General features: G+C 39.4%; 99 protein-coding genes and 1 pseudogene (2 of these 100 only partly in view). 50 read left to right on the top strand and 50 right to left on the bottom strand.

Going from position 1 to position 115,343, the window contains the following annotated elements; translation table 11 throughout:
- Positions 1 to 2,351: the 3' portion of an RND family transporter gene (locus tag GQR87_RS02450; RefSeq protein WP_158966206.1), read on the top strand. Its footprint begins 58 nt before the window's first position; 2,351 of the gene's 2,409 nt are visible here — the last part of the coding sequence; its start codon lies beyond the left edge, outside the window; the stop codon is at positions 2,349 to 2,351.
- A gap of 79 nt (positions 2,352 to 2,430) precedes the next feature.
- Here the strand turns inward: GQR87_RS02450 and GQR87_RS02445 are convergent, their stop codons facing one another.
- The 4 genes from GQR87_RS02445 to GQR87_RS02430 all read right to left on the bottom strand — a co-directional run bounded on the left by GQR87_RS02445 (position 2,431) and on the right by GQR87_RS02430 (position 7,773).
- Positions 2,431 to 3,513, bottom strand: a complete 1,083-nt coding sequence (locus GQR87_RS02445; RefSeq protein ID WP_158966204.1) for an OprO/OprP family phosphate-selective porin — start codon at positions 3,511 to 3,513, stop codon at positions 2,431 to 2,433.
- Positions 3,514 to 4,125, bottom strand: coding sequence for a DUF4956 domain-containing protein (locus tag GQR87_RS02440; RefSeq protein ID WP_158966202.1), 612 nt, complete (start codon positions 4,123 to 4,125; stop codon positions 3,514 to 3,516).
- A 1-nt stretch (position 4,126) separates the two neighbouring features.
- Entirely contained in the window at positions 4,127 to 5,077 is a 951-nt protein-coding gene (locus GQR87_RS02435) for a polyphosphate polymerase domain-containing protein (protein WP_158966200.1), read from the bottom strand.
- A gap of 107 nt (positions 5,078 to 5,184) precedes the next feature.
- Positions 5,185 to 7,773, bottom strand: a complete 2,589-nt coding sequence (locus GQR87_RS02430; RefSeq protein WP_158966198.1) for a CotH kinase family protein — start codon at positions 7,771 to 7,773, stop codon at positions 5,185 to 5,187.
- A gap of 323 nt (positions 7,774 to 8,096) precedes the next feature.
- On the opposite strand from GQR87_RS02430, the gene GQR87_RS02425 reads away from it, so the two are divergent.
- Both GQR87_RS02425 and GQR87_RS02420 read left to right on the top strand, forming a co-directional pair.
- Complete coding sequence (locus tag GQR87_RS02425) at positions 8,097 to 10,229, top strand: M3 family metallopeptidase (RefSeq protein WP_158972859.1); 2,133 nt, start codon at positions 8,097 to 8,099, stop codon at positions 10,227 to 10,229.
- Between the two features lie 315 nt (positions 10,230 to 10,544).
- Entirely contained in the window at positions 10,545 to 12,746 is a 2,202-nt protein-coding gene (locus GQR87_RS02420; protein WP_158966196.1) for a beta-galactosidase, read from the top strand.
- Positions 12,747 to 12,941: 195 nt separating this feature from the next.
- Here the strand turns inward: GQR87_RS02420 and GQR87_RS02415 are convergent, their stop codons facing one another.
- Positions 12,942 to 15,365: an alpha-amylase family protein gene (locus GQR87_RS02415; protein ID WP_158966194.1), complete on the bottom strand. Its 2,424-nt coding sequence runs from the start codon at positions 15,363 to 15,365 to the stop codon at positions 12,942 to 12,944.
- A 325-nt stretch (positions 15,366 to 15,690) separates the two neighbouring features.
- Here GQR87_RS02415 and GQR87_RS02410 point away from each other — a divergent pair, with 325 nt between their 5' ends.
- Positions 15,691 to 16,353 (top strand): peptidylprolyl isomerase, encoded by a 663-nt coding sequence (locus tag GQR87_RS02410; RefSeq protein ID WP_158966192.1) that lies wholly within the window; start codon positions 15,691 to 15,693, stop codon positions 16,351 to 16,353.
- A gap of 155 nt (positions 16,354 to 16,508) precedes the next feature.
- Here the strand turns inward: GQR87_RS02410 and GQR87_RS02405 are convergent, their stop codons facing one another.
- Genes GQR87_RS02405 through GQR87_RS02395 form a run of 3 tightly spaced genes read right to left on the bottom strand, consistent with a single transcriptional unit; the run spans position 16,509 to position 18,291 of the window.
- Positions 16,509 to 17,045, bottom strand: a complete 537-nt coding sequence (locus GQR87_RS02405; protein ID WP_158966190.1) for a hypothetical protein — start codon at positions 17,043 to 17,045, stop codon at positions 16,509 to 16,511.
- 11 nt (positions 17,046 to 17,056) lie between these two features.
- The gene (locus tag GQR87_RS02400) at positions 17,057 to 17,803 is read right to left on the bottom strand and encodes an anti-sigma factor (RefSeq protein WP_158966188.1); all 747 of its coding nucleotides are present in this window, start codon (positions 17,801 to 17,803) and stop codon (positions 17,057 to 17,059) included.
- A complete protein-coding gene (locus GQR87_RS02395; RefSeq protein WP_158966186.1) occupies positions 17,800 to 18,291 on the bottom strand; it encodes an RNA polymerase sigma factor in 492 nt (163 codons plus the stop codon). Before GQR87_RS02395 ends, GQR87_RS02400 begins: the two co-directional genes overlap by 4 nt.
- Before the next feature lie 129 nt (positions 18,292 to 18,420).
- On the opposite strand from GQR87_RS02395, the gene GQR87_RS02390 reads away from it, so the two are divergent.
- Positions 18,421 to 19,749: a S8 family serine peptidase gene (locus GQR87_RS02390; protein ID WP_158966184.1), complete on the top strand. Its 1,329-nt coding sequence runs from the start codon at positions 18,421 to 18,423 to the stop codon at positions 19,747 to 19,749.
- Here GQR87_RS02390 and GQR87_RS02385 read toward each other — a convergent pair.
- From GQR87_RS02385 to GQR87_RS02375, 3 genes are all read right to left on the bottom strand, one after another.
- The gene (locus GQR87_RS02385; RefSeq protein ID WP_158966183.1) at positions 19,739 to 20,668 is read right to left on the bottom strand and encodes a surface lipoprotein assembly modifier; all 930 of its coding nucleotides are present in this window, start codon (positions 20,666 to 20,668) and stop codon (positions 19,739 to 19,741) included. The two genes, GQR87_RS02390 and GQR87_RS02385, sit on opposite strands and share 11 nt — an antisense overlap.
- 68 nt (positions 20,669 to 20,736) lie before the next feature.
- On the bottom strand, positions 20,737 to 21,768 hold the full coding sequence (locus GQR87_RS02380) for a hypothetical protein (RefSeq protein WP_158966181.1): 1,032 nt from the start codon (positions 21,766 to 21,768) through the stop codon (positions 20,737 to 20,739).
- 262 nt (positions 21,769 to 22,030) lie between these two features.
- On the bottom strand, positions 22,031 to 22,795 hold the full coding sequence (locus GQR87_RS02375; RefSeq protein WP_158966179.1) for an EAL domain-containing protein: 765 nt from the start codon (positions 22,793 to 22,795) through the stop codon (positions 22,031 to 22,033).
- A gap of 395 nt (positions 22,796 to 23,190) precedes the next feature.
- Here GQR87_RS02375 and GQR87_RS02370 point away from each other — a divergent pair, with 395 nt between their 5' ends.
- Entirely contained in the window at positions 23,191 to 23,634 is a 444-nt protein-coding gene (locus GQR87_RS02370; protein WP_158966177.1) for a phosphate-starvation-inducible PsiE family protein, read from the top strand.
- Positions 23,635 to 23,900: 266 nt separating this feature from the next.
- Entirely contained in the window at positions 23,901 to 26,165 is a 2,265-nt protein-coding gene (locus tag GQR87_RS02365) for a hypothetical protein (protein WP_158966175.1), read from the top strand.
- Positions 26,166 to 26,520: 355 nt separating this feature from the next.
- Here the strand turns inward: GQR87_RS02365 and putA are convergent, their stop codons facing one another.
- The 10 genes from putA to GQR87_RS02315 all read right to left on the bottom strand — a co-directional run bounded on the left by putA (position 26,521) and on the right by GQR87_RS02315 (position 42,012).
- Entirely contained in the window at positions 26,521 to 30,318 is a 3,798-nt protein-coding gene (gene putA, locus GQR87_RS02360) for a bifunctional proline dehydrogenase/L-glutamate gamma-semialdehyde dehydrogenase PutA (RefSeq protein ID WP_158966173.1), read from the bottom strand.
- A gap of 203 nt (positions 30,319 to 30,521) precedes the next feature.
- Positions 30,522 to 31,751 (bottom strand): glycoside hydrolase family 105 protein, encoded by a 1,230-nt coding sequence (locus GQR87_RS02355; RefSeq protein WP_158966171.1) that lies wholly within the window; start codon positions 31,749 to 31,751, stop codon positions 30,522 to 30,524.
- A 215-nt stretch (positions 31,752 to 31,966) separates the two neighbouring features.
- Positions 31,967 to 32,335 (bottom strand): DUF413 domain-containing protein, encoded by a 369-nt coding sequence (gene maoP / locus GQR87_RS02350; RefSeq protein ID WP_158966169.1) that lies wholly within the window; start codon positions 32,333 to 32,335, stop codon positions 31,967 to 31,969.
- Between the two features lie 146 nt (positions 32,336 to 32,481).
- Complete coding sequence (locus GQR87_RS02345) at positions 32,482 to 33,150, bottom strand: cytochrome b/b6 domain-containing protein (RefSeq protein ID WP_158966167.1); 669 nt, start codon at positions 33,148 to 33,150, stop codon at positions 32,482 to 32,484.
- Positions 33,147 to 34,085, bottom strand: a complete 939-nt coding sequence (locus GQR87_RS02340) for a c-type cytochrome domain-containing protein (RefSeq protein WP_158966165.1) — start codon at positions 34,083 to 34,085, stop codon at positions 33,147 to 33,149. Before GQR87_RS02340 ends, GQR87_RS02345 begins: the two co-directional genes overlap by 4 nt.
- A gap of 8 nt (positions 34,086 to 34,093) precedes the next feature.
- Positions 34,094 to 35,623 (bottom strand): DUF1501 domain-containing protein, encoded by a 1,530-nt coding sequence (locus tag GQR87_RS02335; protein WP_158966163.1) that lies wholly within the window; start codon positions 35,621 to 35,623, stop codon positions 34,094 to 34,096.
- Between the two features lie 3 nt (positions 35,624 to 35,626).
- Entirely contained in the window at positions 35,627 to 38,731 is a 3,105-nt protein-coding gene (locus tag GQR87_RS02330) for a PSD1 and planctomycete cytochrome C domain-containing protein (RefSeq protein ID WP_158966161.1), read from the bottom strand.
- 6 nt (positions 38,732 to 38,737) lie between these two features.
- The gene (locus GQR87_RS02325) at positions 38,738 to 39,772 is read right to left on the bottom strand and encodes a hypothetical protein (protein ID WP_158966159.1); all 1,035 of its coding nucleotides are present in this window, start codon (positions 39,770 to 39,772) and stop codon (positions 38,738 to 38,740) included.
- A gap of 176 nt (positions 39,773 to 39,948) precedes the next feature.
- The gene (locus GQR87_RS02320) at positions 39,949 to 41,274 is read right to left on the bottom strand and encodes a helix-turn-helix domain-containing protein (protein ID WP_158966157.1); all 1,326 of its coding nucleotides are present in this window, start codon (positions 41,272 to 41,274) and stop codon (positions 39,949 to 39,951) included.
- Positions 41,275 to 41,508: 234 nt separating this feature from the next.
- Entirely contained in the window at positions 41,509 to 42,012 is a 504-nt protein-coding gene (locus tag GQR87_RS02315; protein WP_158966155.1) for a LytTR family DNA-binding domain-containing protein, read from the bottom strand.
- Positions 42,013 to 42,584: 572 nt separating this feature from the next.
- Between GQR87_RS02315 and GQR87_RS02310 the strand changes: the two genes are divergently transcribed.
- Entirely contained in the window at positions 42,585 to 44,090 is a 1,506-nt protein-coding gene (locus GQR87_RS02310) for a family 16 glycosylhydrolase (RefSeq protein WP_158966153.1), read from the top strand.
- 126 nt (positions 44,091 to 44,216) lie between these two features.
- Here the strand turns inward: GQR87_RS02310 and GQR87_RS02305 are convergent, their stop codons facing one another.
- The gene (locus GQR87_RS02305) at positions 44,217 to 44,660 is read right to left on the bottom strand and encodes an FKBP-type peptidyl-prolyl cis-trans isomerase (protein ID WP_304611202.1); all 444 of its coding nucleotides are present in this window, start codon (positions 44,658 to 44,660) and stop codon (positions 44,217 to 44,219) included.
- Between the two features lie 350 nt (positions 44,661 to 45,010).
- Here GQR87_RS02305 and GQR87_RS02300 point away from each other — a divergent pair, with 350 nt between their 5' ends.
- From GQR87_RS02300 to GQR87_RS02285, 4 genes are read left to right on the top strand one after another with little or no spacing between them, the layout of a single operon-like run.
- Complete coding sequence (locus GQR87_RS02300) at positions 45,011 to 46,267, top strand: hypothetical protein (protein WP_158966149.1); 1,257 nt, start codon at positions 45,011 to 45,013, stop codon at positions 46,265 to 46,267.
- Between the two features lie 32 nt (positions 46,268 to 46,299).
- Positions 46,300 to 46,692 carry a hypothetical protein gene (locus tag GQR87_RS02295; protein WP_158966147.1) on the top strand — a complete coding sequence of 131 codons (393 nt, stop codon included), beginning with the start codon at positions 46,300 to 46,302 and terminating at the stop codon, positions 46,690 to 46,692.
- Complete coding sequence (locus GQR87_RS02290; protein WP_158966145.1) at positions 46,679 to 48,253, top strand: sensor domain-containing diguanylate cyclase; 1,575 nt, start codon at positions 46,679 to 46,681, stop codon at positions 48,251 to 48,253. The genes GQR87_RS02295 and GQR87_RS02290 overlap by 14 nt, the downstream gene beginning before the upstream one ends.
- 6 nt (positions 48,254 to 48,259) lie before the next feature.
- Positions 48,260 to 50,113 carry an EAL domain-containing protein gene (locus GQR87_RS02285; RefSeq protein ID WP_158966143.1) on the top strand — a complete coding sequence of 618 codons (1,854 nt, stop codon included), beginning with the start codon at positions 48,260 to 48,262 and terminating at the stop codon, positions 50,111 to 50,113.
- A gap of 547 nt (positions 50,114 to 50,660) precedes the next feature.
- Here GQR87_RS02285 and GQR87_RS02280 read toward each other — a convergent pair.
- Positions 50,661 to 51,659, bottom strand: a complete 999-nt coding sequence (locus GQR87_RS02280; RefSeq protein WP_158966141.1) for a substrate-binding domain-containing protein — start codon at positions 51,657 to 51,659, stop codon at positions 50,661 to 50,663.
- 285 nt (positions 51,660 to 51,944) lie between these two features.
- Here GQR87_RS02280 and GQR87_RS02275 point away from each other — a divergent pair, with 285 nt between their 5' ends.
- From GQR87_RS02275 to GQR87_RS02230, 10 genes are all read left to right on the top strand, one after another.
- On the top strand, positions 51,945 to 53,567 hold the full coding sequence (locus GQR87_RS02275; protein WP_158966139.1) for a glycoside hydrolase family 43 protein: 1,623 nt from the start codon (positions 51,945 to 51,947) through the stop codon (positions 53,565 to 53,567).
- Positions 53,568 to 53,572: 5 nt separating this feature from the next.
- The gene (locus tag GQR87_RS02270; RefSeq protein WP_158966137.1) at positions 53,573 to 55,354 is read left to right on the top strand and encodes an IlvD/Edd family dehydratase; all 1,782 of its coding nucleotides are present in this window, start codon (positions 53,573 to 53,575) and stop codon (positions 55,352 to 55,354) included.
- Between the two features lie 14 nt (positions 55,355 to 55,368).
- Positions 55,369 to 56,580, top strand: coding sequence for a fumarylacetoacetate hydrolase family protein (locus GQR87_RS02265; RefSeq protein WP_158966135.1), 1,212 nt, complete (start codon positions 55,369 to 55,371; stop codon positions 56,578 to 56,580).
- A 9-nt stretch (positions 56,581 to 56,589) separates the two neighbouring features.
- Complete coding sequence (locus GQR87_RS02260; RefSeq protein ID WP_158966133.1) at positions 56,590 to 58,173, top strand: aldehyde dehydrogenase (NADP(+)); 1,584 nt, start codon at positions 56,590 to 56,592, stop codon at positions 58,171 to 58,173.
- A gap of 17 nt (positions 58,174 to 58,190) precedes the next feature.
- Positions 58,191 to 59,075 carry an SMP-30/gluconolactonase/LRE family protein gene (locus GQR87_RS02255; protein ID WP_158966131.1) on the top strand — a complete coding sequence of 295 codons (885 nt, stop codon included), beginning with the start codon at positions 58,191 to 58,193 and terminating at the stop codon, positions 59,073 to 59,075.
- A gap of 104 nt (positions 59,076 to 59,179) precedes the next feature.
- Entirely contained in the window at positions 59,180 to 60,511 is a 1,332-nt protein-coding gene (locus tag GQR87_RS02250) for a glycoside-pentoside-hexuronide (GPH):cation symporter (RefSeq protein ID WP_158966129.1), read from the top strand.
- Positions 60,512 to 60,531: 20 nt separating this feature from the next.
- On the top strand, positions 60,532 to 61,497 hold the full coding sequence (locus tag GQR87_RS02245; RefSeq protein ID WP_158966127.1) for a D-2-hydroxyacid dehydrogenase: 966 nt from the start codon (positions 60,532 to 60,534) through the stop codon (positions 61,495 to 61,497).
- A gap of 277 nt (positions 61,498 to 61,774) precedes the next feature.
- Entirely contained in the window at positions 61,775 to 62,941 is a 1,167-nt protein-coding gene (locus GQR87_RS02240; RefSeq protein ID WP_158966125.1) for a Gfo/Idh/MocA family protein, read from the top strand.
- Positions 62,942 to 62,959: 18 nt separating this feature from the next.
- Positions 62,960 to 64,015: a sugar phosphate isomerase/epimerase gene (locus GQR87_RS02235; RefSeq protein WP_158966123.1), complete on the top strand. Its 1,056-nt coding sequence runs from the start codon at positions 62,960 to 62,962 to the stop codon at positions 64,013 to 64,015.
- Positions 64,016 to 64,028: 13 nt separating this feature from the next.
- The gene (locus GQR87_RS02230; protein ID WP_158966121.1) at positions 64,029 to 65,246 is read left to right on the top strand and encodes a sugar MFS transporter; all 1,218 of its coding nucleotides are present in this window, start codon (positions 64,029 to 64,031) and stop codon (positions 65,244 to 65,246) included.
- 69 nt (positions 65,247 to 65,315) lie between these two features.
- Here the strand turns inward: GQR87_RS02230 and GQR87_RS22120 are convergent, their stop codons facing one another.
- Positions 65,316 to 65,486 carry a hypothetical protein gene (locus GQR87_RS22120; protein WP_199271678.1) on the bottom strand — a complete coding sequence of 57 codons (171 nt, stop codon included), beginning with the start codon at positions 65,484 to 65,486 and terminating at the stop codon, positions 65,316 to 65,318.
- A 139-nt stretch (positions 65,487 to 65,625) separates the two neighbouring features.
- Between GQR87_RS22120 and yjjX the strand changes: the two genes are divergently transcribed.
- Both yjjX and GQR87_RS02220 read left to right on the top strand, forming a co-directional pair.
- A complete protein-coding gene (gene yjjX, locus GQR87_RS02225; RefSeq protein WP_158966119.1) occupies positions 65,626 to 66,159 on the top strand; it encodes an inosine/xanthosine triphosphatase in 534 nt (177 codons plus the stop codon).
- Positions 66,160 to 66,557: 398 nt separating this feature from the next.
- Entirely contained in the window at positions 66,558 to 67,154 is a 597-nt protein-coding gene (locus GQR87_RS02220) for a hypothetical protein (RefSeq protein ID WP_158966117.1), read from the top strand.
- A 104-nt stretch (positions 67,155 to 67,258) separates the two neighbouring features.
- Here the strand turns inward: GQR87_RS02220 and GQR87_RS02215 are convergent, their stop codons facing one another.
- Entirely contained in the window at positions 67,259 to 68,149 is an 891-nt protein-coding gene (locus GQR87_RS02215) for a LysR substrate-binding domain-containing protein (protein WP_158966115.1), read from the bottom strand.
- Between the two features lie 126 nt (positions 68,150 to 68,275).
- Between GQR87_RS02215 and GQR87_RS02210 the strand changes: the two genes are divergently transcribed.
- Together GQR87_RS02210 and GQR87_RS02205 are read left to right on the top strand one after the other, a co-directional pair.
- Complete coding sequence (locus GQR87_RS02210) at positions 68,276 to 69,010, top strand: SDR family oxidoreductase (protein WP_199271677.1); 735 nt, start codon at positions 68,276 to 68,278, stop codon at positions 69,008 to 69,010.
- Between the two features lie 102 nt (positions 69,011 to 69,112).
- Positions 69,113 to 69,592, top strand: coding sequence for a cold shock domain-containing protein (locus tag GQR87_RS02205; protein WP_158966111.1), 480 nt, complete (start codon positions 69,113 to 69,115; stop codon positions 69,590 to 69,592).
- Positions 69,593 to 69,699: 107 nt separating this feature from the next.
- Here GQR87_RS02205 and GQR87_RS02200 read toward each other — a convergent pair whose 3' ends face one another.
- Positions 69,700 to 70,218 (bottom strand): TetR/AcrR family transcriptional regulator, encoded by a 519-nt coding sequence (locus GQR87_RS02200; protein WP_158966109.1) that lies wholly within the window; start codon positions 70,216 to 70,218, stop codon positions 69,700 to 69,702.
- Between the two features lie 197 nt (positions 70,219 to 70,415).
- Here GQR87_RS02200 and GQR87_RS02195 point away from each other — a divergent pair, with 197 nt between their 5' ends.
- The 4 genes from GQR87_RS02195 to GQR87_RS02180 all read left to right on the top strand — a co-directional run bounded on the left by GQR87_RS02195 (position 70,416) and on the right by GQR87_RS02180 (position 72,907).
- On the top strand, positions 70,416 to 71,036 hold the full coding sequence (locus GQR87_RS02195) for a glutathione S-transferase family protein (protein ID WP_158966107.1): 621 nt from the start codon (positions 70,416 to 70,418) through the stop codon (positions 71,034 to 71,036).
- Positions 71,037 to 71,066: 30 nt separating this feature from the next.
- Complete coding sequence (locus GQR87_RS02190; RefSeq protein WP_158966105.1) at positions 71,067 to 71,759, top strand: cupin domain-containing protein; 693 nt, start codon at positions 71,067 to 71,069, stop codon at positions 71,757 to 71,759.
- Positions 71,760 to 72,398: 639 nt separating this feature from the next.
- Positions 72,399 to 72,650, top strand: coding sequence for a type II toxin-antitoxin system Phd/YefM family antitoxin (locus tag GQR87_RS02185; protein ID WP_158966103.1), 252 nt, complete (start codon positions 72,399 to 72,401; stop codon positions 72,648 to 72,650).
- The gene (locus GQR87_RS02180) at positions 72,647 to 72,907 is read left to right on the top strand and encodes a Txe/YoeB family addiction module toxin (RefSeq protein WP_158966101.1); all 261 of its coding nucleotides are present in this window, start codon (positions 72,647 to 72,649) and stop codon (positions 72,905 to 72,907) included. The genes GQR87_RS02185 and GQR87_RS02180 overlap by 4 nt, the downstream gene beginning before the upstream one ends.
- Positions 72,908 to 73,239: 332 nt before the next feature.
- Here the strand turns inward: GQR87_RS02180 and GQR87_RS02175 are convergent.
- The 7 genes and pseudogenes from GQR87_RS02175 to GQR87_RS02140 form a co-directional block, all read right to left on the bottom strand.
- Positions 73,240 to 74,359 (bottom strand): annotated as a pseudogene (locus tag GQR87_RS02175) (transposase).
- A 157-nt stretch (positions 74,360 to 74,516) separates the two neighbouring features.
- Entirely contained in the window at positions 74,517 to 76,349 is a 1,833-nt protein-coding gene (locus GQR87_RS02165) for an NACHT domain-containing NTPase (RefSeq protein WP_158966099.1), read from the bottom strand.
- Between the two features lie 167 nt (positions 76,350 to 76,516).
- Positions 76,517 to 77,692 carry a group II intron reverse transcriptase/maturase gene (ltrA, locus tag GQR87_RS02160; RefSeq protein ID WP_255456469.1) on the bottom strand — a complete coding sequence of 392 codons (1,176 nt, stop codon included), beginning with the start codon at positions 77,690 to 77,692 and terminating at the stop codon, positions 76,517 to 76,519.
- A gap of 22 nt (positions 77,693 to 77,714) precedes the next feature.
- Positions 77,715 to 79,223, bottom strand: coding sequence for an IS66 family transposase (locus GQR87_RS02155; protein ID WP_158972858.1), 1,509 nt, complete (start codon positions 79,221 to 79,223; stop codon positions 77,715 to 77,717).
- Between the two features lie 86 nt (positions 79,224 to 79,309).
- Positions 79,310 to 79,660: an IS66 family insertion sequence element accessory protein TnpB gene (gene tnpB, locus GQR87_RS02150; RefSeq protein WP_158966094.1), complete on the bottom strand. Its 351-nt coding sequence runs from the start codon at positions 79,658 to 79,660 to the stop codon at positions 79,310 to 79,312.
- Positions 79,657 to 79,953 carry a hypothetical protein gene (locus tag GQR87_RS02145; RefSeq protein ID WP_158966092.1) on the bottom strand — a complete coding sequence of 99 codons (297 nt, stop codon included), beginning with the start codon at positions 79,951 to 79,953 and terminating at the stop codon, positions 79,657 to 79,659. Before GQR87_RS02145 ends, tnpB begins: the two co-directional genes overlap by 4 nt.
- A 53-nt stretch (positions 79,954 to 80,006) precedes the next feature.
- Positions 80,007 to 80,153 carry a hypothetical protein gene (locus GQR87_RS02140; protein ID WP_233267378.1) on the bottom strand — a complete coding sequence of 49 codons (147 nt, stop codon included), beginning with the start codon at positions 80,151 to 80,153 and terminating at the stop codon, positions 80,007 to 80,009.
- A gap of 1,141 nt (positions 80,154 to 81,294) precedes the next feature.
- On the opposite strand from GQR87_RS02140, the gene GQR87_RS22515 reads away from it, so the two are divergent.
- Positions 81,295 to 81,639, top strand: a complete 345-nt coding sequence (locus GQR87_RS22515) for a tyrosine-type recombinase/integrase (RefSeq protein WP_158966090.1) — start codon at positions 81,295 to 81,297, stop codon at positions 81,637 to 81,639.
- Between the two features lie 64 nt (positions 81,640 to 81,703).
- The gene (locus GQR87_RS22615; protein ID WP_370459629.1) at positions 81,704 to 82,057 is read left to right on the top strand and encodes a tyrosine-type recombinase/integrase; all 354 of its coding nucleotides are present in this window, start codon (positions 81,704 to 81,706) and stop codon (positions 82,055 to 82,057) included.
- Between the two features lie 392 nt (positions 82,058 to 82,449).
- On the opposite strand, the gene GQR87_RS02120 is transcribed toward GQR87_RS22615, so the two are convergent.
- Positions 82,450 to 82,986 (bottom strand): TetR/AcrR family transcriptional regulator, encoded by a 537-nt coding sequence (locus GQR87_RS02120; protein WP_158966084.1) that lies wholly within the window; start codon positions 82,984 to 82,986, stop codon positions 82,450 to 82,452.
- Positions 82,987 to 83,155: 169 nt separating this feature from the next.
- Here GQR87_RS02120 and GQR87_RS02115 point away from each other — a divergent pair, with 169 nt between their 5' ends.
- Entirely contained in the window at positions 83,156 to 83,590 is a 435-nt protein-coding gene (locus tag GQR87_RS02115) for a VOC family protein (RefSeq protein ID WP_158966082.1), read from the top strand.
- Between the two features lie 14 nt (positions 83,591 to 83,604).
- Positions 83,605 to 84,546 (top strand): pyridoxamine 5'-phosphate oxidase family protein, encoded by a 942-nt coding sequence (locus tag GQR87_RS02110; RefSeq protein ID WP_158966080.1) that lies wholly within the window; start codon positions 83,605 to 83,607, stop codon positions 84,544 to 84,546.
- A 53-nt stretch (positions 84,547 to 84,599) separates the two neighbouring features.
- On the opposite strand, the gene GQR87_RS02105 is transcribed toward GQR87_RS02110, so the two are convergent.
- Entirely contained in the window at positions 84,600 to 85,823 is a 1,224-nt protein-coding gene (locus GQR87_RS02105) for an acyltransferase (protein WP_158966078.1), read from the bottom strand.
- A 122-nt stretch (positions 85,824 to 85,945) separates the two neighbouring features.
- Here GQR87_RS02105 and GQR87_RS02100 point away from each other — a divergent pair, with 122 nt between their 5' ends.
- The gene (locus GQR87_RS02100) at positions 85,946 to 86,320 is read left to right on the top strand and encodes a GntR family transcriptional regulator (RefSeq protein ID WP_158966076.1); all 375 of its coding nucleotides are present in this window, start codon (positions 85,946 to 85,948) and stop codon (positions 86,318 to 86,320) included.
- Positions 86,321 to 86,363: 43 nt separating this feature from the next.
- On the top strand, positions 86,364 to 87,227 hold the full coding sequence (locus GQR87_RS02095; RefSeq protein WP_158966074.1) for a hypothetical protein: 864 nt from the start codon (positions 86,364 to 86,366) through the stop codon (positions 87,225 to 87,227).
- 83 nt (positions 87,228 to 87,310) lie between these two features.
- Here the strand turns inward: GQR87_RS02095 and GQR87_RS02090 are convergent, their stop codons facing one another.
- From GQR87_RS02090 to GQR87_RS02075, 4 genes are all read right to left on the bottom strand, one after another.
- Complete coding sequence (locus GQR87_RS02090) at positions 87,311 to 87,718, bottom strand: CBS domain-containing protein (RefSeq protein WP_158966072.1); 408 nt, start codon at positions 87,716 to 87,718, stop codon at positions 87,311 to 87,313.
- 73 nt (positions 87,719 to 87,791) lie between these two features.
- Complete coding sequence (gene pdsS / locus GQR87_RS02085; RefSeq protein WP_158966070.1) at positions 87,792 to 89,948, bottom strand: proteobacterial dedicated sortase system histidine kinase; 2,157 nt, start codon at positions 89,946 to 89,948, stop codon at positions 87,792 to 87,794.
- Positions 89,949 to 89,996: 48 nt separating this feature from the next.
- Complete coding sequence (gene pdsR, locus GQR87_RS02080) at positions 89,997 to 90,692, bottom strand: proteobacterial dedicated sortase system response regulator (RefSeq protein ID WP_158966069.1); 696 nt, start codon at positions 90,690 to 90,692, stop codon at positions 89,997 to 89,999.
- Between the two features lie 8 nt (positions 90,693 to 90,700).
- Positions 90,701 to 90,838: a hypothetical protein gene (locus GQR87_RS02075; RefSeq protein WP_158966067.1), complete on the bottom strand. Its 138-nt coding sequence runs from the start codon at positions 90,836 to 90,838 to the stop codon at positions 90,701 to 90,703.
- A 67-nt stretch (positions 90,839 to 90,905) separates the two neighbouring features.
- On the opposite strand from GQR87_RS02075, the gene pdsO reads away from it, so the two are divergent.
- From pdsO to GQR87_RS02055, 4 genes are all read left to right on the top strand, one after another.
- On the top strand, positions 90,906 to 91,622 hold the full coding sequence (gene pdsO / locus GQR87_RS02070; protein ID WP_158966065.1) for a sortase-associated OmpA-like protein PdsO: 717 nt from the start codon (positions 90,906 to 90,908) through the stop codon (positions 91,620 to 91,622).
- Between the two features lie 42 nt (positions 91,623 to 91,664).
- Positions 91,665 to 93,860 (top strand): marine proteobacterial sortase target protein, encoded by a 2,196-nt coding sequence (locus GQR87_RS02065; protein ID WP_158966063.1) that lies wholly within the window; start codon positions 91,665 to 91,667, stop codon positions 93,858 to 93,860.
- Entirely contained in the window at positions 93,812 to 94,441 is a 630-nt protein-coding gene (locus tag GQR87_RS02060) for a class GN sortase (RefSeq protein WP_233267377.1), read from the top strand. Before GQR87_RS02065 ends, GQR87_RS02060 begins: the two co-directional genes overlap by 49 nt.
- 182 nt (positions 94,442 to 94,623) lie before the next feature.
- A complete protein-coding gene (locus GQR87_RS02055; protein WP_158966061.1) occupies positions 94,624 to 95,046 on the top strand; it encodes a hypothetical protein in 423 nt (140 codons plus the stop codon).
- A gap of 83 nt (positions 95,047 to 95,129) precedes the next feature.
- On the opposite strand, the gene GQR87_RS02050 is transcribed toward GQR87_RS02055, so the two are convergent.
- Positions 95,130 to 95,783, bottom strand: coding sequence for a hypothetical protein (locus GQR87_RS02050; RefSeq protein WP_158966059.1), 654 nt, complete (start codon positions 95,781 to 95,783; stop codon positions 95,130 to 95,132).
- A gap of 517 nt (positions 95,784 to 96,300) precedes the next feature.
- Between GQR87_RS02050 and GQR87_RS02045 the strand changes: the two genes are divergently transcribed.
- Entirely contained in the window at positions 96,301 to 97,989 is a 1,689-nt protein-coding gene (locus GQR87_RS02045; RefSeq protein WP_158966057.1) for a metallophosphoesterase, read from the top strand.
- 323 nt (positions 97,990 to 98,312) lie between these two features.
- Here GQR87_RS02045 and GQR87_RS02040 read toward each other — a convergent pair whose 3' ends face one another.
- Positions 98,313 to 99,170, bottom strand: coding sequence for an alpha/beta hydrolase (locus GQR87_RS02040; protein WP_233267376.1), 858 nt, complete (start codon positions 99,168 to 99,170; stop codon positions 98,313 to 98,315).
- Positions 99,171 to 99,532: 362 nt separating this feature from the next.
- Between GQR87_RS02040 and GQR87_RS02035 the strand changes: the two genes are divergently transcribed.
- The 3 genes from GQR87_RS02035 to GQR87_RS02025 are packed head-to-tail and all read left to right on the top strand — an operon-like array spanning position 99,533 to position 101,961.
- Positions 99,533 to 100,492 carry an ABC transporter ATP-binding protein gene (locus tag GQR87_RS02035; protein WP_158966053.1) on the top strand — a complete coding sequence of 320 codons (960 nt, stop codon included), beginning with the start codon at positions 99,533 to 99,535 and terminating at the stop codon, positions 100,490 to 100,492.
- Positions 100,485 to 101,255 (top strand): ABC transporter permease, encoded by a 771-nt coding sequence (locus GQR87_RS02030; protein WP_158966051.1) that lies wholly within the window; start codon positions 100,485 to 100,487, stop codon positions 101,253 to 101,255. The genes GQR87_RS02035 and GQR87_RS02030 overlap by 8 nt, the downstream gene beginning before the upstream one ends.
- Before the next feature lie 40 nt (positions 101,256 to 101,295).
- Entirely contained in the window at positions 101,296 to 101,961 is a 666-nt protein-coding gene (locus GQR87_RS02025; protein WP_158966049.1) for a tRNA (guanosine(46)-N(7))-methyltransferase TrmB, read from the top strand.
- A 23-nt stretch (positions 101,962 to 101,984) separates the two neighbouring features.
- Here GQR87_RS02025 and GQR87_RS02020 read toward each other — a convergent pair whose 3' ends face one another.
- Positions 101,985 to 102,698 (bottom strand): EAL domain-containing protein, encoded by a 714-nt coding sequence (locus tag GQR87_RS02020; protein ID WP_158966047.1) that lies wholly within the window; start codon positions 102,696 to 102,698, stop codon positions 101,985 to 101,987.
- 158 nt (positions 102,699 to 102,856) lie between these two features.
- Between GQR87_RS02020 and panP the strand changes: the two genes are divergently transcribed.
- Complete coding sequence (gene panP / locus GQR87_RS02015; RefSeq protein ID WP_158966045.1) at positions 102,857 to 104,461, top strand: pyridoxal-dependent aspartate 1-decarboxylase PanP; 1,605 nt, start codon at positions 102,857 to 102,859, stop codon at positions 104,459 to 104,461.
- A 22-nt stretch (positions 104,462 to 104,483) separates the two neighbouring features.
- Here the strand turns inward: panP and panC are convergent, their stop codons facing one another.
- From panC to sfsA, 7 genes are all read right to left on the bottom strand, one after another.
- Positions 104,484 to 105,344, bottom strand: coding sequence for a pantoate--beta-alanine ligase (gene panC / locus GQR87_RS02010; RefSeq protein ID WP_158966043.1), 861 nt, complete (start codon positions 105,342 to 105,344; stop codon positions 104,484 to 104,486).
- A gap of 11 nt (positions 105,345 to 105,355) precedes the next feature.
- Positions 105,356 to 106,150, bottom strand: a complete 795-nt coding sequence (gene panB, locus GQR87_RS02005; protein WP_158966041.1) for a 3-methyl-2-oxobutanoate hydroxymethyltransferase — start codon at positions 106,148 to 106,150, stop codon at positions 105,356 to 105,358.
- An 87-nt stretch (positions 106,151 to 106,237) separates the two neighbouring features.
- Positions 106,238 to 106,720: a 2-amino-4-hydroxy-6-hydroxymethyldihydropteridine diphosphokinase gene (folK, locus tag GQR87_RS02000; RefSeq protein WP_158966039.1), complete on the bottom strand. Its 483-nt coding sequence runs from the start codon at positions 106,718 to 106,720 to the stop codon at positions 106,238 to 106,240.
- Entirely contained in the window at positions 106,717 to 108,015 is a 1,299-nt protein-coding gene (gene pcnB, locus GQR87_RS01995; RefSeq protein WP_158972856.1) for a polynucleotide adenylyltransferase PcnB, read from the bottom strand. Before pcnB ends, folK begins: the two co-directional genes overlap by 4 nt.
- Before the next feature lie 131 nt (positions 108,016 to 108,146).
- Positions 108,147 to 109,064 (bottom strand): tRNA glutamyl-Q(34) synthetase GluQRS, encoded by a 918-nt coding sequence (gluQRS, locus tag GQR87_RS01990; RefSeq protein WP_158966037.1) that lies wholly within the window; start codon positions 109,062 to 109,064, stop codon positions 108,147 to 108,149.
- Positions 109,065 to 109,151: 87 nt separating this feature from the next.
- Positions 109,152 to 109,601 carry an RNA polymerase-binding protein DksA gene (dksA, locus tag GQR87_RS01985; RefSeq protein ID WP_158966035.1) on the bottom strand — a complete coding sequence of 150 codons (450 nt, stop codon included), beginning with the start codon at positions 109,599 to 109,601 and terminating at the stop codon, positions 109,152 to 109,154.
- Positions 109,602 to 109,760: 159 nt separating this feature from the next.
- On the bottom strand, positions 109,761 to 110,471 hold the full coding sequence (gene sfsA, locus GQR87_RS01980; RefSeq protein WP_158966033.1) for a DNA/RNA nuclease SfsA: 711 nt from the start codon (positions 110,469 to 110,471) through the stop codon (positions 109,761 to 109,763).
- Between the two features lie 62 nt (positions 110,472 to 110,533).
- Here sfsA and pepB point away from each other — a divergent pair, with 62 nt between their 5' ends.
- A complete protein-coding gene (gene pepB / locus GQR87_RS01975) occupies positions 110,534 to 111,817 on the top strand; it encodes an aminopeptidase PepB (protein ID WP_158966031.1) in 1,284 nt (427 codons plus the stop codon).
- Positions 111,818 to 112,129: 312 nt separating this feature from the next.
- Here pepB and GQR87_RS01970 read toward each other — a convergent pair whose 3' ends face one another.
- On the bottom strand, positions 112,130 to 112,312 hold the full coding sequence (locus tag GQR87_RS01970) for a helix-turn-helix domain-containing protein (protein WP_158966029.1): 183 nt from the start codon (positions 112,310 to 112,312) through the stop codon (positions 112,130 to 112,132).
- A 216-nt stretch (positions 112,313 to 112,528) separates the two neighbouring features.
- Between GQR87_RS01970 and GQR87_RS01965 the strand changes: the two genes are divergently transcribed.
- From GQR87_RS01965 to GQR87_RS01950, 4 genes are all read left to right on the top strand, one after another.
- Positions 112,529 to 113,119 carry a YhgN family NAAT transporter gene (locus GQR87_RS01965; RefSeq protein WP_158966027.1) on the top strand — a complete coding sequence of 197 codons (591 nt, stop codon included), beginning with the start codon at positions 112,529 to 112,531 and terminating at the stop codon, positions 113,117 to 113,119.
- 37 nt (positions 113,120 to 113,156) lie between these two features.
- A complete protein-coding gene (locus tag GQR87_RS01960) occupies positions 113,157 to 113,738 on the top strand; it encodes a YjaG family protein (protein ID WP_158966025.1) in 582 nt (193 codons plus the stop codon).
- Between the two features lie 339 nt (positions 113,739 to 114,077).
- Complete coding sequence (locus GQR87_RS01955; protein ID WP_158966023.1) at positions 114,078 to 114,638, top strand: diguanylate cyclase; 561 nt, start codon at positions 114,078 to 114,080, stop codon at positions 114,636 to 114,638.
- Positions 114,639 to 115,343, top strand: the 5' portion of a protein-coding gene (locus GQR87_RS01950; RefSeq protein ID WP_158966021.1) for a beta-ketoacyl-ACP synthase III. Its footprint extends 405 nt past the window's final position; only the first 705 of its 1,110 coding nucleotides appear in the window; it begins with the start codon at positions 114,639 to 114,641; its stop codon lies beyond the right edge, outside the window.

The raw sequence follows: 115,343 nt of genomic DNA, 5'->3' as shown, positions 1-115,343 counted from the left end.
TTGCAGTGGTGACCGGTATCTCTATTTGGGCGGCACAAGCGTTCAAGATAGATGCTTCAGCAGAGACCTTATTAACCAAAAATAATAAGCTTTATGTACAAAGCCAAGTTATGGGTAAACGTTTCTCTCCTCAAGAATTTATCTTGGTGGCATACGAGCCTACAAATCATGAGTTGTTTAGTCAGCAATCATTTAACGATATTGAAAATATCTCCGCTGAATTTAGCAAACTTTCCAGAGTCAGTGCTGTTACCAATATTTTAAACGTACCTTTGCTGTCTCTCACTTCCTCGTTAGATCCAAACTTAGATCCTGACGAGCTATCTTGGCAAAGCCAACAATACTCGCCAGAAAAAATGCAATCGGTGTTTAAAGATCATCCGCTATTTACCGACTTGTTAGTAAACGGCAAACAAACTGCCACAGCCATGCAAATATTATTTGAGCCCAATCAACAACTACAAAAAATTGAAAATCAAATTATCGATATACAGCAAAAGATTTTAGAGGGCGAGTTAACCGCAGCCGAGCAGCAACAGATAGAAAAGCTGCAAGCACAAGCCGAGCCCATCAAGGCCGAACTCACAATCACTCGTCAGCAAGAAATCCATAAGATTTACCAAATTATTTCGCCATACGAAACAAACGCCAATATGTATTTAGGCGGTGCTTATGTGCTTAGCCAACAAATGATAGATATTATTCAAAGTGATTTATTGATTTTTGGCAGCGCCATAGGTTTAGCCATTTGTTTGCTGTTATTTATTTTATTCAGAAAGATACGTTGGGTGGTTTTGCCTTTAGTATGCTGCGCCTTGAGTGTACTGATAACAGTAGGCATTTTTGGCCTACTTGATTTACGTGCCACGGTTATTTCATCTAACTTTATTGCCTTACAACTCATACTGACTTTAGCCGTAGTGGTGCACCTAATAGTTGAATTTCGCCAACTTGAAGCGCAAGATAAAAATGCAGATCAAGTCAGCTTGTTACGCCAAACCTTCTGCAATAAATTTAGCCCTTGTATCTATGCAGGTTTGACAACATCTGTCGGTTTTGCCTCTTTGTTATTCAGTGGTTTGCAACCTGTAGTCAGTTTTGGCTGGATGATGATAGTGGCTATGGCTGTGTCAATTGCAGTTAGCCTGGTATTGTTTCCAGCCATATTATCGTTACTTAAACGCAACGACGAAAGTTATTCTAGCCGAGCCAGTCAATGGTTAATTAATAAACTTTGTAATTTTACCAATCAATTTCCGACCCTAATCATTATTTTTACCTTAATCGTGGGCGGTGTATCATTTGGCGGAATATTAAAACTCGATGTAGAAAATAGTTTCTTAAATTACTTTAAAGATTCGACCCAAGTTCGCAAAGAATTAGATTTTATTGACCGTGAATTTGGTGGCTCTACTCCCCTCGATTTAGTGTATAGCATACCTGTGAGTGAGCAAAAACCCGATCTGGTGATGAGTGCTAACACTGTACAAATGCTGCAAAAGATTCAATTTGTAATGGCCGAATATGAAGCCACTGGCAATGTCACCTCAGTGGTTAATTTTACTGAACTGGCTAAACAAATTAATCAAGGGAAACCGTTAACCGAATACGAGCTCACAGTTATTTACCGCCTACTCGACAGCTCTCTTACCGAGCAATTATTAGGAGCCTATTTTGACCCTGACTCGCAACAATTGCGCATCAGCACACGTATTAAAGACAGTACCGAAAACTTTAACCGCGCTGAGTTTCTAAAAACCTTCAAAGCCGACCTAGCCACCCTAGGCGTCACAACTGAAAGCTATTCATTAACCAATTTATTTGTCATGTATCAAGATATATTACAACGGCTATTTACCTCACAAATCATGACTCTAGGCTTGGTATACATAGCTCTGACCTTAGTGTTATTCGCAATATTTCGTTCAATTAAAGTGGCGCTGATTTCTGTGATACCCAATATTCTCACCACTTTAATCATACTAGGTGTGATGGGTTGGCTAGGCATAGCGCTAGATTTGATGACAATTACCATAGCCGCCATAGCTATGGGCATTGCGGTAGATGACACCATTCATTTTGTGCACAGATACCTAGAAGAGCTAAAAAAAGGCGGCAATACTCAGGCCATAAAACGCACCTTTGATAGTGTGGGTTATGCCCTGCTGTATACCACTACCATCATAGCTATGGGCTTTTCGCTATTAAGCTTTTCAGACTTTGTACCTAGCATACTATTTGGTTTATTAACCTGCCTAGCCATGCTGTTAGCCCTGATAACCGACACCACCTTATTACCGGTATTGCTGCACAAGTTTGTAAAATCCCGAAAGACAGATATCAGTAAGTAAATGCACAATTAACAATAACGTTTGATATGAACTTACACTAAAATTTTATACTCACTAAGCCCATATAATGGGCTTTTCCTTAAAAGCTATATTGAACTCGTAAAGAAAGAGCATCCCCCTTGCCTTGACTGATATTGTCGATAAAGTGTTCCGCTTGGGTGTAACCCATCATCAATTTTGTTTCTTTATTCAGATAATAATTTACGCCTAACGAAAATGTTTTGGCTGATTCATTTTCGTTTATTAAATCTAACTGGCTGTAACGGCTAGTAACTTCCCAATCATTATTACCTTTAACTTTACCTAAACTGCCCTCACTATATTTATGTTGCTGCCCAGAAAATAAATAACTAAATTGCAGGTAACCACCTTGATATTCATAGTTTTCTCCCGTCGTAGACAATACATCTGCTTGTTGCCATTCGGCCGTGGTTAATAAGCCTTTATAGCGCCAAGCGAGTTCAGCACCGAGTAATGAGTTTTGCTCTGCGTTAAATCGTTCTCCCTCAAATAAAGAGTCTGCGCTATTTACTTCAAAAGATTGATTAATTCTGAATTCTTCACCATGCAAGCTTCGTTCACTTATGCCTAAACCTAAATGTACTAAATTATGTTTGTCATTTAGTGGTGCCCAAGCCAATCGGCCGGTGACAGCATTAGTTTTTTCTGAATTATCTTCTTGAAAGTAACCTACCTGCCAATTAAGCGATGATTGTTCTCCAGAAATCATCAAGCCAGTGTTGCGACCCGGTGCCAGTGAGTCGCTCACCATACTGCGTTCAGTCATTGATAAGTTTCTGGAGCCTGATTGAGTTTCCAGACCAAAAGGCTCTTTAAACTGACCCACAGTGACATCTAACCATTGCCAACCTTGGTATTGTAAATAGGCATCTTTAACTTCAACACCGTCGCTTATGTCTAGTTGAAATTTACTTTTCCAATTGTCGCTCCATTGGGTTTTAAAACTGAATCTGGCACGACGGATTTCAGATTCACTCTGGCTTTCGTCGCCGCCTTCAGTAAAGGCAGCGTCGAAAATATTATGGTCTAACATTATGTAACCACTGACTTTATATTCTGGATAGTCCTCAGCATACACAGCTAAATGTGGCACTGCACACATACCCGCCAGCAATAAGGAATACTTGTTAAGGGCTCGCATCTACAACACCTCTGAGCGTAAAGCAAAACCTTTCACTTCGTCGTTGTCGGGAAGATACCGAATACTGAGTTCTGCAGTGTCACGTAAAAAATCTATACGTAATACCGACACTGATAATACGTTTAATCCGGTGCGTTCACACAAGTCTTGGATGAGCTTGTCTCTGTGTTCTGGCTTGATATTTTCGATACGCTCATAAGTGACAAACTGAGTGTTATGAGAGCCAGCTAGTAGCTTTGTATCCACCATAAATGCGATGAAACACAAAACAGCATTAAGGATGATAATTTGTATAATTGGCATTGCACTCACTGCGGTAAGCAATGCAATACCCGTGACTAAAAATAGGTAGGTCATGCCTTTTATAGAAATAGTTTCGGTGCGATAACGCAGCATGGTAAACACTGCAAACAACCCGAATGCAAATTCCATGGACATGTCTACACCGTGTAATAAACGGGTAATAATAAATATACCTACGCCAAACAACACAAACGAGCTGGCCACCTCTGCGTCTTTATTAATACGGTAATAGCAGCCATAACACAGTACTAGTATTGAACCGATATTAATTAAAAAACGGATGATAAAATTGAGGTCTAGTTCAGTCATTTTAATGACTCCAAAGTTGAGAGGTTGGAACAACAAAATTAAATTGCTGAATACGTGATAATGTTTTTTTAAATTGATTAGATTTTATTGAATCACCATAAATTAGCGCACAGCCAATACAGTATTTACTGAAAGAAGTAGGGTGAAATCCATTGGCGGCTAACAACTGATAAGCGGGCGATTGTTTGGAACGTTTATTTTGCTTTAGCTCCGCTACAAAAAATCCCGGGAGTGCCATTTTTTCAGAGGTATCTGATCCCCCTTGTAGTCCATTAAACCATAAACCAAAATCTAAGGTTAATCGTTCGGCTCTTTCTTCACTGGCTAAAGCAATACGGCTATAACCACCTTGCTGGCTAATAATTAAGTCTTCAAACTTGCGGTTCATCTGTTGATGAATAAATTGTGAACACAATTTTCTCTGTGCTTTATTTTCTTGTTCTGGTTGGCCCATTAACTTAATTCTAGTTTTAATGGTTCTGTTTTGGTTATTCTTAAATTTCACTTCAAGATACTGAGTATTGGTATCTAGATAATTTCTATGACGCACTTTAAAACGGTTCAGTTTACCGTTGTGATGATCTTGGTAAAAACGCATTTCAGGTGTATCAAAATAGTAGTTGTGATATTTAAAAACCCGCTTATCGTTAATATTTAATACACTGTATTGAGACCGAATACCGGCTAACAATACCGGCAAAAAAGACATCGGCAGAATAAACTTACTGTCTACACGGCTCATTAAATTAGCGTTATTTAAGTCATCTAACCCGTGACTATCAAAATCGTTTAGTAACGACTCTAATTCGTCATTTTCAGTAATATCCTTAAGCTGAATGTCATTAATTTGTTCATCCTGATTATTCTCAAATATGCGATTAATTGATGCAACTATAGGAGTGCTATGCCTATGACTTATTTCTGAGATTATTGGACTACTGGAGCTTGCCATACTGGGATACCTTAGAGATTATTTACTAGATTGAGTTCGATAAACACCCTATAACCTGTGTCTATCGAACTAAGTAATACAACTATTTACGGTTGAACAATTGTGCCCTAATTACCACAAAATCCATTGCCTGTGCCAGCAGTAGGTAAGTATCCATTTAATTGTTGAACCATATTGTTAACGCGGTAGTTTACAAAATCGGTTAGTCCGTAAAAACCATAACTAGTTGAATTCAGATTCTGTTCAAAGGCCGCACTACCGTAGAAACCTGTAGGGTCATTCTCAACAGACGTACGAATTATTGCGGCAATTTCAGCCACTCGTGTAGCAAAAGTATTTTCCTCAAGCGAACCTTCAACTAACTGCCAAATATAATCGTGATACACATCCAAATTGTCTTGTTGCGCGAACACGCTATTGATCAAAGGACGATTAGCCATGGCTCCACTGGTAGGCTCATCTATATACAATTCACGAATATCTGACCGGCATCCCATACTAAAGGTGCCAAATGACTCATTGAAATCCCAAGGCAGCAAACTAAATACGCCATCTTGTTCATACAAATAATAGTTATGAGCCAGAGTACCTTGATAACTATCAAGATTAGATAATGCAGTACTTACCGCCATGTAACGTAGCAAACCATCTATATCTACGCTATCCGTCCAGCCTGCATTAATCTCTTCAACAAAGTTAATAAAGGCACCGTTGTCTGTAGTCTCTTCATTAGTTTTTAAGTTGATGTCACTGTAACTGGCAACATTGTCATTAATCCATACTAGGTCACTGCCGGTACCGTCCGGCTTATACATATCTCCATTACTGTTGGCGAAGTGTTTTTCGGCAAACTCGCCATCAACCGCTTCAACCATAAGATACAATCCGAACAGCTCTTCGTTTATATAAAGGTTTACAAAAGCATGTTGTGGTGCAGGCACGCCTAATTCAGTCATTAAGTCATAAGTCAGCACTTCTCGCATGTAGGACGGGTCGTTGAAAGAATTCTGCAAAGTGAATTTTTTCAGACCAAAAAACTTTTGTCCGTCAACGTATTCGTTAATATCAACTTTAAAGCTATAACGGTCACTACTTGAACGAGCTACACTGCTTAAACTCGAACCACCTTTAGTACGAATGGCGACACTGTCTAAGGTAATACCATTTAGGGTTATAGCAGTTTCGTGATACTCCTCTTCTAGTGGACTAGCTAGAATACTTTCCCAATTAGCGTCACTGATATCTACGTATAAATTGGTCACAACACTAGGGTCAAAGGCTGTGGCTAGCTCATTGCTCAAACCTAGAGTTGGGCTTAAAAATTGTTGGGTCCAGCTATATAACTCAGTTGATTCATTTTCGACATACGGGCTAATACCATAACTGTATCCAGCTGCAACATCACTGTCATCCCACTCGATATAATCTACGGTTTCATCATTGAGTAGCAAACTTAACTCATCGGTTTTACCTAGTTTAAAAGGCACATAATAGTCTGCGTTTTCATGGTCGATGGCATAAACAACCAAATACTCTCCTGGCGCTAAAGATATGTCTGGTAAATTTACTGGGTCAATATCGTCACTACTATCAATCACTTGATAATCGACTAACGCTATATTTTGGTTACCACTGTTATACAATTCAAACCAATCGTCACCACCATTTGCATCGCTAGCCATTATTTCATTAATTACTAATGGGCCATGGCTAACAGTTAAATTTGTTTCTTCAGGGGTAGGGCTCAAGGTTTTTGTTGCATCACTTCCGTCTGGAAAACGACCATAACTAAAACCAATTAAAGCCTGACCTTTGTTCCAGTCGATTTGATCAACTAAATCATCACCCTGATACAAACGTATCTCATCATCGCTACCTAGGTTAAACCCGACCGTTTCATATTCAGTTACTACATCTGTTGTGGCGTAAATACGATAAAATTCGCCAGGGTATAATGTAACGTCTGGCAGAGCTAATAAATCACTGCTTTGATCACTAATTGTGTAGTCTGATAAATTAACACTACTGCTTGAGGTGACAAATAATTCAATCCAGTCGTGACCATCTTCCTTATCTTTTGCTACCACTTCGTTTATACGTAAGGGGGCATTCTCGTTTACGATTAGATCTCTTTCGACTTCCTCTTCAGAGTCAATAACAGCAGCCTCATTTTCTTCACCAGGGGTAGGTGTTAAGGTTTCGGCGCTGCCTGCATCAACCGTTAACAAACCATAACTGTAACCCTCTGCTGCATCGCCATCAGCCCAGTCTAGTTTTGCGATTTGAATGCCATTTTCAAATAATGTCACTGCATCATCGGAGCCTAATTTAAAGGTTACGTAATAACCGTCTTCGGGAGGCGTACTTTCTTCGTCGATAGCTTGAATAACAATATACTCACCGGTATTTGCAGTAATTTGTGGTAAAGCTTGAGGCTCTCTATCGGCGTCATCATCGGTGAGAGTCAAAGTACTTAAGTCAACCGGCCCCTCGCGAACATACAGTTCTATCCAGTCATTGCCATCATCTGAAGCCTTAGCCACCACCTCACTAATAATCACACTTGATGTACTTGGAGTACTTTCTTCGGGAACTTCAACTACAGGAGTATCGGTGGCACTATCACTAGAGCCACAGCCAACTAACGAGCTGACTGCAATGGACAAATATAGATATACAAAAGGAAGTTGTTTCATATTTACACTTAAAATATTTATTAAACGAAGTGCAACTATAAAAACTAAATGTGCAAGCAATATGCAATAAATATGAAATAAAAGTGCAACAAGAACGTAACAAACATCAAGCAAAAGTACGGTTATACCAATCCACAGTAAAGAAGAGTAACTGTGAAATTATTAAATTGAAGTAAGACCAAGTCTGTTTTTGTTGCTTACAATTAAGTTCTCTTCAACCACTTAACAATATTGAAATGAATTGTTTAATCCTGCTATTGTTTGCTCAGGCCAACACCGCTTATCGTATTTTAGCCAATCAACATATTCCTAATGGAGAATTTATGCGTATTACCCTAGTTGCCGCTACTATTTTTTCGGCATTAGCAGTGTCCGGCTGTTCAAGTGATGAGTCAAAATTAAAGACCAATCCCCCAACTGAGAAGCAAGCTGCAATGAGTGACAACATTTTATTTAGTCAAAGTCCCTTACAATACCAAGCGCCACAATTTGATAAATTAAAAATTACGGATTATGAACCTGCTTTTACTCAAGGGATGCAAGATCACAGTACAGAAATCGAAGCTATAGCTAACAATCCTCAGTCCCCCAGTTTTGAAAATACCTTAGTGGCCATGGAAAAATCAGGAGCATTATTGGATCGCGTTTCTCGAGCATTTTTTAGTTTATCAAGCTTGATATCAGACGAAGAATATCAGCGTATTGAAGCAGATATGGCTCCCAAGTTATCTGCTCATAGCGATAATATTTATTTAAATGCTAAGCTATTTAGTCGTATTTCTACAATCCATCAGCAACTAGCGAATTTTAGTGCTGAAGATCAAAGGTTAATTAGTTATTACTACGATCAATTTGTCCGGGCGGGGGCTAGATTATCAGAGACAGAAAAAAACAAAATGCGGGATATCAATAGCCAGTTGTCTACCTTATCCACTGAATTTTCACAAAATATTCTCCAGTCATTTAAAAATGATGTGATCTTAGTCACTGACAAAAGTGAATTAGCAGGCTTGTCTGAGAGTGATATTGCTTCCCTTGCTGCAGCGGCTAAAGATGCAGATAAAACCGGTTATATGGTCACTTTAGTCAACACCACCCGCCAGCCCATTTTAAGCAAATTAGAAAACCGTGAATTGCGAGAAAAAATATGGAAAGCCTCGGCTAATCGAGCAAAAGATACGAACACGCCAATTCTAGCCAAGCTTGCTCAACTGAGAGCCGACAAAGCATCACTTTTAGGCTTTAAAAATTGGGCTAGTTATATCGCTTCTGATCAAATGGCCTTAACACCTGACGCGATCTACACCATGCTTGATGATCTAGCACCAAAAGCACTACTTAAAGCCAAAGATGAAGCAGCTGATATTCAAGCTCAAATCAAAGCCCAAGGTCATGCCTTTACTATGCAACCTTGGGATTGGGCGTTTTATGGTGAACAAGTGCGCCAAGCCAAATATGATTTAGATGAAGACCAAATCAAACCTTACTTTGAATACCATACAGTTTTAAAAGATGGCTTATTCTTTGCCATGGAAAAGCTCTACGGCATCACCTTTAAAACTCGTAAAGATTTACCGGTTTACCATCCTGATGTATCCACTTATGAAGTGTTCAATGAAGATGGCAGCTCAATCGGGCTATTCTACCTAGACCCTTATGCTAGAGAAGGCAAAAGAGGCGGGGCTTGGATGAGTTCATATATTACTCAAAACCATCTACAAAATAATAAACCTGTGATTTACAACGCGCTGAATATTCCTAAGCCCGCTACAGGTCAGCCAACCTTAATGACCTTTGACGAAGTCACCACTTTGTTCCATGAATTTGGTCATGCTGCTCATGGTTTGTTCTCTGATGTAAAATATCCAAGTTTAGCCGGTACGGCTACTGCCCGAGACTTCGTTGAATTTCCTTCACAGTTTAACGAAGATTGGGCCATAGAACCGAGTGTGATTGCTAACTACGCTAAACATTATCAAACAGGCGAACCTATTCCTAAAACGTTATTAACTAAAACCCTTAACGCCCTGAAATTTAATCAAGGTTTTGACACCACTGAATATCTGGCATCAGCACTACTAGATATGGAATGGCACTCAATATCTCCTGATACTGAAATAAAAGATGCTGGCGAGTTTGAAACAAATGCCTTAGCTAAACACGGCCTTGACTACGCCGCTGTGCCACCTCGCTATAAGTCAGCCTATTTTAGTCATGTATTTGCTGGAGGGTATTCAGCCAGTTATTACGCTTATATATGGACAGAAGTGTACGCTGCAGATGCATTTGCTTATGTACAAGAAAATGGCGGCTTAACTCGTAAAAATGGCGAAGCTTACAGAAAAACAGTCTTATCGATGGGTAACAGCCAAGACTTGATGACCAGTTATATCAATTTTCGTGGCCAACAACCTATAGTAGAGCCGCTATTAAAACGCCGCGGACTGCTTGATTAAAAACAACTAGGTTCGAGCTACGAGTCACTAGCGAAAAGAACAAATAACAGCAAGTGCAAGATTATTGTTGACCTCAAAGCCCGTTATTCCTGCTAACTACATGCAGGAATAACGGTAATTAAAGCATAACTAAAGGTGTAACTTTTTATCTCTTACTAATATCTATTCACTACCTCCTATCTACTGCTGTTACTGCTTTTACCTCCCTTATTAACTCTAATTTCAAATCTCACAACTAAATATTAACATTTAACACCGAGTTTAATTTATACCCCTTTAACTACTTAGTTTGTTGAATATTAAAAGGTTTAAATCATGAAGCTGAATATCCAATTTTTTGTAAGATGCTGCTTAACCTTCTTACTTGTTACTGTAAACACTTTTGCTACCGCTGCGGATAAAAATCACGTGGCAGATAGTTTAATCCTGTTTGATTTTGAGAAAGGTTTTGACCTAGACTCGGTCTATCCTAATGATGCAAATGTGAGTCTTATCAATCAGTATGGTTCACAACAACTACTTGTGGAAACGGGCATGAAATCTGGCGCTCCCGGTGTCACCATAAAACGTCCAAGTGGTAGTTGGAATTTAGGTTCTTATTATCACGTCAAAATGGATATCACTAATGCTGGTGAACATACCGCACGGATAATATTTAAAGTAGGCGATCCTGAAGATGGCATGGAAGCATGGCAAATGGAAATCCGCTTCGATCTAGAACCTGGACAAACCAAAACCGTTTCCGATGACATAATTACCACACCATGGCGCTTTACAAAGCCATTGAAGTTATTAGCTATGCGAGCCGCACCAGGCCAAGAAAAGTCTGATTTAAGCGCCATTGATCAGGTTAAAGTAACCATTAACTCCCCTAGCAACGAGCATAAGTTGTTAATTGATAATATTCGAGCAACCAATCCAGTACATTGGGTTGAGCCTGAAGGATTTCTACCCTTTATCGACCGCTTTGGCCAATACAAACATGCTCAGTGGCCAGGAAAAACACTTTCTGTGGATGATCTTCGTCAGCAAGCAATTGAAGAAGACCGTGAGTTATTAGCCAAACCCGGGCCTAGTGACTTTAACCAATACGGCGGCTGGAAAAACGGACCTCAACTGAAAGCGACAGGCTATTTTAGAGTTGAGAAACATAATGGAGCTTGGTGGTTTGTTGATCCACTAGGACGTTTATTTTGGTCTCATGGTGTGGGTGTTGTACACGCAGGAACGGCAGTAACAGGCACCACAGACAGAGAAAATTATTTCGAATGGTTACCAGAAAAAAGTGGTCCTTATGGTGAATTTTATGGAAAAGCAGGACGTGCGTCACACGGTTATTATAAAACTTTAGCAGAGCGAGAAACTTATAATTTTACCGCATCTAACCTATATCAAAAATATGGCGAAAACTGGAAACAAGAGTTTGATAGAGTGACCCACGCTAGGATCCGCAGTTGGGGCATGAACAGCCTAGGTGTAGCGTCAGATAAGCAACTTACCACGCAAAGCATTACCCCTTACACAGAAACAGTATGGGTTAGAGGCACCAAAAAAATTGAAGCATCGAAAGGATATTGGGGAAAGTTTCACGATGTGTTTGATCCAAGTTTTCGTCGCCAATTAAAAAAATCTCTTTCTAATCGCCAACACACTGTTGATGATCCTTGGCTATTAGGCTTTTTTATTGAGAATGAACTTTCCTGGGGGGCAGAAGGCTCTCTGGCCATAGCCACTCTGGCTAGTCCAGCGGATCAGCCGGCTAAAAAAGAATTTTTAAAAGATTTAAAAAGCAAATATAAAACAATCGATAAACTCAATAGTGTATGGGGCACAACTCATAAGTCTTGGAATGCCTTACTTGAAACAACTGGCACCCCCAGCGAAGCTAGAGCATGGGATGATATACAAGCATTTTATAAAAAAATAGTTATCACCTACTTCTCTACCGTTCGTAGCGAAATGAAAAAAGTGGCACCTAATGCCTTGTACCTAGGGTGTCGTCTAGCTTGGGCGAATAGTGATATAGTGATCCGCACCGCTGGCAAATACACGGACGTTATAAGTATGAATAAGTATCAATATAACGTCACTAATGTTGGCTTACCTGAAGGCGTAGATAAGCCTATTCTAATTGGTGAATTCCACTTTGGCTCACTAGATCGCGGCGCTTTACATCTTGGTGTAGTAGAAGCCAAAAGCCAATCACATCGTGCGCAGCTTTATACAGAATATGTAAACAGCGCACTGTTAAACCCTTACATTATAGGAACACATTGGTTCCAATATGCAGAACAACCACCAACAGGCCGCGGCGATGGTGAAAACTACAATGTAGGTATAGTCGATTTAGCTGACAAGCCCTTTACTGAATTGGTAGAACACATTAGAGAAGCGGGTTACCGTATGTACAATTTCCGTAGTTCTGCCGCCCAGAACAACAAAATGGTGCAGCCTAAAAAACCCGTTAGTCCAGACATAATACAGGTAGATGCAGACGCCCATACCCGTTCAAATTAAAATTGAAAGCTGCACAAGCTGTGCAAGCAGCTTGTGCTCCAGTTCTTATAGGGAAGATAGAGCTAGACTAACTCTCTTCTGCTTTGGGCCATTCTTCTTTTGTGAGTATACCTTTAGCGATGATTTGTTCTCTTAATGCATGGATGTGTTGCTTAAGTTCATCACGAATAAGGCTTACAGCTTATCTAGCTAATTTTATTCGGCTGCTATATCAAGTAGTAATACCCCATTGCTTGCTAGTTCAAAGGTATTGGCTAATGCTTCACCGGTTAACATATTTGTCGCTAACGCTTTCTGGCCATTTTTCATACTTGTACTAAGTTGCGCTGTATTTTTACCAATGTTAATTATGGTCATTAAATATCGTCCGTTAGCTTGTTTAACAACTCGCCAAGTGCATCCTTTATGGTTTGAACCATTGCGCTCAGTTAGTAACACATCAGCTTGTTTTGGCCTAACAATATCAAGTACTTGTTGCTTTAAGCTAACAATGTCAACGTTTGCCATTGTTATCAACTTGCCCTTAGCGCTAATCAGTTGTTGCTGACGTGGTACCCCATATTCATTTTTAGATAGGCTAAGCGGGCTATCGATGACCACAGTTCCACCATTATTTAAGTAGCTTTGTAGTGCATTAAATTCAGCGTCAGTGACAAATTCTGTTTTATAAACAACCACCACATCCCATAAGTTATTATCCTGTTGATTAATAATTTTTTGGGTGGCATAACCTAAAGGGAAACCTTCGAAAAATAATGACTCGTAGAGCTCAAACTGTTCACTCATATGGTTATTTTTATTGATAGCTGATGTTTCAGAATGAAATAAGCGTACTGGGCGTTTTTGCTTACGCAGCGCCATAATTTCTTCTGAGTAGCTATTTAAATCCATCATCACTTGCGTCAGTTCATTGGCCACTTGTGGTTGCATACCCGTAGATGCCGCATAAGAGCCAGCCATTGCAGGGTCAAAAAACTTTAATTTTCCTTCAAGTCGATCTTCAGGTGAACCATCAGGATCTCGCGCCCAAAACCAGGTTAGTCCAGCATCCATGCCCATTAAAGTAGCTAACCAAAAACTGTTTCTGACATACGCGGGCGACAGGTCAAGGTCACGCCACCATGAGGTAGACAAAAAGTGTGTTTCAGAATTCACATGAATTTTATTGGGTGAAACTGATTCCATAAAATCATAAGAAACCGCCAGTTCTTCCCAAAAATAAGCGTAGTGCGCTTCCCATTCTTCTGGGGTTTTATGGCGTAAATCTCGACCTCTTGTTTTGGCATCGTCACCTATCATAGTGGTGAGTTCGGTTAATGCTTCTAAATCAATACCATGAGAGCGATAATTTTCGGTGAATAAATCAGGCATAATTTTTATATGGGTATCAGCTTCAGGATCCACCTCATGAATTTCATTTTGCAAAAAAGTAAACCATTCAAGACTTCGGGCCATGTTAAAGCGGCACCAGTCGTACCATATAGGTGTGCCTTGTAGCGCAGGAGCAATAGGAATTTCAATAGTCACCTCATTAAAGTTGCTAAATTGAGTGTGCCAATTTGTATTTAATGCTTTTATGTCACTTTGATATTGAATATTGAGCCAATCACGAAACTTGGCTTGGGTATAAGATGATATTGAAGTCATTTCATGAAAATTCTGAGTCCAGTGTCCTTTTTCAGAAAACCAATGGGGTTCGTTCGATAAAATATAACCCAGCTTTATGGTGTTTTTACCTTTGCTATGCTCGGTCACCTCTCGAATTATGTTGCCCCATGCGTCTTTCATCAAGGGGTTGTCGATATCAAAACCGGTAAATAGAGAACGCCCTTTTTCAACCTCTGGCTCTTGTGTTTTGATCCAATCAGGCAGGTTACTATTCCAAAATAACGCGAAACCAATACTGGTATCTGGATATGAACTTAACGCTTTTAATTGGTATTTGTTTATAGTCCCGTCTTGATTGATCAAATAAGGATTGATACTGGGCAGGTGATCAACATTACCTAAATGATCATTATAAAGGCGTGTGTCAGAAGTTGGATTGCCCATTGATTTAGAAAAGTAATCATATAAAAATACTGGCTTGCCATCACTATTAACAAACATGTCATCAGCTACATCAACATTATTCCAATCAACTTTGGCTACGGCTCTACGGTTAATTTCGCCCTTCATCACTTTCGTTAATGTGCTGATAGAATGATCGAGTATTTCAATAACCTTTTGTCTTTCAAAATCTGGTAAACCTGTTGCGTATTGCTCTTGTTTATCTTTAAAGGGCTGGTAGTTAGCAAAGAACTTTTGTGTTTCCGCTTTATTTGCTTCATCCCATTCTGCGTATTTTAAAAATTCATAAGCAAACCACACTGTGGTTTCTTCACGGGTAACATCTAACGATTTATTTTTTGCTTGCAACATCAAGCTTTCAAGCTTAGCCAGTTTGGCTACAGCCGTTTGCTCTAAAGGAGAATCAACAATAAAACCACGTTCACTAAGAGGAATGCTATTTGTCGATTCATTTTGCGGGCTAACCATTGAAGTTGTTTTTGATGTTGGAGCACACCCAGCCGCAAAAACAGCAAGCAAAGCCGTTGTAATTAAATTCTTAGCAAACATAAAATGTCTATCCTGTGTGGTAATAAGCTGACTTTTGAAATTAATTGACTATAGCAAGTATTTAATCAAACACATATAGGTATCACCTTTATATTAATGCGACCTAAAAACCTAAAAAAGGTTGAATAGATCAAAGAGGTGGCTGCCACAAGGAACAACCGAGTTGCCCCTACCTCAAACGACCAAGCATTGACATTCGCAATATCGGCTTGCTCATTTTACTGTAGAGCATATTTTATATGGCTTTTCCTGTGTAGATTTCAGCTTCCAACATCATTCTAAAGTCTTTAAACTGCTAATTTAGCTATCTTAATTAAGTAAAAAAATGAGCACTAACCTAAACAAACAAACCACTTATCTCTGTGTATTTTTATCGCTAATCATGATGACGGGTTGTGATTGGTTCACCGACAAAGCAATTACACAAGTCAATCAATTCATTCAAGATCAAAATATTGATAAAACCAAAGAAGAATGGAAAACCTCATTACCACAACCCATTGAGCTGACCTTCACCGAAGGCAAGCAGTATCTTTGGGAAATAACCACCAATAAAGGCATGATAACCATTCAATTGATGCCGGAAGTTGCTCCTATGCATACTTCTAGCACCATTTACCTCACAACCTTAGGATTCTATGACAACACTATTTTTCACCGTGTAATCAGTGGATTTATGGCACAAGGTGGTGATCCACTAGGCTCTGGAAGAGGCAACCCAGGTTATAAATATGCAGGCGAATTCAGTGACGAAGTCACACACACTGAAGCTGGATTACTAAGCATGGCCAACTCTGGACCTGGCACTGACGGTAGCCAATTTTTTCTTACCTTTGCCCCCACGCCATGGCTAGATGGTAAGCACACTATATTCGGTAAAGTCATTGAAGGGATGGAAGTATTAAAAATCCTTGAAAGCTTAGGCTCCAGAAGCGGAAAAACCAGCGAAGAAATAAAGCTAATAAGTGCTCAAATTTTAGTCCAGTAGATGGGATTAAATTTGCAAAAAGGAACGGGTTAATCCAAACAAATTAAACATACCGATTGATTAATCACAAGATACACGATCAATATAAAACAGTGCCAGAAAATAATATGGCACTGTTTTATATTTCAAATTAAAGCCTATAATTATCAGACTTATTACCCTGAGTGAGCAGTAACTAACTTACCATTTAAGTTATCAATCACGTCCTGTGCACTATAACTATCTTCATTGGGTTTAAGCCCTTTACCTAAGCGTATTTCTAAGATGCTATGCACTTCTTTTCGCTCATTACTCATACCAGCGTTAATATTCACTCCTACTTGAGTAGATGGACGACTATAAGTCTTACAAGTTAACAAGCCACAATGCCTTTCCACTTGACGTGTTTGCGATACACCAACAGAAGAAGCAGGTTGAAGCTTTTCTGACTCAACAAAGGTTTCTTTGCTGGTTACAACAAACCAATCATAACCTTGTTGCTGGGTTAATTGAGCAGAACGTAACAATGCATAGTCTGATGCATCCGCTACTGTTTTTGAGTAACTTTTAAACTGCACGCGATAGCGATCGTCAGTAATTTTTTGTTCACTATAACCTACCGAACCATTAGTGGCCGGTCTAAAATCAGGCTTACTTGCACAACCAGACAATAGTAATAATGCAATTGAAAAAATAATTGTAATAAGTTTCATAAATCACCTCTTTATTGCGTTTTAGACTGCCAATCCTGTTGGATGGCTTGTTGCTCTTGAGTTCTATCTAGTGGCGCACCACTGATCATTTTATCTATCATCTGATCTAACTGTTTATTACTTGATGCAGTCTGATAATCCCCAGTGTTTTGTGTTCCTTGCTCGGCTGATTGCACTGCAACTTGCCAACCATCACTGTGTTTACAGGCTATTTGTGCGCTACTTCCTTGGTTACTTACCATTTGGTATTGACGACAAAACTGCCGCTCTGTATTGGTAAAACTCAACTGTGCGGTAACTGCTTCACCCTCAGCTAAATAACGTGTATCACCACTTAAGGTGTTATCTAAAACCGCCGCGACTTCTGCAGACAAACCTGTTTGCTTAGACTGTTGTGAAATGCTCAACATTCCCACCGCCACTACTAAGGCAACACCCGCCGCCATTGAATAAGGCGTACTGATTTGTGATGTCACTTTTTGCCATTTCGAAATTTCTACCACTTTATTGTCTGTAGGTAATTCTGTATTAGCGTGTTTGGCATCTATTTGTTGCGCTAACGCCACTATTTTTGCTGGTACTGGTGTTTGATCAATCTGCTGCGCATGTTCTACTACCCATTGGTCCACTTGTGAAAGTTCGGCCATACGCATCACTAAATCATCGTCAGTCTCTAGAGCTAACCTCACTTGTTCCATATCTTCTGGTGCCAGTTCAGCATCTAAAAATGCACTTAACATCTGGTCAGTTATCTTCATGAATTTTCTCCTAATACTTGTGGATTAACCAAATTCAACAAGGAACTTCTGGCTCTCGACAAACGACTCATCACTGTGCCCACTGGCACTTCTAAGGTTGTCGCCACATCTTTATAAGACATGCCTTGTAAAGCCACTAAGGACAATATAGAACGCTGGTCTTGGGGTAAGGTATCCATAGCAGTACTGACCTTAGCTAACATTTGTTTTGATTGTTGTTGCTGACTTGAATCAACTGTCACTTGTTCTTGCAGCTCTGGCGCCTGTGTTGCATTTTGTCTCACTTTGCGTGAACGGTACTCGTCGATCCACACATTACGACAGACCTTAAAAGCCCACTTAATAGTTTCTACATCTTCAGGCATACCTTTGCTCAAGATCTTTTCAAATGTAATTTGTACCAAATCATCAGCATCGGCTGTGTTACCCGTTAATGAATAGGCAAAGCGTCTTAACATGGGTATGATATTTTCAAAGGATTCATTCATTGTGTTTACTCTTTTTTGCTCAGTTACAAAGGTAACGGATGAGCTTTATTTTTATTCCCAAAAAAATGAAATTTATTTTTTGCTGAAACGTTAACCCTATAAGTTTCTTTATTTCAGCACGAGGTCACTATGATATTAAGCAAAGTTACATTCTTTAGTTTACTAGCGTTTAGCCAAATAACATCTGCACAGCTGGTTAATACTAGCGGAATTGTAAACCAGGTGGGCCAGATACCTGGCACTATTGAACGTATCAGCGATCGTCTACCAAAGCCCAAAATTGACACTCCCTTCGCCTTGACTAGCCTACCGCCAATTGAAGATGTGATCACAGAGCCTCTGGATCTATTACCGAAAACATTGCCTATTGGCACAAATGTCAGCAAACCAGTATTAATAGAAGTGGAAGTAGAAAATGGCTGGCGTGCCATTAAAAACCAATGGATGGTGCTAGCCGACGCCAAAAGCGAACAAGCATTAATTAAGCTAGGCGCGACAATCAGATCAAGCAAAGTATATCAAGGTTTAGGCCTGAACTTATTGCACTTTACTGTACCTGATAGATTTGACGGTAAACCGCAATTAGCACAACATTTAACAGCAGAAAGTCGAGCCACCCTCGACCGAAACCATATTTACCAAGCACAAAATAAAACCACTCACGCTGCCACAACTACCGAGACGACTCAAGCTGCAGTTTGTGAGGCTGCTGTCAAAATAGGCATGATCGACAGCGCCATAAATCAACAACATAGAGCCTTTAAAGCAGCAAAGATCACCGCCAAATCATTTTTAGTTGCTGGGTTAACCTCGCCTACACACCATGGAACCGCAGTGGCCAGTGTGCTGGTAGGCAAAGCAGATCAACTTTCACCTTTATTACCTAATGCACAACTCTACTCTGCACAAGTGTTTTACCAGCAATCAGATTATGCTCAAGGCGCCACGTTAAGTGCCATGATCGAAGCACTTGATTGGTTAGTTGAAGAAAAAGTATGGGTGATTAATATGAGCTTAGCGGGGCCAGATAATAGTATCTTGCAGCGGGTAATTTCGGCTGCAACCGATAAAGGTGCATTTATTGTAGCGGCTGCAGGTAACGAAGGTCCAGCGGCAACACCAGTTTACCCAGCAGGCTATGCTGAAGTAACGGCTGTCAGTGCCATTGACGCTAAGTATCAACCGTATCGCTGGTCTAATCGTGGCGACTACATCGACTATGCGGCGTTAGGAGTTAACGTTTTAACTGCTCAAGCAAAACAGGGGTTAGGCAAAGAATCGGGCACCTCAATGGCCGCCCCTGTAGTCTCTGCGGCATTGGCTTGCTTACTAAATCAGTCAACTGATATTCATAATGATGGAAGAAAGGAAGTACTTACAAACCTATCTAAACAAGCCATAGATATGGGCCCCAAAGGTAGAGACCCTATCTATGGATTTGGGGCAATTAGAAGGTAAAGTTGATACCAAGGCTGGTAATATTTTGCTGGTAAGTCTGGGTCGAAATTAAAGACTGGTAGTCACCATATTGCCACTGGGTGATAACCGACAAATTGTCTAATACATGCAGTTGCCAATTAGCTTCTATTATTTTTCTATTTTCGTCTCTTTCAATATTTTCATTGCCCTGTAGCGATTCTAGGGTAACGCTTTGGTAGTCCTTTTTCTGATACCGTAGACCCAATCCCACTTTTGATGACAAACCAAACATATTAAATTTGTGGGTTACTTTGCTATTTAAACCCAATGCCCAATAGTCAAATTGCTGCTGTGCTGCGTTTTCTTGCTCGCCATTGACCCCAAGCAACAACATAGTATTGGCACCGTTCAAAAAATGAAATAAATCAAGATTAACACCTACTCCTGTAGTGTCTCGTGATGGTAAATCTGTAAACAGCTTATTTTTATATTTAACACTAGAACGCAGATAAGTTTCGGGCTGTAAAAACTTGCCAAGATACATACTCACTTGTTGATATTCTAAAAATGTATTCCCTGCAAGACGGGCACTTACCCCATCAATACGCACGCCTAACTCACTGCTTTGTAACTGATAACTACCGTCTACACTGATTTGATGTAAAGCCAAATCATATTGAGAATATTCCCTATATTGTTTTTGATTGTATGCATAACTGGCAGTGAGTTTAGCTTTGTCTGTTGCTTGCCACTTAGCCTTTACCGAACCATATAATTCATGACCCGAGTCACTTTGTGCAGAAACATCGTCTAACTCATCAACACTTAAAGCAGAATTATGCATCAGCCCTGCGCCTAACTTAGCGTTAAGTACAAAATCAGACTGATTATCAGCCCACACTAAAGAGCTTGAAGTTAAGGCCAAAACAGAGGTTATAGTATTAAGAGATAGTTTCATTTTGATCACCCATCAGGTAGAAGGACGCCGGCTAACAGCCGGCGTAAAGTTGAAGAGAGGTAGTGTTTTTAGATACCTAGGTCTAGGTCACTATTGATGCTATTTACCACTTCGGTAGCGGTCACTGTGGCAACTTCAGAACTCACTTGCTCTGTCACTATAGAGCTAATTTGATTACTCACAGTTTGCGATACCGAACTCTCTGCATTACCTGCAATGTTGTCGGCAATCGAAGTGCTGATAGATTGTTCGATAACTTGAGTTGCTTGAGTCGCTACGTCAGTATTAACAAGCTGTTCAACATTAGTAGAGGCATTACTGGCGAGCTCTGTTGCGCGACTCAAAGAAATAGCATTGTTTAGCTCAGGTGCTTCTAACATGTCAGTACTTGCAGTATCAGATTCTTCGATAGACTCTGCTTCACTTATGACTTCAAAATCTTCTGACGTTGAAGTGTCTGCTGTGGCTGCGTTTGGCATACTCAGTGACGACACAGCGGACAGACCATTACTGACTAACACAGAGGTTGATTGGCCAGCTGAACTAGATATATCTGCCACCTGAGCCAATGAAACCCCATTATTCAGTTCTGGTGCTGCTGGCATGTCAGTGGTTGCAGTATCAGATTCTTCCATAGACTCTGCTTCAGTTATGACTTCAGACTCTTCTACTGCCGAAGGATCTGTATTCGTCACTCTTAGTGCAGATACAGCAGACAAACCATTGCTTATTAACACAGACCTTGATTGATTAGTTGTTTGAGTAATATTTTGACTGTGATTGGCTACTAGGTTATGACTTAAGTCAGTGCTGTTTTGACTAGCAGATTCCGTACTTTTCTGTGCAGCTGTTTCTGTTTGTTGTTGCTCAGAACTTGTATCGGTATTGGCTTGAGCATTAGTGTCATTCGACGCAGTCGAGTCAGATTGCACATTCGCATCTGCCTTGCCCTGCTCAGTATTCATACTTTGCGACACACTGGTTTGATTATTAAATTGAGTGCTTTGACTGACTTGCACATCTGCCGCCAAAACTGAACCAGAAAAATGTGCTACACCTGCGATTACCATAATATTTACAATTTTATTTAACTTAGTCATTTTCATTTCCTCGTGTTTTTTTAGATGACACTGAGGTAACGAATGGAAAATAGATTTATTCCCAAAGAATAAAATTAATTAAAAAACGCAGTTTAAAGCCAAAGAGATTTTTACAGCAAAAACCAAACACTAGAATATGCAACTAAGGTTAAAAATCGCCCAATTTTTAAACTAATGAATTTGCGAACAGTAGATTATTTAATCTTCAACTAGACATAAGGCATAGCGCTACTTACTGATTGCTGCAAACCTGAAACAAAAGTTATAATTCGCTAAAATTTACCTGAGGTAACTGCTCAAATTCGGGTTTAGCAAATAGGTATCCTTGCATTAAAACAATACCTGCATCCCTTAACCATTCCATTTCTTCTTTTGTTTCTATGCCCTCAGCTAAAGGGAGCACGTTGAGGTCATGAAATAAATTCAAACAGTTTTTAATAATAAATTGACGAGACTTATCTCGATCGATATTACGAATAAGATCCATATCAATCTTGATTATATTCGCCTGAAAATCAGCCAACAATCCTAATCCAGAATAACCAGAGCCAAAGTCATCAATAGCAGTGGTAAATCCCATCGACTTATAATATTCAACTATTTCTTTAATAAAGTCTGTGCTCTCAATTTTCTCAACTTCAGTAAATTCAAACATGATTCTTTCAGTTGGAAAATCGTAAGTTTGAGCGGCTTCTAAAGTAGTACGAATACATCTCTCTGGTTTATAAATAGCTTTGGGAAGAAAGTTTATACTAAGCATAGACTGGAGTTTTAATTTAGCAGCTAAAGCGATAGCTTTAACCCGACACAGTTGGTCAAACAAATACCGATTATCGTCGTCAACTTTAGATATGATAGAAAACGCCGATTCATTATTTAAGCCCCTGACTAGTGCTTCATAGCCAAAAACATCTTTAGCTTGAATATTAATAATAGGCTGAAAAGCCATAGTAAAATCAAAATCTAGCTGTTCATCTGAGCATTTATTACATTGAAATCGGTCATAAACTATCGGGGATACGTCCATTATTAACTACCTATTTAACACTTCAGCTTTACTAAAGTAATTATTCAATCATATACAATTTATATCGTTAATATTAACTATTAAATTAGCTTATAAATTTTATAACGCTCGAGTATTTGCATATTAAAATATGTCTTAGTATTGAAAATTAGCAGCAAGGGCAAGTATTGCGTTAACATACGGCAGCATCCAGATTTTGGCTGTTAGTGCAGTTCAAGCAAACGAGGTCATGGATTTAGAGGCATATTTACCTGATGCAACACTAACGGCTGGAATCCACGGAGTTATGAAACAATGATTTTCAGGTTGAGCAATAGCCATTCGTTTCGCACACTGTAGCCAACTAAAGTTAGCCATTTAGAATTTCTTGATATAACACTAGGAGTGCTTAAATCGTGAGTAAAAGTATCGAAAAAGCTGTTTCTTCGATTCATACAGCTAAAAAATGGATGTCATTTATTGTTCTTGTTTTGATGACAATAATTGTCGCTATCGCCATAGTAGAACTCGGTATTCTTCTTTATTTAGACTTGTTCGACTCAACAGATGATGTTCTGTTTCTTGAAATAGATGAATTGTTTCGAATTTTTGGTTTCTTTTTTATTATTCTCATTGGATTCGAACTAATAGAGACAGTAGAAATGTATTTCAAAGATAATATTATTCATGCAGAAGTTGTTTTATTGGTGGCTGTAATAGCCGTTTCTCGGAAGGTTATTTTACTTGATTTAGAAAAGTATGATCCTATCGCAATAATAGGTCTAGGCATTATTATTACTGCCCTAGGAGCCTGTTATTGGCTTATCAAGGTAAGCTTCAGAGGTAAAAACAGTAGCTAGGTTCGAGCTCAAATATAGGCTAGCAGTTAGTGTGTTTTCTAGCTCTTAGCAACCCATGGCTCGTATCCGCTTGATTCTGCTTTATACCTATCTATTCCCGACTATACTCATATATAAGCAGATATTAAAACTAGCATCTGTGCCTTATAAAGTCCTTGATTGAATAATACTGAAGGCTGTTCCATAATCAGGTGAATGACTAAATTTTGTACTGTTAGTTCGTTCTAAAGTATTGATGCGTTTCCCTAACTAAGTAGTATTCCCATATGAATGATGAGCCAAATAATAATCCACCAAACCAATCAGGGCTGTTAATATTTTGGCATGAACTTAAACGTCGTAAAGTCATTCGTGTCGCATCGGTTTATATTATTACGGGTTGGATTATCATTCAGGTGGCAGCTGCCACCTTTCCCACTTTTGGCATCCCCCCTTGGGCTTTCCGATTTATTATATTAATGGTGATCCTCGGACTTCCTGTTGCCTTAATCCTTGCTTGGGCATTTGAACTAACCCCTGATGGTATAAAAGCAACCCACAACGTAGAAAAAAACACTCATTCGGAAGTTGAACTACAAGGATTGGCAAAAAAACGCAATTTGCGAGCTTATGCTTTAGGTGCCTTGCTACCGACTCTGATTTTTGGCGCCTTGGCATTGTTTTTTTATCTACAGACTGATAATTCAGGAGCTGAACTTAATCTGGCTACAGTGGAGAGTAAAGTCGATAAAAAATCTATCGCTATGATGCCTTTGCTAAATATGAGTTCCAATGCAGAGAATGAGTATTTCGCGGGTGGTATCCACGAGGATATACTAACGAACCTATCACGAATTAAAAATCTTCAAGTGATATCTCGTACTTCTATGATGAAGTATGCGGCCTCAGAAAAAACCTTAAAAGAAATCGGTACCGAGTTAGCAGTGGATTTCATTGTAGAAGGCTCGGTGCGGCGTATTGGTAATCATGTTCGGGTAACCATTCAGTTAATTAACGCCAATAACGACCTGCATCTCTGGGCAAATAATTTTGAACGAGAACTATTAGATGTTTTCGCCACACAAAGCGAGCTAGCCAAAGAAATTAGTAATTCCTTGCAGTTAGAGATACAACCCGATTCGGTAGGTACTCTCGAAGGTATGCCTACATTCAGTGTCAAGGCTTACGACTTGTATTCCAGAGCAGTGAGCCTGGAAAAAACAGAAGGAGCATCAGAAGAAAGTACTATGCAGCGCCGTAAAATGCTTGAAGAAGCCACTGCCACGGATTCTGATTTTGCACAAGCATGGGCTTTATTAAAGAGGATCTATGATTATCAATTAACGCGTATTGTGGCAGCGAATTGGTATCAAGAAGCAACAGATAAAAAAGCAGTTGCCGCACAGCTCCGTGAAAAATCACAGCGCGCCTTAAGTAAAGCAGTGGCACTTGCTCCAAATAACGTGGAAACATTGCTATCTCAAGCGGTTGACCATTCCTGGCCAAAGAGCATTGAAAAAATGCAAGACCATAAGGATATGTTAGATCATATCATTGCAAAATATCCAAATAATGCTTATGCGTGGTATCACTTAGGGTGGTGGCATTCCCACAGACGTGATTTAACTGACCAGAATCCACTACCTTTTTTTAAAGATGCAGCTTTGGCTTTTGAAGAAGCTCTGAGATTAGATCCCTTCAATGCACGTATGCTAAGTGCTGTGATGAAATGGTATAAAGACCGCGGCCGTCAAGAGGACGTCACACGTATTGCAGCACGACTCGTGCAAATACTTCCAGAAACAGCCCAAGACCGCTCTCTAATTCGAGTGTCTTGGAATTCAAGAAAAAATCAGATTGTTGCTGCTTTTTTACATACCGCTGATGAATCTTTTCTTGAGCAGTATAAAAGTGGTTTAAAAGAAGCTTTGCAGAAGGATGAATTTTACGAAGAATATGCAGGACGTTGGGATGAAATAGACCTGAGTATATTCAACAACGACGAACAGAGAGTTCTCGATATTTCACGTTTACCCTTCGAGTTAAAAGAAAAAGGCTGGAATCCGACATTGTTTGCGATCATCAATGCAACGGCAATGCATGTGTACCTCAACCGAGGAGAGATGGGGCAGGCACTTGTTCAAGCTAAGAATATTGTAGACAACAAAGCCGTCATACTTTCTTCAGTAGTGAAAAAGTGTCCCTGTACCCCTGGAATTATAGCCAGCGCATATACCGTTTTAGGGGACATTCCTCAAGCCAGACAAACATTAGAAAAGCTGCAGGGCCAGTATAGAGTAAGTAAGAGTAATCACATCATCGGAATGTCGAAAATTGACCTCGAACAAGCTGTAGCAATCGCTTTTAGTGAGAAGGCCAAGGATCCAAAATGGAGTGGCTTTGACGATATAGCTGCCTACCATATGATAAACCGTGAATTCCTTGCCCATCCCAAAGTACAACAATATTATGTACAAGAAGGTAAGTGGCTTAACTATCTAGCCGACCGCGTCCCTGAGTATGCAAAGTATAAACCTGCGGCGCACGAGTAAAAGTAGAATATTGCAGAGTGAAGAAGACTAAGCAGCAAAAACAGTGGCGAGATCCTAGATTCGAGCCACGAGAAAAGTAACAGCAGATCCTATCTCCTGCTTTTAAAGCCCTGGATTCGGGCCTAAAAGCTCACCGGAATGACAAATTAGAAAGGGTGTAGAATGACGACGACGGTAATCGTCATGCCTGCATGTCGTTAGCAGGCATCGTTTTTTAGCAGAAACCCAGACTTTTTCTTCTATCTTTGGCCTTTCACTGCTTTATTCTACACCCTCTTTAATCTCGTATCTATTTACTACCTCCTATCTACTGCTCTTTCTGCATTCCTCGATGCTCGTAGCCTAATAGCGGCTTCTATTCATCATCCTCAACCAAGGTCATCAATGAGGTATTCCCCCCCGAAGCTGTAGTATCAATACTAATGGTTTTTTCGGTTAACAAACGTTGGATTAAGTTATCGTTATATTCAGCGGTGATCACTGGCAGTATTGCCCCTTCTCGCTCAGCTAGTTTTTGTGCCATATAGGCACTACGTGTACTGTTACTGTCGATAACCACACCAGCCAATTTATCTTCATTCAATAAAGCCTCTAGGTGAGTAAGTTTAGCCACCTGTAACACGCCTTCTGGCGAACCTGTGGCAATAAACTGATTGCGAAACTCTATAGCTTCAGCGTAGAACAAGTCAGATACAACGGATATCACCACGTTTCCGGTGGCCAAAGCAGTCACAATAGACAATGCCCAATATTCAAAGGTTACATTTTTGTCGGCAAAACAAAGTAAAATACCTCTCGGTTCGTAATACAACACATTGGATTCACCAGTTGGCCCAGGCAACACTCTAGGTTTTCTTAAATGTTTTTCGATACTGATTAGTTGCGAACGTGCGGTAGATAAAGTGCGATTTAAATCTTCTGCTAGATCATCAACTATATCAACGTTAGATATTTTCGCTAATAGTTGACGTACCGCCGAAATACGGGTGTTAAGCACAGTTAAACGCCAGTCACTTTCTGCCACTTCAGACTTTTGCATGATTTCACGAGCTTGTTGACTGGCTTGCTCATCACTTTGCAATGCAAGATCTAAAGTAATTACATCATCAGAAACCTCTTTAGGTGTGGCTTTTTCTATCATTAAACGGGGTAAATAGTTTGGTCCACCGGCTTTAGGGCCTGTGCCTGACAAACCACGACCACCAAATGGCTGCGCGCCAACTATGGCACCAATCATATTGCGATTAATATAAACATTGCCGCAGCGGGATAACTTAGCTAACTCAAAGGCGCGTTCTTCAATACGCGAGTGAATCCCCATAGTTAAACCAAAACCTGTGGCATTGATATCGTGAATAACTTGCTCTAACTGATTAGCCTTAAAACGTACTATGTGTACGCAAGGGCCAAAAACTTCTTTTTCTAGCACATTAATATTATCGATTTGGTACAAACGTGGAGCAAAAAATGTCGAGTTTTCAGCTACCCCAGAAATATCACTTTGATATAACAAGGTCGCTTTATTCTGCATATCGGCCACATGTTTGTTCAATGTGTTCAGCGCTTTTTCATCAATCACCGGTCCTACGTCAGTAGTCAATAATGCTGGGTCACCAATATGTAACTCTTTTAATGCGCCTATCAACATTTCAGTCACACCATCAGCAATATCTTCTTGGAGAAACAAAATACGCATCGCAGAACAACGTTGCCCTGCACTTTGAAAGCCTGAAGAAATTACGTCATCCACTACTTGTTCAGGTAAAGCAGTCGAATCCACTATCATGCAGTTTTGCCCGCCAGTTTCGGCAATCAGCGGCACTTGTTCTCCACCTCGGCTAGCAAGAATTTGTGAAATTAAGGTGCCTGTTTGGGTCGAACCAGTAAACATTACCGCTTTAATCCGCTCATCAGGGATCAAACATTCACCCACTTGTGCACCAGGGCCAATCACCACTTGCACTACATCTTCAGGCATACCTACAGATTCCATTAACTCAATGGCCCGTAAGGCAATTAAACTGGTTTGTTCTGCAGGTTTAGCCAGCACGGTGTTACCTGTCACTAACGCTGCTGCCACTTGACCTAAAAAAATGGCTAAAGGGAAGTTCCAAGGGCTAATACATAACACCACACCACGAGAAGAAAGCCTGTCATCTTCGGCTAATTCTTCCGCGCGGGCGGCGTAATAACGGCAAAAGTCGACAGCTTCTCTTACTTCATCAACCCCGTCTTTGGTGACTTTACCCGCTTCTTTAATACACAAGCCAATCAACTCGTCCATATGTCTTTCTAAAATGTCACTGGTTCGGCGCAATACATTGGCACGTTCGCCCACAGGGGTTTGCGACCAGCTAGCAAAAGCCGTATGGGCTTTATTTAGTTTGCCCAACATCTGTTCTTGGTCATCATATTTATGATAACCAATAATTTCCTCATGATTAGCTGGATTACGCACAGGATGGCAATCTTCAGGCACCGCATCTTGATTGAGTTGATGTTCGTTAAACCAACGATCAAGAGAATACTTGAGCGGTCCAAGGGTATTGATATCAGTGACATCTAATCCTTTCGAATTAAATCTTTCATTGCCGTATAAATCGATAGGTTTGAGTATTTGATCATTGTACTTATGTTTTAAACGCTGGGTTTTTTCTACTGGGTCTTCTAATAAAGATTCGACTGGACGAGACTCATCCACAATGGCATTGACAAAAGATGAATTAGCCCCATTTTCTAATAAACGACGCACTAGATATGCCAATAAATCTTCATGATCACCTACAGGTGCATATACTCGGCATTGAATATTATCAACAGTCACAATTTGGTCGTATAAAGTATCGCCCATACCGTGCAAACACTGAAATTCAAAACCTTCTTTATCGTCACCGGCTAACTCTAAAATGACCGAGGCGGTATAAGCATTGTGGGTAGCAAATTGAGGATAAATAGTATCGCGATAATCTAATAGGCGATTAGCACAAGCATGATAAGACACGTCAGTTGAATACTTACGGGTAAACACAGGAAAATGATCTAAGCCGTCTTTCTGGGCATTTTTAATTTCTGTATCCCAATAAGCCCCTTTAACCAAGCGTACCATCATCATACGGCCAACACGTTTGGTTAGGTCTCGTAACCAGTCAACCACAAACAAAGCACGTTTTTGATAGGCTTGTACGGCTAGACCAAACCCATTCCAACCTTTAAGGTCTTCGTCACTGAATACTATCTCAATGATATCTAAAGAAATATCCAACCGTTCTGATTCTTCAGCATCCACAGTTAAACCAATATCGTATTTTTTGGCTAACAAACAAAGCTGCTTTAATTTAGCGGGGATTTCAGCCAGTACGCGCTCTCTATGAGTGAATTCGTAACGGGGATGAATCGCCGATAACTTCACCGAAATGCCCGGACTTTTGCGCGGCCCTTTGCCTGCTGCAGCCTTACCTATAACTTCTATAGCATCGGCATAGGAATCAAAATAACGCTGAGCATCTTCAGTGGTGCGCGCCCCTTCGCCTAACATATCGTATGAATATACGTAGCCATTACGTTCTTTTTCTTCGGCTCTTAGTACCGCGTCTTTGATGTTTTCACCCATCACAAACTGTCGACCCATGATCTTCATGGCGACATTCATCGCTTTACGAATAACCGGTTCACCTACTCTACCAATCAGTTTTTTAAGGATGCCAAAATTTTCTTTTTGCCGTTTATCCGCATAGTTCACCATACTCCCCGTCATCAATAAGCCCCAAGACGAGGCATTGACAAAAAAGGAGTCACTATTGCCTAAATGTGGTGTCCATTTTCCTTTAGATAATTTATCGCGGATCAATTCATCTTGAGTTTCTTTATCAGGTACACGTAATAAGGCTTCGGCCAAACACATGAGCACCACACCTTCTTCTGAAGACAAAGAATATTCATTTAACAAAGCATCAATACCACCGTGACCTTCTTGCTCGCGACGAATACGCAGCACCATAGTTCTAGCACGTTCCCAAGCACGACTACGGGCACGCATATTGACTTCTGCATCGGGCAAAATATGATCGACAGCTAAGTTTTCTTCGATGCGATAAAAGTCTCTGATTTTCTGACGGATTGGGCAAGTGGCGGTTAAAGTACCGTTAAATAACATAGTTCACCTCATAGTATGAAAAGAAAAGCAGTGGCATTACCTAAGGCTTAACACTAAAAATAAAATAACAGGGCCTACGCTACCGCACATAAGCTGATTATTCAAAAGGAGTGGGGAATACTTATCAAAAAAACCACCTTTATTGATAAATGATACCAATCAATAAAGGTGGTATGAGGGATTTACCTTGTACTGGGTGAGTTTTACAGCTTATTTACCCGTTTAAATTGCTCTTGCTCTAAAGCTTGGGCACTCACTTCAATAGCATTGGCTAATTTTTTAGATAGCTTGATAGGAACAGGCAGTTCGCCACCTAACAGCTTATATAATTCACTACCGGCTGCTAAAAAAGCACCACTACCATACACTTCTGTTTTATCAGGCCAAGCTTGGCCTGGCGCAGCGCCAATTGGTTGCACATACCCCAACATACCGTCTTCGGTAATATGACTAGTTAACGCCGACCAAGCTTTTAGAATACGGGGTAAATACTGCTCTTTGTTTAATAAACCGTTATTCACCCCCCAAGCTAAACCGTAAGTGAAAAACGAGGTGCCACTGGTTTCAGGTGTTGGATAGTTTTGTCCATCTAACAAACTCATTGACCAATGCCCTTGCTGCATTTGTGTCTCTTTTAGTGTTTGGGTCATACGTAAATATAACTTTTTAAAATAGGCATAATGTTTTGACTGAGGATCCAATTCATCCATCACTAAGGTCAAGCCTGCATACACCCAACCATTACCACGTCCCCAAAACACTTTTTTATCATTAACTAACTTGCCTATATAAATGTTGTCACGGTAATACAAACCCTCTGCCGGATCATAAAGGTGATCAGTTGTGGCTTTAAATTCTTCTACCATCCAGTCTAGGTATTTATCATCGCCTGTTATATTCGACATTTTTGCCCAAACAGGGGGAGACATAAACAAGGCATCACACCAAGTCCAACGTTCAAGATGTTTGTAATTGTCTAAGGTTATGGGCTGCTGACTAGGATGAGCCATAATGTATTCTAGGCTTTGTTTGGTTTTGGCTAACATAGAGGCGTCATTGTAACGACGATATAAATCTAAATATAACTGACCCACTATATGATCATCAGCATGATACATCCTACTGTGTAATGCCCATTCACCTTGCTCAGCAATACTCTTTAACCATTCTTGGTATCTTGGGTCTCCCGAAATACTGGCCCACTTCAACATGCCTACATATAAGGCACCATTGGTCCAATCTAAAATATGATGGGGCTTGTTTCTTTTGGGATTAAATACGTCACGAAAATGTTCAATCTGCCAATCAGCCACACGTTGCATATCTAACGCTATGACTGAAGTATCAAGACTTGTTAGCGGTGTTTTGTCTATAGGCTTTTGCGCGCAAGCCATTAACAAAAATGTTATAGCTGCCAACGACAAGTTATTCATATACTTCACCATATATTTCTCCGAGATTATTTATGAGTGTTGTAATGCTTACTTAGCTATTGTGCCAACCCTGCTACATTTGGCAAGTTGATATCAACAGCTTTCAATGAGTCGAATTAATTAAGGTGTGAGAATGAGATTTTACTAGGATTGAAAACAAGCACTAAGTACAATGCTTGTTTTCAATTTAATACTGAGGGGGGTATTGCAAACTTTTATACTTCAACTTCTATATCACTTTCATCGTAATCGCCAATATCGGCATCATCTAAAGTTGATTTAGATGCAGAGCTATAAAGTGTAAAAAAGTTACGTTTAGTTCTAGATAAACGCACGTATTTGGACCACGTTTTTTCAACTTTTGTCTCTGCTTGTTCTTTACCCATCATCACCTGCACAAAACGCTTTTCTTCGTCAGTTTCAGGGGATAACTCTCCCATCTCCAATCCCAAAAGACTATGTCCATAGGCACTTAAGATGTCAGATTCAGCAATACTAAAATCACCAGACTTTTTAAAACCACGGGTGAAATTTACCGGATCACTGTATATTTTGTCACCAAGTCGAATATTGATAGAATTCATTAATCTGCTCCTAAAAATCTGCTATTTCAAGAATGTTTAAAACAGGCTTGTTTTAAACAAAAATGCAGAATAAGAAAAACAAAATATTTTTTTCATCACGACAAGTTTTTTTGAAAACAACAAATAATTTGCCATAGACCCAGCTATCACATGACTAAAAGCAGTACCCCAACCGTAGCTATAAGTAAAGATATCAAAGCTTTAATAGGGTGACTAAAATACAAGCTTTCATATTGTCCCGCTTGTTGTTTTGGCTTTTTACCGGTCAACATGGCTTTAATTAAGTTTTCTTTTTTCACCAATACATAAAAGAATACCGCTACCAGATGCAACCAAATAGCCGCTAAAATAAAGTTAAAACTCAAAGCATGAATTTTCGTCAACCAATCAGACGTGTCTTTCGACACGCCATCAGCTAACGACCCAGAAAAACCTAAATCATTGTTACTGTATAAGCCTGTGATAGTTTGTAATAACAACAAACTCAATAATAAAACTACCATCCAAGCGCCAGCAGGATTATGCCCACTATGATAATCATCTTTTGCATTAACTGGCGCTTTTGCTTGAAGCGACCCTTTTAAATAACTTAAGGCTTTATTCGGACTCGTCATAAAATGACTAAATCTAGCTGTGGTAGAACCCACAATGCCCCACAGCAAACGGAATAAAACTAAAGATAACAGCGTATAACCAAAAATTTCATGGGCCAATATCCAACGGTTTTCCATGGTGATCCAAGCACCTGCAACACAAATCACAATAGCCCAATGAAATACACGAATAGCTAGGTCCCAAACCTTCACTGAGCTCATAACGATTTCTCCACAATAACCAATTTAGTCCCTACGCTTTTGAATAGTGCTATTTGCTGGGGGGTGATCATATTTTTATCTAATACTACGTTTTGTAACACTGCTAAATTAATTAGTTGATTCAATCCAACTGACGAGATGTTAGCGCCCACAAGATTAAGAGAAATAAGGTTTTTCATTTTACTAATGTTAGCTAATCCTTTATCTGTTATCGCTGTATGACGCAGATCCAAGTGAGTGATAGCACTAAAAACAGGGGCAAAATCAGCTAACACAGAATCAGTTAATTGAACTTTTAAAATTAACCCAGACAAAAATAAATCAGCAGATGTACGGGCGGTATAACTTAAACTTGTTGGGTATTGGTGTTGTAAGTTTTGCACTGCAGCGAGCAAAGGCTCTCTGGCTAATTCGATGGCATGCATATCGGTTTCGGCAAAAGTAATATCGCGTACTTTTTCAGGAGCATGGGGGAAATGACTCGCGGTTAACTCTCCAGAGGCACCTTGTTTTAACCATTGCCTGAGTACTTCAATTTCGTCTGCAGTTTGTCTATCACGGCCGTAAGGCGGCATAGCTAAGCGATCTTGTTCGGGTAGCAACATACGTTCTAGCAGAATACTGTTTTCGCCGTCCATAAGAATATTGCCAGTTCGACCACCAAAACTTGTCTGCCGAAAACTATCTAAACGTAGATGGCCCTTAGCTTTGTTGTCGTCGTGACAACCTATACAATATTTGTCAAACACTGCTTGTACACGTTCATTATAAAAAGAATGATCTGCTGCTTGTAACTTGGCTGATAGCCCGATGGATTCTTTTACTAATTGTTTTAACTCCGCATTATTGACAACTAACAGCACTAAGCCAGCTAAGGTTAACAACAAAACGGCAGAAAAATACTGCTTAGCAGTGAGTTTAGTTTGATTTGTCACTCGTTCACCTAGGCCAATAGCTGAGAAATAATATGGGCTTCATTCACACCTGTTAGACCTTGATCTAAACCTTGGTATCTGTAGGTAAAAGACTTATGGTTAAAACCTAATAAATACAAAATAGTGGCGTGAAAATCATGAATACTGACGGGATCTTTCACCACTTCGTAACCCATTTCATCGGTTTCACCATGACTATAGCCCGCTTTTACCCCGCCACCAGCCATCCACACAGTGTAAGCATTAGGATGATGGTCACGTCCTGCAAAGGCGTTGTCTTGACCGCCGCGATTTTCTTGCATGGGCGTACGACCAAATTCCCCCCCCCAAATCACTAAGGTGTCTTCTAACATGCCTCGTTCTTTTAAATCTGACAACAAAGCGGCTGTAGCTTGGTCTATGTCTTTACATTTATCTTTAAAACCATGGGTTAAAGACTCGCCTTGATTACTACCATGACTGTCCCAACCATAGTCAAATAATTGAATAAACCTGACGCCTCTTTCAGCTAGCCTGCGGGCGACTAAACAGTTATTGGCATAACTGGAGCCACTGACTTCTGCACCGTATTTTTCTAGTGTTTTTTCATCTTCTAGCTTGATATCAAAAGCATCCGAGGCTTCGGCTTGCATACGATAAGCCATTTCATATTGAGCAATACGGGTTAAGGTTTCGGGATCGCCCATTTCATCGTAGTTTTGTTGATTCAGTTTAGAAATAGCATCTAATACATGGCGACGTAGTGGCCGGCTTACCCCTTCAGGGTTACTTAAATATAAAACAGGATCGCCATTTGACCGGCATTGCACCCCTTGATAAGCGCTAGGCAAATAACCAGAGCCCCAAAGCTGTTTGCCTCCGTCTGGCGCTCGGCCGCCAGAAATCAACGCAATAAAACCCGGTAAATTTTGATTTACACTGCCTAAGCCATAAGAAGCCCAAGAGCCTAATGAAGGAGCGCCAGCACGGGCATTACCTGTTAGCGCCAAAATCTGCGCAGGGGCATGGTTAAATTGGTCCGTATGCATTGATTTAATAAAACACATGTCATCCACATGTTTTTCAAGATGTGGTAAACGATCAGAAATCCAAGTGCCACTTTCACCGGCTTGATGAAAAGGAAATTTTGGCCCCAATAATTTAGGTACCCCAGAAATAAACGCAAAACGTTTACCTTTAAGAAAAGATTCTGGAGACAACTTACCATCATACTTTTGTAATTCAGGCTTATAGTCAAACAGTTCTAACTGACTCGGCCCCCCTGCCATATGCATATAAATCACACGTTTAGCTTTTGCCGGATATGGCGGAGGTAAAGGTGCTAAAGGGGTACTTAAGGGCCGTGTATAATCAAATTTAGTACCACCACTAGCAAAAGCTGGTGCAGCCATAGACGATAAAAAAGCGCCACCTAACATAGCTCCACTATTTTTGATAAATTCACGACGGGTTTGTGCCTGAATTTTTGCCAGCTCTAACGCTTGTATTTCTGCATCGCTGGCATATTGATTTTGCTGTAAATTAAAAAAACGTTTCATTGCCTACCTCGTCAATGCGCTATCAAGATTAAATATAATCGACGCCACTGCCGTCCATGCGCCTAGCTCATCCTCAGTACCCACTGAGGCGTACACTAAATCTAAAGTATCTTTCACTGTGGTTAACTCATCTTGTTTTGCGACTCTGCTCATGACCCGTAAAAAACCTAAATTTATTGCATTGTCTGCTGCTTGTTCTGAAGCAGAATATTTCGTTTTTTCTTCTATCATCAACTTGGCTAAGGATTGTGCCGCGTCGTGATAAACAGGGTCATTTAAAGTCACTAAAGCTTGTAATGGAGTATTGGTAGGAATGCGTCTAGCATGGCTAATTTCCCGTGACTCCATATCAAAAGTAACAAAACTAGGGTAGATATATTGGCGTTTGATAAAGGTATAAATTGCCCGTCTGTACTTGTCTTCACCTTCTGCATTTTTCCAATCTTTGATTGTGGTGCCTAAACGTCCCCAAATTTTTTCAGGCTGAGGGGGCATGACCCCAATACCGCCCATTTTGTTACTTAACAAACCGCTAGCGAATAAGGCTTGGTCTCGTATCATTTCAGCCGTTAAACGCTGTTTCGGGCCTCTAGACAACCAAATATTATCAGGATCTTTTTCTGCCTGTTCAGGCAGAATATTGCTTTGCTGCTGATAAGTGGCACTCGACACTATGAGCCGAACCAAAGCCTTTATATCCCACTGCATATCGTTTTTAAAAGTAAGTGCTAACCAATCTAGTAACTTGGGGTGAGTAGGCTTTTCGCCAATACTGCCAAAATCTTCTAAGGTTTCTACTATGCCTCGACCAAACAGTGCATGCCAAAAGCGGTTAACTGCCACTCTTGCCGTTAACGGTTGTTCTGGATCAAAAAACCACTCAGCCATGGTTAGTCTATTACGGGGTTTATCTGACGGTAAATCAGGTAAAATCCCCGGTACATCTGGTACTAATAACTTATCTTCTTTAGCCAGAAAGTTTCCTCGAGCAAATACAGATGTTCCCCGTTTATCCCACGCATCTTGTTCATACATTACAGGCATATTGATGCCACTTATTTTCTGTAATTCTTGGTTAAGTTGAACATAACGAGCAATATTATTTAACCGAGTTTGATCTTTAGCCAATGCTAACCACTTATCATTTGAGCTGGCTTCTATTTTTAACTGACGTAACTTAGAAGGCTGTTCATTTAAAGCTATACCTTGTAGGCGGTGCACATCCACCCGTATAGTTTCTCCTTTGGCTAATTTAATGGGAGTATCTAAGATCCCTATTGACCAGCGAGGATTAAATAATCTTTGAGCAAACAAACTGATAGCTGTTCCCATTTGGTCATTTTGAGCAAGAGCTTGCGTGGCTTGTTTACGATTTTTATGCAGTGTATTTAACTTTTTGATTTGGCTATCGAGTACTTCAGTACTGCTAGCCAAAAAAGTGGCAAATTTTACAGAGGTTTCTGTTCCATCTGCCGCTACATGCCAAGCATCTACCTTATCAATATTGTAAGAAAACTCAGGAGTATGAGGTGTTTTATTAGGGTTTAAGCCAGACACCATAAAACGAATAGCGGTAATTTTTTGTTCGTCTGGCGTAAAATCGCTGGGTAATTCAGTGTCTAACTGATAAACCGCCAAAGGAGGCAAGGCTTCACTAGGTTCATACACTTCACCTTGCTTTAACGACAGTGGAACCAGAGCTTGTCCTTGTAACCTAGCAATATGTTCATCCAATCTCGCAATTTTTTGTTGTAAGGAGTTATAGAGCCAGGTTTTTTCTTGCGCAGTACTTAGCTTGTCTTGATGTTCTTTGCGTTTAATTTCCAGAGCCGACATTTCATTAATCTCAGCCTTAGTGATAGGTAACTTAAGCCATTTTTCATTTTCGTTGGCCAATACTGCTTGTTCAGCAATTTGGTTTTTTATTTGCAAAGTGTGCTCTTGTAACTCAAAGGTCTGTTGCTGTTGGCTGGGATCATTAGCCAATTTAAGCAGTGGAGTGTCTGTAAATTTATCTGCGTCTTGAGTAGAGTTTAAAAAACTATAAAATTTATAAAACTCATCATGTTGAATAGGATCATAAGGATGAGAATGGCACTGCACACAATTCATAGTTATACCGTTGAGCGCTGCCCAAGTGGTAGAGACTCGATCAAGCATAGCCACCACTCGGAACTCCTCATCGTCGGTGCCACCTTCATTATTAATCGGTGTATTACGATGAAAACCTGTGGCAATCATATTTTCAACCGTGCGATTAGGTAATAAGTCACCAGCCAGTTGCTCGATAAAGAAATCTTTATAAGACTTATTTTGATTAAACGCGTTAATCACCCAATCACGGTAGGGCCAAATAGCCCTATATTGGTCACGAGTATAACCTCGGCTATCAGCGTATCTAGCAATATCTAACCACATACTGGCCCAACGTTCACCAAAGTGTTTTGAGGCCAAAAGACGATCCACTTGCTTGTCGTAAGCATCAGGGTTGCTATCTAATATAAACGCATCTAGCTCTGCAAGTGTGGGGGGTAAACCTGTTAAATCTAAAGATAAACGGCGTAGCAATGTAGCTTTATCGGCCTTAAGTGAGGGGCTAAGATCATGTTCAGACAATTTCAGCTGAACAAATTGATCGATTTCGTTTTGTAAAACCTCACTTTTTTCGAACTTAGGAACTGCCGGCATCTTGGGTTTCTCAAAAGCCCAATGCTCTTCCCATACTGCACCTTCTTCTATCCATTGCCTGAGTAGCGATATTTTTTCTTGAGGTAAAGGAGGTGCCTTATAGGGCATACGAATATTTGGATCTTTTGACTCAATACGTTCAATTAAACCCGATGCATCGGGATCGCCAGGTACCACTGTCAAACGCCCTGAATGACCGCGACCTAAGGCTTCTTCTCTGATTATAAAAGACACACCAGATTGTTTACTCACCCCACCATGACAACCGGTACAGTTTTCATTGAGGATAGGGCGAATATCACGGTTAAAATCGATTTCACTACTGGTTTCAAGGCTCGACTGGGTGTCACATGCAGATAAAACTATCAGCAACAAGCCCCCAATAAAATATTGCACATGACGTAAAGTAAGTCTCATCATAGTCACCTACTTTTCGGCAACCGCATCAAAGCGTAATACGCGACCCCATTTATTATATTCGGTCACATATAAATTACCTTTGGCATCAAAACTAATACCATGAGGAGAAGTGAATACTCCCTCACGCCATTTTTCGGGAGGGGTTTTATTTTTATCTGTCTCCGTTTTTACATCATTAGTACCAATATGTTTAAGTACTTTACCGGCCTTATTTAAAATAGTGACACGACCAGAAATTTCGGCCACGGCAACCAGATCACCATAAAAATCCACTGCACTAGGTCGGCGTAAATCTTTAGCATAAGTGCCAATCAGCTCACCATTTAGTTTTAAGTGGACCAAACGCATATTCGCTCTGTCGTTACACAATATACGTTTTGGACTAAATCTAGGATCGATAGAAATTTTGTGACAGTTTTTAAAATACCAGGGCGCGCCTTGACCACCAAAAGTATTAAGGTATTCGCCCTTAGCGGAAAACTGATGAATATAATCGAGACCATAACCGTCAACTACATACAGCTCTCCATTATCAACCACAGTAACGGCTGTTAACCTAAGAGGGGGTGGCACCCAACCATTTTTGAATGGAGTTGGCTCACGATGATATTTTTTAGGAATAACAGCTAAAGCATCAATATCTAACACCCTTTCACCTGTCATGGACAGTTTAAAAATACGTTTCCCATTCATTTCGGCGCCGTATATAAACTCCTTACCCGACTTATCTTGATGTATTTCAAAACCGTGAATATCTTTTGGCGCATTAGGTAAATTACGTAGGTACTCACCCTCTACATTAAAAATCTGAATACCACCTTTTTCCCCCATAACACTGACGTAAACTTCGCCATTTTGGGCAACGGCTATTTCACCATGCGAGTTTCCTATATGTGTCAAACCAGCTGGTGGTTTTAACCAGTTTTCATGTACGTGAAAATCATGAGCAAACGCCTGACTACAGCACAGGGTTAAAAAAGAGAAGGTTAATAAGTATATTTTTATTGTGACTGTTTTTATTGTAAGTGCTTTTAAGGTCATGATTTTTCCGTTTACATTAAGCCTAGAGACATTAGGTTCATTAGAACGAATCTAGTTATAGGAAAAATTTGGCCTGACCACCTCAAAAATAGTCCACCAGCAACACTACAAAATAGTGAACAACTATAAAAAACAACAACTTAAGGTTAATTCAACGAAAAAAACAATAGCTATTGTTATATTGTTTTTTGTTGATATTGACCTGGAGTCAAGCCAGTAGACTTCTTAAATACAGTGCTGAAATAATTAGAATTATTAAAACCAACAGCAAATGCGGTGTCGGTAACAGAGTGATCCTGCAACAACTGTTTGGCCACTTCTACTCGTCGGGTGGTGAGAAATTGATTAACCGTTTGTTTAGTCACTTTTTTAAATTCACGCATTAAATAAGAGCGACTAACATTAAAACGTTCTGCCAACTGATTAATTTCAATATCTTGTTGATAGTGCTCAGTTAAATAGTCTTTTACTCGTTCAATTCGTTGATTAGGGATACCTGCCATAATTTGCGAAAACTCCATGGCTTGGCTGCGTGTAAGTTCACGCAACTTATTGGCATCTTCTTCTATATCTATGGCTTTATTTTGTTGGTCATATTTAATTAGTAACTGCTCACTATCTCCCCCAGCCTCTATTGTATTATCTGTAAGTCGACTGAGTATTTCTCTTAAACGTAATTTATAAACCGTTAAGTTATTCGAGGATAGATGTTCAATTTGACTCAACAATTTATCCACTTCTTGTCCTGCTGCAGAGGAGCCAGATTGCACCACTTGGTATAACTCGTCTTTTAACGATCCTACTTTGCCTTTCATCTCATTGACGTCTTTAAACACCACCCAAGCCCAACAAAAAGCAGGCACTATAGAGCCAAAATAATAAATATAGCTGTACTCTCCCCAGTAGGTACCAATGGCAAATAACACCCCGAATAATAATGAGGCAAACAAAAACACCAGATCTTTAATGTTTTTAAAATTCACTAAGGCACGAATGAGGAAGTAACTACAAGGGAGCACCAATAAAATACAAATGGTCAATAATTGCAGGTCATGCACAGCATCCACAGTAATAGAGAAAGGTAAAAGGGTTTTCCATGAACTAGATACCAACAAAAAATTATTGCGCGCCAGATCCATGCCCAACACATAACCCACAGACATTAAAAAACCCAGCAGATATGGCAATATGAACAGTCGTTTAGATTTGTTAATCCCAGTATAAATTGCACTGGCGATCAGCATAGAAGGCATACCCAAGGTGAATAACAAACTCACTCGGGTATATAAAATATAATCCGCGGTCTCGTTACTGACATAAAGTTGTGCCGGTCGCCCAGCTAAAAACAAAATAACAGTGACTAAGAAACAAAAATACCAAGCATATTGAGCTGAAATCCGCTTACGAACAATAGTGAAATAAACCAACACCACCAGCAATAGCTGCACCGAAATCATAGGCACAACAACAAACCTGATCATGTCTTCTGGGGTTAATGGCACGTACAACTCGCTACTGGTGAAATAAACACAGCCGCTATTATATGCCAGCAGTGAAGGAATTTAGCAATAAACACAAGATTATTCCCCTCTGAAGTACAGCAGAAAAGCTGGTACAAAAACTTAAGTGATTTTTGGAGCTGTCTGTTCTATGCCAATAACTTATTGGAATACCCTCAAGTTTATAATGTCTTAAGTCAGATTAAATACAGGCCAGTCTCGCGCCAAACTTGGCCTTCAAGCGCCACTAAAGTGAGGGAGTAACTTTAAGTAAGTTTTGCCCACTCTTAAAACTTTGCCATTTAGTAGTTTGGCTTCCAATTTACTAGCACACACGCTTTTCAGTTCTGTCAATTTAACTAAATGTGAACGATGAATACGCACAAAGCACTGCATGCTCAACCGCGCTTCTATGTTTTTCATGGTGCTACGTAAAAGGTAGGTATCATCCATTGTCTCAATTTCTAAGTAATTACCATTCGCTGAAATACTAATGATGTCGTGAGTTTGAATAATGACTCTAGCTTGGCCTTTATGTACTACCAGACTATCTAGCTCAGCGTCGGCATTTTGCTGATACTGCCCCAATTGTTTTTCGTAGGCTTTAAATTTTTGCTCTGCCTGCATTTTAAAAAGATACAAAGCACAAACCAATAAAGTAAAAGCCGAGGCAAAAATGTATCTAGGAAAATAAATATAGGCAGTATTTAATGCGCTATAACCACTAATTATATATTCCACAACAACCCTATATGAGCCAGCAAGAACAGTACACAGCAATAAAATATATAAGCATGTGGACTTTCCTTTTCGAGTTGAAATGTCTTGCTTCACAGCCTTTTTAACTAGTAAAGAAGATACTAGGATCCAAACAATCCAATCTTTTAGTACACATTGAAACGATCCAAGCAAACTAGCATTGTCATTTTCATCGACAAAAAAAGCATAGCTATAACCATAAAAGGTCATAAAACAAAAAAAGATTAGCCAAGATGTAACCAACCCATATATATATTGAGGCACAGAAAAACTGAGCATGGGAATTGAAAATACTTTAGGAGCTATTCTATGGAGAGTATTCATGTTCATTACTAATATAATTTACCCAGCTATAACATTAATTATAAATGACAGAGTTTAAATTTAAAAACCCTTAAGTGTAATTTTCAGCACAGATGATAGATTCGTCCCAAAATACGCAATTTTGTCACTAATTAATTCTAAACGCTTGTGTTCAAGCATATTCTCACACTATGACGACCATCCATAAAATGCTGAAACACATTGCAATCTGAAAAAGGAGCCGTATCAACATGCTCACAAAAAAGAACAAACTAACCATTCTTGTATTGACGATTTTTACCGCTAACGTCAGTGCCGAACCCCCTCGCCCCCCACTAGGTAAAAAGTGGGTACTCAATGAACAATTTTCAGATGAGTTTAATGGAACTGAATTAGACAAATCAAAATGGTTTGATTACCACCCAACATGGGCAGGAAGAGAGCCTGGAATATTCTTGCCGTCACAGGTGTCAGTAAAAGACGGCCTAATGCGTATCAAGGGTGAGAGATTAAATCCAGAAAAAGTCATTACTTCTGCCGACATTGTCACATCTGAAGGCACAGAAAGGCGCTACAGCGTGGCAGGAGGGGCGGTAATTTCAAAAACAGAAGAGGCCTTTTTTGGCTATTATGAAAGTCGATTCAAATCGGCTAAAACGACTATGTCGACAACATTTTGGTTAGCCACTCGCAACTGGGATTTCGAAGGGCCAAAACCTTGCAAAGATCGTTATGGTTTGGAGCTAGACATACAAGAAACTATTGGTCGACAAGGAGATTTTAAAGGAAAACATTTTGCCAAAGGTATGCATGCTAATGGACATTTTTGGTACGCTGGCTGTGATGAAAAAATGCAAGACTTTCGAGCTTCTGAAGTAAAATATAGCGGTAATGAATTAACATCAGACAATTTTAATACCTATGGGGGATGGTGGCATGACGAAAGCTCCGCGAGCTTCTATTACAACAATGAACGGCCCAAATTCATGACGTTTTATTCTGCTATCAAAGACAAGCCTTTCGATCAGCCTATGGGAGTCAACTTGGTATCCGAAACCTATCCTTTCCCTTGGATTGAGTTACCTAATGATGCAGAACTAAACGACCCAAATAAAAACGTAGCTTACTATGATTGGGTACGTTCATACATTTTAGTCAATGCTCTATCGCCAAATGAAAATACTAGTAAACCTGCCGTACCTATTTACGGTGAATCTGCTGGTATTATCGAAAACTCATTTAGTTTAAAGGATAGCAAAACCCTCGATTTTCAGGTGACTTATCAAGTAAACGATAAAAGAATCATTGAATTTACACTTCACGATGAACATGGAAACCGACTCTCAAACAAAAGAATAACAGTCGATCCCGGTTACGCATTTATACCTTTTACCTTATCATCAAATAAAAGCTTATCTACTGCTAAAGGTTACCAACTAACAACCAGCATTTTACCTGCCAATAGTCAGCTCCCCCTAGCTCCAGTATTTTTGAAAACACGGCAAATTACGTCAATCAAAACGCCACTAAGTCGACAAAAACTACTAGAAAATTTGGCTGAATTAATACCATCAGAGGAAGATACACTTGCCATTCCTGGAGACACAGCCGTTTACCAGTATACAATCCTAGACATCAATGGCTCTGAAGCCAAAACAGGCATTGTTTACAACAATACTCTTGACCTAAACCGTCTAACCAAAGGTCAATATTTATTAAAGCTTGATGGGAGCTACTTTGCCAAATTCAGCAAATAAAATGATGCATTTTATCCTTAGGTGATTTGAGTTTGCACCAGGCGACATGGCTGTTTGTTATGTCGCCTAGACTGTAAAGTATTCTTGAAGAATGAAAGCGGTTAACTAAAGTGACGAAATGAGTGACTAGTCAAACGCCACTTCTAACAATCGAATATCAAAAAATAGCGCAGCATTGGGACCAATCTTATTGCCTACCCCTTTTTTACCCCAAGCCAGTTCTGGCGGTAAAACAAATTCGTACCTGGCGCCAACGGCCATCAACTGTAACCCCTCTTGCAACCCCGGTAATGCTTCTTTCATTGAGAAGCGATCTGCAAAACCTGTTTTATAAGTATCAGCAATCACACTACCATCTGTATTTAGAATGCGCTGATTCACCACCACAACATCTTGCATACTGGGTTGAAGACCCTGAGCCTGTTCAACGACTCGATAAATGAGTCCGCTTGGGGTTTCTACCGCGTCATCTTTACGTAAGTATTTTTCAATGAATAATTCGCTTGCTTTACGGTTTTGCCCAGACGAGCCTTTATTAAGTTTTTTCGTTTTTGCCATTTGATTTTGAATATTTTTCTGAAGTTATAAGCACCAAGCAAAGAAGTATATCAAATTCGATTAGTAAAGCAGTAATACCAATAAAGCATGTTTTGTATCATCAAAATTAAAGACTATAAAATAGTCGGCTTCACTCAGTTGAGTTTTAAAAACGAACAATTTACGCAACGCGGTTAAGCTTATTTAAACAACAACTAAAAAAGGGGGGCAAACTAGCAGAGATGCTATCAATAAGTAGTGAGCGTCAATAAATTTTACACATTTAACTAGAATAAAATTGATAAATAGTTAAAAATGTGCGGATAAAAAATACTCACAAAAACAAACAGAAATGTATGCTGTTTGTATTAGGAATACATTTTATGAAGTACATATTTTTAATTGGTATAACTTGGTTCCTTTTCTCATCACCCATATCAGCCAAAGAAGGTGAAATCTCGTATGGTATTTTTGGAAATGTTAGCGCTGTAACCAGCTCCTCTGAAAAACTAGGTTATAAAGCCGAGATTGACTCAGAAAGAGAGGTATTTAAAGATGAGATTGATTTTGGACAACATTCAAAATTAGGCGCGCAAATAGAGTATGGCTTGTCAGATAACATTGATTTTTTCGGACAAATTTTAATTAGAAGCGAAGAAAAGTCTTCTTTCGATGAATTACTTAATACCGCATTCATAAGGCTGAAACTAAATTCGACAGTATCTTTGCGAGTGGGCAGAACACCTTTTGATCTATTCTTGAATACAGAAATTAGAGACATTGGTTTTGCATATACATGGGCAAAACTACCACAAGAAGTTTATGGCTTAATTCCTAGTCGGAATGTAGATGGAATAGACTTAATTTATCAAAAACCTCTATCATTTGGATTTTTACGTAGCAAACTATCGGCGGGAAGTTCTAAATACCCAGTTGGCAATAATAATCATTTAGAACTCAAAGATTTTATTAGTTTCAACCTAGAGCTTAGTGAATTTAACTGGACTATTGGTTTACGCTACACTGAAACCACTATAGCTGGAATAGTTGAAGCTGCTGCACCACTGGCAGACTGGGTACAAACCTTAAATGGAATATGGATTGACGCGGAACAGGTTGCCTTAGGCTTAAGAAACGAACTCAAACCCAATTATCTTTCCATAGGCGGAAAATATGACTGGGAGAAGTTTACTATATATACAGAATTTGCAAAAATTTCCTCAAATGGCAGTGCTTTTTTTGACAAAGTAAATAATGGCTACATATCCGGTATATACCGTATCAACGACTTTGAGCATTTTTTAAGTTATGCCTTTACTCAATCTCGTCGGTATAAAGCAAACATTGCCCAAAATCTGACAGTGCCTATAGAACAACTCCCTGCCATAGTCACATCCAGCATTCCTATTTTGGAAAACCAATTAAATAACAATTTTAATTCCTTTACGACGAATCAGCAAACTATCTCGTTGGGCACACGATGGAACTTTTCTGATAATATTGCATTTAAGTTGCAATATGATGCATCCTTTGTTGATGCAAATGGTGCAACCTTATGGAAAGTCAATCGAGAATCGGGGGACATTGATAAAGATATGACGATAAACACTCTTCTTCTTGACGTGAGCTTTGCATACTGATGAAAAATATAAACACTATCCTCCTATTTTTAATGCTTATAGTTCCTTCTGCATACGCAATAGATACAGACAAATTAGTTGTCGTCATTGATGCCAGTAGTAAAGTGTCATCTATAAATAAGTACGAACTCATCGGCATTTATATGGGTAAATATCGAGCTGACGATTCAAATATTACTATCACCCCCGTTGACAACGGTCAATACACTGAACATTTCTACCAAATGATTATTGGAAAATCTGTTGCTCAAGTTAATTCTTATTGGGCTAGATTAAAGTTTACAGGTAGGGATTATCAACAACCCATTAAAAAGAGTGATACGTCACAAACACTAACTCAGGTAACCACTTTACTTAATTCGATAAGTTACATTAAGCAAAGTGAATTAACTTCTGATGTGAAAGTTATTTATGAAATTGATTAACAAAGACGGGTTATCGAGTCGTCTTTCGATATCTATTTTATTTACGGCTTTAGCAGTAGGTTTTATTACTTCTGAACTGTTTTACCGTGTCATGTATACCGAAAGCCTAACGCAAGCAGAAACTGAAATATCCAAACTATATGAAACCGTCGCTGCCACCTCGTCAATCGCCGCTTTCCTAAATGATCAAGAGCTAGCCAAAGAAGTGGTAAACGGCCTCAAAGTAAATGGTGTTGTGTTAGCAGCAACCTTGAACACAAAAGAAATATCGGTGGTCAGTGGAGAGTACGATAAAGACGATAAGTTATACCAGTTTAAAGTTAAATCACCCTTTACTGACGAGTTAGTGGGCACACTTTCAATAGCTAGAAACCATAATTACATTGCTAATCGTGCTCAAAAAAATGCTTCATTAAATACCCAAGCATTATTAATTCAAGGCGTTATCATTGTCTTGGTTTTGATTTTAAATGTTTATATTTTGGTAACTAAACCGCTTTCCTTTTTATCTGAGCAGTTAAGTCGTATTGCTCCACCTTCCAAAAAGCGTATTGCTCACCCAGCCTTCCATCAAAAAGGGGAACTGGGAAGTTTGACTAAAGATATCAATGCCTTATTAGATAAAACCGAGTCTTCTCTAAATTATGAGCTTAAGTATCGTAAAGAAATTGAAGTGTTAGAACAACGCTTCAGGCTGGTTTTTGACAACGCAAATAATCCAATTGTACTTACAGATTCCCATGGCAACCTGATTCTTTCTAACCATTCATTTGAGAATTTGCTAGCTAAAACTAAGGTGCAAAAACAAAAGAATTTTGGCTTGTATTTACAAGCCTTATTTGAAGGTTCATCAAGGTTAGAAAGCAGTTTTAAAAAACAACTATCCTTAAGTAACACTGCGTTTGGTGAATGTAAATTGCAATTTCCAGACAGCACTGACAAACCAATTTGGTTCCAAGTTGTTGCTACAACAATACGCACCGAAGACTTTAAAGATTATACCGAGATATCACTTCATGATATTTCTAATAAAAAACAAAAATTAGAAGAACTGTCTAATATCGTTGATTTAGATCCTTTAACTAAGGCATTAAACAGAAATGGCTTAGAATCCAAAATTGAACTCATGAACTTGAGTTATACCAGCTATGCGGTGATTTTTGCCGATTTAAATGACTTCAAACAGCTCAATGATACCCTGGGTCATAAAGTAGGTGATGCTGTTTTGAAAAAAGTCGTGAATAGATTGAATAATCGTTTACGACAAGACGACGTAATATGCCGCTGGGGACCTGATGAATTTGTGTTAATACTTGCGCAAGTCAAGGAAGAGAATATTGACACCATAGTAAATGAAATCCAACGAGACCTTCGCCGCCCTATGATATTTGAACAGCTTGCTGAAGAGGTGCATATTTCCGCCGCATTAGGTGTCGCTTTTTATCCCCATAATTCCACAAATAGTGAGGATTTGATTCTCTTAGCAGATGAAGCTATGTGCGCGGCCAAGGCCAACATGAAAAAACATCCTGAACAATTCTACAAAGTATCAGGTGTTTAATTATCCATGTCCAATATGTACACTGAAAAACAATACTTATCGTTAGTTAAATCGACAAAAAAGGTCATTCGACTTACCCTTGTTTTCACCTTCATTTACTTCATTAGTGCCTGTTTAACTAATGAATACCAACTTATGTATACCTTAATTCTGTCCTTTGCTTTTTTAATTTTTATGAATTGGTATATCACGCCAGACAATAGCCCGGTTATCATTGCTCTGGTATGTTGGTATTTAACCATCACCATTCCCTATATAGCGTGGGGACGAGATGGAATATGGGACTCCATACTGTATGCTAATTACGGAATTTTGATGATATCTGCACTTTACAGTGGACGAATTCTGCTGGTGCTCACCCTAGTGTATATGCTTACATCTATATGGCTGCTAAATTATGCCCAAGTCAGCGGCTTTTCTTCTTTTCGCATTGATATTAAACAAGAAGATTATCAAAGTGCTATAGGCTTTAGCTTATTTCTCATCATGTATGCAGTTTGCCTCGACATCATTGTCAGAGACTCTCAGAATAGTAAGTCCAAACTGCGTAACATAATTTCACAACTAAAAAGTGAATTAGCAGATACCGAAAATGCCAAGATGCATCATCCTGTATCTGGCTTAAAAAATGGATTTGCTTTTGAAAATAAATTCTCACAGCTTCTGCAAAATAAGGGGGCCACACCAGCTCTTGTTTATTTAAGAATCAACAACTACGACAATATTTCCTCAACCCAAGGTGAAAGTAATGCCGTTGAGTTTTTATTACAAATAGCAAAAGAAGTGTCCAAGCGCACCAAATTTGAAGTCTTTCAAGAATCTAAAAAGGAACTTATTGTACTCGTTGATATTGGCGAACGTGAAGAACTTAGTGCCGAAGTGTTGGCTATTACTCGGGTATTGTCGCAGCCGATCAATATTTCATCTGGACAACTTCGTTTATCCTATAATGGTGGTGTTGCACAATACCCACACGATGGTGATAGCTATAAGTTATTGCAAATGAAATCGTTACTCGCCATGAACACTTATGAGGGTGAGCAATCCATAGCTAATTATCGTTTTGAAATGGAAAAACGACTTCTTGAAACAGTACATATAAGTGATGCATTAAAAAACGCCATCACAGAAAATAAATTCACATTATATTATCAGCCGCAGATAGACTTAAAAACCTCCAAAGTTGTTGGTGTAGAGGCGCTTATTCGCTGGACACATCAGGGCAACTTTATACCACCTGATAAGTTTATTCGCGTGGCCGAATCAAATGGATTTATTAATCAAATTGGAGACTGGGTATTAACTCAAGCCTGTAAAGATTGCCAAGAATGGAACCAAATAATATCCCCACCAATTCCTGTTGCAGTTAACCTTTCTCCTATTCAGTTTTCAACGGGCAACCTCCCCCAAACAGTATCCAAAATATTGCACTCCAGTAAATTATCTCCGAGCATGCTGGAATTAGAATTAACCGAATCTGTTGAGTTTGACAGCCGGCACGATGTGGAACACCAAATAGACGTGATTAAAGGATTAGGCGTTGCCTTTTCGATTGATGATTTTGGTTCAGGTTATTCAAACCTTGCTTATATAAGCCGCTTTCAAGCAGGCACTTTAAAAATAGATCGCGCGTTTATTCAAGATATTATTACCAATAAACAACACTTCCATATAGTGACATCTATTCTTCAAATCGCTGGAGCGTTTAATATTAAAGTAGTGGCCGAAGGTATTGAAGATAAAGAAACAGGTGAATTATTGTTAGAACTAGGGGTGGCAATTGGCCAAGGCTATTTTTGGGCAAAACCCATGCCTCTAGACATGCTAAAAGCCTTTATTATCGAAAATAATAACTCTTAGTTTACCCCCCAAAAAATTGAATAGTATATAGTTAACCTGAGTTCTGGATAAATAATATAATCAAACCACATAAAAGTTGCGCATCTCGACTACTTGATAATAAAGCGATGAAAATGGGCAGAAGGGGTAATAAAGGACTAAACTGACTGTTAACTCCCCCGAAATAAAAATCAGCGGTAATAATGCTAACATCCCTAATAATAAGACAAATATCGATGCCAAAGCTTAGGTTGTTTAGTCGAAACAACAAAATATAGGCCACCAAACATCAAAACATTAACTGTACCCAACAAGGTAAAATAGCCACTCAGCTCAACAAAGATAGGAACAAAAAATAGTCGGAAGAAAAGTTAACATTAACAAGATTAATATCGATAATTTTAATAATATTGGTCTTGGATCTTCAATATTCATAATCAATTTAATAATAGAGTTTGCTGGGTAGCTGCATGAAGTTTACGTTCTTTTAAAGCTATTGATAAACATATTAGATTATTCAATAAACACAACTCAACATTTATGCTTTACCTTAAAAACAAGATTTAGACTAGATACTTTCACCTTCACTAATCTGAAATCCAAGGTCAATGTAAGTATCAAAATCTGCAGCACCATTAATCCGTTTCAGTAGCTGTTCAGCCGCAACTTGGCCAATCTTATATCTTGGCGTAATCACACTTGCTAAAACCGGTGAAAAAAGTTGGCCCATTTCATGGCCATGCATACCGGTAATAGCGATATCTTCTGGTACTTTTAAGCCCTTTTTCTTACAGCTTAGTAGCATACCAATTGCAACATCATCATTGGTGCAAATTGCAGCATCAATTTTTGGCCGATATGCCAAAATATTATCCATGATTTCTGATCCCAGGGTAATTGAGGTAAACTCTGGCGATCTGAATATAATAGGTTTTTTGCCACTTTGTTGTACAGCCGCTTCATAACCTTTTTGTCTTGCTATATCACGCACATCACCTTTTGCACCTATATACGCAATATTCTGATATCCCTTGCTCAGCATTCGTTCTGTCATTTTTTTAGCTGCGTCTTCATTATCAAAACCAACAGCTTGTTGCAGCGGAGTTGAACGTGTATCCATAATTTCTGTCACCGGCACACCCGAACCAGAAATCATGCGCAGAGTATTTTCAGAATGAACACTTTCAGATAGGATCAAGCCATCCACATGGAATGACAATAATGAACCAATTCGTTTTTCTTCAAGCTGCTGTGAATAAGAATAATGAGCAATAATAATTTGATAACCTGCAGGTTCTGTGACCGATTCAATACCTCGTAAGACTTCATCAAATACATGGTTTGAAATAGACGGAAAAAGTACCCCTATAGCGTAACTCTTACCATTGGATAATATATTCGGTGCCCGATTAGGAATATAACCTAGTTTGTTAATTGCATTTTCTATTGCCACTCTAGAAGCTGGTGCGACTAACTCTGGATTTTGTAAGTAACGGCTAACCGTCATTTTAGTCTTGCCAACCACGTCAGCTATATCTTGCAGTGTCGTTCTTTTTGGTTTCATCATAATTTAGTAATTTTGAGTTAAGTGGGTAAAACCCCAAATAATTCGAGTTCAATCATTCATTAATTTAAATAACACATATTTACTCAGTGTTATACAACTAACACCCTAGATTACAACGAATAGCGCACTGTCTTAAAAATATAATTTTATTATGTAAATAATTTTAGCCGTTATTTTACTTGTTAAATGTTCAATAAGAACTTGCGATGTTACCGGGAACATTTTATGTTTATATACATATTTGCAACATAAAACTTACAGTATATTCGAGATGTAATTCTATCCATGATTAGCAATCCAATTATTAAAGGCTTCAATCCAGATCCAGTCATTTGCCGCAAACTGGACGACTACTATATCGCGACCTCCACTTTTGAGTGGTTTCCAGGCGTACGTATTTATCACAGTCAAAACTTTCAAGATTGGAACTTAGTTGCTCAGCCATTAGACCGAGTAAATCAACTAGATATGAAAGGTATTCCAGATTCTGGTGGCGTCTGGGCACCATGTTTAACCTATAACGATGGCGTATTTTGGTTAGTTTATTCAAACGTAAAAAGTGTCGAAAGCCCTTGGAAATGCGGCGACACATTTCTTGTCACAGCACCTAGTATCACTGGGCCTTGGAGTGATCCAATCCGACTAAAAATAGGCGGATTTGATCCTTCACTAATGCATGATGAATCGGGTCGAAAATACTTAACATATCGCACATGGGGTCCTCGCCACCATAGCAATCCGCACAACAATATTGTGCTTCAAGAGTATTTTCATGATCAGCGAACTTTGAGTACACAGAAAAATGTCATTTTTACTGGTACTGAACGCAAACTCACAGAAGCCCCGCACATTTATAAAAAGGACGAATATTATTATTTATTGGTTGCCGAAGGAGGGACCGAATACAAACATGCAGTGACATTACTAAGAAGCAAAAACATAGATGGTCCATATCAGTTACACCCAAATAAAATAATCTTAACCATGGAAGATCACCCCAATCACTCACTGCAAAAAGCGGGGCATGGAGCAATGATCCATACTCATAGTGATGAATGGTTTATGGTGTATTTAGTTGGCCGCCCATTGAATAACAAGCCGATTAAGTCTGATAGCAACAAACAAGGCTACTGTCCTTTAGGCCGAGAAACCGCCATCGATAAAATTGAGTGGCTAGATGGTTGGCCATACGTAGTGGGCGGTGGACATGCTAAAGAGCAGATCCCAGCTCCTGCCTTTTTCACTAAAGCTAAACAAACTAACGAAACCTTCATTGATAAATTTGATGCGGGTAGATTAGACATAGAATGGCAAACATTACGTGTTCCATTTACTGCAGAAATGGGAGAAATAATCAATGAGCAATCCTCTCTAAGACTGTATGGACAGGAGCCTTTAATATCACGATTTAACCAATCAACTATTGGACATCGTTGGAAGCATTTTAATTTTGATGCCAGTACTCAGTTATCTTTTGCCCCCAATCACTCTCAACAAAATGCTGGTATGGCTGTGTATTACAACACTGAGAACTGGGTGTACTGCTTTGTAGACCACGATGAAAATATCAATTCAAGAAGCATCAAAATCATTCAAGTAGACAATGGTCAAGCAAGCTATTTCTTTTACGAACAACCTATTGCCATTACAGATCCTGAGGCAGACATATCGATAAAAGTCTCTGTTAGACAAGCAGTGCTCACCTTTTATTACTCACTAGACCAACAAAACTGGACACCTTTAGAGCAGGAATTTGCTGCATGGAAATTATCCGACGATTACGTTCGTGGTAAAGGTTTTTTTACTGGCGCATTTATATGTCTGCATTGTTCAGATTTAAGTGCTGAAGGTATTCATGCTGATTTCCATCATTTTGAATATCAACCTATTACAATTAATGAAGCTTAAATAAAATGGATAATATTAAAAAAACTCACCGTTTCCGCTCTCAAGATTGGTTTAACAATCCTGATCATATTGATTTAACTGCATTATATTTAGAGCGGTTCATGAATTATGGGGTGACGCCAGAAGAATTGCGTTCTGGAAAACCTATCATAGGTATTGCTCAATCAGGCAGCGATTTAGCGCCTTGTAATCGTATTCATTTAGAATCAGTCAAAAGAGTAAAAGATGGGGTACGAGCAGCTGGAGGTATTCCGATTGAGTTTCCTACTCACCCAATTTTTGAAAATTGCCGACGCCCCACAGCGGCCTTGGATAGAAACTTAGCTTACATGGGACTAGTAGAAATTCTTTACGGGTATCCCATAGATGCAGTGGTGTTAACTACTGGTTGTGACAAAACCACACCGTCAAATTTAATGGCCGCTTCGACTGTAGATATACCTGCCATAGTTTTATCTGGTGGCCCCATGCTTGATGGCTGGCATGATGGCGAACTAGTCGGCTCAGGCAGTGTTATTTGGCGCTCAAGAAAACGGCTAGCTGCTGGTGAAATAGATGAAACCGAATTTTTGAATTTAGCCATGAGTTCTGCGCCTTCTGCTGGGCATTGCAATACCATGGGTACAGCTTTAACCATGAACTCAGTGGCGGAAGCGTTAGGCATGTCTCTTACTGGCTGCGCTGCTATTCCTGCGCCATATAAAGAGCGTGGACAAATGGCCTATCGCACAGGTGTGCGGATTGTAGAAATGGCCTACGAAAACTTAGTGCCATCTATCATTCTCACCAAAGATGCCTTTATTAATGCGATGAAAGTCATTTCTGCCATCGGTGGTTCCACCAACGCCCATCCACACTTAATGGCAATGGCTAGACATGCAGGCATTGAAATCACAGCCGAAGACTGGAATACACTCGCACGGCCTATTCCTTTATTAGCCAATGTACAACCTGCCGGTAAATATTTGGGTGAACGCTTCCACCGAGCCGGTGGTGTTCCTGCCATTATGTGGGAATTGTTAAAGGCTAATGAATTGAATGGTGGCGTGTTAACTGTCACTGGACAATGTATGTCAGAAAATTTACAAGACAAGAATAGTCATGACAGAGAAGTCATTAAACCATACTTAGAGCCGATCAAAAAAGAAGCTGGTTTTGCTGTTTTTTCAGGCAACTTCTTCGACTTTGCAATAATGAAGACCAGTGTTATTTCTGCTGAGTTTAAACAACGTTTTCTATCAAAACCCGGTAATAAAGGCGTATTTGAAGCCCGAGCTGTAGTGTTCGAAACATCAGAGGAATATCACGCAAACATCAATAATCCCGAGTTAAAAATTGATGAAAACTGCATTCTTGTATTGCGAGGTGCTGGTCCTATTGGTTGGCCTGGCTCTGCAGAAGTAGTCAATATGCAGCCACCAGATTACTTGCTCAAAAAAGGCATCACTAGCCTGCCCACTCTAGGTGATGGCAGACAATCAGGGACATCTGATAGTCCTTCCATATTACATGTTTGTCCTGAAAGCTCAGTGGGTGGCGGCTTAGCCTATATTCAGTCGGGCGATATATTACGTATCGATATCGCTAATGGTATTTGTGATGTTTTATTAGATCAAAACGAATTAAAAAGGCGCAAGAAATCTAGCATTGTCACCCCCCCAGAGTCGCAAACTCCATGGCAAGAGATTTATCGCAATACAGTAGGAGACTTGTCTGAAGGGGCGGTCATCGAACTTGGGACTAAATACCAAAAAATCGCCAGACAATTACCCAGACATAATCATTAAGAAGAAACAAAACCATGAAGCCAAATAAGCAGCACTATTCAGACATACAGTTAGATACGTATTTACCTAAAGATAAATATACAGGTACCTTAATAGGCCGAGCTTGGGTACCCGAGTCTAATGACTTTCCGATTGCAGGTCCCACGCCAATTTGGTTACATGATTCCTGCGTTTATGACTTGTCCAGTTTAGCCGCAACTTGTTCTGAACTACTGAATCTAGGCATTACTAAAGAACAACTATTAGCCGGACAATTTAAAAAGCTGGGTAGCGTAGAATCCTTATTTGCTAATTCTTTACAGCGTCCATTAGATAAAGATTATTTACATTTACTCTCTCCATTTGATTTACAAGCCATTAAAGCCTGCGGCGTAACGTTTGTCAGCTCAATGTTAGAAAGAGTAATTGAAGAAAAAGCCGAAGGAAATGCTGATATAGCCAAAGATATTCGGCAAAAAATTTACGACACCATAGGCTCAACCATAGGTAATTTAATTCCCGGCTCAAAAGAAGCGTTAGAGCTAAAAGAGATCCTAATTAAAGAAAACATGTGGTCTCAATATTTAGAAGTAGGGATAGGTCCTTACGCTGAGGTATTCACTAAATCTCAGCCCTTATCAACGGTAGGATTAGGGGCCGATGTGGGTCTTCACCCTATATCTAGTTGGAATAATCCAGAGCCTGAAGTTGTGTTGGCCATAAACAATCAAGGTCACATAGTAGGATCTACTTTAGGTAACGATGTCAACTTAAGAGATGTTGAAGGGCGCAGCGCCTTATTGTTAGGCAAAGCCAAAGACAACAATGCATCTTGCTCTATTGGGCCCATTATTCGTTTGTTTGACCAAAGCTATTCACTCGACGACGTTAGATCTTCATTAGTGACCTTGAATGTTAAAGGGCCTGAAGATGAATACGAATTAGATGCCACCAACGACATGAAAAAAATCAGCCGTGACGTGGAAGATTTAGTATCACAAACCATTTCTGATTGTCATCAGTATCCTGATGGTTTAGCTCTATTTACTGGCACCTTATTTACGCCTACTCAAGATAGAGGTGAAACAGGTAAAGGCTTCACCCATAAAGCTGGGGACATAGTCAGTATTTCAACCAATTATATCGGCACACTGCAAAATACTGTGCATTACTCCAACCAAATTGCCCCTTGGGAATTTGGTATCAACACATTAATGAAAAACCTTGCTCAACGTAATTTAATTTAGGAAAAACACATGCATAATCTTACTCAACAATCCTATATAGCCGGAGATTGGATTTCTCCATCTGGGGCAAATTTTCGAGCGCAAGATCCTGTCAGTCTTGAAGTTTTAGCTGAACATAAAAATTGTCAGCAAAGTGAAGTTAATCTAGCGGCACAAGCGGCAAAACAGGCTTTTGATAACTACAGACAAACATCGATTTTAGACCGAGCAGCATTGCTTGAAACCATTGCCGAAGAAATCGAAGCGCTAGGCGAACAATTAATTACGGTCTGCAACCAAGAAACAGGCCTAGGTCTACCGAGACTCACAGGTGAACTTGGCAGAACTACTGGACAAATAAGAGCTTTCGCAGCAATTGTTAAGGATAGCACTTGGACTCAAGCGAGCATTGATACTGCCGATCCAGCACGCCAGCCTTTAGCAAAACCTGATTTAAGAAAAATATTAAAACCTATTGGCCCGGTTGCTGTATTTGGTGCATCAAACTTCCCATTTGCCTTTGGTACTCTTGGTGGAGATACGATTTCAGCCTTAGCATCTGGGAATCCAGTTATTGTTAAAGGTCACCCGTCTCATCCCGCTACTAACGAACTTTTTGCCAGTGTTATGGAAAAAGCGATAGCTAAATCAGGCACGCCCAAAGGCACATTCTCTTTATTGCAGGGCAATGCAATTTCATTATCAACAGAACTAGTCGAACATCCTCTTATTGAGGCGGTGGGCTTTACTGGTTCCTTAAGAGCCGGTCGAGCTATTATGGACGTAGCCGCAAAACGCACAAAGCCTATCCCAGTATTTGCCGAAATGGGCAGTGTGAACCCGGTATTTATCACCGAAAGCGCCATGACTCAGTCGGGTTCGAGCATCGCACAGAATTTAGCTAATTCAGTATGTTTAGGGACAGGTCAATTTTGCACCTCTCCCGGTATTGTAGTGATTCCGAAAAATTCAGACTTTGTTAATTCAGTAGCCCAAGTGATGACTAACAATGCTAGAAACGTCATGTTAAACGAAGGAATTGGTAAAGCCTTTGTACAAGGTGTTGAAACATTTATCGAGAATTCAGGAGTCACTTGGATTAATAAGAATGACAACCTATTAGATACTCCTATACAGCCGCCTAATATTGTACTTAACACCTCTGCAGAGACATTTTTAAATAATTCTGAGTTACAACACGAAGTATTTGGCCCTGCCACACTTATCGTTGAGTGTGACAACGAACAACAATTTATTGCCATTGCCCATGCTTTAGACGGAAACCTAACGGCAAGTATTCATACTACCGAGCAAGATGACCAAATTGTAAAAGCGCTGCTACTTCAGCTAGAGCAAAAAGTCGGTCGAATTATATTTAATGGCTTTCCTACTGGAGTAGAAGTTTGTGGCTCGCAAAATCACGGAGGCCCCTACCCTGCAGCTTCAGTTGCGGCATCAACCAGTGTTGGGATCGACGCCATTTATAGATTTGTTAGATTTGTCAGTTATCAAGATACGCCAAGTCATCTTTTACCTGCCGAATTACAGGATAGTAACCCACTAAACATAATGCGTCGGGTTAATGGCCAGTTCAACGCTAATCCCATCAAATAGCAAGTTGGCAACCTAATATGTCTAACCTCAAATTAGAGTACAAAAGCCTTTGCAGAATTGGTGAAGGTGTTCTGTGGGTGTCTGCTGAGCAAGCGGTATATTGGACAGACATATTAGGTAATACTCTATACAAGAAGTGTCAAGATTCGATCCAAACTTGGCACTTTGCACGTGGACTAACCAGCATAGGTATTAATCAGCAAGGTGGGCTCGTTGGCACTTTTGTCGATGGCCTGTACATTTTAGATCTGCAAAATGAACAACATAAAAAAATTAGTTCACCGCAGCTAGATTACCAAACAATCCGATTTAATGATGGTGCCGTTGACAGCCTTGGCAACTATTGGGCTGGCACTATGCACATGGACGATCCCTGCAATAATCCAGTGGGACAACTATATCGGTTTTCGGCCTTAGGTGATTGGAGTATTGAGGATAATCAATATCATGTGCCCAATGGCCCATGCTTCAGTGCCGATGGTAAATTCATGTACCACACCGATACTTTGGTCCGACAACAAATTTACCGCTGCCAATTGGATAACAAAGGGCACTTGCAAAGCTGCACTTTATTTATCCATTTTGCTCAAGATCATGTCTATCCAGACGGTATGTGTCTTGATGTAGAAGGTAATCTTTGGGTCGCACTTTGGGGGGGCTGGGCAATACAGCAATATTCGCCTCGTGGAGCGCTGCTACAAGAAATAAGATTACCTGTCTCTCAAGTCACAAAGTGTGTATTCGGCGGTGTAAATATGGACACCTTATACATCACAACAGCCTCGGAATACCTATCCCCAAATGACCTAAGTAAGCAACCTTTGGCTGGTTCTTTGTTTTCCTACAAAACCCAAACTCAAGGATACAAAGAGCAAAAATTCACAGCAGATCATAAGCCATGATAGACAACCCTCTAACCACCTTTGAGCATATGCAGGCAAGTAAAGCCTGTCATTCATAATGCATCAGAATTTAATAATAACAATTATAGAAAAGGACAGACGTGATGGAATCAAATGTTAAGTTAACCACAAAAGAAAAACTCGGATACGGGCTTGGCGATACTGGAAGCAATATTGTTTTCCAAGTTGTTATCAACTTCATGATGTTTTTCTACACTGATGTGTTTGGTATTACGGCGGCGGCGGCAGGCACATTAATGTTAGTAGTACGTGTTTTTGATGCTGTCACTGACCCATTAATGGGGGCTTTGGCTGATAGGACACAAACTAAATGGGGTCGTTATCGCCCTTATCTATTGTGGATGGCAATTCCCTATGGACTACTTGCTGTTATCGCTTTTACTACACCAGATGCCAGCGATGGCAACAAACTTCTATATGCCTATGTAACTTATGCACTAATGATGACGGCTTATACCGCCATTAATATTCCTTATTCTGCATTAGGTGGAGTGTTAACCAGTGATGTACGTGAGCGTGCTTCTATTCAGTCTTGGCGGTTTGCTATGGCTAAAGCGGGAGGGCTGATCATAGCCGCTGCTACATTACCATTAGTTGCATATTTTGGGGATGGTGATGAACAACTTGGCTTTTCACTTGCCATGGTAGTGATGGCTATCATAGCGGTTTTATGTTTTGTTGGTTGTTTTGCTTTTACTAAAGAACGTGTCACTGTCGCCACTAATAATGTATCCATTAAAAAAGATATCAGTATTGTTTTGCACAATAAACAATGGTGGATTATAGCTGGCGTAACGTTTTTCTTATTGATCACTGTGGCTATGCGCGGTGGTGTAATGCCCTACTACGTTAGTTATTATTTAGGAATGGAAAATTTAATAGGCACCTTTGTAACAGTTAGTATGGTGGGTGGCATCATAGGCGCATTAGTATCCAACTGGGCCAGTAGAGTAATGTGCAAAGTGAAGTTAATGAAACTCGCCTGTATCGGTATTACCATTTCTAATTGTATTTTATTCTTTGTTCCTTCAGAGATGATGTATGTGGCATTATTTATTACTTTATTAACCCAATTTTTTCATATGATGCTAATACCCATGCTGTTTTCAACTGTCCCTGATACGGTGGATTACAGTATTAGTCAAAATGGTCGTGGTCCTATGGCGATGAGTTTTTCTGGTCACCTATTAAGTTTGAAGTTTGGGATTGCCATTGGTGGAGCATTGACTGGCTGGCTATTAGCCGCATATGGCTACCAAGCCAATATAGAACAATCTGAATCATCCCTAACTGGAATTGTGACTATATTTTCTGCAAGTCCAGCGATAGGTGCATTAGTCTGTTTAGGCTTATTACAGCTGTACAAATTAGATGACGCTTGGTCAAAAAAATTAGCCCTGGCAAACAAAAAATAATACATAAGGATAAATAAAATATGTTGTTGATGTGGATTGAAGATAAATTTATGAATGCAGAGTCTCACGAGGCTTTGCAGAAATACGCCGGCAAACGTAAAGTTCTAGTCACCACAAATCTTGAGCTAATTCAACAACATTCACTGGATATTGACATAGTACTTGGAGACTTTCCTAGGCAAGATTTATCGCTGTTGCCAAATTTAGTCTGGTTTCAACAATTTGGTACGGGAGTTGAGTGGTTGCAAAGCTATCCTGAATTAGTAGCTGCGCCCTTTATCCTTTCTAACTGTTCAGATTCTCATTATGACGTGGTAGCCGATCATGCCCTAGCATTGGTATTAGCAGTGCTCAGAGGCATTCCTATATTTGCCCAAGCGCAACAAGGTAAACAATGGCAAACAACCAGTCTGACAGCCTGTGATTCGTTATTTCAATTAAGAGGGAAAACAGTCTTGGTAGTTGGCCTTGGCTCAGTGGGTTTGGCAATAGTGCATCGCTTAAAAGCATTTGGCGCCAACATCATAGGTATGCGAAAAAATGTCACTCATAACATTTCAAACATAGATAAAATATACAAGCTAGATGAACTTAGTATTGCAGCTCAACAAGCAAACATCATTATTTCAACGCTACCTAAAACGGATGAAACCAATAATATATTTAACAATGATGTGTTTAACAATATGGCCAAACCTAGTTTTTTCTTTAATATTGGCAGAGGCAATGCTGTGCAAGAAACACATTTAGTCAGGGCTTTAAATGAGGGAGATTTAAACGGAGCTGGCATTGACGTAACTAAGATAGAACCTTTAGATGAGACTTCCCCCTTATGGTTAGCTAAAAATTTATTAATAACCCCTCATGCAGGTGGTACCTACGATAACGTCATCACAACTTGGCGAGATCTAGCATTAGAAAACCTAGCCCTATACTCTGCAGGAAAACCACTACGTAACTTAGTCGTCAAGTCTCAGGGGTATTAAATTAATTCTCGTTAACCTTGTTAGCGAATAACATCAGTACAATATAAATTGTTAATTTTTAAGCGAAGTCCCATTCAACTTTTTCTGCAAACCTCTTAAATTATCTAGTATTCGGCAATGTTTTTTAGATTTCAAAATAATTAACAACGCCGAATACGTTGCATAGATTTGCCGAATTTATGTTAGGTAAATGTGGTAACACCAAGGTAGGATTGTTAACATATATTTAACTTTTCTTTCCCCAAAGAAACAAACTAAGATTGCGAGTAATAACAGCATGGCAAAATCCAAAATCAGAATGGGTATGGTCGGAGGCGGTCAAGGCGCCTTTATTGGTGCAGTGCATCGTATGGCCGCTAACTTAGATGGCGAAATTGAATTAGTCTGTGGCGCCTTTAGTTCTAGTGCGCAGCGCAGCATAGCATCGGGCGCAGAACTATATTTACCTACCGACAGGTGTTACGCCACATATCAAGAAATGTTAGCTGCTGAGGCTGCACTTCCAGCAGATAAAAGAATGCAATTTGTGGCTATAGTCACGCCTAATCATTTGCATTACGCCGTAGCTAAAGCGGCATTAGAGTCTGGTTTTCATGTATTAAGTGACAAACCTGCGACTTTCGATTTACAACAAGCAATAGATTTAGCTGAGGTAGTCAAAGCTACCGGGCAATTATACGGTTTAACCCATACCTACAATGGTTATCCTCTAGTTAAACAAGCGCAACATATTGTCGCCAGCGGCCAATTAGGCAAAATCACCAAAGTCATTGTTGAATATACCCAAGGCTGGTTAGCTGATAAAGAAGGCGACTCAGGCAAACAAGCGGCTTGGCGTGTTGACCCAGCTCGAGCTGGTATCAGTTGTTGTATGGGTGACATAGGTGTACATGCGGCCAACTTAGCTGAATACGTAGCCGGTACTCAAATATCTGCTATGTGTTCAGATTTAAACAGTGTGGTAGATGGCCGAGTATTAGATGATGATGGCACGGTTTTATTACGTTTTGACAATGGCGCAAAGGGTGTTTTATTGTCGAGTCAAGTACAAGTAGGAGACGAAAACAACCTACGTCTGCGTGTGTTTGGTGACAAAGGAAGCATTGAATGGTCACAACTTGAACCAAATAGTTTATTGCACAAATCTAACACAGCCCCCACTCAACTTATTCGTACGGGTGTTGGCGAATTTTGTGCAGCAGCACAAGCGGCAATGCGCACACCGGCAGGCCATCCAGAAGGTTACCTCGAAGCATTCGCCAATATTTATGGCAACTTTGTTAAACAAATTCGTGCTTTCGAAGCCGGTGAAGATCATTCAAACGTTAAGTTTGATGTACCAGGTATCGATGAAGCAATTCGTGGCATGGCATTTATCGAAAATAGCGTTAAATTCAGCCAATCAGAAACTAAATGGCATGATTTTGTCATTACAGCTAACTAAAGATTTAGGATAATCAATATGAAACAAATCAAAGGTCCAGGTATTTTCCTAGCACAGTTTGCTGGCGATGATAGCCCTTTTAACTCTTTCCCTGAAATCTGCAAATGGGCAGCAGGCAATGGTTTTAAAGGAATTCAAGTACCTTCATGGGACGGCCGTTTATTCGATTTAGAAAAAGCTGGTACCAGCAAAGACTATTGTGACGAAATAGCTGGCACAGCTAAAGAGCACGGTTTGGAAATCACCGAGTTATCGACTCACTTACAAGGTCAATTAGTCGCGGTTCACCCTTGCTACGACCAAATGTTTGACGGTTTTGCTCCTGCACACTTACATGGTAACCCTGCAGCCCGCACTGAATGGGCAGTAGAACAAATGAAGCTAGCTGCTAAAGCCAGCCAACATCTAGGTCTTAAAGGCCATGCTAGTTTCTCTGGTGCATTATTGTGGCAAACCGTATACCCATGGCCACAACGCCCTGCCGGCTTAGTAGAACAAGGCTTTGCCGAGTTAGCTAAACGTTGGAAGCCAATTCTAAATGCATTTGATGAAGCTGGTGTTGACGTTTGTTACGAACTACATCCAGGTGAAGATTTACATGACGGTGTGACATTCGAGCGTTTCTTAGAAGCAGTGGATAACCATCCCCGTGCTAACATTTTGTACGATCCAAGCCACTTTGTTTTACAACAACTAGATTACTTGGCTTTCATCGATATTTATCATGAGCGAATTAAAGCGTTTCATGTGAAAGATGCAGAATTTAATCCAAATGGCCGTTCTGGTGTATACGGTGGTTATCAAGGATGGATTGACCGTCCTGGACGTTTCCGTTCATTAGGCGACGGACAAATCGACTTTAAGAGCATATTCAGCAAAATGACACAGTATAATTTTGATGGGTGGGCTGTTATGGAATGGGAATGCGCTATTAAGCATCCTGAAGACGGTGCAGCAGAAGGGGCTAAATTTATTAGCGACCATCTAATAAGACCGACAGAAAAAGCCTTCGACGACTTTGCAGGTGTGGAAAAAGACGTTGAAATGAATAATAAAATACTCGGCATTAAATAAGGTAAATAATAATATGAATGCAGCAACTGACATTTCAGATGAAGTCGCTAAACGCGTTTTTAGAATAAGTTGTATCGCCCTGATAGTAACAGCTATGACCTTCGCAATTCGCGCAGGAATACTGCCTACTTTAGGTGAACAATACGGACTAACCGGTGAAGAACTAGGTTGGATAGCCAGCATGGCGTTTTTAGGTTTCCCATTTGCCATGATTTTTGGTGGCATATTATACAATGCAATTGGCGCTAAATTAATTGTCTGGTTAGCCTTTATCGGCCATGCCTTAGGATTAGTTTTAACGATTGTTGCTGATGGTTTTTGGGGTTTGATGATATCCACTTTCTTAGTGGGCTTTGCTAATGGATTAGTTGAAGCAGGTTGTAACCCAATTATTGCTCAGCTTTACCCTAATGATAAAACAGCCAAGTTAAATAAATTTCATGTTTGGTTTCCTGGCGGCATAGTAATCGGTTCTTTAGTCTCTGCTGGAATGACTAAATTAGGCATGGGCTGGGAAGCTCAGGTTGCCACTATGTTAATCCCTACCGCCATTTATGGTGTGATGATGTTAGGTTTTAGTTTCCCTAAACTTACCACTGAAGACGACTCTACTAGCGGTAATTTAAAAGCATTAGCTAACCCTATCTACATTTTCTTAGCGGTATGTATGACTATGACTGCGGTAAGTGAATTTGGTCCTGGTCAGTGGATAAACAAAATATTAGAAGCATCTGGTGCAACCCCTATGCTTATTTTGGCATTAATCACCGGCATCATGGCATTAGGTCGTTTTTATGCCGGTCCACTAGTACATAAATTAAGCCCTCCAGGCGTGTTATTGGTGTCTGCCGTATTAGCTAGCTTTGGTCTATTCTTGATGACTCAGCTTACTGGTTCTGCTGTGTATATTGCTGCAGTTGTATTTGCTTTAGGTATCACTTACTTCTGGCCAACCATGATTGGCTGTACTGCTGAATACACCCCTAAAACAGGTGCATTAGGTATGTCGTTAATGGGTGGAGCTGGTATGTTCGCTATGAGCGCATGGAATCCTGTGATTGGTGGTTGGGTAGATTCAGCTACCGCTACTGCAGCCTCAGCTGGCCTTACCGGTAATGAAGCCGCACTCGCAGCTGGCAACGAAGTGTTAAATAGCCTCATTTTGTTCCCACTAGTATTAATTGTTTTGTTTGCTGGTTTTTACTGGGTGATGCGTAAGAAAACAGCATAAAATTAATCTAACCTGATACACATAAAAACGCTCAATATTGAGCGTTTTTTTGTTTTGAAGAATTTATTATTAAGATTTGGCTGGTTCTTCTTGGCTTTCAATATATTCAATCGCTTTTTGAATGCTACCAAAAGCGTTAATCAAGTTTTCACGGCCTTTATTCATTAGCAACGGATTTTGATTCTCAGACATCATCCATACCCAAGTACGGATAAGAGGCTCAGGGGGGTAATTGTGCATAAATCTAACCTACTTATTGTGGATCTTAGCTCTATTATATCGCGCTGAATCTGAAGTTACGAGAGTAGAATAAAGGCTTGCTTTAAAATCCACTAACATCGAAAATCAACAAAACTTACCTAACAAGACAAATAACTGCATGATAAAAGTAATTGTTGGCTCTAAAAATCCGGTCAAAATAAATGCAGCTAAGCAAGCAATTTCCAGTGTATTTGAATTAACTGATTTAGATTGTATTGGTCTAGATGCACCTTCTGCTGTACCCGACCAACCGATGAATAGTGATCAGACCAAAAATGGGGCGATAAATAGAGTGACGTTTTGCCAACAACAAAGCAAAGCTGATTATTATGTTGCCATAGAAGGAGGCGTCGACTTATTTGAGCACGGTCCAGCAACCTTTGCCTATATTGCGATATCTGATGGCAAGAATACCTCTATAGGTCGTTCCAGCATGTTGCCATTACCAAAAATAGTGTTTCAAGCATTACAGCAAGGTGAAGAATTAGGCACAGTGATGGACAAATTATTTAAAACAGAAAATATCAAACAAAAACAGGGGGCAATAGGCCTGCTGACTAATGGTTTAGCTACCAGAGAAAGTATCTATACCCAGGCCATCATTTTAACCATGGCTCCTTTTATTAATCCAGGCTTATATACTGACAACTAGCCTGACATAAGGAGATCAAGCCATTAACTACACATTTGAAATTATTCCCAAAAGCTGGTCAAAAAGAAGAAGGCCAACCACTGGACCAAAAGCCATTAAAGTGGAGATCCCAGACCTTGTCTTAAAACAGCAATATTTCTGTAATATGCACGTCACATACGATGATTACTCTGAGCGCACACTATATTCTCGAGTGTTATTTAACCAACTTACCCAGCAATGGACAGTTGATGGGATGCATCTAGCGGTACGAGTTATCGTCAAATAATTGATTATCTTACTAAATATTGTGACTACAACTGCAATACGTCATTTATAAAGTCATTTTGATACATTTCGAGAATACCCAGTAATCAAAGGTTGGCTTATCCCACCAATTAATATTGTGTATGAATTGAATGAAAAGCTTAATCTTTACCTTAATATCCACATTGTTTCTATTTGCTTGTAACCACACACAACAAGCGAATCTCCCATCAACAAAATTCTCAGAAGAATATACCTTGTCCGACTTCAACTTGAACGATGATTATAGTTATTGGGAAATAAGGCAAGGTAATAACCATTATCAAGATGAAGAACATACAGTCTTACAAAAATTTGATGAAGAAAAACACGCACAATTATCATCAAAGCAAAAATATCAACTGAATGCGCTGAATATAGATTATGGTTTTGATAGTAAATGTCTGCCGGATTATTGCCCAGTTTACGGAGCAGCACTGCTGAATGATTCAATCTTTACAGTGCAATCAAAAAGTGAGTTACTAACATTTTTTCAGCACATTGATACCGAAGCTGAAGTTTATATTTATCTGTCTACCCAAGGTTCAACCGCTAAAGCTTATGAAAAAAATGCCTTAGGTTATAAAGTACTGCTCGCTTGGGATAACAGTTGCGGCAGTCGTGGTGAAAACTTAGTACAAGTCTATAGCGATGGTACGGTAGAAGTGATCCAAGAGCTTAGTACCACAGAGTACGATGGCTGTATTTGATTGCTATCATCAAGAGCATAATGGTGAGGGGTTAAGCAGAGTAGAGTGAGTCAGTGAAGTCTGCAATTCGTATTCCGCTAAGCAAAAATCGTGGTGATATTTCACTACTTAGCCTGGCTAAAAAGGGTTTCTAGCCAATCGACAAATACTTTGGTTCTGGCTGATAGATTTTGCCTTTGGGGATACAACACAGATACCGGCATAGGTGGTGGTGGTGCGTTACTTAACACAACAACTAACTCGCCCTTTAACAGTTCTTGTTTAATTCGATATTCGGGTACTTGAATTAGCCCTAATCCTGCCTTTGCAGCTGCTGTGTATAGATCAGCACCAGACACAGTCACCAAAACTGGCAGCTTTTTCCCCACCACCTCTTGCTCAATAGTAAAGTCGAGAGTGGTAGGCCGAGCCGCACTGTCTAGTGCATACCCAACTGTCATATGTTTGTCTAAATTGTCGATGTCGGATGGCAAGCCATATTTTTCTATATAGCTAGGACTGACCACTGTGACTTGTTTAAGAGATGCAATACGTTTTCCCACCAAAGACGAGTCCTTTAAGTTGCCAGCTCTCAGTACACAATCAATGCCTTCTTTCACCAAATCAACTAAACGGTCATCCTCGCCTATGAGTAATTGGATTTCTGCATATTCAGCCAAAAAATCTGCTAAATATGGCAGCACAAAATGTTTAGCTAGTGTGCCTTGCAAGTTAACTCTTAGTATTCCTTTCGTAGCGCTGCTATTAAATTCATTATCTAACGCTTCAAGATCTGACAATAGTTGTTCACATCGATAATAATAGGCTGTGCCATCTGGAGTTAAATTGACTTGCCTAGTGGTGCGTTCAAGCAATCTTAAATTTAACCTTAATTCTAAACGCTTAATGGTATTGGTCACTGTTGCTCTAGGCATCAATAGATCTTCTGCCGCTAGGGTAAAACTTTTTCTAGCAGCAACCCTTAAAAAAACCTGCATTTCCTTGATGCGATCCATCTATTTTTCCAACAAATAATTATTATCAAATATGAAATAATCATGTCAAAAAACAACTAATTATCCAAGCACTAAAAATCGCTAGACTTAGCTTGAACTTTTTATTCAATAAATCTGGAGTAAATGATGTCTACTAAAAGAATAGCCTTGGTAACTGGCGGTTCAAGAGGAATTGGCGAAAGCATAGTGCGTAACTTAGCCAATGAAGGTTACAGTGTGGTGGTTAATTATGCCTCTAACGAATTAAAAGCCAATAATATTGTTGATGAACTAAATAACAGTAACTGTGAAGCAATGGCTATCAAATGCGATATTGCCAACACAGACCAAGTAAAACAGATGTTCGACTTTATCGAGGAAAAATGGGGGTCGATAGACGTATTAGTGAATAACGCCGGAGTCATGCAGCTGGCCACTTTAGCAAACGCTGATGAAGCACACTTCGACAACCATATAGCCGTTAATCTAAAAGGCACGTTAAATACCTTACACCAAGCAGCAAAAAGGCTAAATAATCATGGCAGAATTATAAATTTATCGACCAGTGTCATTAGTTTAAAACTAGAAGGTTATGGTACCTACGCAGCAACTAAAGCGGCAATTGAAGCCGTCACAGGAATTTTAGCTAAGGAGTTGAGAGGTCGGTCAATTACGGTTAATGCCGTAGCACCTGGCCCCACTGCAACCGAATTATTTCTTTCCGCTAAATCAGATGAACTTATAGAAACAATGGCAAAAATGCCCCCGCTAGAACGCTTAGGTACACCAGCAGACATTGCAAACCTAGTGAGTTTCTTAGTCAGCGATCAAGGGCAATGGATCAACGGTCAAGTAATACGTGCCAATGGTGGCTTGATTTAACCACCTTTTACTAGGCACTGTTGAGCTTTGCTAGAAAATTTTTATAGCATCTAAATACTCAGTGATTTAAAGTTTTATGGATAAGTGAATATAGGGGGTTACATGCAGGGAAACATAGTTCGTTGGAATGATGATCGGGGCTTTGGTTTTATTTCTTCGAAAGAGCTAAAGGGAGATGTATTTGCCCATATTTCTCAGTTCAAAAAAGGTTACCGTCGACCTAAAGTAGGTGATTCTGTGATCTTTCAGGTAACAATAGAAAAGGGTAAACAGAGCGCAATATCAATTGCTTTGGTTGGTGTGCCCCCTACCCCGAAAAATACCCCGTCACTTATTGCAAAACTATTTGGTTTTGTAATCTTAGTTGCAATAGCAACTGTTTTTTACCGGTTTGTAATTCAGCCTAAACTTTATCCCGCATACGAAGAAATGGGGTTTAGTTGCCAAGGGAAAACTCATTGCAGCCAATTAACCTCTTGTGATGAAGCCAAGTACTACCTAGCTCATTGTCCAAATATGCAAATAGATGGTGACAATGATGGCGAACCTTGTGAGCGACAATTGTGTAATAACAGTTGGTAGGCTTATCGTAAAATATCTTAGTACTGTGATTATTTAGCCCCTAAATAATCACAGTACTAAGATTTCAAATATCAATAAACAGTAAGTGCTCACATCCTTTCATATAATTACTGGGTAACACTCTCAAAATAACTGTGATCGTTCAGGGCTTTACTTATCATCATTGCGCCTTCTAACAAACTGACAGTAACAATAGCGGCGTGGACTGGATCCTTTTCACCGTTAACAGTATGTGCTGCATTTAACCAGGCTAAATTTTCATTAAAAAAACGTTTTACTTCAAGGCGTACCTTATCTGGTAGGCTTTCACTTTGTGCCCCTAACAAGCCACATAAACACATTTTGTCGTCATTCAATAAAGAGCTTCTAAAAAGCTGGGTATATACGTCTATTGGATTTTTACCAGTGGCATGAATACTCACAGGATCGCCTAATGCAGCCAAAAAATTATCAGTGTATTGATGGGCAAGCTCAGCTCCTAAGTCTGCTTTAGTGGGAAAATGATAGTGCACACTCGCACTTTTCATTCCCACTTCATTGGCCAGTTCTCTAAAGCTAAAGTTGCTATAACCCCCAAGCCGAACTTTGAATTCAGCGGCTTTTAAGAGCGCTTCTTTTTTAGTCATTAACGTATTTCCTATCAGTGTTCTACAAATAACAACCGGCCGATCATGTTCACTAAGCAATAATGGCTGAACGCTATTTTCACATATTATTGATCTTAAAAGTTGACTTATTATCAATTAAACAATATAAACTACCTACCAGTAGGTAGATAAAATACTGTATTAACTTTTTAACAACTTTATTTAGAGATAAACCAATGAAAATTTATGATATTGAAAACTTTCCCAATCCTCTTAGAGTCCGTATTGCACTTGCAGAAAAAGGCGCAACTGATAATGTTGAGTTCATACCTGTAGATGTGATGAATGGTGAACACCGCACAGCCGCTTTTTTAGCGAAAAACCCACAAGCATCTGTGCCAGTACTTGAATTAGATGACGGTACTTATATTTCTGAATGTAGCGCTATTATTGAATATATTGACACTGAGTTTGCAGGAGTGCCACTAACAGGAACAAGCCCCAAGGAACGTGCAATAATCAGTATGATGCAAAAACGAGCTGAGTTACAAGTTCTTGACGCGGTTGGCACCTATTTTCATCATGCCACTGATGGCTTAGGCCCAGCACTTGAAACCTATCAAAATAAAGAATGGGGCATCAAACAAGGTGAAAAAGCACGCCAAGGTTTAGTCTATTTTAATCAGGTATTGGGTAATTCGCAGTTTGTGGCTGGCGACAAATTTAGTGTTGCAGATATTACTTTATTTGCTGGGTTAGTGTTTGCCGGTTTTGCGCAAATAACCATACCTAGCGAACTCACCCACCTAATTGCATGGCAAGAAAATATAGCGAAGCGTCCAAGTATTGCGGGCTAAAATGAAGGAATTACATAGGGGCATTTATCAATGAAAGTTGCAGCAGATTTTAATAAACGTGTGCTTGTACATAGCGAGTCACTTAACTGGACCCCATCACCTATGCCAGGGGTAGACAGAAAACCTCTGGATAGAGTGGGCGACGAAGTAGCTCGTGCAACTAGCATTGTACGTTATGCCCCTGGTAGTGAATTTTCACCTCATGTACACACAGGGGGTGAAGAGTTTTTAGTACTTGAGGGTGTATTTCAAGATGAACATGGTGATTACCCCCCAGGTTCATATGTAAGAAACCCACCACAATCTAAGCATCAACCAGGCGCAAAAAATGGCTGTGTCATATTTGTAAAACTATGGCAGTTTCAAATTTTGGATAGAACCCAAGTTCGTTTGCAAACTGATTTTATGGCCAGCATCCCACATTCCGATTATAAAGATGTTGCTGTTACCCCTTTATACAAAGATGATTTCGAAGAAGTCAGTTTATTGTACTTTCAACCTGAAGCTGAAATGTCTTTAGCAGTAACAGGTGGCGCAGAACTTTTAGTGTTAGCAGGTTCAATAGACGAGCAAGCTGATACATTAATTAAACACAGTTGGTTGCGACTGCCAGTCAATGGCCAAATGCAGATAAAGGCTGGGCATAAAGGCGCAAAAGTATGGCTTAAAACTGGTCATTTAATCGATGTAGATGAGCAGATTTCACGGGTAGCAAGTGCTTAGATTAAGTGTTTATACTCTGCTTACATCGCTGCACAATCGGGTATGCTTTGCACACTTAAGCAACTGGAGTTTGTAGCTACCGCTGTAAAACACTCATTCCTGTCATATTTCTCCTAACGTCATTCCGGTGTTCCCTGTTAACTACATACAGGGATGACTATATAGGCCGGAATCCATTTCTTTTATAAACAAAATATCTTGCGGTTGAAATTCAGATAAGATTTTTGACTAGCAGTTCCGAGAAAATTGCCCCACTTCAACTCAAGTCTGTTGTATGTCTGCAATGAGAGCAGGGAGTGTGAAAACTCCAACGATCAGACTAATTACGCAATGCCACGTAAAATTTGTACTTACTTGGTTGGAGAATGTGGTCAGATTTTATTGTACGACACGTACTTATATCAATTTTCGTGTAAATAATGGGTTGAAAATAGTTTTCACACAGCCTGAGCGATCAGCAGACCTTAGGGATATTCAGTTTATGATAGAGCTACAGCTCTAAATCGGACAAAAATGCTTGGCTAAAATAGTGAACGAAGTGAACAAAAGCCAACTGTTTTTTGTCCCTGTTTAATTGCTTGTTATGTGCCACTACGCTATATTGTACAAATAAACGTACATGAACATTTTGGAGTTACCATGGATGCAATAAGCTATACAGCTGCTAGAGCAAATTTAGCAAACACAATGGCGCATGTTTGTAATGACCACGCACCCATTATCATTACCCGTAAAAGTGAAGCTCCTGTTGTTATGATGTCTTTAGAAGACTATAACGCAATGCAGGAAACTACATATTTACTTAGATCTCCAGCAAATGCTAGAAACCTTTTAGAATCAATTGCCGAGCTTGAAGCTGGCAAAGGAACTGAGCGAGAACTTAGTGAATGAAACTAACGTTCTCAACTAAAGCTTGGGACGAATACCTTTATTGGCAAGCAACAGACAAAAAAATATTAAAGCGTATAAACTTGCTAATTAAAGATATCCAAAGAACGCCTAATGAAGGGATTGGAAAACCTGAGCCTTTAAAACATGGTTTGTCTGGTTATTGGTCTCGTCGTATAAATGATGAACATCGGATCGTTTATAAACAACAAGATGGCTCTATTTTAATAGCACAACTCCGATATCATTACGGCACATAACTTTTAAATAAGGGGCGCAAACTTGTAGGCTAAAATCCGAGCGAAGCGAGTCAGCCAGTGAATAATTGTCCCAGCGAGTTTACGAGCGAAATGATGTTTTTGTTAGATGAGGAACTAAATTAGACACTCATAGTAAAAACTAACCAAAAACAGCCCATTCAACAAGCATAAAATATGAGAGTAATTTTGACATTTTGGTGTGAGATCAGGAATAAGCGCTGAGTTATGTATTAAAAGGGAAAATCGAGCTCAACAAGTTGCTAGCCTCAAATTTTAGGCAGCATGAACCAACCAAGTTGGTTAAATGTTATGAGAAGTCTGATATATAAAGTTTAGGCTTGTTGAAGTAAAGCTCTGGCCTTTGCCATCCCTCGTATTCGTTGATGGTCTGTGTGTTGTTTGAATTGCTGTAACATATGTTCACTGCCAACGGCTGTATGAAAGTGTTGTTCAAACTCTGTAGTGAGGATTAACCACTGCTCTGAATTGAGGCCAATTCGCTCTAGAATTGGATTGTTATGGTGATCAATATGGCCAGCCTTATCGTCTCTAATGCAACGGCCTGTACAATCGACCAATTCACAATAATCTATCAAGCTGTAAGCAATGCCTTTAGGCATGTCTTGCCTGTGATTACCCACAAAAGGCATGAGTATTTTTGGTTGTTCACCTTTGATGAGGGATTGTATTCGGTTTTGAATACTGGTGTGTTTTGAGGCTTCAGGTGTGGTCTCCATCTTGGCGCGAATGGGGTTTAAATCCACATAGGCCATGCAGGCAAGTACCGCTGATTCATCTAACAAAGCTTGAGATTTAAAGCGCCCTTCCCAGAAGCGTCCAGTGCAACTATCTTCTTTATTAGCTTCACGGGCTATGTATTCATTGAGGTTACGCATTAGCCAACTGATGTCGTATAAACGCTGACGATAAATCTCAGTGGTTTCTTCTAAGGTAAACAACTCACTTTTACTCAACTTGTCACGTCTTTGATACTTTTGGCTTAACAATGTGCCTTGGTATAGTTGATGCCAACGCCAGAGTACCTCTTCCATAGGCCAGTAGTGCTTGCTCTTTATCCACACACAGCACGATATGCGTGTACTTCAGGCATCCTGCCTTACGCCCTTCGGGCCAGCTAAAGCTGTTGTAAAATGTTCCAGACATTTTGCTGATTACTCATCACCGCTAAGCACACAAAAATGCAGGAGCAATTTTTGAACGTTCGAAGAACGGCCTGAAAGGTGAGAGACAAGGACGTCTCGAATAAATATCAATAGAAAACACCGAGCCAAGAAACAACAACCTCTCTTCTACCCAACCAAGGCGATGCTCAAAACTTTGACCTGTAACCTTATCTTCACCACACAAAAATGAACGGCGAACACAGCGAGAAACACAGTGGTAATAAGGGGTATCAATAAGGGAAATTTGAGATTTACGTGACTGAGGCATAACAGACCATCCTTGGTTATTTGAATGCCTTAAAGCTTAGAACAAAACAGCAATTTCGCTACTTTTTTAAAAATGGGTGTCTAAATAACTATAGGTGTCTAAATAACTATAAATAACTAACTATCTAAATATCTAACTAGGTGTCTAAATAACTAGTTTAACTAAAAAGTAGATCTGATAGTTCTTCTTGCTTATTTGCATATTTCTCGCGTAAAGAATTTAACTTTTCTTTTACGTAGTTTAAGTTTGTATTCAAGTGTTCATAACAATGTGAGTCATAAATTAGCTGAGTAACCTCATCTAACATATTATTCGCATCATCTAAACTAAGGAAATCATGATCTTCACCTTTCCCGTCGAGTATTAATTCAATTAACTTTTGTTTTGATTCGTTATTTTCGTCTTTATTTTTTTGTTTTTTATGATATTTATGTAGCTCTTCATTGTATATTTTGAAAAGGATATGGATAAAACGTGCTGAATCTCCTTCCCGATTATAAAGTCTAAAAGCAATACTATGTTGTTCATCTTTTTCACGTGTAGTTAAACCGCTATAAACCAACGAAAGTAATAAAGTCTTTCCTTTTACAGTGTCAGGAACTATTGATAAATCGGATATTAAAGATTCCATTCTAGGTACTACCCATTCTTGTTCAATTAAGTCTTGATTAATATCAAACACCATAGGTATTACATCATCCCTATCATTAACGAATGCAATTTTATCTATTAATTTAAACTTATTCTCTGAAGCATACGTTACTAAAAATATTGAGGTAAAATATTCTTGAAAAGACCTATGTGTAAACGTATAACCGTTTCCATCTCTTTGCATTATACAAACAGTATCCAATAAGTCTTTTAGAAACAGTTCCTTCTCTAGTATTATCCCAGAAATTTTTAAAGCATTATTTAAGTATTTTTTTATCTCTTCTTCCGAAAAATAATACTTTCTGTCTGCATAGCTGACTATCGAAAAGGCAGACAACAGTTTTTTAAAATCATCCAGTGGCAAATTAGAATGAGACTTTCGTTTATATAAACTTTTTAAAGAATCATGTTTATTGAATAAAGTTAAAAAAGCCTGTTCGTAGAATAAGTGAATTTTATTCGGTATTTCTGCAATTTGTTCATATGTTAAGAGCATCATTGTCAATAGCAACGGATTACTTGCAAAGCTCTTATGTTGCTCATATAGTTTTTGATCGAAAATTTCCAAAAATTTTCTTTTCACTTGTCTGTCGTAATCTAATTTACTTATTAATGCTTTTGATTTTTGTTTATCTAGAGGTAGCACTCTATAAATATAAAACTCTTCCCATCCATGAAATCTATTATCAGGACGGCTTGATAACATCATTAAAATGTTTTGGTATTTAGCTGCTATATGAACTATCTCTTTCTCATATTTTTTTCTAAGCTCATTGTTAAGCTCATCAAAGCCATCAAATATCAATAAAACCTTTCCCAAAGCTAGTGCATAATCTAATTGGGATTTAGTAAAAGTTGATTCTATTTCAGTTAATGTTTGTAAAATAAAATCAAATAAATCTGTTTCAGTATCCGAATTTAAGTGCCTTAGCTCTACAAATATAGGAAATATTCCAATTGGACTTTCAACAAGATCTATAAAAATACTCTTACAAAATGTTGACTTACCTGAACCCGCTGTTCCAGAAATAATAATTCTTTTATTTGTTTGAAGTTGATTTATAAAGTCAGATTCTTGAATTTTCTCTCTAAATGACACTTCTAAATCTGTTCGAACATAAAACTCTTTCAAATTTACGGGTGCATCTCGATATAATATTGTTTTAGTCTTCGAATATTTATCGTAACTTCTTATGATATATTTAGAAAAGCATGTATTTAATGTTACTTGTAATTTTTCATGTGAATCTTTTGTTAGTTTATTTAAACCATCAAAAACAGGTTTTGCAAATTGTTTAACTAATTCGACTGCAATTTTATTTGGGTCTAGTTCTTTCACACAACATCCTTATTATAATAATTAAGTTACACCAATGCTGGATAAGTATGAGACACCATCGTGGTAGAGCGGCCCATTACTGAGCCGACCCCACACAGATCCGGACGTGCGGAATTACCGCATCCGGCTCTTCAGTTATATATTCACCCGTGTAAATCACGGCCATTTTAATACCAGTCAACATTAATCACTCTTTTGCTAACTCGTAGCTTCTGTATTTGGAAATACTCTAACATCTTCTTAAAATTACACCAATTGTAACTTCGACGACCACTGCGCCTGTTCAGCCATTTGTACAAACTATGTAGCACATAATTATATAGCTTACTTACGCTGCGGCTGTTGTCGGGTAGCCCAAAGTAATTTCTAAACCCTGTGAGTTTGCGTTTTAATTGAGGTAGCCAAGTCGCTAGTTTCTGCGAGCGTTTGGCTTTGATGAAATGGTAAAATTCGCTCAGGCTACTTCGCTGCTTTTGACTCGCAGTTCGTCGCCTTAATCTCGGTTTACCTTTTACATCAATGCCCCAGTAAAACGCAAACCCCAAGAACACAAACTGGCGCTTACGACTTGGATGGAATCGACTGAACCTTATTAGGCTGGTCTTTTCTGGTGCCGTGTCCAGTTTGAATTTCTTGAGTCGTTTTGGCAACACGCTGTAAAACCGTTCGGCATCATTGGCATACTGAAACGCACACACAAAATCATCTGCGTAACGTATCAGCATAGCCCTGCCTCTCATGCGAGGTTTTATCTTCTTCTCAAACCATAAATCCAACGCATAATGCAAATAGATATTAGCTAGCACGGGGCTAATGATACCGCCTTGTGGTGTACCGCTTTGTGGTTTGAGATAATCCCCTTCTGGCGATTTTATTCGTGCTTTCAACCATTGCCCGATTAAGCTCAAGAGCGCGTTATCATCAATGCGTTGTTTAAGCATCTCCATCAGCCAGTTGTGGTCAATATTATCGAAGAAGCCTTTAATGTCAGCCTCAACAATATAGCCATAACCTTTAAACTGAAGATTCAAACTCAAGCTATGCACCGCCTGATGCGCACTCTTATTTGGCCGATAACCATAACTGTTAGGCAAGAAATCCGCTTCCCAGATACTTTGCAGTATCTGACTCACGCTTTGCTGTACCAGTTTGTCATCCACTGTGGGTAAGCCTAATGGGCGTTGTTTACCATGACTTTTGGGTATGAATACACGCTTAATGTCACCTGCTCGATAGCACTTAGCTTTCAAGGCTGAACTTAAACGTGTGAGGTGTTCCACAAGCGATTCTTTGTATTTCGGCATCGTGATGCCATCAATACCAGGGGCTGCTCGTTTATTCAGTGTAAGCGTCCGGTGATCCCACCTAGTTGTTATTGGTATTCCATGGTAATAGGTTTTCGATGTCGTAATCCGGTTGGCTGATATGCTCTAACAGATGATTTAGGTAATCGAAGGGCGTGAGGCCGTTGGCTTTGGCAGTTTCGATAATTGAGTAGAGAACTGCGCTGGCCTTTGCGCCCTTGGCTGTTTGACTAAACAACCAGTTTTTTCTGCCTATCACGAAGGTCTTTATGGCTCGCTCAGCACGGTTGTTATCGATGCTTAATCTGCCATCTTTGCGGTAAACGGTTAATTTTTCCCATTGATTTAAGCAGTAGGTAATTGCTTCGCCCAGTTTAGTTTTGGGCAGTACTTGTTGTTCTGACTTTATCAGCCATTGTTCAAATTGCTTAAGTAACGGTAGGCTTTTTTCTTGCCGTGTTTGGTAGCGTTCATCAATAGACTTGTCTTTTATACTGGTTTCAATTCGATACAGCTTTTGAATGTGATTCAGGGCCCAGTCGGCTTTGCCGCTTGGCTTCTTGCCTTGCGCAGTTTTGGCTTCTACGAATTTACGTCTCGCATGAGCCCAACAGCCTGCAAGTGTGGCTTGGGTTTTATGATAACCCGCATAACCATCTACTTGCAGATAGCCTGAGTACGCCCCTAAAAAGTCTACTGCGCATTGGCCACTTCGGCTGTTATGGTAATCAAACAGCACGATATTGGGTATGTCTGCATTGACTAATTTTCCTTCTGGCGAGTCGGCGCCTGTGGCATATAACCACATATAACTGGTCGCTTTGTCTTCGTTTACCACTTTTAACGTGGTTTCATCGGCCTGAATAACAGATTGCTGTAATAAGGTTTGCCTGAGCTTGTCATACAGTACTTGCAGGATGTCAGCACTTTTTATCACCCAATCGGCCATGGTTTTACGGCTTAGTTCAATCCCGTATTGTTTGAACATGGCTTCTTGGCGATACAGTGGCAAACCATATTGATATTTACTGCTGATGATTTGGGACAGTAAACTTGGAGTAGCGTAGCCTTTAGGGATAACAGAATTCGGTACCAGGGCTTGTTTGATGTGATTGCTTATCCCATCTTTTTCACAGGCCCTGCAGCTATATTTGGGACGGATATGTTCAATCACTTTGACTTGGGCTGGGATGAATTCCAACTTTTCACTTTTATCTTCGCTTATCTTGTGTAATTCACCATGACAACAAGCGCAGACTTTATCTTCATCAGCAATATCGTGCACTACAACTTCACGAGGTAAGTTGTTTGGTAACGGTTTACGCTTAGGTTTATTGCGGGCGTAGCTGATGTTTTCTTGCTCTGGCTCAACTTCGGATTGTTCAACCAGCTCTTCCGCTTCATTAAACAATTCACCTTGACCAGGATAGCCTTCGCTACTGGCACCAAACTGTTTTTGTTGAGCCAAGCGGAACTGCTCTTCTAAGAACTGGTTACGGGCAACAACTTCAGACAACAGCTTTTTGAGTGCTGCTGGATCATCTGGGAGAGAGGTGATATCAATAGGCATACCGTTATTATCTCTCAATAACCCATTGATAACCTTAATTTATTTAGACCAATTCGTGATCGTTAATCGCTGCTTATGATCTGCGGTTATAAGCCAGAGGCACGGTATTGCAATGGCTGATGGCCCATCACATCAAAGCCAGATAATAGCCAGTGAAGTTGCTGTTCGCTTAAATGCATATGGCTCAGTTCCATCTCGTTAGGCCACTTGAACTTATGTTTCTCCAAGCGTTTGTACCATAATGCAAAGCCGGTTTTATCCCAGTACAAACACTTCAATTTATCTCGCTTCTTGTTACAAAACAGAAACAAAGCACCGGTAAACGCATTCATCTTCAACTCATTTTCTACCATCACCAATAAACCATTGATGGATTTACGAAAATCGATGGGCGATAAGTGTAAATATATGTCATCTGGCTCAACGAACATTTTCATGATTGCAACGCCTTGACGAAATTTGCTAACCAAGCAGGCTCGCAAGTTGAGGAAAAAGATAAAGACACCTCACCAAAGGTGAGCAAAATTGTAGACTGAACCTTAGTATCAACAGTGGGCTTACTGACCTTTAGAAATTTTGGCTCACGATTTTGTTGTTGTAATTGCCCACGAAATTTATAAAAACTCGATGTGCTAAGCCTGTGCTCTCGACAGAAATCAATAATGGCTAAGCCACTTGATTGTTGTTGGGAAATCAACTCTCGCCACTCATCTAGTGTTCTATGCTTCATAATACCTCTCCTTAATAATGGGAAGGTATTTTCAAATTAACAAACCTTAATGACTAGGTGTGGTTTACCGGACGCTTACTATTCAGTTGCCCCCAACTTTGATACAGTAAATCATCTCCTAGCAATCCATATAGGTTCTGAAATCTATGGTTGGGGTGTGTCTGTGATTTAAATGTGATGGCATTTAGTGCGGTTGTCATAGTATTTCCAGCCCTACTTTGTCCGGTCTATGTATCTGCTAAACACCTGATATAACGGCTTGCCCCTTCGCCATGTGGTTGGCTTTCCCAACCTCAAACTACTATGAGCAAGTCTGACTGCCAAAGGGTCATCGTTCGCCTTGCTTGTGGCTTGGCTACCCTACCATTTTCCTTATGGAACACCTTTGGCTCTCTCAAGTTCTCAATACATCTCTTTATACATGCCATGGCTTTAGAACTCCGCTGACTCGCCACAACCTTGCCATTTCAGACACGCTGAATAACGGTTGCTTTGCTTGGACTTCGACGGCGTTACAAGCCTCGTCAGTCAGAACTTAATTTATTATCGGAGCGATAACAGCACTTCAGGAACACGCATTCCCTATGGCCTATATAATTCTCTGTGTACGCTTCACCTATATTGTTCATCCGGTTGCGAATACATCGCTGATAAGTATCTCACCAATCCCAGACTCCGCCATAGGTGCAACACTCGATACAGGTGGTTGGCTAAGCCTTACCTGACAGGGACTTACACCCTGCAAGATGCATCAAGCTTCGCTTGACGCACTAACGCTTAACATAACCGGAAAATACCGAGCGAATGCGAGTTATTTTCCGGTTGATGTTTTTGTTAGCAGCCGCATTGCGTGAGGCTGCTTGAATTGATTGATGAACTAACAAACTGTGACTGCCTTGTTTAAATTGTGTGATTGCATTGTTCGTTGCCTTAGCTTTGTCAGTAATTGATGATTGATATTGCCAGAACTTACTAGTTACGTGAACCTTTTTTACCGACCGTGATGGGCTAAAAAGCTAACCGCGTTGCACACCACTTTTAGGTAGCCAACTGAAAATACACTTTGGCATGCTAACGCTTATTATCGAGCATGTCGTATATGTAACTTCTCGATTTGATTTTAATTTCCATCACTTTCAGTTCTTACCTTTTGATTTTATTATGTATTTTTTACCATCATGCCATCAAAACCGCACAGAGTTGCAAAAGCAAAAGGAGACCTGACTTTAACGCGACTTTCTTGCTTCCTATTAAAAGCTATGTGAAGAATATTTTCCATAGTTAAATTAATAACTTATCGATTTTATGTATCGTCATGTGCTTAATATGGACTTGACTAATATGTCCTTTAAATTTGCTAAGACGCCTGTCCGTGTACCTGAAGTGTTAAGTCATAATGATGCTATTGCTGTAATCGATAAATTACGAGGGGTTCAGCATACTATTGGGGCATTAATGTATGGCGCGGGATTTCGTATATCTGAGGTGCTGAAGCTGCGCGTAAAGGATTTTGATTTTGAACGAAATACTATTTTTATTTTTCGCTCAAAAGGCCAAAAAGACCGTGTAACCATGTTCCCAGAATTGGCTAAGACCGAGATTACTAAACAAATTCAAAAAGTGGAGTGTATTCACCAAAGGACATTGATGATGGGTATGGGCTGTCATCACTGCCACCTGCTCTAATTCGTAAATACGGCAAAGCTGCGACAAACTTATCTTGGCAATATATATTTCCTTCAACTACACGATGTGTTCACCCATACGATGGCTATGTATGCCGTCATCACCTTCACCAAACAGGATTTCGAAAGGCCTTAAAGAAAGCAGTGCAAGAAGCAGGCATTTTAAAACGGGTTACATCACATACCTTTCGGCATTCGATTATAAAATGCGTCCATGCATTTTCCCCTGCGGGCCATCCTGCGGATGTTCAAATTTAGTTCCTGACAAATTTGTCGCGACGCGATTGCTTGAAACAGGGCATGACATCAGAGTCGTGCAAGAATTACTGGGGCATGATGATGTAAAAACCACACAAATTTACACCCACGTTTTAGGTAAGCATAAATCTGGAGCAATAAGTCCGATGGATGCGAGATGAAATAGTTAATGTATTAACACGTCTCTTTTACCAGACTCTTCGACCGTCTGCTATTAGGCTCTAAAATCAAAGCTGCCAGTCAGAGAGCTTCTGCTCAACGACTACTTTGGCACATTCATGACTATCGGGTTTGGTCGCACTCAATTTCAATCAATGAGATCTGTGTTTTTTTATCAAGAAATATATTTGCTCTTCTCTGTGAGCGAAGCGCTTTGTGTCCCTGTGGTGAATGCTTTAAGTCTTTTCTTGTTCCATGAAGAAAGAGTTCATATTCCTTAAAAACTTACCTGCGAGATCAGGTTTGTTGAAACTTAGTCCTCACTAATTTTCTATATCAATTCAAATGTAAGTAGTGCCCTTAAATTTTATAATAGCAAGCACTCACTCTTAAATTACTTTAATAAATTAAGGGCCATTTCTTTAGCCATTATTGCTGAGTGTTTTATGCCTCTGGTGTGGGCTAGTACAATTGCTCCTTCAACTAATAAGCCGATTTGTTCGGCTTGCTCTATATTTTTGTCTTTTAGTTGGCTCTGGATTAACTCTACTACGGCTTGTTTATGTTGAGCTGAAAATATATGTATAGGATCAAGGGCGCTGGTAAATTCGGCGCAGGCGTTGATGAAGTTACAACCAAAAAATTGACTACTATTAAACCATTCATTTAAGGCGTCGAATATTGCCAACACACCAGAATCCCCTGCCCAATTAGCGGCATCTATTTTGGCTTTTATCATGCTTAACACTTGTTCATGTCTTTGTTGTAGTGCCGCTAAAATCAATTCGTCTTTACTGCGAAAATGTTTATACAGGGTGGCTTTCGATACTTTGGCTTGGGCCAAAATCAAATCTATTCCAGTAGCATGATATCCATGCTGATTAAATAATATTAGCGCGGTATCCACTAAATGTTGTTTTCTGGGCTGCAAGTGTTTTTCCTTTGTCTTTTCTACTGACGCTAAATTATAAACACTTTGAGCTTGACGTAAACAGTTCTGTTCACCTATAGTGGTAGACAGATTGGTTCACCCCAATAAAGATACAAAGTTAAACAACAAACTTAACTACCCAAATAACATGAGATAAAGGTCATTCAATATGTGTAATAAAACCAGTTCTGCAACTACTGATGCCACAACTGTTGGTACATTAGGTATTCATCACTTAGGTCTGAATGTGCCAGACATTAAACAAACGGCGGCTTTTTTTATTGAGCAGTTACATTTTAGCCAAGTGGGCGAAAAACCAGATTACCCTGCTATTTTTGTATCTGATGGCACAGTTATGCTGACACTATGGCAGGTTCAAGACACAAAAAACATGGTGCCTTTTGACCGTACACAAAATGTAGGTTTACATCATTTTGCCCTTAAAGTGGGTAGTGTCGAAGCACTCAATACTCTACATCAACAATTTTGTTTACTTGATAACGTTGAAATTGAGTTTGCCCCAGAGCCATTAGGCGATTTACCGATCCATCATATGATGTGTTTCATTCCCGGTGGTATCCGACTTGAATTAATCAGCGCTTAATACGGCCTTATAGCATGAACCAACATTCGCAAATTAGCTGGCATTCTGGCGAACTCGCCATGCAAAACAGGGCGGGCACGGCTGAACGTATGTCTGAAATAGGGCCTAAATATATTCGTAAATTTATGCCGCAACAGCACAGAGATTTTTTTTCGGGCTTGTCTATGATTTATATAGCTTATAGCGATTATAATGAATCTGTTAATGCCAGCATATTGTTTGGCGAGCCAGGTTTTATTCAACCTCCTACCGAAACCGAATTACTAATCAACGCTCAATATTCACTAGGCGATTTTGTCATAGAACAGTTAAAAATAGGTGATAGAGTGGGATTGCTCGGCATTGAATTTGCCACGAAAAGACGCAACCGAGTGAACGCCTTAATTACTGAGATTAATCAAAAAACCATTCGCTTAAAAGTTTTACAAAGCTACGGCAATTGTCCTAAATATATCCAAGCTAAAATATTTACCCGTAATTTTGATTATGGTGAGTTTACCAGCAGTACCAGTAAACAATTACAACAAGCCGACAAACAACTCATTTTAAAGGCTGATACTTTCTTTATTGCCAGCCATTTTGACGATGGCCAACAACACAGTAATCGTGGTGCAGATATCTCTCATCGCGGTGGCTCTGCTGGTTTTGTGGCGATTTCTAAGACTGGCGAACTATGGGTAGACGACTATCTAGGTAACGGATTTTTTAACACTTTAGGTAATTTAACCATTAATCCAATTGCCGGTTTACTTTTTTGCGACTGGCACACTGGCCATGTGTTGCATTTAACGGTATCCAGTAAAATCATTTGGCATATACCAGATGATCAATCAAGCCTTGCCATAAACACACAAAAAGACACAAGCAGTAATAAAACTCAGCGGAGTCTGTGCTTTACCCCGCTCAAAATAGAGCGCTTCAACAATGCTTTAGCTTATCGACAAGTCGCTAGCTGATAAAAGCTATGGCTGCCACGGTGATAGAAGCATTGAACATAAGCTCAGTCTTACTACTTAAGCATTTTACGTGCGGGCTGTTCAATATAACGATAACTTAAACTGGAAATGGCTATGGTCAGCACTAAAAAAACAAACAAGCCTAACCAAGCGTGAGTCATTGAAAAGGTATAACCGACTCCGAAACTTGACTCTGCTACATCTGGGTAATACATAGCTTTTCTGTAGACGATAAAGCTAAGTAAAATAGGCATATGTACTAAGTACAATGAATAGGAGATGTCGCCTAAAAATTGGAAACTTTTATGGCTAAAAAAGGCAATTAAGCCTGATGAATTAAAGGATAAACTTAATATGATGATAGCAAAAACACTTACCGCAATGGGGTCGTAGATCCAATCGAAATGCCAACCCACTAACAGCAATAACCAACTTAAAGCAAACAGCCAACCAGAGGCGAATAAAGGTTTAAATAAATCTCGAACATATACTTCGTATGTCAGTAAACCTAAAACAAAACCGCATAAACAGCGCAAAAATGCAGAGCCCGTGATGACATCGATTGTTCCTACTGGATAAGGAATAGAGTCTGGTATACCCAATTCCTCCCATCTCGCCGCCCAAAATGCCGGCTGTAGCTCAAACATAATCCAGAAATATGCCACAACAATAACAAGCACAAACACTAGCCTCAGCCATCCAGCAAATTTGAACAAACAAAACATAAACAATGGAAACACCATATAGGTCCACCACTCTGTACTAATCGACCAAGAAGGTGTATTCCACAGAGCTTCATGAAATGGTCCAATTCCTTGCAACATGATTAACTGATAAGGCACGGCTTCATAGTTAAACAAGAAACCAGCAAATCCATCAATGGTGACACCAAACTGGCGACATACCATAGCCAGCGCCACTAAATACAGAAGGGTAGCTAGATGTAAGGGATATATCCGAGCAAACCGAGCTCGAGCAAACTTAGTGAACTTTGCTTTATTTATCCCAGTTGCAAATAAACCTCCATAAACGTGATACATAATGAAACCACTCAAAACAAAAAATAAATCGACCATTAAATACAATTTATCAAATAAGTGTGTTGTGCCTACTGGTACAAGTGGGGCAATAAACAATTGATAGTGCATTAACATCACCAATAATGCAGCGACACCTCGTAAGGGTGTCAAACCCGCTATTTGTTTTACGTCATTCATAACAATATCCTTATCTAACAGAAACTTAACCAAGATACCAAAGAAAGAAAAACTGTTCATTTATTAACCATATACCCGTATTGATATTTTTACGAAAGAATATGTTATTTAAAAACACTTGATCATTGACAAATTAGTTGTACCATTACTACACACGGAACAACTGGAGCATGAGAATATTTATGAATATTACAATCGATCTCGATGATCCCAAACCAATCTTTACCCAGCTGATTGAACAAATTAAACAAGCGGTGGTTAAAGATTTACTGCAACCGGGAGATCCGCTGCCTTCCATCAGGCAGTTGGCAAATGATCTCGAAATCAATAGCAAAACAGTTTCTAAGGCATACAAATTACTAGAAAGAGACGCAGTGATTCAAAGTAAAGGGTATCGAGGCACCTTTGTTCATCCAGACGCCAAAAGTAACTGTCATGTAGATTTGAGCCATTGGGTCAACCAACAATTTGCAGAATTAATTATTCGCATGAAAGCAGCCGGTGTGACTGACTCCGAAATGCGCATTACCTTCAACAGTATATTAACTAACAACTAACCTAGACGGACTCTGGTTAACCTTATCAAACGAGGAAATTATTATGTGGATTGAATTATTATTCAGCTTTATGTTTAGTGTACAAATTGTACTTATTTCTTATTATTATCCTAAGAAAATCAAAAGCAAAATGGCTTATATTTTTGAGCATTATCCCCACAGTACCCATGCTAAATTATACCCTAAAGGTTACGAAACGGCCTTAAAGGGCAAAATAGTGTTTGGCTTAATTAATGGCGCAATTCTGTTGTTAGGTTTGGGAATAATGGTAGTCATTAGTATGGTTTTATTCACGGGTGACAAAACTCTAGACCAATTTAATATGGTGCCTATGATGTATGGATTGGTGCAGGCGATACCATTTTTTATCTTAGAACTGTCGGCCTTTAAACAATTCAAACTAATGCGTAACTTAAACACCGACAGCAAACGCTCTGCCGAACTTAATCCTAGAGGTTTATTTTCTTTCATTTCACCTATGCAGCTATTTGCTGCAGTAGCCATGTTTATAATCTGTAGTTACTTAATTCTAAGCTTTAACAATTTTGTATTCGATTTTGATATCGCCATATTATTTGGTTCGATGGTATTAGCTAACTTGTTATTTATCGTACTGGGTTACATTCTAGTCAGAGGAAAAAGGCTCGACCCTCACCAGAGCGCTAAAGATAGACATACAGCCACACAAGCGGCTTTACGTTCTTACATCTCGGTAAGTATTTTAATTAGTATCTTTTTTATATTTAATCGCAGTGTAGACACCTACTTATTAGAGCTGTGGGAGCCTATATTCAATACCCTATATTGGTTATTAGTGGTATTACTGAGCACTGGCACAATGTTAAAACATGTGGATTTACATGACATTAATTTTGATGTTTACAAAACATCAAATCCAGTTAAATAACTTTTAAACTGCCCAAGAGTAGATAGCCTGCAATAATCAATATTCGGCTGTCTACTTTAAAGCTCAATCTCCAACGTGATTAATTAGGCCATTTCTCTTAGTTTATTATCTAACATGTTTAAAATGTGCCTACGGGTAATCACCCCTAACACTTTATTATTGTCGTCAACTACTGGGTAACTTTTGGGTTTGGCAGCTAACATTTGTTCAGCAATAGACAACACATCTTGATTTAAGCGAACCGTCATCACTTCTGTTTGCATCACATCTTTGACAGTTGCTACTCGGGTATTGTGATACACCACTTGTAAGGTGACTTGCAAACATTCTTGTTCAGAGATCCAACCCACTAGTTTTCCGGTGTCATCGATAACTGGCCCGCCAAGCAAGGCTTTTTTAATCAAGTTTGCTGAAGCTTCTGCCACCATCATTTCTGGTTTAATTCTGGCAAAATCTTTAGTCATACATTCTGCAACACTAGCCGAAATCATATTTGCTTCCTTAAGGGATTAACCGAAAATCAGTGTCTCAACGTTTAACTGAAGTGTATAGTGGTAAAATTACTTATATATTTTTAAAATTTAAACTCACAACCACCCCTGATTTATCTTTAAGATTATCGATTCTTATATCTCCATGATGAAATTGGGCGATAATTTTCGCTATGTATAAACCTAATCCTAGATGGGGTTGTTCACTATTTTTTTGCTTACGTACCGAGACCATAGAGTCTAATAACTGATATTGCATGTCTTCTGGTAATACACTGCCCTGGTTAACCACAGTCAAAATAAGACCTTTGTCATTATTGATCATCTGCAATTTAATGCTTGAGTCTGCTTCACTAAACTCCACAGCATTGGCAATAATTTTATCTAACATTTGCGCAAACAGTTCTGGCGAGCCTTTAAGTTCTGAGTTTGAAACAGACACATGAATATCAAAGTGACGGTTATTGTAGGCAAGACGGTAACCAGCAACACAACCTCTGAGCAATTCCTCTACATCAAAATCTTCTAGATCACTACTTTGCATCGCTTGTTCTAATCGTGTGGCTTCACTCATGTTGGTTAAAATGCGACTTAAACGAGTTATCCCTTGTTTCGCTCTAGCCACATATTGCTTGCTGTCATCACTTTGTTCTTCTAAAGACAAGTTATCTAAAGACGAATTCACTATCGCCACAGGGGTGCGTAGCTCATGAGACAAACGAGAAGACATATTCTCTAAGTAAGTATTGTATTGCCCAAGACGACTTAATACGTTGGCAAAGCTGCGTGACAAGTCACCAATTTCATCACGAGTATTTGAAGGTTTTATCGTGCCTATGATTTTACCATTATGATCGATGGCGTTTTCAGTGGCGTTTCTTAATTGGCGTATACGCCAAGAGATACGTGAAGCAATTAAGAATAATGCCAAAGTACTGATCAAAATAACCAATAAAATATAATGGAACTGTCGTTCTAAGGCTTTGTTTCTCAAGGTTCGAATACCATTTGTAGTCTGTTCTACCACCACTGCGCCCATCACATTTTCATCAATATAAATAGGATGAGCCGCAGACATGATTACCGCTTTGTTATCGGGGCTTAAGCGCCATAAGGAACTAGGCGTGCCATCTAAGGCTTGGCGGATATCTTGCCCTTCTAGGGCGTAAGCATCTCGTAAATCATCGACAAATTCAGCTGGCGGTTTAGTTAATATCTGATAATAAAGGGGCAATAACCAATGGCTTTCAATGTAATCCCACCAGCCTTTTTTGGCTAACTGAGTAATATCACTGCTCACTCCAGTCGAACGTTGAATATTGCCTGAGCGCGCTAAAACTCGCATATGTTTGTCGACTACCCAAACTCTAGCATTAGAGTATTTTAAACCTTTGAGGATTTTTTCTATTTCAGGAGAGGGTACTAACACTGTACCTAACGAATCTACTTTTGCCGGGTTGGCTGTGCCCATAGTGTATTCAGGCTCACGAGTATAAGCATTATCTACATCTACAATGGCAAAGGCGATTTTGCTCGACATCATAGTAATGGGGAAACGTAACTCTAACTGATAACCGGTTTGAGTATTACGCCATTGACCTTGGATCCTAGTTTCAAGTTTAAGGGGTTGAATTGTGTCAACTTGGCTGTCGAGCAAATAAGCATTGACCCAACCTTGGGTTTTGGGCGCCACAACATAACGCTGAAACTCTCCTCGCTCATCAGTCATTGCGATTTGCAAATAGTCATTCTTATCAATTCGTAAGCTATTCTGCGGGCGAAACAAGACAGTGTCGTCGGTCACATCAAACATGGCATATAAGTATTTACCGTATTGGCCCACCATATGCGTAAAGTGCAAACTTTCTGGTTGATAAGCAGCCACTTGATCAAATAAATGTTGTCCGCCGTAGTCCATGGCTAAATGTTGATAATCTTGCCAATCATCAAATTTACCGTCTAGTTGAATAGGGTGCGAGATCTTATAAGCGTATAAATCTGTACCTGGTTTGACATCGGTTAAGTAAGAAGACTGACTATCAAAAAGTGCAGGTCGTTCATGCAAAGCTGTGGCTACCGCCCTTGCTGTGCCCACCATAGTTTGTTCTTGACCAATACGTAAATAGGCTTCCATTTCCCACACATATTGATATCCCAACCAAGGTATGGCGAATAAAAACGAAGAGAAAAACAATAACTTGAGGCGAATGCCAAAACGAATACGACCCATTTTAGAATACCTGTTCTACAATGTTATCGGCCATTTTAGTCAAGGCTATCATCTGTTACTTTTCCACCTGTAACCCATACCATAAACTGTTTCAACACAGTCAAATTGTGGATCAAAATTCATAAACTTTTTGCGAATACGTTTTATGTGAGAAGTGATAGTGGTGTCATCGACTACCATTTTTGATTCGTCCATTAATTGTTGGCGACTTTTCACATGCCCAGAAAATTTGGCAATAGCATGTAACATCCAAAATTCAGTCACTGTTAGTTCTATAGGTTGGCCCTGCCAACTGACTGTCATACGTTTACTGTCCATGATCAAATCACCCGTATGTATCAGATCTGTTTCATTTTGCGGTAAACCTAATAAAGCAGTACGTCTAAATAATGCAGCAATTCGAGCTAATAAGTGCGGCAAACTGATATCTTTGGTTAAGTAGTCGTCTGCGCCCATACGTAATCCGCAAATTGTGTCGTAATCGTTATCCCGCGCAGTGAAAAATATAATCGGCAGGGTTTTAGATAAACTACGTAATTGCTGACAAACAGAAAAACCACCATCAATTTCATCTTCTAAACCAATATCAATAATGGCTAAATCTGGTAGACGCTGGGCAAAAGCCAACTCGGCACTTGGACGATTGGCATAGGGCATCACTTCGTAACCTTGTTTAGTTAAGGCTGAAATGTAGTTTTCTCTTAAGGCTTGGTCATCTTCAACCAAAGCAATACGTTTTGACATGGATAAACTTAATCTGCTGATTTTGTATTGGCACTATATCGTAAAAGTTTATTTTGCGTAGCGCTTGATTGCCCATCTTTATCAATTTCCATTTTTTCGCCACATTTGATCACCACATTGCCATTTTTCCTCCCTGAATCAGTCATTAATTCTTTGTTTACTAGAGAGGAATTAATCAGGTAACGCTTTACCACAAACTATTTGGAGAAAAACATGAAACTATCTATTAATAAAATCACAGCCACTTTAGCCTTAACTTGTTTATTGTCTGGCAACACCTTTGCGACAGAACTTAAAGCGCAAAAAAAGAAAAATGAATTGATTGGCTTTAGCTCTGGTGCGGTTGTCGGCACTCTTATCGCTGGACCTTTGGGCGGTATAGTCGCCAGTGCATTTGGCTTATTAATCGCTGAAGATGTCAATTCAGATGCAGAATTAAAATTAGTAAAAAACTCATTACAAGAAAAAGACCAAGCGTTAGTCGCCATGCGTAATGAATACGAACAAGCTCAGCAAGTGTCTATGGTACAAATTGCTTCACTAGATCAAGCCTTAGAAAGAAGCCTCCCAGAAATTGAAAGCAGTATTCAATTCAAAACGGCCTCTCATTTATTAGAAAAACACTACCATCCACAATTAGACTTAGTGGCGCAAACTTTAATCAACAATCCCAAACTAAGCGTTAACCTTTCGGGTTTTGCCGATCAAAGAGGTGACCAAGAACTGAATCAAGCATTGTCAGAACAAAGAAGCATCTCGGTCAAAAACTATCTTATTAACAAGGGGGTTAATTCAGAGCAAGTACTTACTTATTCTTACGGAGAGTCGAGTCTTGTTAGTTCTGGAGAAAATTTTGAAGATGACTTTTTTGATCGTCGTGTGCATTTAAAAGTATCTGATAACCAATCAGCTATTACTGCTACTTATTAATTACCGGTAAATCCCACCTTTTGGTAAAACAGGAATAGCAAAATGATATCAATACCTAAAGTCGCCATCATAGCACTTGCGGTAATTGGTCTAGGGGCACTGCAATTTGCAGTGCCCGCCTTAACCAATAAAACTGCATACTCAGATACAAGTAACAATACATTGGCTGCGGCCATAAACACGGCAAACTTAAAAAACCTACTAGTGGGCGACTCCGCAGAAGTAACAAGAGGCACCTTATATTTTACTGTTGATAACCCAAATGCCAGTAACCAAACACCACAAACCTTTATCAGCCCCTTATTAAAAACCCAAGTAGACATTCAAGTTACGGGCATTATCGCCCGTACTCGTTTGACTCAAACATTCAAAAACGCCAGTGAAGATTGGGTTAATGCAGAGTATGTCTTTCCTTTACCAGAAAATTCAGCAGTTGATCATCTATTAATCACGGTAGGTGAGCGCAAAATAGAAGGTCAGATAAAAGAAAAACAACTGGCCCAAAAAATCTATAACGACGCAAAAAAAGCCGGGAAAAAGGCCAGCTTAGTCGCTCAGCACCGGCCCAATATGTTTTCCAATTCCATCGCTAACATCGCCCCTGGTGAAAGCATAGAGATCAGTATTGAATATCAACAAAGGTTAGCCATAGATAAACAAACCTATAGTCTGCGCTTTCCTATGACCATAACCCCTAGATATTCACCCCAAGAAAATCAAACAACTGAATTAGCTGCCACACCTATATTTACAGAGCCAACAAGCTCTGCTGATAAAGATGAAATTGACTTAACGGTCAACTTAAAATCAGGCTTTGAGGTACAGCAACTCACCAGTGAATTTCACCCAATAAAAGACAAACGATTGTCTGACGGTAGTCATCATATTCAACTAACTGGCGATAAAGTTGCCAATCAAGACTTTGTGTTAACTTGGCAAGCCGAGTTAGGCGCGGTGCCATCAACATCTCACTTTAGCCAAAACGTAAACGGCCATCAATATGGGCTGATCATGCTGTTTCCACCAGCAACATCCCAATTAACAGATGTAACTAAGCAACAAGCCAGAGAAGTCATTTTTGTTCTAGACACCTCAGGTTCAATGGAAGGTGAATCGATTGCGCAAGCTAAACAGGCACTAATATTAGGCATCAACCAGCTCACCGAAAAAGATACGTTTAACCTTATTGAATTTAATAACCAAGCACAAAACTTATGGCAACAACCTAAACACGCCAATGCCAACAACAAACAACAAGCCATAACGTTTATATCTGAACTTAGAGCCAATGGTGGCACCGAAATGTTCAGTGCTTTAGATCTAGCCCTTTCTGCAACCACAAGCACATCGGCTGAAAAACCATCATCAACAATATTACGCCAAGTCATTTTTATCACTGATGGTAGTGTGTCTAATGAAGAATCATTAATGCAAAAGATCACTAATGATTTAGCCGATTCAAGGTTATTTACTGTGGGCATTGGCAGTGCACCAAACAGCTACTTTATGACTGAAGCAGCCAAAATGGGCAAAGGCACATTCACCTATATTGGCTCGACCGACCAAGTTCAACAGAAAATGCAGGTCTTGTTTACTAAGCTAGAACACCCAGCTTTAACAGATATCAATTTACAGCTCCCAGTAAAGGCCAATATGCAAAACCTTGAAATCTATCCCAATGTCATTGGCGATTTGTATCATGGTGAACCTCTGATACTTAGCTATAAATTAAACATGCCTAGTTCAGATAAGGAAAAATTCCAAGATATTTCTTTATCAGCTCAATACCAAGGCAATGCTTGGCAAACTGATTTAACTTTAACAGCCATTACTAGGCAAGCTGGGCTAAATGTATTATGGGCCAGAGAAAAAATTGCACAGCTTAGCCGAGATAAACGCCGGGCTAGAATGACTCCTCAACATTCAGAGCTAGCAGATAAAGAGTATCAACAGCTCATTACACAAACCGCGCTAAATCATCATTTAGTCAGCCAATACACCAGTTTAGTGGCAGTTGATGTGACGCCTTCCAAACCAGAAAATATCAAATCTAAAAATAGAAAGGTTGCCAATAATTTACCGGCAGGCACTAAAAACAAACCAAAAATGTACATAGGGAGCTTGCCAAAAACAGCCACTAATGCACAACTAAATATAATTATAGGTCTAATTTTAATAGGATTATCAATATGTATGCACTTACTTACAAAAAGAAAAGTAAAGTTTCAACAACACTAGCTTATGTTTTTAAGCACAAGTGGTTAGCGCTGTTTTTCGCTTTAGGATGTTACCAGTTCTCTCACGGCATTTATATTTTTGCAAAAGCTGAATTCGCCCAATATTTAATCTCAAATGCTTGGCATAAAACCCTGCAAGACGAGCAACAACACCCCCCTTGGCCATGGGCAGATACTTACCCTGTTGCTGAGCTGCATTTTAATCATAACGACTGGTATGTATTAGCTGGGGCAAGTGGTCGAAACTTAGCATTTGCCCCTACACATGTAAGTGCCACCCCATTGCCAGGAGAAATAGGTAACAGTGTGATTGTGGGTCACAGAGATACACAATTTAATGATTTGAAAAATATTCAACAGGGCGATGTGATTGAAGTCAAAACTAGCGGTCAGCGTCAAAAATTTCAGGTTAGCAGTTTGCGTATTGCTCATCAGTCACAAGTCGAACTCATGTATGACGATTCAATGAGTAATGAATACAATAGCGATAAAGCAACATTAATCCTTATTACCTGTTACCCTTTTGATAGTGTTGTACCTAACCCCACTCATAGATATATAGTGCGGGCGGTAGCCATATAAATCCATCCGCATTGTTTCTCAAACTCGCTGAATGTATTCAAAAACAGACAGAATACACACATAACACACTCAGCAAGTGAACAATTATTTACTTAGCTATTGATATTTAAAGGCTTTAATTAATTGGAGCGATTTTTGCTATTCCTTACTTAACTTATTAACTCCCCATTAAAGGAACTAAAATGAAAAAATCTATCAATACTTTAGCTATAGCTTTAACCATCACAACATTGGGTTTAACTGCTTGTACTGAAGCACAAAAAGAAAATGTCGAACAGACGGAAGATAAAGCGAAAGAAATGGCCATTACAGCCAAAGAAAAATCGGCTGAACTTTACAATGATGCAAAAAAAGAAGCATCTGATATAGCTGATAGCACAGCAGACATGGCTGACAAGGCACAAGAAAGCGCTGCTGAAACTTACGATAAAGTAAAAGACAAAGCGGCAAAAACTTATGATGATGTTAAAGATAAAGCCGGTGCAACATATGATTCAAGTAAAGAAAAAGCTGCCGAATTGAAAGATGATGCAGCGATTAAATTACAAGAAGCTTGTATCGCTGCTAAAAAGAAAATGGGTAAAGATCCTGCTGATTGCGAATAGCAGTCGCTAATAACAGACATAGGGCCAACAGCCCTATGTCTTTTTATTCTAGATGAAGAAGCTGAATCAGAGCACAACTTATACTATTTTGACCAATGCAAAATTATAGCTGAGCCATTGAACCTATATTCCATGTGTAAAGAATTTGAATTATCCATTTTCATAATTAAAGGTGTGGCACCTTCCCTAGAAAAACTGGGATCGTTGCTGTTCAATACGTTGATGTTATAACCTCCCAACACTGTATTGATTGTGCCGCTATATTGGTAATTTATAACTTTCCCCCAAGTATCCACAACATCTAGGTTGGCTAACCATTCTAAGCTCCCATTGTTACTGGGTTCAAAGCTTATATTGCCTTGTATGCTGTTACTTAAGTTTCTGCCATTCTCTTCATATTGAGTAATAAACCACACTCCTTGGGGGAAAAAAACATTACTCTCTTCTGAGTTATTATTTGACGGCACATTTACTGTAGGTGTATTCGTATTATTAGCCGTCGCTGGCAGCTGAATCATTTGATCATGTTTATTTTGCGGAAGTAAGCGTGGAACAAGTACCAAACCAATCCCAAAAACAATCAGAATAATAGAAGGATTACTCACGTTAAGCTTAATACCAAAACCTTCAACTTGGTTACCGTTTGCAGAGTCTCGTTTACCCGCCACAAACAAATACAAACCTATGACAATAAGAGCCACGCCTAAAGCCACAATGAAATAATCTAAACTATCCATCTTGCTAACCTATGAGTTAGAATAATTTAATAATAGCGAAAATAGCCTATTTGTATAGCCGTTTAAAGCAATAGCTTAAGCCAGTAAAAGCGCAGATAGATACAATTAAATATATTGAAGTGAAAGTAAAAAACTATGGATTAGTGTATTTGCTTTTAGAGAAGATGACACTGGCACTATTCTCCAAATGCTTGCGGATCTTATTCAGCTAGCTGCTAATCTAATCGTTAAAGATACAAACATACTTTTCTAGCAATCAGACAAGCCAACATTTTGATGGGAATTTGTAGTTGCGGTGAATCAAAAGCATATGCTTCGAACAAAAAAATTGAAAATAGATCGAATTAAGACCAAAAGAAAGCAACTTAATTTATAAAAAATGACTGACTTTTATATATCATAAAACAGTAATAAAACTGCCATGACTTCCCCCTATCCTTGCGCGAATCATTAGTTAAATAGAATCAATCTACTAGATTACACTATTTTGAAATTCCATCGCATAGGATATTAGTACATGAATTCAAGATCTAAATTACCGCTTTTAATAAAGACAGTTTTGGCGGTAAGCATATTTTCACTTGTCGGTTGTAATAGTGATAATGACAACGACGAAGTTATTGCCCCAATCTCTTATAACAACTTTACAGTTTTACCTTATGTCCAAAATCCTTCTGCTACAGCTATTACTGTCAATTGGTTAAGCGACTCAGAACAGCCAGGTACAGTTACTATTGAAGGCATAGGCTCTTTTGTATCTGAAGTAAAACTTACAGAAGGCTTAACCTATGGTGATTCTGAAGTAGAATATATTCATGGTGAAACCAATTTTGGAGCGACTCACACAGATGTAGCAGAAGGCGAAGCTCCTGCAGCTAGTTACAAACATTACACTAGGATCACTGGACTTGAGGCAAATACCGCTTACGAATATACGGTTATACAACCAGATTCCAGTGCCTTTACTTCAACACTGAAGACAGCACCTAATAAAGGGAGTCGTGAAGCCGTTCGATTTATTACTATGTCAGATATGGAAACTGAGCCTGAATCAACCGAAAAAACCGTGCGTTGGACGGCAAGTGCACTAGCATTAGGGGGAGAAAAACTAGGAACAGATCCTGATACCTACACACGTCAGTATCCAGTTGACCAAACAACTGGATTTAAAGAAAACCTAACTTACGCAACACAAAGAAGCCCTGATTTTTGGGTTATTGCTGGTGACCTAGTTGAGAAAGGTGGTCGGCAGTTAGATTGGGATGAATTTTGGAGACACACTGCAGGTGAATGGGGAACATTAGCTTCTACTACACCAATTTTTCCCGCATTAGGTAATCATGAAAACTACTGGCACCCAGATGCACCAGGTTATAATGCTGAAGCTTCAATGCTGTCTTACGATAAATGGAATACATACTGGGATCTACCCACAAATAATGCCAGCGATGAACGTTATGAAAAACGGTTTTATCGAGTAGATTATGGCCCAGTAACCTTAATTACGCTTGATTCATCAAATGGTAACGATGCAGATCCAAGCCAAGATACTAATTTATACATCAATGGGGAAGAATCTAGAGTTCCTGATTTTAATGAAGGAAGTGAACAATGGAACTGGGCAGTACGTGAATTAGCAAGTGCCCAAGCTGAAGGACAAGTTATCTTCGTTCAGTTCCACCACACAGCTTTTGGTACTGGTGTACATAGCCTTCCCTCCGGTAGTGCTGGTATAGCAAATGGTGAAGATAGCCAGTCAGGTGTGCCAATGCGTATATACCAAGAGCTTTTCGAGCGTTACGGTGTAACCTCGGTACTTTCAGGTCACGATGAATTATTAGAATATGTAAATATTAATGGCGTTAGCTATTGGGATGTTGGTTTTGCGGGTGATGGCCTTAGAGGTCCGGGTTATCCTCCAACTACTGAATATGTCCCATTTGATTTACTACCACTTGAAGCTCAGCTTACTCACTGGAGCGCTCATGGGGACGCACCTGAAATTTGGAATGGTGAACAACTCATCTCTGGAGGAAAACACTACGGTTTTCTTGAAGTGGAGGTACGCCCCTCTGGTGATTACAACTACGAAGTTATCATGACTCCCCGCTATGTTTTCCCAATAACGGATGAAACAGGTAAAGCAACCGGCGAGTTCGACCACCGTCAATACGACAAAGTGGTTAAAATAACTGTAGAACGGTAAATTGTATGAGCCTCTAGAGCGGGTTTCTGGCCCGCTCTAGTTTTATTTATTACTTTTGGCCTAGGAGCTTTCTATTTTCATATCTAAAAAAGTAAGCCAAAAAAAGTGAAGTCTTGATTACAAAAATCACCATCAATATATAGCTTTATCCCACGAACCCATGAATTGATGCCAATCTTGTTAAATGATTGGTTGCTCAGTGATAATTTAAAAGGGCCTGAAAGGAATGCCCCAGTGCTTTCTGAGTGACTACTAATTTAAATTGAAACTCCTTTCGCATTTTATTACTCCTTTTTTGAAAATATTACAGCGACTCTATTCGGCTAATTTATCAACCTTAGCCACATACTTAATGATTGAAACCAATCGTAATCATGATACATACCAAAACCATGTCCACCTGCAGGTAATAGCACTAACTGTACAGGTACTTGGCATGCCATTAAAGCGCGGTAATAACGCAGCGAATGCTCCACTGGCACTTGTAAGTCGTCATTAGCATGCATGATAAATGCAGGAGGTGAATCCTCAGTGACTTGGCATTCACAGGAAAAATATGCAATATGCTCGTCGCTAGCCTCCTCTCCGATTAACAAGCTCTTTGAGCCAGTATGTTTAACCTCGTTAGCCATACTAATCACCGGATAGACTAATATCTGAAAGGCTGGTTTAATCAGGTCAACATTATGACTTAGCATAACGGGGCGATTAAAATGTACCGCTGCGCTAGCAGCTACATGACCACCGGCAGAAAATCCCATAACCCCCACTTTTGCTATATCGAGCTGCCATTCAAGTGCATGGCTTTTAACCACATACAACGCTTGTTGCACGTCTTGTAAGGGGCCATATTTACGATTATGCATAGTGTCATCTGAAGGCATCCGATATTTAAGAACAAATGCTGTAATACCTAAACTAAGCAAACGTACCGCAATGGCGTGACCTTCTTTATCTACCGATAATCCGCGGTATCCTCCTCCTGGGCATATCACCACAGCAGTACCATTACGCAAGTTATCCTCTGGCCAATAAGCAGTCAGTTGCGGTTGACTCACATCTACCACAAAACACCCAGTATCATCCTGCGACTCAACTCTCTCGGCATCAATTGCTTTTTTAGTCCCAGGAATATCAAAACTATATAGCTTTACCTTTTCAAATCTCACTGTTTGCAGCAAAGTCACATCCCGCTATTTATTTGATTAATTTACCTCAAAAAACATATTCCCTTGATAGCACTATTAATGCTTAACCGCCATGTAAATTGTAAAAGACAAAGCACAACTTCATTCTATTGATTATCCAATGCGTTTTGGTGTGCGAAGCACATACCTTATCCCGTTGCGATATTTATAAACCGTTAGAATAATTGAAAACTTTACTGCTAAAACTTGAAAACACATTAAGTGTCACAATATATCACCTGTATACATCCTCATTTTTCAACACCTACAAATAATGAACCTTTAACTACTAAAGTTAATTAAAGGCGCATCTAATTTAGGCCTGATCACATAAACGTAAAACTTGGCAATAAAATATGAACGCACTGAGCATCAAAGGATTAACCAAAACTTATAAAGGCGGCACCCAAGCCTTAAAAGGGATTAATTTAGAGGTCAAACAAGGTGACTTTTTTGCCTTACTTGGACCTAATGGCGCAGGAAAATCGACAACTATCGGCATTATTAGTTCTTTAGTGAATAAAACTCAGGGCGAAGTGGATATTTTTGAATACAACTTAGCGACTCAACCAGTAGAAGCAAAATCATGTATTGGTTTAGTACCACAAGAGTTTAACTTTAATCAGTTTGAACCTTTGATCCAGATAATGTTGAATCAAGCGGGTTATTACGGTGTACCTAAAAGTGTAGCAAGACCTAGAGCCGAAAAATACCTAAAGCAACTCGATTTGTGGGACAAACGAAACACCCCTTCCAGACAATTGTCTGGAGGCATGAAGCGCCGTTTGATGATAGCTAGAGCTTTAATGCATGAACCTAGAATGCTTATTCTTGACGAACCAACAGCAGGAGTAGATATCGAAATCAGGCGTTCTATGTGGGCTTTTTTGCAAGAATTAAATGAGCAAGGTGTGACTATTATTCTGACTACACACTATTTAGAAGAAGCTGAAATGTTATGTAAGAATATAGCCATTATCGATAAAGGTATCATAGTGCAAAATACCAGCATGAAATCGCTATTATCCACATTAAACATAGAAACCTTTATCTTAGATTTATCTAAGAACATTGATTCTATTTCTCTAACTGGGTTTGAAACTAGGCTACTCGATCCTCATACTTTAGAAGTTGATGTGGCCAAAGAGTCAGGCTTAAATTCTGTATTTGAACAACTCTCTCAACAAGATATCCAAGTATTAAGTATGCGTAATAAATCCAACCGTCTCGAAGAACTATTCGTTAGAATGGTTGAATCAGGAAGAACGGCCGAAACAGCCACTGCAGAATCGAGCCAAGGAGACAGCCATGAATAGTTTAGCTATGGTCGCATTAAGAACAATTTGGCGCAAAGAGTGTATCCGTTTTTTACGAATTTGGATCCAAACACTGCTACCACCCGCTATTACTATGTCTTTATATTTTGTTATTTTTGGTAACTTAATTGGTAGCAGAATTGGCGAGATGGGCGGTTTTAGTTATATGGAATTTATTGTGCCAGGGCTAATTATGATGGCCGTGATCACTAATGCTTATGCCAATGTGTCCTCGTCTTTTTATAGTGCAAAATATCAGCGTAATGTCGAAGAATTATTGGTTGCCCCTGTTTCCAATTGGATAATTATTGCTGGGTATATAGGTGGTGGGGTTGCCAGAGGCATGTTAGTAGGCTTCATAGTCACTATTGTTTCATTATTTTTTGTAGATATACAAATCTATAGTATTTTTATCATCATTATTACCTTGTTTTTAACCGCAGTATTGTTCTCAACTGCTGGCTTAATTAACGGTATTCTTGCCAATTCCTTTGATGATGTAAGTATAGTGCCAACTTTTGTGCTTACCCCATTAACTTATTTGGGTGGTGTTTTTTACTCATTAAGTTTATTACCTGAATTTTGGCAATGGGTCAGTAAAATCAACCCTATTGTGTATATGGTCAATGGCTTTAGATACGGCTTTCTTGGCGTTTCAGATATAAACTTTTTAGTCTCTTTAAGCATATTAATAGGCTTTAACATAGTATTACTGAGCTGGGCTTATTCTTTGATCAATCGTGGCGTTGGTATTCGTAGTTAAGCTAAGTTCAAGTTCGTTAAGGTATTTAAAAAATTTCATTATGCAAAAACAAGCTAGAGCCATTACCACTAACCAAATAGGCATACATCCTAACTTAGAAAAGGTAGTTTCTCGACACTTAGCGACTAGTAGCCAGAAACCTTTTTCTGAGCATACTCAGGTTGCTTTTAAGCAAACCATGCAATGGTTAAATGGCTGGCAAGGCCCCATTATATTAGATTCTTGTTGTGGCGTAGGCGAAAGCACAACTAATATTGCTGCCAGCCATCCAGAGGCTAAAGTAATAGGGGTCGATAAGTCAGCCCTGCGCACCGATAAACACGCAAGTTATGCCGCTGATCTTGATAATTATTTGATAGTACGAGCTGACTTAAATGATTTTTTAAGATTACTTGTTCTTGAAGGTATTCAGTTATACAAACATTATTTGTTATACCCCAACCCTTACCCCAAATCAGCACATTTGCAGCGTCGTTGGTATGCGACGGCCGTGTTACCAGAAATCATTAAACTGGGTGGGCAGTTACAGGTAAGAAGCAATTGGCGGTTATATATTGAAGAGTTTTCCAAAGCCTTAGATATTGCCCAAGTAAACAATACCGTTTATGAATATACTAGTGACTCGGCTATGACACCTTTTGAGAGAAAATACTGGTTAAGTGGACAACAAAGCTGGCAAGTTACAGCTGAACTGCCAACTGCCTAACTGCAAGGGATAGCCAATAGAATCTAATGAGTTACAGCTTTGGGTTGGCTAAAATAAAAACCTTGGGCGTATTTAATTCCACATTTTTGTGCTGCTGCTAAGGTACTGGCCAATTCTATATGTTCAGCAATTAACACAATATTATTTTCAGCAGCTAAGCTCACCATAGTTTTAACCAAATTAGCCACCTCTAAGTATTTACTTGCTTGTTCAAACAAGGAACCAGCCACTTTAATAGCAGAAATAGGCAAACTCATAATGGTTTGTAACTCTGTTTCGTCTTGTTCAAAGTGATCAATAATAATATTGATCCCAAGTGACTGGCATAAATTAGCAAACTGCAAAAAATTAGAATTTGATATTAAAGCATTTTTTGCCGTTATTTCGATTGATATACGGCTTGGGTTTGGATAACAACTCAGTTGAGCCGTTAAGAATTTATGAATAGTAGGATCAACAATATCCGACAAGCTAACATTAATGTTCCATGCCATATTAATGTCTCTAAAGTAACTTGCACTGCGATTAAAGATAATCTGTGTTAATTCAGCCACCAAATCCTGCCGCTCAACTAAATATAAAAATTCGCTAGGTAAATAGGTTCGTTCATCTATGGTCATCAGCCTTGCCAAACATTCATAGCTCCAGACCGTATTGTGGGATAAATCCATAATCGGCTGAAAGAAGGGAACAACGCTATCTAAACTAAAACTATCCTTCACTTCAGTTACTTGCATGTGGATTCAACTTTCGTTTTAGTCTACTTAACAATCAAATTACAACAATTTTGTAACAATTGCCATACGTTAGCCGCTAGCAATTATTTGCAAAAGTTGGTCTATAGCTAGTTTTAGGGTAAAGTTCGCGATCTGAAAATATTAAAAAGGTTACAAGAGTGGCTGGAGCTGAAGTTAGTTTAGAGCACTTATATAAAGTATTCACTATGCCCGAAGGGCAAGATTCTAAGCTTGCCCAAATTGAGAAGCATCTGTCTGATAACCTTGCAGACTTTTTGTCTCAACACGTGGTCACCAAAGTAAATTCACTAGAGCAGATTGAAAAAAGTTTTGCTGAATATGCGGTACCAGAATTACCTGAGTTTGTGTCTGATCATGCCGAATCGTTACTCACTAAGTTGGTTGCTAACTCGGTAAATACTTATTCACCGACATTTATTGGTCATATGACCTCAGCCTTACCTTATTTTCATTTACCACTGGCAAAATTATTAGTTGGACTAAACCAAAACTTAGTCAAAATAGAAACCTCTAAAGCATTTACCCCACTTGAAAGACAAGTATTAGGCATGATGCATGAACTGATATTCAAACAGTCTGGTGAGTTTTATAATACCTATTTACACAGTGCGAATCATGCCCTCGGCGCTTTTTGTTCTGGTGGCACAGTAGCCAACATTACAGCCTTATGGATTGCCCGTAACAAAGCCTTACCTGCTAACGCACAATTTAAAGGTGTGTTTCAAGAAGGAATTGCCGCAGGCATGATGCATTACGGTTATAAAAAGATGGGTATCATCTCTTCTAAACGTGGACATTACTCCTTATCAAAAGCGGTTGACCTTTTAGGCTTGGGTCGCCAACAAATGATTACTATAGATTGCCCCACTCAAAGATTATCAGCAGAAAAAGCTTTAGCTATAGGCAAACAATACCAACAAGATGGTAATAAAGTATTGTCTATAGTGGGGATTGCGGGTACCACAGAAACAGGCCATATCGATCCGTTAGACGAATTAGCTGATGTAGCAAAGGAGCTTAATTGTCATTTTCATGTAGACGCAGCATGGGGAGGCGCCACGCTTTTTTCTAAGCAGTACAGCAAACTACTAAAAGGCATTGAAAAAGCGGACTCAATCACCTTAGACGCCCATAAACAGATGTATGTACCTATGGGGGCTGGAATGGTGTTATTTAAAGATCCTAATGACAGTAATGCAGTACGACATCATGCTCAATATATCCTTAGAGCTGGCTCTAAAGATTTAGGCGCCACTACCCTTGAAGGCTCTCGTAACGGTATGGCTATGATGGTGTACGCGTCTTTACATATCTTTGGCCGTCAAGGCTATGAATTATTGATTAATCAGAGTATTCAAAAAGCCAATACTTTTGCCGCCATGATAGATGCGCATCCTGACTTTGAATTAATTACTTCGCCTACTCTGTCTATATTCACTTATCGAGCAAATCCGAAATGTGTGCAAGAAAAGATTAAACGCCAACCAAAAATTGCTCATGCGATAAACATAGAATTAGATAAATTGACGGTTTCTGTACAAAAAAGGCAAAGGGAAGCGGGGAAATCTTTTGTATCCAGAACTAGACTACAAATCGAAGCCTATCCAGACCAATCTATAACTGTGTTTAGAGTGGTTTTAGCGAATCCCCTTACTACAGAAACTGACCTTAAAAATATTCTCGACGAACAATTGCAGATTGCACAACAAACAGATATTTGGAAAAAGCTGACTACAAAATGATTAGTCAGCTTAACCAATAAAACTAAACTGAGGTTTTAATTGAAAATTGTAGGTTATCAATTAGACGAGTTTTACCTAAAAACGCAGCAGCTAATAACACCAATTCAGAATCTTCATGGCTGGGTTGTAATAAAGATCCAACATTACGAATTTCTAAATAATCGGGACTAAACCCCAGTTCAGCTAGCTGTTGTTTATACTCACCAGTTAAAAAAGTAAAATCTCTTCTTCCAGCTTGTATTTCACTTACTAGTGCATGCATCTTTGTATAAAGAGTGGGCGCCAACTTACGCTCTACATCATTTAAATATTGGTTTCTAGAACTCATAGCTAAACCATCTACTTCTCGAGTAGTGGTAATTCCACATATTTTTAGGTTCATAGAAAGGTCGGTCACCATAGCTTTTATGACCTGCAATTGTTGAAAATCTTTTTCCCCAAAAAAAGCAACATTGGGTTGTACCATATTAAATAATTTACATACTATGGTGGCCACGCCACGAAAATGTCCAGGGCGGCTAGCGCCACAAATCATGTATGACAAACCAGGTACTTCAACAAAAGTTTGCTGCTCTAAGCCACGAGCATAAATGTCTGTTGCTTTAGGCAGAAACAAAACATCTACACCTAATTCTTCGAGCAAGATCTTATCGTTTTCTAGTGTTCTAGGGTAAGCATCCAAGTCTTCATCAGGCCCAAACTGCATGGGATTGACAAAAATCGACACCACCACTATATCAGCTTGTTTTTTCGCTTCACGAACAAGGTTCAAATGCCCTTGATGCAAATTTCCCATTGTGGGTACAAAGGCAATCACTTTACCGCTAGTTTGCCAAGTACGTCTTACTTCTCTTAAATTTGCAATGTCACAAATCAGGTGCATAACTAGGACCTTTAATTAAAACTGTGTTCTGCAGAAGGAAAACTTCCTTCTTGGACTTCTTGAATATATTGACTAACAGCTTGGCGCATATCACCAGTAGTTTTTAAATAATTTTTTGAAAACTTAGGCATATAGTTTGCGCTGATACCAAACATATCGTGCATCACTAATATTTGACCATCGGTTTCAGGCCCAGCACCAATACCAATCACAGGAATAGATAAGTTGGCAGATATTTTTCCGGCAAGCTCTGTAGGAATACATTCCAGTACTAACATTTGGATACCAGCTTGTTCAAGTAATTTTGCTTGCTCAAGGATGTTTTCAGCTTGAAGATCGTCGCGGCCTTGCACTTTAAAGCCACCAAACACATGTACAGATTGAGGTGTGAGACCTAAGTGACCGCATACAGGCACACTGCGCTCATTTAATCCTTTAATGGTTTCAAGCAACCAACTACCGCCTTCTAATTTAACCATGCTGGCACCAGCACGCATTAACTCAGCAGCATTCATATAGGCTTGTTCGGGTGTTGCATATGACATAAATGGCATATCAGCGACGACAAAGGCTCTCTCCACCCCCGTTCTAACAGAGCGAGTATGGTAAGCAACATCAGCGACAGAAACACTTAATGTATCGTCTGCCCCCTGCAACACCATGCCTAAAGAGTCACCTATTAGCAGCACATCAATACCTTGTTCATCAAATAGTTTGGCAAAACTGGCATCGTAAGCAGTTAGGGCAGTAATGATCTTCTTCTCTTGCTTCATTTTAAGCAAAGTTGAGGTAGTTACTTTTTTCATTGGATCATCTCCGGTATTGAGTACAAGCTCTCATTATTAGTATGCGCACTATACGGATTTTTAAATAAAATTCTAGAATCGAAGGTGTTAAACCAGTCGGATTAATCCATTTAAAGGGCACGATTCAATTAGCTTAGATAAATTTTCGCCACAAGGTAAAACCAAATCTGCGGTAAGTTCAAAAAGGGGGTATAAAACAAACTCTCTTTCTTTCATCCCATAATGTGGCACAGTCAATTGTTCAGAGTTAATTAACTGCTGACCAAACAATAAAATATCTAAATCTAGGGTGCGAGGTCCCCATCTGTGATCTTTTCTTTCACGGCCTTGTTCCAATTCAATTTTTTGAGTCGCTTGTAGCAGCTCTAAAGGACTTAAACTGGTCTCAATCAAAGCGACAGCATTGACGTAGTCGGGCTGATCTTGAGGGCCCATAGGTTGACTACGATAAAAACTGGAACATTTTACTAATGCACTATTGGCTAAATTTGCTAGCGCATCAAGGGCTGAATTAAGTTGTTGTTCTGGCGTAGACAGATTACTGCCTAAGCCAATATACACAGCTGTCATGTGCTAGATTTTGGTTTCTTGCGTTGACGACGAGGGCGTCTTGGCGCAACACCTTCTTGATCACGTAAATTTTTCAACATAGTTTTGCGTTGAGCTTCATTCGCTTCTTGAAAATCAGTCCACCACTCAGCTAATTCTAACAACTGACCACCTTCAATTTGACCACGCAACAACAAAAAGTCGTAGGCAGCTCTAAATTTAGGATGCTCTAACATTTGATAAGCTCGACGACCATAACGTTTAGGTAAACGGTTTTGTAATTGCCAGATATCTCGAATAGGTATAGTGAACCTTTTGGGGATCATAATACGTTGCAATTGTCGGGTTAAGACATCGTTTAGGGCGAGATTAAATGCATCAAAATGATTCAATCCACCTTCAGACATTAATTGCTGACAACGTTCTTCTAACGGATACCACATAAATGCCGCAAAAATAAACGCAGGTGTCACTCTTTGCCCTGTATTAATACGATTATCAGTATTAGTAAGTACTTGCTCAACAAATCGACATTCACGACTATTAGATTGCAATAATAAAGGCGCAAGCTGTGGAAACAAGGATTCAAAAAGATGATATTCGGTTAATAATTTATAAGTTTCTAAGCCTTGCCCAGACAAGAAAAGTTTTAATACTTCTTCAAAAAGTCTAGCAGGCGGAATATTTGCCATCAAAGGCGCCATACGTTTAATAGGTTCAGCGCTTTCATGGCTAATTTGCATATTTAATTTAGCGGCAAATCGCACAGCTCTGAGCATACGGACAGGATCTTCTCTATATCGCGTATCAGGGTCGCCAATCAAAGCAATTTTTTTGTCTTTAATGGCTTGCATACCACCAGCAAAATCACTGATCGAGAAATCAGCAATGTTGTAATACATGGCATTGATGGTGAAGTCACGACGTTGCGCGTCTTCTTCTATCGTACCAAAAACATTATCACGCAATAATTGGCCATGGTCACTTTGTTTACTGAGTTTAGATTCTTTATCAGTTGTAGTAGTTTCGTGGTGCCCACGAAAAGTAGCGACTTCAATCACTTCACGGCCAAAAACAATGTGTGCTAACCTAAAACGACGTCCTATCAAACGACAATTACGGAACAAGCCCTTGATTTGTTCTGGCGTGGCATTGGTAGTGACATCAAAATCTTTAGGTTCTTTGCCAAGTATCACGTCTCTAACACAACCACCTACTAGGTATGCTTGATAACCACTGTTATGCAAACGATAAAGTACTTTAAGTGCATTATCACTAATGTGGTCGCGGGATACAGGGTGCTCAGCCCTAGGAATAACATGAGCAACTAAAGCAGCAGGCTGATTTGCGGTTTTGGCACGTAACGCGCCTCTTACTTTGTCAATTACACGAGAAATAATGTTCAGATGCTCCTCTACTTTACATTGAACCTAAATTTTGGCGCCAATCATATACTGTCTACGAGACCAATTCTATTATCAATACGTTCTGTTGTTGCAACAAGTTTATTAATATCCCAATGGTTAATGGCCCAGTGCAAAATATTTTCACAACTTTCTTTCACTAACTGCTTAGGAACAGGTAAACCTAAAAAGATTAATGCGCCGATCAAATTCTCTGTAGCCCTTGAATTATCTAACCCAGGAGCATGATTTTGTTTACTTAATTTTTGACCTGGTTCGCTGACTACAACTGGAAAGTGAATAAATTTAGGTGCACTACTATTAAATGCCGCATATAACGCAAGCTGAAAAGCAGTAGCGGGTAATAAATCGGCTCCTCTTGCAATTTCAGTGATCCCTTGGCTTATGTCATCCACCACAACAGCCAACTGATAAGCAAACAAACCATCTTTGCGCTTCAGAGCAAATTGTGCCGGTAAATCTGTTAAATCAAAATTGACCCTGCCTAGTAACTGATCTTCCATTTTCTGTACAGGAGATAAATATTTGAAACGAACAGCACAATCTTGCGCAAACAATTTTTTTTCTGGGCATTGGCATAATTGAGAAGTCGACAAATTAGCCAATTGATTACGGGTACAAGCACATAAATACGTATAGCCATGCTGCGATAACCAATCGAGTTTCTCTATATAAAGTTCACTACGTTGGCTTTGATACACTACATCTTGATCCCAAAACAAATGATGAGCAGCTAAACATCTTAAAATATTGTCAGCAGCACCAGGCACTTCCCTTGGAGGATCTATATCTTCAATGCGAAGTAACCACTTACCATTACTTTTTTTTGCTTGTAGATAACTACCCAAAGCTGAAACTAGAGAGCCAAAATGCAGAGGGCCAGAAGGTGATGGAGCAAAACGTCCAACATATTGAGATGAAGCTAAATTAGATGAAGACACGAATTAACTGAGAATAGTCAACAAAAGCATACTTCACCAAGTCACGATATGAGTTAAGCATCGTAACTTGGTAGGCATAATGAAAAACTAACCCTGAAGTTGTTTTTCTTTTATTTCAGCCATAGTCTTACAGTCAATACACATATCAGCTGTAGGCCTAGCTTCAAGACGGCGAACACCAATTTCGATACCGCAAGCATCACAAAAACCAAAATCATCCTCTTCAATTCTTTTAAGAGTTTTTTCAATTTTTTTGATTAATTTACGTTCTCTGTCACGAGTACGCAGTTCAAGACTAAACTCTTCTTCTTGAGCAGCACGATCAACTGGATCTGGGAAATTAGCAGCTTCATCTTGCATGTGGTGAACAGTACGATCAACTTCTTGACGAAGCTGGTCACGCCATGCTTTAAGTAACAATCCAAAGTGCTCAAGTTGAGCATCGTTCATATACTCTTCGCCTTTTTTCTCCTGGTAAGGAGTCAATCCGGCTAAAGCTAATAATCCAAGTGTTTTATTTGTGTTTGTTGTTGGCATTTGCCAATTCTCCTAAACTACAGCACGAGCAATAATGTGCAGGCGGCTATGTATATCAGAAAGCCTTTACACTGGCAATTGTTTGCTCTTCGCATATTCCATCAGAAAGAAAACAATTTTGAGCAGGCTATATGGGTATGTGATAAAAAAAATCAACCTTCATCTTGGATAAAAAAACTCCAACGGTTGATTTATAACGATTTTTTTTGAATTTATTTGACAAGCGTAAGTAAAAATTTCTACTCCATTTGCTACAGCTTGGCATAACTCATCGGCATAATTTTTATCAATATGTTTGGCAACTTGTACAGATCCAATACCAGTATGTTGCACACAAAAAAATAATACCGCTCGTTTGCCTTGTTTTGCTATAGAGCTTAATTCCCTTAAATGTTTTTGGCCTCTTAATGTTTTAGCATCTGGGAAATAACCAAAATCATGCTCCAATAAGGTCACTGATTTAACTTCTACGTAGCAATCTACTTTATCTACAGCAGATAATAAAAAATCTATTCTGCTATTTTCATCACCAAACTTAACTTCTGCTTTAATATTTTCATAACCCATTAATTCTTGGATTTTGTCTTGCTCTAATGCTTCTTTTACCAACCCATTAGCTTTATGGGTATTTACCCCAATCCAATGGTTTTGATCAGTTAATACCAATTCCCATGTATAAGCTAATTTACGTTTGGGATTATTACTGGGGGATAACCAAACCTGCCAACCAGGCTCTGCACAGCCAGTCATTGCCCCTGTATTTGGGCAGTGTGCGGTAACTATGCTGCCGTCTGCTAGTTCTACATCAGCCAAAAAGCGCTTGTAACGTTTTATTAATGTGCCTTGGATCAAGTTTTCAGAAAAATACATATTTGCTAACTAAGTCAATTTTGCATGGTATTCTAACAAAGTTAAATTATTTTGGAGTCAACATGTCTACTTTATCTATTTCCCTTACCAACCAAGCTCCTGAGGCATGTTACGCCCCAACCTCGGCTGTTTCTATTAATGCTAACCAGGCGCAAATTCATCTGCAGGATGAGGCTAATTCTCTTGCCAGTATCCAACAAGCAGCACGCCAACTCGACAGTTTAGGCATAATGCAAGTGTGTCTCACTGGAAAATGGGAGATTGAACAACAGTGGGCCTTTGCGCAAAGTTTCACCACCACTAGAAAACAAGATCATATTACCTGGTGTGACGACGAGAATAAGGCCGAATTAATTAATAGATACAAGTGCATGACATTCACCCGTCATTTAATCAATTTATCGCCTGAAGATTTATCCCCAGAAATCTTAGCTGAGTCCTGCACTAATTGGTTACGTTCGCTTACTTCCCATTCAATAAAAGCAACTGAATACAAGGGTGAAGAACTAGCCAAACAAGGTTGGTTTGGCATATATCATGTTGGCCGTGGGAGCTCTCGACCACCTGTCATGTTAGAACTCGACTTTAACCCCTCAGGCAAAGAAGACGAACCAATAGCGGCCTGCTTAGTGGGCAAAGGGATTACCTTTGATAGCGGTGGTTACAGTATGAAAAGTAGTGAAGGTATGGTCACCATGAAATGTGACATGGGTGGTGCAGCGACAGTTGCAGGCGGTCTAGGTTTAGCAATTTTACGAGGCTTAAATAAGCGAGTTAAATTGATTTTGTGCTGTGCAGAAAATTTAGTCAGTGGCCATGCATACAAGTTAGGTGACATTATCACTTACAAAAATGGCACAACAGTAGAAGTGGTGAATACTGATGCAGAAGGCAGACTGGTACTAGCAGATGGACTCATGGCTGCCAGTGCAACAAACTCTCCATTAATTATTGACGCAGCTACTCTTACAGGCGCAGCGCATGTAGCTCTAGGCAATGAATACAACGCATTTTTTGCCTTAGATAAACCATTAGCACAACGTGCAATTAATTATGCCACTGCAGAATTTGAACCTTCTTGGACATTGCCTTTAGAAAAGTGGCACAGAGACAAATGCCCATCGGCCTTTGCAGATACTGCAAACAGTAATGTACGTAAAGGCGGGGGTGCCGGTGGCGCGTCAAATGCTGCAGGTTTTTTATCTCGCTTTGTTAATGAACAAGGTACAGGTTGGTTACATATAGATTTAGCTGCTGCTTACAACCCAGCGGGGACGGCATTACTACCTGTAGGTGCTACAGCTCAAGGGTTTAGAACAATTGCCAGAGCATTAATGGAAGAATAATTCCTTTTATCCACTAATTTAGCTTAATTACAGGGCGATGGTAGGTATTAACCTCGCCCTTTAAGTAACTTAACCCGAATACTGGAAAAGCCAAACCTCTCGATAACGCTCTTTTTGTGCCTAGCCGCGTTGGAGGAGAGTCTAGCAATAACACGTTATTACGTACGACAATCCGCCTTGCTGTACACGAAAAATTTCGTCACCGAGTAAGAATTTAGGTGAGTTGATTTGGATAAATGTTATTAAATTATTGAATTTTAGTGATAAATTTAGCTTAAACGATACTTCTTATCCAGAACTAAGGTTAACTTATTAAATGCCACCTAAGCGCTCAGCTATTACTCTATAATTTTCAACTGCATCCTTTTCAAACAGTGGGCTGCCATTTTCATCATGTTCTGCAGCAGGTAATAAGCGTTCTCTTGCCAACCTTTCTATACGCCCAGCTTGTACGCCAAGAAACTCTGCTACTTCTGCAACCGTCATTAGACTCATAGATCCGCCTCATTTTTAAATTATCATGATGAACTATTATACCAATTACTAGTAATAGTCTAACCTGTAATCCTTGTCACTTACTAAATGTTCTTGCGATTAAATTATCAAGCTATTGAAAGTAAAACTATTTTTAGAGCTAAGGTAAAATATGAGATAAACTAATCAAATTTGACGCCTAGTTAACAACAACTGACAACTAAATAGAGAATAAATATGGATACTTGGTCGGCTGCCATAACACTTTTTCTAATTATGGATCCTTTGGGCAATCTCCCTGTTTTTATGTCTGTATTAAAAACCATCGAACCTAAACGCCGTAAACTAGTTTTAGCTAGAGAGTTATTATTTTCGCTTGTGATTATGTTTGCCTTTCTGTTTAGTGGCCAAGCTGTTTTAGACTTTTTAAATGTGCGTCAAGAAGCTGTGAGTATAGCCGGTGGTATTATTCTTTTTATCATAGGTTTAAAAATGATATTTCCTCAACCAGGGGGAGTAACGGGGTTAGCTCCGGGCGAAGAACCTTTTATAGTACCACTTGCAATCCCAATGGTGGCGGGACCTTCAGTATTAGCAGCCTTAATATTACTAGCCAATCAAGATCACAGTCGTATGTTAGATTGGTCACTAGCTTTAGCTGGAGCCTGGTTTGCATCTGCAACAATTCTCATGCTTTCTAGTACATTTCACCGTATATTAGGGGAAAGAGGCCTAACCGCAATAGAAAGATTAATGGGTATGATTTTAATCATGATATCCATCCAAATGTTTTTAGATGGTGTTGGGAAATACTACTCATTAAATTAAGCTGTAGATTTAACCAGCACATAGAGAAGATAAAAATTTGAACAATAAATTAAATATATTTCAGCAAGTTAGAGAATTAGAAGGATGGGATGCTATTGCATTTTCAGCCACTCTGCTTGAAAGAATGTTACCCAATTACACCTTATTTTGTGAAGTCACCGAATTTGCCGATCCAGCTCCATACCGCAATAGCTTGAACTCAATTTGGGAATGGCTATCTGTGCCTAAAACCAAAATTAATTTTAGTGCCCAGTTAGAAAAAATAGAAGAACTAGTGCCTGACGCCAGTGACTTCGATAATTATGGCGTTTACCCAGCAATAGACGTAGCTATGTCTATGTCTGCTCTTATTTTACTGATCCAAGGGGAAGATCCACAGGGTGCAGTAGTCGTCAGTAAACTGTCACAAGGTGGAGTAGAAGCCTTTATCGAAGCAAGTGCTGGTCAGTCTCTAGAAAGCCAAGAAATCAAGCAGCATCCATTGATGCAATGGGAAATCGAAACCCAACAAGAGTTGTTAGTCTTGCTAAAAGAAAACGGTAAAGGCGCAGAAACCTGCAAAAAACTTAAAGCATTAGCTACTGCCGAAGGTATGAGTAATATTGGCATTGAAATGTAATTGATAAAATAAAGCCTACGCCATGCTCAAATCTATGATTATGGCGTTAAATCTAAAAGATAAATGGATGTTTCAGTTCAACACAAATCGATTTCTCCGTTTATATTCAATAAATTTCAATTAGGCCCAAGATAAAGTATTTACTCAACTTTGTGCTCGTTGATTCATTTACAAATGCATAGATTTCTGATCTTGGTAACTAGCTAAACTGGCAACGACTTTAGCTAAAATTCAACAAAAACGCCGCCACTGTTCAAAAGTGCTAATAATGATATGCCTTTATATTTATTAGAGATTTTAGTAATATTCGGCGCCTAAAAAATAAAGGGTTATTTAGAAATGGACACTTCTACGTTACTCATTAACGTCATGCTATATTTGTTTTTACCTCTTTGGGGGATCGCTGGATTTGCCGATTGGTGTTGTCATCGTGCAACAAAAATTGAAGACAATTCGGGCATTAAAGAATCACTAATGCATTCTTTAATGGGTATACAAATGGGTATCCCTATCATTCTGTGCTTAATATTTAATGTTAATGTGCTGATTCTCATCATCTGTGTTATCACTTGGATTTCACATGAAATTGTTGCTCATTGTGATGTAAGGTACGCCACTCCTAAACGCGAAATATCTATATGGGAAATGCACGCCCATACTTACCTTGGTTCGTTGCCGCTATATATGCTGACATCCATTATCATCATTAACTGGGATGTATTTCTGCAACTCATCACGTTAGAATGGGCAGGAAATATGTCTCTAATTTTAGTTGATGAACCGCACGGAACATCTGCATATTTACCCGCCTATTTAATATTCATGGCAGTTATTTGTGTCTTTCCTTATATAGAAGAAAATTTACGTTGTTTAAGAACCTACCTAAGAAAAGAAGTTTAAATGGCCGTTTATATAAATAGTTCTGGTCATTACCTACCTGGAAAAGCCATCGACAATGAGCAAATTGAAAATATTCTAGGTTTAATTAATGGTAAAAAGAGCCGATTAAAAAATAAAATTCTTAAATCAAATGGCATACTGCAACGTCATTATGCAATAGACGAACGACAAAATACGACAATATCCAATAGTGAAATGGCAGCCAATGCAGGCCTTAATTGCATAGACAATAGTTTTCTCTCTGCAACAAAAATACAAATGTTAAGTTGCGCAACAAGCCAAGGTGATATGGTTTTACCTGGTTTTGGCAGCATGGTACAAGCAGCGTTAAATATTTCAGAAGTAGAATTACACACTAGTCATGGTATTTGTTCTAGTAGCATGATGGCACTTAAAACCGCTTTTAATAATATAAAATGTCACGACAACGAAAATGCGCTAGTTATAGCCAGTGAACTTACATCCCGCTTATTTAAAAATACTCGCTATGAACAAGTAGAAAATAACGATGTCGATTTTAATGCAGAATTTTTGCGTTGGATGTTATCAGATGGTGCTGGTGCCCTCCTGCTCGAAAACAAACCTAGAGCGACAGGGAAAAGCGTAAGAATTGATTGGATAAAAAGTTTTTCTCATGCCAACCACTTCCCTGTTTGTATGTCTGTAGGCCAAGCGAGAAATGAAGAACACAAAACATGGCAAGAT

The organism is Paraglaciecola sp. L3A3, from assembly GCF_009796765.1.
Taxonomy (GTDB): Bacteria; Pseudomonadota; Gammaproteobacteria; order Enterobacterales; family Alteromonadaceae; genus Paraglaciecola.
Note: the sequence above shows the minus strand (reverse complement) of the source record. Positions and strands in the feature narration are given on the sequence as shown.

Excerpts from the sequence above, each read along its gene's own strand:
- GQR87_RS02445 (WP_158966204.1), bottom strand. The coding sequence starts at position 3,513 with ATGCGAGCCCTTAACAAGTATTCCTTATTGCTGGCGGGTATGTGTGCA.
- GQR87_RS02440 (WP_158966202.1), bottom strand. The coding sequence starts at position 4,125 with ATGACTGAACTAGACCTCAATTTTATCATCCGTTTTTTAATTAATATC.
- GQR87_RS02435 (WP_158966200.1), bottom strand. The coding sequence starts at position 5,077 with ATGGCAAGCTCCAGTAGTCCAATAATCTCAGAAATAAGTCATAGGCAT.
- GQR87_RS02430 (WP_158966198.1), bottom strand. The coding sequence starts at position 7,773 with ATGAAACAACTTCCTTTTGTATATCTATATTTGTCCATTGCAGTCAGC.
- GQR87_RS02425 (WP_158972859.1), top strand. The coding sequence starts at position 8,097 with ATGCGTATTACCCTAGTTGCCGCTACTATTTTTTCGGCATTAGCAGTG.
- GQR87_RS02420 (WP_158966196.1), top strand. The coding sequence starts at position 10,545 with ATGAAGCTGAATATCCAATTTTTTGTAAGATGCTGCTTAACCTTCTTA.
- GQR87_RS02415 (WP_158966194.1), bottom strand. The coding sequence starts at position 15,365 with ATGTTTGCTAAGAATTTAATTACAACGGCTTTGCTTGCTGTTTTTGCG.
- GQR87_RS02410 (WP_158966192.1), top strand. The coding sequence starts at position 15,691 with ATGAGCACTAACCTAAACAAACAAACCACTTATCTCTGTGTATTTTTA.
- GQR87_RS02405 (WP_158966190.1), bottom strand. The coding sequence starts at position 17,045 with ATGAAACTTATTACAATTATTTTTTCAATTGCATTATTACTATTGTCT.
- GQR87_RS02400 (WP_158966188.1), bottom strand. The coding sequence starts at position 17,803 with ATGAAGATAACTGACCAGATGTTAAGTGCATTTTTAGATGCTGAACTG.
- GQR87_RS02395 (WP_158966186.1), bottom strand. The coding sequence starts at position 18,291 with ATGAATGAATCCTTTGAAAATATCATACCCATGTTAAGACGCTTTGCC.
- GQR87_RS02390 (WP_158966184.1), top strand. The coding sequence starts at position 18,421 with ATGATATTAAGCAAAGTTACATTCTTTAGTTTACTAGCGTTTAGCCAA.
- GQR87_RS02385 (WP_158966183.1), bottom strand. The coding sequence starts at position 20,668 with ATGAAACTATCTCTTAATACTATAACCTCTGTTTTGGCCTTAACTTCA.
- GQR87_RS02380 (WP_158966181.1), bottom strand. The coding sequence starts at position 21,768 with ATGACTAAGTTAAATAAAATTGTAAATATTATGGTAATCGCAGGTGTA.
- GQR87_RS02375 (WP_158966179.1), bottom strand. The coding sequence starts at position 22,795 with ATGGACGTATCCCCGATAGTTTATGACCGATTTCAATGTAATAAATGC.
- GQR87_RS02365 (WP_158966175.1), top strand. The coding sequence starts at position 23,901 with ATGAATGATGAGCCAAATAATAATCCACCAAACCAATCAGGGCTGTTA.
- putA (WP_158966173.1), bottom strand. The coding sequence starts at position 30,318 with ATGTTATTTAACGGTACTTTAACCGCCACTTGCCCAATCCGTCAGAAA.
- GQR87_RS02355 (WP_158966171.1), bottom strand. The coding sequence starts at position 31,751 with ATGAATAACTTGTCGTTGGCAGCTATAACATTTTTGTTAATGGCTTGC.
- maoP (WP_158966169.1), bottom strand. The coding sequence starts at position 32,335 with ATGAATTCTATCAATATTCGACTTGGTGACAAAATATACAGTGATCCG.
- GQR87_RS02345 (WP_158966167.1), bottom strand. The coding sequence starts at position 33,150 with ATGAGCTCAGTGAAGGTTTGGGACCTAGCTATTCGTGTATTTCATTGG.
- GQR87_RS02335 (WP_158966163.1), bottom strand. The coding sequence starts at position 35,623 with ATGAAACGTTTTTTTAATTTACAGCAAAATCAATATGCCAGCGATGCA.
- GQR87_RS02330 (WP_158966161.1), bottom strand. The coding sequence starts at position 38,731 with ATGATGAGACTTACTTTACGTCATGTGCAATATTTTATTGGGGGCTTG.
- GQR87_RS02325 (WP_158966159.1), bottom strand. The coding sequence starts at position 39,772 with ATGACCTTAAAAGCACTTACAATAAAAACAGTCACAATAAAAATATAC.
- GQR87_RS02310 (WP_158966153.1), top strand. The coding sequence starts at position 42,585 with ATGCTCACAAAAAAGAACAAACTAACCATTCTTGTATTGACGATTTTT.
- GQR87_RS02300 (WP_158966149.1), top strand. The coding sequence starts at position 45,011 with ATGAAGTACATATTTTTAATTGGTATAACTTGGTTCCTTTTCTCATCA.
- GQR87_RS02295 (WP_158966147.1), top strand. The coding sequence starts at position 46,300 with ATGCTTATAGTTCCTTCTGCATACGCAATAGATACAGACAAATTAGTT.
- GQR87_RS02290 (WP_158966145.1), top strand. The coding sequence starts at position 46,679 with ATGAAATTGATTAACAAAGACGGGTTATCGAGTCGTCTTTCGATATCT.
- GQR87_RS02285 (WP_158966143.1), top strand. The coding sequence starts at position 48,260 with ATGTCCAATATGTACACTGAAAAACAATACTTATCGTTAGTTAAATCG.
- GQR87_RS02280 (WP_158966141.1), bottom strand. The coding sequence starts at position 51,659 with ATGATGAAACCAAAAAGAACGACACTGCAAGATATAGCTGACGTGGTT.
- GQR87_RS02275 (WP_158966139.1), top strand. The coding sequence starts at position 51,945 with ATGATTAGCAATCCAATTATTAAAGGCTTCAATCCAGATCCAGTCATT.
- GQR87_RS02270 (WP_158966137.1), top strand. The coding sequence starts at position 53,573 with ATGGATAATATTAAAAAAACTCACCGTTTCCGCTCTCAAGATTGGTTT.
- GQR87_RS02265 (WP_158966135.1), top strand. The coding sequence starts at position 55,369 with ATGAAGCCAAATAAGCAGCACTATTCAGACATACAGTTAGATACGTAT.
- GQR87_RS02260 (WP_158966133.1), top strand. The coding sequence starts at position 56,590 with ATGCATAATCTTACTCAACAATCCTATATAGCCGGAGATTGGATTTCT.
- GQR87_RS02255 (WP_158966131.1), top strand. The coding sequence starts at position 58,191 with ATGTCTAACCTCAAATTAGAGTACAAAAGCCTTTGCAGAATTGGTGAA.
- GQR87_RS02250 (WP_158966129.1), top strand. The coding sequence starts at position 59,180 with ATGGAATCAAATGTTAAGTTAACCACAAAAGAAAAACTCGGATACGGG.
- GQR87_RS02245 (WP_158966127.1), top strand. The coding sequence starts at position 60,532 with ATGTTGTTGATGTGGATTGAAGATAAATTTATGAATGCAGAGTCTCAC.
- GQR87_RS02240 (WP_158966125.1), top strand. The coding sequence starts at position 61,775 with ATGGCAAAATCCAAAATCAGAATGGGTATGGTCGGAGGCGGTCAAGGC.
- GQR87_RS02235 (WP_158966123.1), top strand. The coding sequence starts at position 62,960 with ATGAAACAAATCAAAGGTCCAGGTATTTTCCTAGCACAGTTTGCTGGC.
- GQR87_RS02230 (WP_158966121.1), top strand. The coding sequence starts at position 64,029 with ATGAATGCAGCAACTGACATTTCAGATGAAGTCGCTAAACGCGTTTTT.
- GQR87_RS22120 (WP_199271678.1), bottom strand. The coding sequence starts at position 65,486 with ATGCACAATTACCCCCCTGAGCCTCTTATCCGTACTTGGGTATGGATG.
- yjjX (WP_158966119.1), top strand. The coding sequence starts at position 65,626 with ATGATAAAAGTAATTGTTGGCTCTAAAAATCCGGTCAAAATAAATGCA.
- GQR87_RS02220 (WP_158966117.1), top strand. The coding sequence starts at position 66,558 with ATGAAAAGCTTAATCTTTACCTTAATATCCACATTGTTTCTATTTGCT.
- GQR87_RS02215 (WP_158966115.1), bottom strand. The coding sequence starts at position 68,149 with ATGGATCGCATCAAGGAAATGCAGGTTTTTTTAAGGGTTGCTGCTAGA.
- GQR87_RS02210 (WP_199271677.1), top strand. The coding sequence starts at position 68,276 with ATGTCTACTAAAAGAATAGCCTTGGTAACTGGCGGTTCAAGAGGAATT.
- GQR87_RS02205 (WP_158966111.1), top strand. The coding sequence starts at position 69,113 with ATGCAGGGAAACATAGTTCGTTGGAATGATGATCGGGGCTTTGGTTTT.
- GQR87_RS02200 (WP_158966109.1), bottom strand. The coding sequence starts at position 70,218 with ATGACTAAAAAAGAAGCGCTCTTAAAAGCCGCTGAATTCAAAGTTCGG.
- GQR87_RS02195 (WP_158966107.1), top strand. The coding sequence starts at position 70,416 with ATGAAAATTTATGATATTGAAAACTTTCCCAATCCTCTTAGAGTCCGT.
- GQR87_RS02190 (WP_158966105.1), top strand. The coding sequence starts at position 71,067 with ATGAAAGTTGCAGCAGATTTTAATAAACGTGTGCTTGTACATAGCGAG.
- GQR87_RS02185 (WP_158966103.1), top strand. The coding sequence starts at position 72,399 with ATGGATGCAATAAGCTATACAGCTGCTAGAGCAAATTTAGCAAACACA.
- GQR87_RS02180 (WP_158966101.1), top strand. The coding sequence starts at position 72,647 with ATGAAACTAACGTTCTCAACTAAAGCTTGGGACGAATACCTTTATTGG.
- GQR87_RS02155 (WP_158972858.1), bottom strand. The coding sequence starts at position 79,223 with ATGCCTATTGATATCACCTCTCTCCCAGATGATCCAGCAGCACTCAAA.
- tnpB (WP_158966094.1), bottom strand. The coding sequence starts at position 79,660 with ATGAAAATGTTCGTTGAGCCAGATGACATATATTTACACTTATCGCCC.
- GQR87_RS02145 (WP_158966092.1), bottom strand. The coding sequence starts at position 79,953 with ATGAAGCATAGAACACTAGATGAGTGGCGAGAGTTGATTTCCCAACAA.
- GQR87_RS02140 (WP_233267378.1), bottom strand. The coding sequence starts at position 80,153 with ATGACAACCGCACTAAATGCCATCACATTTAAATCACAGACACACCCC.
- GQR87_RS22515 (WP_158966090.1), top strand. The coding sequence starts at position 81,295 with ATGTCCTTTAAATTTGCTAAGACGCCTGTCCGTGTACCTGAAGTGTTA.
- GQR87_RS22615 (WP_370459629.1), top strand. The coding sequence starts at position 81,704 with ATGTGTTCACCCATACGATGGCTATGTATGCCGTCATCACCTTCACCA.
- GQR87_RS02115 (WP_158966082.1), top strand. The coding sequence starts at position 83,156 with ATGTGTAATAAAACCAGTTCTGCAACTACTGATGCCACAACTGTTGGT.
- GQR87_RS02110 (WP_158966080.1), top strand. The coding sequence starts at position 83,605 with ATGAACCAACATTCGCAAATTAGCTGGCATTCTGGCGAACTCGCCATG.
- GQR87_RS02105 (WP_158966078.1), bottom strand. The coding sequence starts at position 85,823 with ATGAACAGTTTTTCTTTCTTTGGTATCTTGGTTAAGTTTCTGTTAGAT.
- GQR87_RS02100 (WP_158966076.1), top strand. The coding sequence starts at position 85,946 with ATGAATATTACAATCGATCTCGATGATCCCAAACCAATCTTTACCCAG.
- GQR87_RS02095 (WP_158966074.1), top strand. The coding sequence starts at position 86,364 with ATGTGGATTGAATTATTATTCAGCTTTATGTTTAGTGTACAAATTGTA.
- GQR87_RS02090 (WP_158966072.1), bottom strand. The coding sequence starts at position 87,718 with ATGATTTCGGCTAGTGTTGCAGAATGTATGACTAAAGATTTTGCCAGA.
- pdsS (WP_158966070.1), bottom strand. The coding sequence starts at position 89,948 with ATGGGTCGTATTCGTTTTGGCATTCGCCTCAAGTTATTGTTTTTCTCT.
- pdsR (WP_158966069.1), bottom strand. The coding sequence starts at position 90,692 with ATGTCAAAACGTATTGCTTTGGTTGAAGATGACCAAGCCTTAAGAGAA.
- GQR87_RS02075 (WP_158966067.1), bottom strand. The coding sequence starts at position 90,838 with ATGACTGATTCAGGGAGGAAAAATGGCAATGTGGTGATCAAATGTGGC.
- pdsO (WP_158966065.1), top strand. The coding sequence starts at position 90,906 with ATGAAACTATCTATTAATAAAATCACAGCCACTTTAGCCTTAACTTGT.
- GQR87_RS02065 (WP_158966063.1), top strand. The coding sequence starts at position 91,665 with ATGATATCAATACCTAAAGTCGCCATCATAGCACTTGCGGTAATTGGT.
- GQR87_RS02060 (WP_233267377.1), top strand. The coding sequence starts at position 93,812 with ATGTATGCACTTACTTACAAAAAGAAAAGTAAAGTTTCAACAACACTA.
- GQR87_RS02055 (WP_158966061.1), top strand. The coding sequence starts at position 94,624 with ATGAAAAAATCTATCAATACTTTAGCTATAGCTTTAACCATCACAACA.
- GQR87_RS02050 (WP_158966059.1), bottom strand. The coding sequence starts at position 95,783 with ATGGATAGTTTAGATTATTTCATTGTGGCTTTAGGCGTGGCTCTTATT.
- GQR87_RS02045 (WP_158966057.1), top strand. The coding sequence starts at position 96,301 with ATGAATTCAAGATCTAAATTACCGCTTTTAATAAAGACAGTTTTGGCG.
- GQR87_RS02035 (WP_158966053.1), top strand. The coding sequence starts at position 99,533 with ATGAACGCACTGAGCATCAAAGGATTAACCAAAACTTATAAAGGCGGC.
- GQR87_RS02030 (WP_158966051.1), top strand. The coding sequence starts at position 100,485 with ATGAATAGTTTAGCTATGGTCGCATTAAGAACAATTTGGCGCAAAGAG.
- GQR87_RS02025 (WP_158966049.1), top strand. The coding sequence starts at position 101,296 with ATGCAAAAACAAGCTAGAGCCATTACCACTAACCAAATAGGCATACAT.
- GQR87_RS02020 (WP_158966047.1), bottom strand. The coding sequence starts at position 102,698 with ATGCAAGTAACTGAAGTGAAGGATAGTTTTAGTTTAGATAGCGTTGTT.
- panC (WP_158966043.1), bottom strand. The coding sequence starts at position 105,344 with ATGCACCTGATTTGTGACATTGCAAATTTAAGAGAAGTAAGACGTACT.
- panB (WP_158966041.1), bottom strand. The coding sequence starts at position 106,150 with ATGAAAAAAGTAACTACCTCAACTTTGCTTAAAATGAAGCAAGAGAAG.
- folK (WP_158966039.1), bottom strand. The coding sequence starts at position 106,720 with ATGACAGCTGTGTATATTGGCTTAGGCAGTAATCTGTCTACGCCAGAA.
- dksA (WP_158966035.1), bottom strand. The coding sequence starts at position 109,601 with ATGCCAACAACAAACACAAATAAAACACTTGGATTATTAGCTTTAGCC.
- sfsA (WP_158966033.1), bottom strand. The coding sequence starts at position 110,471 with ATGTATTTTTCTGAAAACTTGATCCAAGGCACATTAATAAAACGTTAC.
- pepB (WP_158966031.1), top strand. The coding sequence starts at position 110,534 with ATGTCTACTTTATCTATTTCCCTTACCAACCAAGCTCCTGAGGCATGT.
- GQR87_RS01970 (WP_158966029.1), bottom strand. The coding sequence starts at position 112,312 with ATGAGTCTAATGACGGTTGCAGAAGTAGCAGAGTTTCTTGGCGTACAA.
- GQR87_RS01965 (WP_158966027.1), top strand. The coding sequence starts at position 112,529 with ATGGATACTTGGTCGGCTGCCATAACACTTTTTCTAATTATGGATCCT.
- GQR87_RS01955 (WP_158966023.1), top strand. The coding sequence starts at position 114,078 with ATGGACACTTCTACGTTACTCATTAACGTCATGCTATATTTGTTTTTA.